Origin of the sequence: Antrihabitans cavernicola, from assembly GCF_008297975.1 — a bacterium.
Lineage (GTDB): Bacteria > Actinomycetota > Actinomycetes > Mycobacteriales > Mycobacteriaceae > Antrihabitans > Antrihabitans cavernicola.
This window is the reverse complement of the sequence record NZ_VLNY01000006.1, coordinates 56,322-171,664: the sequence shown is the minus strand read 5'-3', so window position 1 is coordinate 171,664 and position 115,343 is coordinate 56,322. Positions and strand designations below refer to the sequence as shown.

The 115,343-nt window shown below is 64.4% G+C and carries 94 protein-coding genes, 4 pseudogenes and 1 riboswitch (2 of these 99 cut by a window edge); of the genes and pseudogenes, 45 read left to right on the top strand and 53 right to left on the bottom strand.

The annotated features are described in order from the left end of the window. From groL to FOY51_RS14655, 4 genes are all read right to left on the bottom strand, one after another. Window positions 1-737, bottom strand: the beginning of a protein-coding gene (gene groL / locus FOY51_RS14670) for a chaperonin GroEL (protein WP_149430985.1). The gene continues 889 nt to the left of window position 1, outside the view; the window shows 737 of its 1,626 coding nt (coding positions 1-737); its start codon is at window positions 735-737; its stop codon lies off the left edge, out of view. Between the two features lie 258 nt (window positions 738-995). Then, window positions 996-1,898: a catalase family peroxidase gene (locus FOY51_RS14665; protein ID WP_149430984.1), complete on the bottom strand. Its 903-nt coding sequence runs from the start codon at window positions 1,896-1,898 to the stop codon at window positions 996-998. Beyond that, window positions 1,895-3,556: an FUSC family protein gene (locus FOY51_RS14660; RefSeq protein ID WP_235916344.1), complete on the bottom strand. Its 1,662-nt coding sequence runs from the start codon at window positions 3,554-3,556 to the stop codon at window positions 1,895-1,897. Before FOY51_RS14660 ends, FOY51_RS14665 begins: the two co-directional genes overlap by 4 nt. 6 nt (window positions 3,557-3,562) lie before the next feature. Then, entirely contained in the window at window positions 3,563-4,597 is a 1,035-nt protein-coding gene (locus FOY51_RS14655) for an alpha/beta hydrolase (RefSeq protein WP_149431147.1), read from the bottom strand. Window positions 4,598-4,680: 83 nt separating this feature from the next. Between FOY51_RS14655 and FOY51_RS14650 the strand changes: the two genes are divergently transcribed. Beyond that, window positions 4,681-5,523 carry an esterase/lipase family protein gene (locus tag FOY51_RS14650; RefSeq protein ID WP_235916341.1) on the top strand — a complete coding sequence of 281 codons (843 nt, stop codon included), beginning with the start codon at window positions 4,681-4,683 and terminating at the stop codon, window positions 5,521-5,523. On the opposite strand, the gene FOY51_RS14645 is transcribed toward FOY51_RS14650, so the two are convergent. After that, window positions 5,520-6,425 (bottom strand): glycosyltransferase, encoded by a 906-nt coding sequence (locus FOY51_RS14645; protein ID WP_187776327.1) that lies wholly within the window; start codon window positions 6,423-6,425, stop codon window positions 5,520-5,522. The two genes, FOY51_RS14650 and FOY51_RS14645, sit on opposite strands and share 4 nt — an antisense overlap. Before the next feature lie 144 nt (window positions 6,426-6,569). Here FOY51_RS14645 and FOY51_RS14640 point away from each other — a divergent pair, with 144 nt between their 5' ends. Then, a complete protein-coding gene (locus tag FOY51_RS14640; RefSeq protein ID WP_187776326.1) occupies window positions 6,570-7,529 on the top strand; it encodes a methyltransferase domain-containing protein in 960 nt (319 codons plus the stop codon). 18 nt (window positions 7,530-7,547) lie between these two features. Here FOY51_RS14640 and FOY51_RS14635 read toward each other — a convergent pair whose 3' ends face one another. The 8 genes from FOY51_RS14635 to FOY51_RS27220 form a co-directional block, all read right to left on the bottom strand. After that, a complete protein-coding gene (locus tag FOY51_RS14635; protein WP_235916339.1) occupies window positions 7,548-8,483 on the bottom strand; it encodes a glycosyltransferase family 2 protein in 936 nt (311 codons plus the stop codon). Continuing rightward, window positions 8,480-26,983: a non-ribosomal peptide synthase/polyketide synthase gene (locus FOY51_RS14630; RefSeq protein ID WP_235916337.1), complete on the bottom strand. Its 18,504-nt coding sequence runs from the start codon at window positions 26,981-26,983 to the stop codon at window positions 8,480-8,482. Before FOY51_RS14630 ends, FOY51_RS14635 begins: the two co-directional genes overlap by 4 nt. Before the next feature lie 196 nt (window positions 26,984-27,179). Beyond that, complete coding sequence (locus tag FOY51_RS14625) at window positions 27,180-28,061, bottom strand: DMT family transporter (RefSeq protein ID WP_187776324.1); 882 nt, start codon at window positions 28,059-28,061, stop codon at window positions 27,180-27,182. A gap of 157 nt (window positions 28,062-28,218) precedes the next feature. Further along, window positions 28,219-31,413, bottom strand: coding sequence for an arabinosyltransferase domain-containing protein (locus FOY51_RS14620; RefSeq protein WP_149431144.1), 3,195 nt, complete (start codon window positions 31,411-31,413; stop codon window positions 28,219-28,221). A gap of 162 nt (window positions 31,414-31,575) precedes the next feature. Further along, window positions 31,576-31,926 (bottom strand): UBP-type zinc finger domain-containing protein, encoded by a 351-nt coding sequence (locus tag FOY51_RS14615; RefSeq protein ID WP_149430979.1) that lies wholly within the window; start codon window positions 31,924-31,926, stop codon window positions 31,576-31,578. Next, entirely contained in the window at window positions 31,901-33,364 is a 1,464-nt protein-coding gene (locus FOY51_RS14610) for an ATP-binding protein (protein ID WP_149430978.1), read from the bottom strand. Before FOY51_RS14610 ends, FOY51_RS14615 begins: the two co-directional genes overlap by 26 nt. A gap of 10 nt (window positions 33,365-33,374) precedes the next feature. Next, window positions 33,375-35,069, bottom strand: a complete 1,695-nt coding sequence (locus FOY51_RS14605; RefSeq protein WP_149430977.1) for an NAD(P)/FAD-dependent oxidoreductase — start codon at window positions 35,067-35,069, stop codon at window positions 33,375-33,377. A gap of 37 nt (window positions 35,070-35,106) precedes the next feature. Further along, window positions 35,107-35,265 (bottom strand): hypothetical protein, encoded by a 159-nt coding sequence (locus FOY51_RS27220; protein WP_187776345.1) that lies wholly within the window; start codon window positions 35,263-35,265, stop codon window positions 35,107-35,109. Between the two features lie 377 nt (window positions 35,266-35,642). On the opposite strand from FOY51_RS27220, the gene FOY51_RS14600 reads away from it, so the two are divergent. Beyond that, window positions 35,643-36,098 carry an SRPBCC family protein gene (locus tag FOY51_RS14600; RefSeq protein ID WP_149430976.1) on the top strand — a complete coding sequence of 152 codons (456 nt, stop codon included), beginning with the start codon at window positions 35,643-35,645 and terminating at the stop codon, window positions 36,096-36,098. Here FOY51_RS14600 and nicT read toward each other — a convergent pair whose 3' ends face one another. Continuing rightward, the gene (gene nicT / locus FOY51_RS14595) at window positions 36,099-37,154 is read right to left on the bottom strand and encodes a Nickel transporter NicT (protein WP_214633107.1); all 1,056 of its coding nucleotides are present in this window, start codon (window positions 37,152-37,154) and stop codon (window positions 36,099-36,101) included. Window positions 37,155-37,332: 178 nt separating this feature from the next. Here nicT and FOY51_RS14590 point away from each other — a divergent pair, with 178 nt between their 5' ends. The 14 genes from FOY51_RS14590 to FOY51_RS14530 all read left to right on the top strand — a co-directional run bounded on the left by FOY51_RS14590 (window position 37,333) and on the right by FOY51_RS14530 (window position 48,526). Beyond that, on the top strand, window positions 37,333-37,662 hold the full coding sequence (locus tag FOY51_RS14590; RefSeq protein ID WP_149430975.1) for a hydrogenase maturation nickel metallochaperone HypA/HybF: 330 nt from the start codon (window positions 37,333-37,335) through the stop codon (window positions 37,660-37,662). A 2-nt stretch (window positions 37,663-37,664) separates the two neighbouring features. Beyond that, entirely contained in the window at window positions 37,665-38,426 is a 762-nt protein-coding gene (gene hypB / locus FOY51_RS14585) for a hydrogenase nickel incorporation protein HypB (RefSeq protein WP_149430974.1), read from the top strand. Between the two features lie 127 nt (window positions 38,427-38,553). Further along, on the top strand, window positions 38,554-39,609 hold the full coding sequence (locus tag FOY51_RS14580) for an NADH-quinone oxidoreductase subunit B family protein (protein ID WP_149430973.1): 1,056 nt from the start codon (window positions 38,554-38,556) through the stop codon (window positions 39,607-39,609). Between the two features lie 49 nt (window positions 39,610-39,658). After that, entirely contained in the window at window positions 39,659-41,452 is a 1,794-nt protein-coding gene (locus tag FOY51_RS14575; protein ID WP_149430972.1) for a nickel-dependent hydrogenase large subunit, read from the top strand. A 3-nt stretch (window positions 41,453-41,455) separates the two neighbouring features. After that, window positions 41,456-42,379, top strand: a complete 924-nt coding sequence (locus FOY51_RS14570; RefSeq protein WP_149430971.1) for a NifU-related iron-sulfur-binding protein — start codon at window positions 41,456-41,458, stop codon at window positions 42,377-42,379. Beyond that, window positions 42,376-43,011, top strand: a complete 636-nt coding sequence (locus tag FOY51_RS14565) for a DUF5947 family protein (RefSeq protein ID WP_149430970.1) — start codon at window positions 42,376-42,378, stop codon at window positions 43,009-43,011. The genes FOY51_RS14570 and FOY51_RS14565 overlap by 4 nt, the downstream gene beginning before the upstream one ends. Then, window positions 43,008-43,655 carry a DUF6084 family protein gene (locus FOY51_RS14560; protein ID WP_149430969.1) on the top strand — a complete coding sequence of 216 codons (648 nt, stop codon included), beginning with the start codon at window positions 43,008-43,010 and terminating at the stop codon, window positions 43,653-43,655. Before FOY51_RS14565 ends, FOY51_RS14560 begins: the two co-directional genes overlap by 4 nt. Beyond that, window positions 43,652-44,980: a hypothetical protein gene (locus FOY51_RS14555; protein ID WP_149430968.1), complete on the top strand. Its 1,329-nt coding sequence runs from the start codon at window positions 43,652-43,654 to the stop codon at window positions 44,978-44,980. The genes FOY51_RS14560 and FOY51_RS14555 overlap by 4 nt, the downstream gene beginning before the upstream one ends. Continuing rightward, window positions 44,977-45,096: a DUF6893 family small protein gene (locus FOY51_RS28135; RefSeq protein ID WP_371830449.1), complete on the top strand. Its 120-nt coding sequence runs from the start codon at window positions 44,977-44,979 to the stop codon at window positions 45,094-45,096. Before FOY51_RS14555 ends, FOY51_RS28135 begins: the two co-directional genes overlap by 4 nt. A gap of 8 nt (window positions 45,097-45,104) precedes the next feature. Beyond that, window positions 45,105-45,590: a hydrogenase maturation protease gene (locus FOY51_RS14550; RefSeq protein WP_149430967.1), complete on the top strand. Its 486-nt coding sequence runs from the start codon at window positions 45,105-45,107 to the stop codon at window positions 45,588-45,590. A gap of 3 nt (window positions 45,591-45,593) precedes the next feature. Continuing rightward, window positions 45,594-45,839: a HypC/HybG/HupF family hydrogenase formation chaperone gene (locus FOY51_RS14545; protein WP_149430966.1), complete on the top strand. Its 246-nt coding sequence runs from the start codon at window positions 45,594-45,596 to the stop codon at window positions 45,837-45,839. A 20-nt stretch (window positions 45,840-45,859) separates the two neighbouring features. Next, on the top strand, window positions 45,860-47,005 hold the full coding sequence (locus FOY51_RS14540) for an NAD-dependent epimerase/dehydratase family protein (RefSeq protein ID WP_149430965.1): 1,146 nt from the start codon (window positions 45,860-45,862) through the stop codon (window positions 47,003-47,005). After that, window positions 47,005-47,715: a CPBP family glutamic-type intramembrane protease gene (locus FOY51_RS14535; RefSeq protein ID WP_149430964.1), complete on the top strand. Its 711-nt coding sequence runs from the start codon at window positions 47,005-47,007 to the stop codon at window positions 47,713-47,715. Before FOY51_RS14540 ends, FOY51_RS14535 begins: the two co-directional genes overlap by 1 nt. Before the next feature lie 13 nt (window positions 47,716-47,728). Further along, on the top strand, window positions 47,729-48,526 hold the full coding sequence (locus tag FOY51_RS14530) for a pentapeptide repeat-containing protein (RefSeq protein ID WP_149430963.1): 798 nt from the start codon (window positions 47,729-47,731) through the stop codon (window positions 48,524-48,526). Here the strand turns inward: FOY51_RS14530 and FOY51_RS14525 are convergent. From FOY51_RS14525 to hypF, 7 genes are read right to left on the bottom strand one after another with little or no spacing between them, the layout of a single operon-like run. Next, complete coding sequence (locus FOY51_RS14525) at window positions 48,507-49,256, bottom strand: DUF6390 family protein (protein WP_149430962.1); 750 nt, start codon at window positions 49,254-49,256, stop codon at window positions 48,507-48,509. The genes FOY51_RS14530 and FOY51_RS14525 overlap by 20 nt on opposite strands. After that, window positions 49,237-50,400 carry a hydrogenase formation protein HypD gene (gene hypD, locus FOY51_RS14520; protein ID WP_149430961.1) on the bottom strand — a complete coding sequence of 388 codons (1,164 nt, stop codon included), beginning with the start codon at window positions 50,398-50,400 and terminating at the stop codon, window positions 49,237-49,239. Before hypD ends, FOY51_RS14525 begins: the two co-directional genes overlap by 20 nt. 10 nt (window positions 50,401-50,410) lie before the next feature. Beyond that, entirely contained in the window at window positions 50,411-50,683 is a 273-nt protein-coding gene (locus FOY51_RS14515; RefSeq protein WP_149430960.1) for a HypC/HybG/HupF family hydrogenase formation chaperone, read from the bottom strand. A gap of 27 nt (window positions 50,684-50,710) precedes the next feature. After that, the gene (hypE, locus tag FOY51_RS14510) at window positions 50,711-51,796 is read right to left on the bottom strand and encodes a hydrogenase expression/formation protein HypE (RefSeq protein ID WP_149430959.1); all 1,086 of its coding nucleotides are present in this window, start codon (window positions 51,794-51,796) and stop codon (window positions 50,711-50,713) included. Continuing rightward, window positions 51,793-52,473 (bottom strand): D-sedoheptulose-7-phosphate isomerase, encoded by a 681-nt coding sequence (locus FOY51_RS14505; protein WP_149430958.1) that lies wholly within the window; start codon window positions 52,471-52,473, stop codon window positions 51,793-51,795. Before FOY51_RS14505 ends, hypE begins: the two co-directional genes overlap by 4 nt. Beyond that, complete coding sequence (locus tag FOY51_RS14500; protein WP_149430957.1) at window positions 52,473-53,237, bottom strand: phosphoheptose isomerase family protein; 765 nt, start codon at window positions 53,235-53,237, stop codon at window positions 52,473-52,475. The genes FOY51_RS14505 and FOY51_RS14500 overlap by 1 nt, the downstream gene beginning before the upstream one ends. Next, window positions 53,234-55,597 (bottom strand): carbamoyltransferase HypF, encoded by a 2,364-nt coding sequence (gene hypF / locus FOY51_RS14495; protein ID WP_149430956.1) that lies wholly within the window; start codon window positions 55,595-55,597, stop codon window positions 53,234-53,236. The genes FOY51_RS14500 and hypF overlap by 4 nt, the downstream gene beginning before the upstream one ends. Window positions 55,598-55,736: 139 nt before the next feature. On the opposite strand from hypF, the pseudogene FOY51_RS14490 reads away from it, so the two are divergent. Together FOY51_RS14490 and FOY51_RS14485 are read left to right on the top strand one after the other, a co-directional pair. After that, window positions 55,737-56,464, top strand: a pseudogene (locus FOY51_RS14490) (ABC transporter ATP-binding protein). Further along, window positions 56,461-58,962: an ABC transporter permease gene (locus FOY51_RS14485; RefSeq protein ID WP_149430955.1), complete on the top strand. Its 2,502-nt coding sequence runs from the start codon at window positions 56,461-56,463 to the stop codon at window positions 58,960-58,962. Before FOY51_RS14490 ends, FOY51_RS14485 begins: the two are co-directional and overlap by 4 nt. Window position 58,963: 1 nt before the next feature. Here the strand turns inward: FOY51_RS14485 and FOY51_RS14480 are convergent, their stop codons facing one another. Together FOY51_RS14480 and FOY51_RS14475 are read right to left on the bottom strand one after the other, a co-directional pair. Next, the gene (locus FOY51_RS14480; protein ID WP_149430954.1) at window positions 58,964-60,688 is read right to left on the bottom strand and encodes a thiamine pyrophosphate-dependent enzyme; all 1,725 of its coding nucleotides are present in this window, start codon (window positions 60,686-60,688) and stop codon (window positions 58,964-58,966) included. 22 nt (window positions 60,689-60,710) lie between these two features. Beyond that, the gene (locus FOY51_RS14475) at window positions 60,711-62,303 is read right to left on the bottom strand and encodes an FMN-binding glutamate synthase family protein (RefSeq protein ID WP_149430953.1); all 1,593 of its coding nucleotides are present in this window, start codon (window positions 62,301-62,303) and stop codon (window positions 60,711-60,713) included. Window positions 62,304-62,442: 139 nt separating this feature from the next. Here FOY51_RS14475 and FOY51_RS14470 point away from each other — a divergent pair, with 139 nt between their 5' ends. Next, window positions 62,443-63,963 carry an HNH endonuclease signature motif containing protein gene (locus FOY51_RS14470; protein ID WP_187776323.1) on the top strand — a complete coding sequence of 507 codons (1,521 nt, stop codon included), beginning with the start codon at window positions 62,443-62,445 and terminating at the stop codon, window positions 63,961-63,963. On the opposite strand, the gene FOY51_RS14465 is transcribed toward FOY51_RS14470, so the two are convergent. Further along, on the bottom strand, window positions 63,964-64,323 hold the full coding sequence (locus tag FOY51_RS14465; RefSeq protein ID WP_149430951.1) for an Rv2640c family ArsR-like transcriptional regulator: 360 nt from the start codon (window positions 64,321-64,323) through the stop codon (window positions 63,964-63,966). It lies immediately after the preceding gene. A 97-nt stretch (window positions 64,324-64,420) separates the two neighbouring features. Between FOY51_RS14465 and FOY51_RS14460 the strand changes: the two genes are divergently transcribed. Continuing rightward, window positions 64,421-64,807 (top strand): ArsI/CadI family heavy metal resistance metalloenzyme, encoded by a 387-nt coding sequence (locus FOY51_RS14460; protein ID WP_149430950.1) that lies wholly within the window; start codon window positions 64,421-64,423, stop codon window positions 64,805-64,807. Then, window positions 64,798-66,321: an ACR3 family arsenite efflux transporter gene (gene arsB / locus FOY51_RS14455; RefSeq protein WP_187776341.1), complete on the top strand. Its 1,524-nt coding sequence runs from the start codon at window positions 64,798-64,800 to the stop codon at window positions 66,319-66,321. Before FOY51_RS14460 ends, arsB begins: the two co-directional genes overlap by 10 nt. Here arsB and FOY51_RS14450 read toward each other — a convergent pair. From FOY51_RS14450 to FOY51_RS14430, 5 genes are all read right to left on the bottom strand, one after another. Further along, window positions 66,224-67,297, bottom strand: a complete 1,074-nt coding sequence (locus FOY51_RS14450; protein WP_149430949.1) for a sulfate/molybdate ABC transporter ATP-binding protein — start codon at window positions 67,295-67,297, stop codon at window positions 66,224-66,226. The two genes, arsB and FOY51_RS14450, sit on opposite strands and share 98 nt — an antisense overlap. A gap of 13 nt (window positions 67,298-67,310) precedes the next feature. Further along, window positions 67,311-68,117, bottom strand: a complete 807-nt coding sequence (locus FOY51_RS14445) for an ABC transporter permease (RefSeq protein ID WP_149431141.1) — start codon at window positions 68,115-68,117, stop codon at window positions 67,311-67,313. Further along, complete coding sequence (modA, locus tag FOY51_RS14440; protein WP_149430948.1) at window positions 68,117-68,920, bottom strand: molybdate ABC transporter substrate-binding protein; 804 nt, start codon at window positions 68,918-68,920, stop codon at window positions 68,117-68,119. Before modA ends, FOY51_RS14445 begins: the two co-directional genes overlap by 1 nt. Beyond that, window positions 68,917-69,324: a TOBE domain-containing protein gene (locus FOY51_RS14435; RefSeq protein ID WP_149430947.1), complete on the bottom strand. Its 408-nt coding sequence runs from the start codon at window positions 69,322-69,324 to the stop codon at window positions 68,917-68,919. The genes modA and FOY51_RS14435 overlap by 4 nt, the downstream gene beginning before the upstream one ends. Before the next feature lie 75 nt (window positions 69,325-69,399). Next, window positions 69,400-69,588: a DUF417 family protein gene (locus FOY51_RS14430; protein ID WP_187776322.1), complete on the bottom strand. Its 189-nt coding sequence runs from the start codon at window positions 69,586-69,588 to the stop codon at window positions 69,400-69,402. Window positions 69,589-69,826: 238 nt separating this feature from the next. On the opposite strand from FOY51_RS14430, the pseudogene FOY51_RS14425 reads away from it, so the two are divergent. Both FOY51_RS14425 and FOY51_RS14420 read left to right on the top strand, forming a co-directional pair. Beyond that, window positions 69,827-70,423 (top strand): annotated as a pseudogene (locus tag FOY51_RS14425) (cysteine hydrolase family protein); the annotation flags it as partial. Window positions 70,424-70,453: 30 nt separating this feature from the next. Then, complete coding sequence (locus FOY51_RS14420) at window positions 70,454-70,801, top strand: gamma-glutamylcyclotransferase family protein (RefSeq protein WP_149431140.1); 348 nt, start codon at window positions 70,454-70,456, stop codon at window positions 70,799-70,801. Here FOY51_RS14420 and FOY51_RS14415 read toward each other — a convergent pair. After that, window positions 70,780-74,850 carry a bifunctional nitrate reductase/sulfite reductase flavoprotein subunit alpha gene (locus FOY51_RS14415; protein ID WP_149430945.1) on the bottom strand — a complete coding sequence of 1,357 codons (4,071 nt, stop codon included), beginning with the start codon at window positions 74,848-74,850 and terminating at the stop codon, window positions 70,780-70,782. The two genes, FOY51_RS14420 and FOY51_RS14415, sit on opposite strands and share 22 nt — an antisense overlap. A 208-nt stretch (window positions 74,851-75,058) precedes the next feature. On the opposite strand from FOY51_RS14415, the gene FOY51_RS14410 reads away from it, so the two are divergent. Together FOY51_RS14410 and FOY51_RS14405 are read left to right on the top strand one after the other, a co-directional pair. Further along, window positions 75,059-76,189 carry a PQQ-dependent sugar dehydrogenase gene (locus FOY51_RS14410; protein ID WP_149430944.1) on the top strand — a complete coding sequence of 377 codons (1,131 nt, stop codon included), beginning with the start codon at window positions 75,059-75,061 and terminating at the stop codon, window positions 76,187-76,189. Window positions 76,190-76,298: 109 nt separating this feature from the next. Beyond that, a complete protein-coding gene (locus tag FOY51_RS14405) occupies window positions 76,299-76,958 on the top strand; it encodes a TetR family transcriptional regulator (protein ID WP_187776321.1) in 660 nt (219 codons plus the stop codon). Here FOY51_RS14405 and FOY51_RS14400 read toward each other — a convergent pair. Then, on the bottom strand, window positions 76,955-77,986 hold the full coding sequence (locus FOY51_RS14400; RefSeq protein ID WP_149430942.1) for a beta-ketoacyl-ACP synthase III: 1,032 nt from the start codon (window positions 77,984-77,986) through the stop codon (window positions 76,955-76,957). The genes FOY51_RS14405 and FOY51_RS14400 overlap by 4 nt on opposite strands. Window positions 77,987-78,266: 280 nt before the next feature. On the opposite strand from FOY51_RS14400, the gene FOY51_RS14395 reads away from it, so the two are divergent. The 4 genes from FOY51_RS14395 (at window position 78,267) to FOY51_RS14380 (ending at window position 82,460) form a co-directional block, all read left to right on the top strand. Then, window positions 78,267-78,539, top strand: coding sequence for a GlsB/YeaQ/YmgE family stress response membrane protein (locus FOY51_RS14395; RefSeq protein WP_149430941.1), 273 nt, complete (start codon window positions 78,267-78,269; stop codon window positions 78,537-78,539). A 113-nt stretch (window positions 78,540-78,652) separates the two neighbouring features. Further along, window positions 78,653-79,366: a phosphatidylserine decarboxylase gene (locus FOY51_RS14390; protein ID WP_149430940.1), complete on the top strand. Its 714-nt coding sequence runs from the start codon at window positions 78,653-78,655 to the stop codon at window positions 79,364-79,366. Next, entirely contained in the window at window positions 79,363-80,244 is an 882-nt protein-coding gene (locus FOY51_RS14385; RefSeq protein WP_235916335.1) for a CDP-alcohol phosphatidyltransferase family protein, read from the top strand. Before FOY51_RS14390 ends, FOY51_RS14385 begins: the two co-directional genes overlap by 4 nt. A 26-nt stretch (window positions 80,245-80,270) precedes the next feature. After that, window positions 80,271-82,460 (top strand): AAA family ATPase, encoded by a 2,190-nt coding sequence (locus FOY51_RS14380; RefSeq protein WP_149430939.1) that lies wholly within the window; start codon window positions 80,271-80,273, stop codon window positions 82,458-82,460. A gap of 89 nt (window positions 82,461-82,549) precedes the next feature. On the opposite strand, the gene FOY51_RS14375 is transcribed toward FOY51_RS14380, so the two are convergent. Both FOY51_RS14375 and FOY51_RS14370 read right to left on the bottom strand, forming a co-directional pair. Continuing rightward, entirely contained in the window at window positions 82,550-83,302 is a 753-nt protein-coding gene (locus tag FOY51_RS14375) for an isocitrate lyase/PEP mutase family protein (protein ID WP_149430938.1), read from the bottom strand. Window positions 83,303-83,332: 30 nt separating this feature from the next. Further along, entirely contained in the window at window positions 83,333-84,025 is a 693-nt protein-coding gene (locus FOY51_RS14370; protein WP_149430937.1) for a serine hydrolase, read from the bottom strand. A gap of 135 nt (window positions 84,026-84,160) precedes the next feature. On the opposite strand from FOY51_RS14370, the gene FOY51_RS14365 reads away from it, so the two are divergent. The 5 genes from FOY51_RS14365 to FOY51_RS14345 all read left to right on the top strand — a co-directional run bounded on the left by FOY51_RS14365 (window position 84,161) and on the right by FOY51_RS14345 (window position 89,846). After that, the gene (locus tag FOY51_RS14365; RefSeq protein WP_149430936.1) at window positions 84,161-85,525 is read left to right on the top strand and encodes a hypothetical protein; all 1,365 of its coding nucleotides are present in this window, start codon (window positions 84,161-84,163) and stop codon (window positions 85,523-85,525) included. Continuing rightward, window positions 85,522-86,799 (top strand): hypothetical protein, encoded by a 1,278-nt coding sequence (locus tag FOY51_RS14360; RefSeq protein ID WP_149430935.1) that lies wholly within the window; start codon window positions 85,522-85,524, stop codon window positions 86,797-86,799. Before FOY51_RS14365 ends, FOY51_RS14360 begins: the two co-directional genes overlap by 4 nt. Before the next feature lie 10 nt (window positions 86,800-86,809). Beyond that, window positions 86,810-87,301, top strand: coding sequence for a DUF427 domain-containing protein (locus FOY51_RS14355; RefSeq protein ID WP_149430934.1), 492 nt, complete (start codon window positions 86,810-86,812; stop codon window positions 87,299-87,301). A gap of 161 nt (window positions 87,302-87,462) precedes the next feature. Next, window positions 87,463-88,287, top strand: coding sequence for a polysaccharide deacetylase family protein (locus FOY51_RS14350; protein WP_187776320.1), 825 nt, complete (start codon window positions 87,463-87,465; stop codon window positions 88,285-88,287). 176 nt (window positions 88,288-88,463) lie between these two features. Next, on the top strand, window positions 88,464-89,846 hold the full coding sequence (locus FOY51_RS14345) for a hypothetical protein (RefSeq protein ID WP_149430933.1): 1,383 nt from the start codon (window positions 88,464-88,466) through the stop codon (window positions 89,844-89,846). Here the strand turns inward: FOY51_RS14345 and FOY51_RS14340 are convergent. The 7 genes and pseudogenes from FOY51_RS14340 to FOY51_RS27595 all read right to left on the bottom strand — a co-directional run bounded on the left by FOY51_RS14340 (window position 89,821) and on the right by FOY51_RS27595 (window position 94,795). Beyond that, on the bottom strand, window positions 89,821-90,876 hold the full coding sequence (locus FOY51_RS14340) for a YeiH family protein (RefSeq protein WP_149430932.1): 1,056 nt from the start codon (window positions 90,874-90,876) through the stop codon (window positions 89,821-89,823). The genes FOY51_RS14345 and FOY51_RS14340 overlap by 26 nt on opposite strands. Window positions 90,877-91,033: 157 nt before the next feature. Then, window positions 91,034-91,936, bottom strand: a complete 903-nt coding sequence (locus tag FOY51_RS14335; protein WP_149430931.1) for a LysR family transcriptional regulator — start codon at window positions 91,934-91,936, stop codon at window positions 91,034-91,036. Further along, window positions 91,933-92,382 (bottom strand): hypothetical protein, encoded by a 450-nt coding sequence (locus FOY51_RS14330; RefSeq protein ID WP_353961372.1) that lies wholly within the window; start codon window positions 92,380-92,382, stop codon window positions 91,933-91,935. The genes FOY51_RS14335 and FOY51_RS14330 overlap by 4 nt, the downstream gene beginning before the upstream one ends. After that, window positions 92,327-93,430, bottom strand: coding sequence for a hypothetical protein (locus FOY51_RS27975; protein WP_353961371.1), 1,104 nt, complete (start codon window positions 93,428-93,430; stop codon window positions 92,327-92,329). Before FOY51_RS27975 ends, FOY51_RS14330 begins: the two co-directional genes overlap by 56 nt. A 45-nt stretch (window positions 93,431-93,475) precedes the next feature. Next, on the bottom strand, window positions 93,476-94,162 hold the full coding sequence (locus FOY51_RS27800; RefSeq protein ID WP_253072996.1) for an HNH endonuclease signature motif containing protein: 687 nt from the start codon (window positions 94,160-94,162) through the stop codon (window positions 93,476-93,478). Window positions 94,163-94,202: 40 nt separating this feature from the next. Beyond that, window positions 94,203-94,598 (bottom strand): annotated as a pseudogene (locus FOY51_RS27795) (hypothetical protein); the annotation flags it as partial. Continuing rightward, window positions 94,577-94,795, bottom strand: a complete 219-nt coding sequence (locus tag FOY51_RS27595; protein ID WP_235916334.1) for a hypothetical protein — start codon at window positions 94,793-94,795, stop codon at window positions 94,577-94,579. The pseudogene FOY51_RS27795 and the gene FOY51_RS27595, both read right to left, overlap by 22 nt. A 134-nt stretch (window positions 94,796-94,929) precedes the next feature. Next, a riboswitch (M-box (ykoK) riboswitch) is annotated at window positions 94,930-95,101 on the top strand. Between the two features lie 154 nt (window positions 95,102-95,255). Here FOY51_RS27595 and FOY51_RS14320 point away from each other — a divergent pair. Both FOY51_RS14320 and FOY51_RS14315 read left to right on the top strand, forming a co-directional pair. Then, a complete protein-coding gene (locus tag FOY51_RS14320) occupies window positions 95,256-96,995 on the top strand; it encodes an ABC transporter permease (RefSeq protein WP_149430929.1) in 1,740 nt (579 codons plus the stop codon). Between the two features lie 24 nt (window positions 96,996-97,019). After that, the gene (locus FOY51_RS14315) at window positions 97,020-98,273 is read left to right on the top strand and encodes an ABC transporter ATP-binding protein (protein ID WP_149430928.1); all 1,254 of its coding nucleotides are present in this window, start codon (window positions 97,020-97,022) and stop codon (window positions 98,271-98,273) included. An 18-nt stretch (window positions 98,274-98,291) separates the two neighbouring features. On the opposite strand, the gene FOY51_RS14310 is transcribed toward FOY51_RS14315, so the two are convergent. The 3 genes from FOY51_RS14310 to FOY51_RS14300 are packed head-to-tail and all read right to left on the bottom strand — an operon-like array spanning window position 98,292 to window position 99,601. Beyond that, the gene (locus FOY51_RS14310) at window positions 98,292-98,711 is read right to left on the bottom strand and encodes a VOC family protein (RefSeq protein WP_149430927.1); all 420 of its coding nucleotides are present in this window, start codon (window positions 98,709-98,711) and stop codon (window positions 98,292-98,294) included. 10 nt (window positions 98,712-98,721) lie between these two features. Continuing rightward, complete coding sequence (locus tag FOY51_RS14305; protein WP_149430926.1) at window positions 98,722-99,171, bottom strand: helix-turn-helix transcriptional regulator; 450 nt, start codon at window positions 99,169-99,171, stop codon at window positions 98,722-98,724. Window positions 99,172-99,190: 19 nt separating this feature from the next. Further along, the gene (locus FOY51_RS14300) at window positions 99,191-99,601 is read right to left on the bottom strand and encodes an NUDIX hydrolase (RefSeq protein WP_149430925.1); all 411 of its coding nucleotides are present in this window, start codon (window positions 99,599-99,601) and stop codon (window positions 99,191-99,193) included. 112 nt (window positions 99,602-99,713) lie between these two features. Between FOY51_RS14300 and FOY51_RS14295 the strand changes: the two genes are divergently transcribed. Genes FOY51_RS14295 through mnhG form a run of 6 tightly spaced genes read left to right on the top strand, consistent with a single transcriptional unit; the run spans window position 99,714 to window position 105,810 of the window. After that, window positions 99,714-102,548, top strand: a complete 2,835-nt coding sequence (locus FOY51_RS14295) for a Na+/H+ antiporter subunit A (protein ID WP_149430924.1) — start codon at window positions 99,714-99,716, stop codon at window positions 102,546-102,548. Then, complete coding sequence (locus FOY51_RS14290) at window positions 102,545-103,108, top strand: Na(+)/H(+) antiporter subunit C (protein ID WP_149430923.1); 564 nt, start codon at window positions 102,545-102,547, stop codon at window positions 103,106-103,108. Before FOY51_RS14295 ends, FOY51_RS14290 begins: the two co-directional genes overlap by 4 nt. Continuing rightward, window positions 103,105-104,706 carry a Na+/H+ antiporter subunit D gene (locus tag FOY51_RS14285; RefSeq protein WP_149430922.1) on the top strand — a complete coding sequence of 534 codons (1,602 nt, stop codon included), beginning with the start codon at window positions 103,105-103,107 and terminating at the stop codon, window positions 104,704-104,706. Before FOY51_RS14290 ends, FOY51_RS14285 begins: the two co-directional genes overlap by 4 nt. Further along, entirely contained in the window at window positions 104,703-105,227 is a 525-nt protein-coding gene (locus FOY51_RS14280) for a Na+/H+ antiporter subunit E (protein ID WP_149430921.1), read from the top strand. Before FOY51_RS14285 ends, FOY51_RS14280 begins: the two co-directional genes overlap by 4 nt. After that, window positions 105,224-105,484 carry a monovalent cation/H+ antiporter complex subunit F gene (locus tag FOY51_RS14275; RefSeq protein ID WP_149430920.1) on the top strand — a complete coding sequence of 87 codons (261 nt, stop codon included), beginning with the start codon at window positions 105,224-105,226 and terminating at the stop codon, window positions 105,482-105,484. The genes FOY51_RS14280 and FOY51_RS14275 overlap by 4 nt, the downstream gene beginning before the upstream one ends. Then, window positions 105,481-105,810 (top strand): monovalent cation/H(+) antiporter subunit G, encoded by a 330-nt coding sequence (mnhG, locus tag FOY51_RS14270; RefSeq protein ID WP_149430919.1) that lies wholly within the window; start codon window positions 105,481-105,483, stop codon window positions 105,808-105,810. Before FOY51_RS14275 ends, mnhG begins: the two co-directional genes overlap by 4 nt. Here the strand turns inward: mnhG and FOY51_RS14265 are convergent. The 8 genes from FOY51_RS14265 to FOY51_RS14230 form a co-directional block, all read right to left on the bottom strand. Then, window positions 105,788-107,179 (bottom strand): MFS transporter, encoded by a 1,392-nt coding sequence (locus tag FOY51_RS14265; RefSeq protein WP_149430918.1) that lies wholly within the window; start codon window positions 107,177-107,179, stop codon window positions 105,788-105,790. The two genes, mnhG and FOY51_RS14265, sit on opposite strands and share 23 nt — an antisense overlap. After that, window positions 107,176-107,748: a TetR/AcrR family transcriptional regulator gene (locus FOY51_RS14260; protein WP_235916331.1), complete on the bottom strand. Its 573-nt coding sequence runs from the start codon at window positions 107,746-107,748 to the stop codon at window positions 107,176-107,178. Before FOY51_RS14260 ends, FOY51_RS14265 begins: the two co-directional genes overlap by 4 nt. A gap of 23 nt (window positions 107,749-107,771) precedes the next feature. After that, window positions 107,772-108,512: a hypothetical protein gene (locus FOY51_RS14255; RefSeq protein ID WP_214633105.1), complete on the bottom strand. Its 741-nt coding sequence runs from the start codon at window positions 108,510-108,512 to the stop codon at window positions 107,772-107,774. 6 nt (window positions 108,513-108,518) lie between these two features. Continuing rightward, window positions 108,519-108,884 (bottom strand): DsrE family protein, encoded by a 366-nt coding sequence (locus tag FOY51_RS14250; RefSeq protein WP_149430917.1) that lies wholly within the window; start codon window positions 108,882-108,884, stop codon window positions 108,519-108,521. Between the two features lie 75 nt (window positions 108,885-108,959). Next, a complete protein-coding gene (locus FOY51_RS14245; protein ID WP_214633104.1) occupies window positions 108,960-110,531 on the bottom strand; it encodes an HD domain-containing phosphohydrolase in 1,572 nt (523 codons plus the stop codon). After that, the gene (gene sigJ / locus FOY51_RS14240; protein ID WP_149430916.1) at window positions 110,528-111,439 is read right to left on the bottom strand and encodes an RNA polymerase sigma factor SigJ; all 912 of its coding nucleotides are present in this window, start codon (window positions 111,437-111,439) and stop codon (window positions 110,528-110,530) included. Before sigJ ends, FOY51_RS14245 begins: the two co-directional genes overlap by 4 nt. A gap of 50 nt (window positions 111,440-111,489) precedes the next feature. Continuing rightward, complete coding sequence (locus FOY51_RS14235; protein WP_149430915.1) at window positions 111,490-111,873, bottom strand: hypothetical protein; 384 nt, start codon at window positions 111,871-111,873, stop codon at window positions 111,490-111,492. Window positions 111,874-111,899: 26 nt separating this feature from the next. Continuing rightward, window positions 111,900-113,138 (bottom strand): NAD(P)/FAD-dependent oxidoreductase, encoded by a 1,239-nt coding sequence (locus tag FOY51_RS14230; RefSeq protein WP_149430914.1) that lies wholly within the window; start codon window positions 113,136-113,138, stop codon window positions 111,900-111,902. Window positions 113,139-113,254: 116 nt separating this feature from the next. On the opposite strand from FOY51_RS14230, the gene FOY51_RS14225 reads away from it, so the two are divergent. Then, complete coding sequence (locus FOY51_RS14225; RefSeq protein ID WP_149430913.1) at window positions 113,255-114,133, top strand: alpha/beta fold hydrolase; 879 nt, start codon at window positions 113,255-113,257, stop codon at window positions 114,131-114,133. On the opposite strand, the gene FOY51_RS14220 is transcribed toward FOY51_RS14225, so the two are convergent. Both FOY51_RS14220 and FOY51_RS14215 read right to left on the bottom strand, forming a co-directional pair. Continuing rightward, the gene (locus FOY51_RS14220; RefSeq protein WP_235916329.1) at window positions 114,027-114,509 is read right to left on the bottom strand and encodes a DUF6069 family protein; all 483 of its coding nucleotides are present in this window, start codon (window positions 114,507-114,509) and stop codon (window positions 114,027-114,029) included. The genes FOY51_RS14225 and FOY51_RS14220 overlap by 107 nt on opposite strands. A gap of 57 nt (window positions 114,510-114,566) precedes the next feature. Then, window positions 114,567-115,163, bottom strand: a complete 597-nt coding sequence (locus FOY51_RS14215; RefSeq protein WP_371830448.1) for a TetR/AcrR family transcriptional regulator — start codon at window positions 115,161-115,163, stop codon at window positions 114,567-114,569. Window positions 115,164-115,255: 92 nt separating this feature from the next. Here FOY51_RS14215 and FOY51_RS27590 point away from each other — a divergent pair. Continuing rightward, a pseudogene (locus FOY51_RS27590) lies at window positions 115,256-115,343 on the top strand (MFS transporter); its annotated part runs 1,073 nt beyond the window's last position; the annotation flags it as partial.

The following is a 115,343-nucleotide window of genomic DNA, read 5'->3' as shown; positions in this document are numbered from 1 at the left end:
GCCAGCGGCTTGCCGGACTGGATGACCTTCTCCAGCAGCGGCAGCAGGTCCTTGACGGTGGAGATCTTCGAGCTGACCAGGAGGACGTACGCGTCCTCGAGGACCGCTTCCTGACGCTCGGCGTCGGTCGCGAAGTAGCCCGAGATGTAGCCCTTGTCGAAGCGCATGCCCTCGGTGAGCTCGAGCTGCAGGCCGAAGGTGTTGGACTCCTCGACCGTGATGACGCCTTCCTTGCCGACCTTGTCCATAGCCTCGGCGATGAGCTCGCCGATGGACGGGTCGCCTGCCGAGATACCGGCGGTAGCAGCGATCTGCTCCTTGGTCTCGACCTCGACGGCGTCGGAGAGCAGGCGAGCGGTGACAGCCTCGACAGCCTTCTCGATGCCGCGCTTCAGGCCGAGCGGGTTCGCGCCGGCTGCGACGTTGCGCAGGCCTTCGCGGACCAGTGCCTGAGCAAGCACGGTTGCGGTGGTGGTTCCGTCGCCGGCGACGTCATCCGTCTTCTTGGCAACTTCCTTGACCAGCTCTGCGCCGATCTTCTCGTACGGGTCGTCCAGCTCGATCTCCTTGGCGATGGAAACACCATCGTTGGTGATCGTGGGGGCGCCCCACTTCTTCTCCAGCACGACGTTGCGACCCTTGGGGCCCAACGTCACCTTGACGGCGTCGGCGAGGGCGTTCAGGCCCCGCTCGAGGCCGCGACGGGCCTCTTCGTCGAACGCGATGATCTTGGCCATTGCGAGGTGATCCTCCAGTATTTGGAAGTGACACACAGGCCGACCGCTTGTCGGGTCGACCTCATCAGCAAGGGACGACCGCTTGTCGGGTCGACCTTTGGAACTACTGGCCAGGCTCGGTGCCCGCGACGGACGACCAGGGGTGTCGATGGACCTGGTCTCACCGTCCCAACCTGGCACTCACCTACGGAGAGTGCCAACAGCCTTTTTAGCACTCGGGTGTGTCGAGTGCAAGATTTCACCGACGGGCGTAACGGCTCATTTCGACCGATAGTTCGCCGACGCCGAGTACGCGCGGGCGCGGTAGGCGAGGACCTGATCGTCGGAGAGCTCGATTCCGTCCGTCATCCGGGTCGGATCCATCACCACGATCGACCCGTCGACCTCGGGATCGGGCACGGCTGCCGTGAGCTCCAGCGTGCCGACGACGACCCGTCGACGATCGGCAGGCCACTGCAACGCCGGGTCGTCGGTGCGGTCGTCGGGATTCGCGACGGTGACCTCGAGATCGAACTTCACCGGCCCCTTCGCCACCCGCACAGCGATCTCCGTCTGCAGAAAGTCGGGACCGCCGGACTTAGCGGTCGACAGACCGATCCGCTTGTCGCCCGCCTGCGGCAGCCACGTCCAACGCACGTTGCTGACGTGTCCGGCAGCGTCGAGCCAACGAAAAGCGTGTACCCCGAAGTACTTGGCGTTGGCATACGACGGGATCGGGCGCAGGGCAGCCGCATTCCCGGGGACAGTGAGCGCGGCGTTCGGATGACGCGCGAAGAAGGCAGCCATCTTCACCGGAGCAGTCCGACCGGTGTTCGCCTTGATGAAGTCGAGAAAGTCGTCGGAGGTGGGCGTGAAGAACTTCGGCACGCTCTGCGCGACCATGTCCGTCTTCGAACCGTCGGGGAGGGTGAAGGAAACGGCGAGACCGCGCACGTCCGGCGCGAAATCGGGTTGCGTCGGGTCACCCGCTCCGTTGGACACCCGCGCGAGAACCGGCGTCGACTCGCCCTGCAGATGCGCTGCCCGACTCAGCTCGGCGCCCGCAGGCGTCGCAGTAAAGGTGCCGGTGAGCCAGCTGCCCTTGGCGTGCAATGCGCGACGGTGCGGGTGGGCGCCGAATCTGGCGTGCATGATGTCAAGGGCTTCGTCGGGCTCGATCATCGTCGAAGCGTATTCCGTTCCTCGCGTGCCCGCCGGAAATCCTCGGACCAGCTGTTCGGATCGGCCAACGTTCCGTCGGGCGCGGACCAACAGGCGCCGAGCAGGTCGTAGCCGAGTTGACCGACCGCGGCATGGGCGGACCAATTGCGTTCGGTCCACGAGCGCTCGTTGTAGGCGGAGTCGACACCGCTTCGTGCGCATCCGGTGAGTTCGAATTGCAGGTCGCGGCGCAGACGCAGCGCGGCGAGAGTGTCCGTGCGTTCCCGGCGCACCAGCTCGATCAAGCCTTGCCCCGCGTCGAGCGTGCGGGCCGCGGTCCATCCGAAGGTCCGGCGGTGCGCGTGCGGAACAACGAGCCACAACGCAGCGACGCCGACGGCAACTCCCACCGTCGTCTCGATCAGTCGATCGCGCATCACGGTTGCGATATCGATATTCGGATTCGATCCACCACCGATCAGCAACGCCACCGGCGTGATGAATACGACGGCAATTCCATAGTTGCGGGCGATGAACAATTCGATCAGAAATTGCAAGGCCATCAACACCAGAATCAACCAGACTCCGGTGAGCGAAAGCTGGAAAAGCACGCCGAAAAACACCAGGCCCACGGCGGTGCCGACAAATCTGTGCAGACCGCGCACGCTCCCCCGAATTCGATCCGGACCCTGGTGCAGCACCAGGACCGCAGCGATGATCGCCCAATCCGGCCGAGGGAGGCCGAATGCAATGCTCACCCCGCCGCTGACCAGGCTGGCGACGGCGACTCGCATCGCGGTTGTCGCGGCTTGCGACTGGAAGGACAACGAGCGATGGAGGCGGTACGCGAGCGACGGCCGTGCCAACGGGATCTGCGGCCGAGGTTGCGGAGCCTGTCGATCGTTCGCGGTGTCCGGGTCGGCGACGGCGATACCGACAAAGCGCATGTGCGCGTCCAGCAGCGTCTGCGGCAACGCGGAGTTGGGGGTTCGTTCGGGTAAACCCGCGTCGTAGACGGCTGTCCACGCCGCGTGGACGGCAGCGCCTGCGTCATGTCGAGCGTTGCCCGCGGGCGCACCGCTCTCACGCTGTTGCAGGTACGCGGCGACGGACCGTTGCGCGGCTGCGACGGCCATGCGTTCCGGCTTGCGTCGATCCACCACGACGCCTGCCATCGACACCACTACGGCGCTGGCAACCCCGATCGCGGTGCAGCTCAGAATCACCGCAGGCGACAGCCCACCCTTGGCCATCAGCACCGCGACGGCGCACACGAGCACGAAGAAGAACGATCCCGGCGGGCCGAGCCTCGCGGCGGCAACCACGTAGGCCCCGATCATTGCGACGACCGCCAGCACCAGCACCTCGACGACCTGCGATCCGCCTGCCTTGCCGACCACAGTCCCCACCGCTGCCGCGCCGAACAGCGCGGCGCCTGCGATGCACACCGTCGACCAGCGTGTCCGATACGGACGACCCTCGCCGTAGATCACCGCGAACGCGCCGAGCGTCACGACGAGAGCCTGCTGGTTGTGGCCGATCGTGACCGCGATCAGCGCTGGAATCCCGAATGCGAATGCCGAACGCAGCCCGGCACTCCACCGGCGTCCGACGGGCGGAAGCCCGACGAACATCGACCGCCCGCGCTGGACGACGGGGAGTTCGGGGTCGGGCGTCACCGTGGGTCAGGCGCCGATCGCAGCGGCAGCCATGGGCCAGAAGTTGCTCAGGTCGTCCTGCCAGTAGCCCCAGCTGTGCGTGCCGGGATGAAAATTGACGGTGGCCGGAATCTGCAATTGCGCCAGCCGGTCCGCCATCTGGTGGGCGCAGACTCCGGTCGCGGCTTCGAGCGTTCCGCCTTTGAGCACCGTTGTTGCCAACGCTGCGGGATCGGAGTTGATCCACGGCGAGTTCAACGTGTCGTGTTTGCCCGGCAACCCGGTGCCGTTGGACAGGTAGAGCTGGGTACCGCGCAGCTTCTCGGCATTGCGGTACGGATCGTTGGCAATCCAGGTGGGGTCGGTCGGAAGTCCCCACATGTTGATCGGATTGCCGTAGAAGTCTGCGACGGTGGTCGCGACGTAGGCGGCACCGAGCGGGTCGCTGGTCATCGCGCAGCCGCTGAACGCGCCGACTGCCTTGTAGAGACCGGGGGCGGCGATAGCCAGGTTGAGTGCCGAGGTTCCCGACATCGACATTCCGGCAAGGGCATTCACGCCGGTGGCACCGAGCGACGAGTTCAGCACCGGCGGCAGCTCACGGGTCAGAAAGGTGGACCATTTGTTGCGACCGAGAGTCGGATCGTCGTTCTTCCAATCCGAGTAGTAACTGGACGCGCCGCCCCACGGAATCACTACGTTGACGTTCTTGTCGGCGAAGTACTGGACAACGTCGGTGTTGTTCGCCCAGCCGTATATGTCGGACGCGCCCTCGACGCCGCTGAGCAGATAGAGCGTCGGGCGCGGCACACTGGTGTCGGCGGGACGCAGCACGTCGAGGGTGATGTCTTTGTCCATCGCGGCGGAGTGGACGACGACGGTCATCCGCTGGGCGGCTGTCTTCTTTGCGCTGACGAGATGCGATCCGGCCGACTGTGCAGGCGCCGGATCGGCGGTGGCTACCGCGGGGACCGAAACCAACGAGATTGCCGATGCGGCGATCACCCCGACCAGCATCGCTCGGGCTCGAGCAGAACCGGCGAACGGGCTCGCACGCAACATGAACTCCCTAATCGAGTGTTCGGTCATCAGCCATTCCCTACCGTGCGCGGAGTCTAGGGCATGCGCTTCATAGGATGACCAGCATGGCGACTGGAAGCGGGTCCGATGCCGGTGCGCTGCCGGTGCCGTATGCCGTTCCGAATCTGCTGGCGTTGGAGCGTGCCGATCGACACGGCTCGCCGCCCGGCGCAAACGACTGGACGCGCAGGCCGAGCGCCGACCACCCGAATCCCGTTGTGTTGGTGCACAGCACGAGCGGAAACAAGCAGGGCAATTGGCAGACCCTCGCACCGCTGCTGTCCAACGAGGGCTATACAGTGTTCGCCTTGACCTACGGCGCAGTCCCGCACACACCATGGCCGATCGACGCGATCGGTGGCATCACCTCGATGAAACGCAGCGCCCGGCAGTTGGCGGCGTTCGTCGATCGGGTGCTCGACGCCACCGGAGCGGACAAGGTCGACATAGTCGGCCATTCCCAAGGCGCCTTGATGCCGAACTACTACGTCAAATTTCTCGGCGGGGCAGCCAAGGTGGACAAATACGTCTCCCTCGCTCCGCTGTGGGGCGGAACGGATCTGTTCGTCACCATCGATCTCCCCCGTTGGCTGAAGGGCCGCCGAACATCGGTCGTCGCGCGCAGGGTGTTGTACGGAATCAGCAAGGCGTGCCAGGAGATGCGGCCCGATTCGGCCTTCCTTCGCGAACTGGCGCGCGATGGGATCTACTCGGATGCGTTGACGTACACCAACATCGTGACGACACTCGACCAGGTTGTGGTGCCGTACACGAGTGGTTGCGTCGAAGGCCCGAATGCGACGACTATCGTCGTTCAGGACGAGCATCCGGAATCCAACGTGAATCACCTTGGCTTGATGGCAGATCCGATCGTTGCTCGATATGTCGTCGATGCGCTCGCGACCTAGCGTGAAATCTTTCGTGCACGTGCGTCGACCTGCGCCGGAATTCGCCCGTACTCTTTTCGCGCCGCGCCGTAGAACCCGCGCAACACCAGGAACAGACGCAGGGTCGAATCCGGTGGCAGCACAATCTCGTTGAACAGTGTGACGAAAAGTTCGTAGCTGCTGCTCTTCAACCACGTCGGATGTCTCCGGCCGTATCGCGCGTACACATATGCCCGATTGCGGGCGATGTAATACAACCGGAACGGCGCGTGCTCGCGGAGCGTGTAGGCCTTACGAGTCAGCGAGAGAATCCGTGGTGCCCGTCTTTCGACCTCGTCGCCGAGTTCATGAATCGTCTTCGTGCCAGGAGCTACCAACGTTTCGACGCCTCGCTCGCGAGCCCGCAGATAGTACTCCGTGTCGACACAGTCGATGAACAGTTGCTCGTCCAGCAGGCCGACGATTTCGTAGGCCCTCGCCGTGACTACGAGACCCGACTGCAAGGGTTCCCGTGACAATCGCAAACCGTTACGCTCGCCCAAATCTTGCGGACGATATCCACTGATCTCCTCGGTCGCAAGCAGCACCGGGCCCCCCGTGCTGACGTGCTTCAACGTTTCGACGACGCAATCGACATAGCCATCGCACAGGACCGTGTCCTGGTCGAGAGTGATCACGAAATCGGCGCCGTCGGCAAAAGACCGCTCGATCCCCCGGTTCAGCGCAAATCCGATTCCGGAATTCTGTTCAAGTTCGATCAGCTCGATCCCGAGCGCTCGGATCTGCGCGTACAACGCTGACATGTCTTTCGGCGATCCGTCGTCGACGACAATGGCTCGAAGGCCCTGCTCGAGCACCCGACGGCAGTTTTCCAGCAGATCGTCGGATGGGTTGTAACACGCAAACACGGCTGTGCCCGACAATTTCGCACCCCCAAAGAAATCGCACCGGCAGCACCGCTGACGACCGGTGCTCGAAAGGCTGTGGCCGCACCACCGTATCTCGAGACCGGGTTACCATCGGCTCGTCGGCAAATCAGCTACGAGCCAACGGGGAGGCATCGAATCGTGGATCGCATCGGCCAGCTACTGAAGTTCATCGACAAATCGAAAGTCGGCATCGAGGTAGCGCCGTATCACAGTCCCATCGTGTCTCGCAGTGACGGTTTCCAGAGCATTTCCCTCGACATCTTCGACGCCGACGAGTTGCGCCGCCGGGCCGAAGCGGACCCAGAGGTTCCGGACGCGAACGTGAAGCGGATCGAAGAAGTCGACCTCCAGGGGTCGGCAGGAGATATCGCCGACCTGGTGTCGGCCAAGTTCGGCGACAAACGATTCGACTACATTCTCTCGTCGCACAATTTCGAGCATCTCCCCGATCCGATTCGATTTCTTCAAGGTTGCCAACAGGTCCTTGCCGACGGCGGTGTTCTCTCCCTTGCGGTTCCGGACCGACGATTCTGCTTCGACTTCTATCGCCCGGTCACCGAGCTGTCCGAATGGCTCGACGCATTTCACGAAAAGCGGCAGCGCCCGACGCCTGGCCAGGTATTCAGGGGCACAGCCCTACGGTCGAACCTGAATGGCGGAGGCGCTTGGGGTGCTTTGCTCACGCCGGTGCCGACCCCGGACGAGAACATCGAGGACGCCTACGCGAAATGGCAGTCGATGCAAGGTGGTACGGACGTGGAGTACACAGACGCGCACTGCTCGGCGTTCACTCCTGCCAGCCTCGAACTGATGCTCGCCGACCTTCGCTTCCTCGGACTGATACGGCTGGAGACAATCGAGATCAGCCAGCCGAACGTCTTCGAGTTCTACGTCCATCTGCGAAACGTCGACGCCGCGCCGTCGTCGACCGACACCACGAGCTTCTACCGCAACCGCGCGGAGATCATGCAGCGAGCCGCTGCAGAGGTCGGTAACCGATCGCCGATCGCGTGGTTGATCCATACTGCCGGAACCCAAGTCGTCTCGACCGGCTCCCGATTGATAACCGCGGGCTCGCGAATGATCTCCGGAAAGTAGCCGACCTGCATATGGCGCTCAAAAATACACGTGACGGTACTTCCAACTGCCCTTGATTCGCCCCCTCACAGCTCCGGCAACCCACATCCACTGGCCCCGACGCGCACTCGACCAGTTCCACGGCAGCAGCGGCAGCCGGAACAGCAACCACCCGCCGTAGCCGAAGAGGATGAGGGGATTGCTGCCGCGCGCGCCTTGCTCGGCGTACTGCTTCGACAGGCGAGCTTCGGCGACGTTGTAGCTGCTCGCCTGATCGAACATCTCGCGCATGGTCGTTCGGTATCGGTACGCGACCAACGCTTTCGGGTTGTAACCGAGAGAATGACCATGTAGCTGTGCGCGCCAACAGATATCGACGTCGCTCCCCGCCGTGGGATACGTGTCGTCCCAGCCGCCGATCTCGTCGAACGTGCGCTTCCAGATTCCCATGTTCGCGCCGAATGTGATGGGCAGAAAGTGGGCGAGGACGGGCAGCTTCTCCGGCGGCGGCAGCGGTCGCCATTGCGCGACCGCGGGTTCGTTGAGTGTGTCTCGCTCCAATGGACCGCCGACCATCGCATGACTCGCTGCGGTATCGGCCATCGCGCTGAGCCAGCCCGGATGCACGGCATCGTCTTGATCGCAGTACGCGATGAAATCCTGTGTGGCAGCCCGTGAGCCGACATTGCGAGCGTGCGCAGTTCCACCCACATCCGACGAGTCGACCACTCGCATATTCAATTTCTCGCGCAACGGATGGGTGTCGATGTGCGCCAGCAGTTCTGGGCTTCCCAAGTTGTCGCTGACGATCACCTCGAAGAGACCGTCGAATTCCTGAGCTGCAAGAGCGGCAAGTTGGGTGTCGATCTCGGGCAAGGCCTCGTATGCCGCGATCACCACCGAGATACCCTTTGGCCGACCGAAGTCCTCGATTACGGCCGCGTCGGTGGTAGGCGAGTCTCTACGCAATCTCACACGTCACCGACGACTTCCGCGAGGACATCGAGGTAGCCCTGCACAATTCGTTCCCCCATCTCGGCATCGAACAGGTCGGTGGAGTACAACAGGCCACCGGTGATCCCCGCCGGTGCGCCGTCGTCATAGCTGTCGTTCAGGCTGAATTCGATGTCGTGCTTGGCGATCTCGACCTCGAACGGATGGCTGCTCACGCGAAGCTCGCCCAACTCGACATCGATCGCTTCCACGGCAGGCTGCAGAATGAACTGCACCTGGAAAAGCCGTTCCGTCGTTCCGCGCGCCTTCTGCAGGCGGGTGTTCGAGACGTCGGGATTTGCGAAGGCTCCCAACGCAGCTCGTCGCACCTTGGCCACGAGTGCTCCGAACGGCTCGCCTGCGGTCACCTGCACCCGCATCAGGACGTCATCGGAGAAATTGCCCACCACCTCCTGCACGCCAGGATCGTCACGACCACCGATCGAGGTGGCGACGGTGACGTCCAGGCTGCTCGCGAGCCGACTCACGTGTAGCACCAGAGCGGCCTGCAACACCATGAACAGACTTGCTCTGCTCTCGCGGGCAATCCGCACAAGGGCGGCGTGGGTCGATGCATCGATCGTCACGGACGCGGTGGCACCGCGTGATGTACGGGCCGCGGGGGCACTGCCGAAGTCGAGGCGTTCGGCGCGGCCGTCGAGTGCATCGCGCCAGTACTGCAGCTCGCGGTGCCCCACGCTGTTCAGGTCCTCGAAGTCGCCGAGAACGTCGTGCTTCCACAACGTGTAGTCGCGATACTGCAGCGGTAGCGGATCCCATTGCGGTGCAACACCTGCGGCACGCGCCCCGTAGGCCAGCATGACATCGCGCGACAGCGGACCCATGCTGAATCCGTCGGCAGAAATGTGGTGCACCACGATTGCCAGCACCTGGTCGTCGACATCCAATTCGAACAGTCTTATCCGCAAGGGCAATTCGCGCGAAACATCGTAGTCCGCCCACAGGTAGTCGCGCAGGCGGCCGTCCAGTTCGGACTCCGCGACTCGGACCCGATCGACCTGCGGAATCGCCTCCGCTGCTTCGGCTATGTCCTGCACCGGACCGGCGGCACTGTCCGGATAGCGCGTCCGCAAGGCTTCGTGCCGCTCCACCACATCGGCAGCGGCAGCTTGCAGCACCGTCAGGTCGAGTGCTCCGCGAATCCGCAGGGCGAACGGGATGTTCCAATCACCATTTGGCTGCAATTGGTTGGCATGCCAGATCCGCTCCTGCGCCGGTGCAAGCGGAATCACGGCCGGTCGTTCCCTGGCACGCAGGCGTGGCAACTCGGGACCGCGACGATCGATCCGTGCCGCAATCCCTGCGACAGTGGGTGATTCGAAGAATTCACGGACGCCCACCCCAGAGTCGAATGCCTCGTTGATGCGTGCGGTCACCCATGTCACGAGCAGGGAGTTGCCACCGAGATCGAAGAAGTCGTCGTCAGCGCCGATACTCGTGCGATCGAGCGCACTCGCGAAGACGTCGGCGACGATGTGCTCGGTGGGTGTCGACGGTGCCCGGAAGCCGCTGCTACTCGCGTACTCGGGCGCCGGAAGCGCTTTCTTGTCGAGCTTCCCGTTGATAGTGACGGGTAGCCGATCCAGAACGACCAACGCCGACGGGGTCATGTAGCTGGGAACGCGATCGGCGACGCCCTGCCGCACGGAATCGACATCGAGGCAAACCTTCTCTGCCGCAACCACATAGCCGACCAGGTTGTCGGCACCGCCCGGGCCCTGCCGGACGATCACCGCTGCCTGCGCGACGCTGGGATCCGCCTGCAATGCGGCTTCGACCTCGCCGAGCTCGATGCGGAACCCCCGTACCTTCACCTGAGAATCACTGCGCCCCACGTAGTCGAGCACGATGCGTCCGGTGGCATCCGGCCGCCATCGCACCACATCGCCACTTCGGTACAACCGGGAACCGCTGCCGCCGAATGGATTTGCCACAAACCGCTCTGCCGTGCGATCGGGCTGCCGTACGTAACCGCGCGCCAACTGGGCGCCCGCGATGTACAACTCACCCGCAACACCGACCGGCACCGGATGAAGTCTGCTGTCCAGTACGTAGACCTGGGTGTTCCATTCCGGTGCCCCGATCGGAACGGTCGGGCCGTCGTCCAGCGTCGCGCGGTAGTGCGTGACGCTCACCGCGGCCTCGGTCGGGCCGTACAGGTTGTCGACCGTGGCGGAACTGAAATCCGCTACCAGACGCGCTGTTTCGACGCCGAGGGCCTCACCGATGCAGATCACCTGCCGCAGCGAATCGATCTTGTCCGGAGCTGCCGCCGCATGGAACGCGGTCAGCATCGACGGCACGAAGTGCGCAACGGTGACGCCGCTCGCACGCATCGACTCGGCGAGGTAAACCTGATCCTGTTCGCCGCCCGGCTTCGCGACGATCAATCGCGCACCGGCAGTCAGGGCCCACCAGAATTCCCATACCGACAGATCGAACGTGGCGGCCGTCTTCAGGAGCAGCGCATCGGAACCGTCGAGGCCGTATTCGGCTTGCTTCCAACGTAGTTGGTTCACAATCGCGCCGTGTGGCACCGCGACGCCCTTCGGCTGCCCGGTAGAACCCGAGGTGAAGATGACGTAGGCCGTATTGCTCGCGCGCACCTGCCCGATCCGGTCCGCTGCGGCGATCGGATGCGAGCTTCGATGTGCCAGATCGATCGTGTCGACGAGCACTTCGTCGACGAGCAGTTCGTCGAGACCGTTGCCGGCCACCCGATGACGGGAGGTCGCCAGCACCAGCGCGGGCGCTGCTGCGTCGAGCACGTGTCTATTGCGCTCGGCCGGGTGCGTCGGATCCAGCGGGACGTACGCGCCGCCCGCATGAGCAACGGCATACATGGCGACTATGAGATCGAGAGACCTCGGCATCGTGAGGGCAACACGCGACTCCGGGCCTATCCCCCGCGCGATCAGCTCGCGGGCAAGGCGATTCACGCGGACACCGAAATCGGCGTATGTCACTTCGCTGCCGTCGAGCACCACAGCGATCGCATCCGGTGTTGCAGCGCACTGACGGGTGAACAGATCCGCCAGCGTGTCGGTCGGATCGATCGGGTGCGCGGTGTCGTTCCACGTTGCCAGCTGTCTGTGACGTTGTACCTCGTCGAGGATGGCGATATCACCGACGACCACTGCCGGGTCGGCAATCACGGCTCGGACTATCCGCTCGAACCTGGCAGCGAACTGCGCGGCCGTATTTCGATCGAACAGATCGGCGGCGTAGGTGAACGAGCCCGCGATCTCGGCGGGGTTGCCGTTGTCGTCGTGTCGATCGACCAGCGTCAGATGCAGATCGAACTTCGCAGGCTCGAATCCCGCGTCCAGGACGTCGACCTCGACGCCGGGAAGTCGAAAGGTACTGCGCTCCAGATTGTGAAAGGACAGCGCAGCCTGGAACAACGGGTGCCGGGCCGCCGATCGGGTCGGATTGAGCACCTCCACCAACCGCTCGAACGGCACGTCGGCATGACCGAACGCGGCGAGGTCGTTGGCACGCGCCTGCTCGAGCAATGCGGTGAACGGGGCGTCGGCCGGAACCTGTGTTCGCAACACCAAGGTGTTGACGAACATGCCGACCAGATCGTCCAGCGCCTGTTCACCACGTCCGGAAATCGGTGTCCCGATCGCGATGTCGGATTGGTTCCCGAGCCTGCTCAGCAGTACAGCGAAAGCCGCATGCATCACCATGAACAGCGTCGAGTTGCGCTGGTGCGCAAACTGAATCAACGCTCGGTGAATGCGTCCGTCGAGCGTGAAGGCGTACGTTTCACCGCGGAAGGATTGTTCGGGCGGGCGGGGGCGATCGGTGGGCAGCTCGAGCTGCTCAGGTAGATCGCGCAAGAACTCGCGCCAGTACGAGAGCTGGCGACCGGCCAACGTGGTCGGATCGTCCTCGGCACCGAGTACGGCGCGTTGCCACAGGGCGTAATCGGCGTACTGCACGTCGAGCGGTGCCCACGACGGCTCCCCACCATGGGAGTACGCCGTGTACGCGATCATCACGTCACGTGCCAACGGCCCCATCGAGAAGCCGTCCGCCGCAACGTGATGAACCACGAAGACCAGAACGTGCTCGGCAGGGCCGGCACGGAAAAGGCGGACCCGAACCGGCACCTCGACCGCCACGTCGAAGCCCGCCGACGCCACTTCGACAACTCGCGACACCACATCATCGGCACTGACAGCGATCGGATCGAGATCCGGAATCGCCTGCGCGGCGGGCACAATCACCTGCCACGGGCCGGAGTCGGAGTCCGGGTACACGGTGCGCAGCGACTCGTGTCGCTCGATCACCGCTGCCAGTGCCAGCCGCAGCGATGCGGTGTCCAGGTCGCCCGACAGCGTCAGCGCGAGCGGAACGTTGTTCACACCTGATGCGGTGTCGAACCTGTTGAGAAACCACATCCGTTGTTGCGCAAACGAAAGCGGTATGCGATCCGGCCGTGGCATGCGTTCGAGCCGCACCTTGCTCGCGTCCGACGAGGCTGACTCGGCATGCACTGCCAACTGCGCGACGGTCGGATGCTCGAACACCGTGCGGATTGCGATAGAGGTGCCCAACGCCGCGTTCACTCGCGCGACCAATCGTGTTGCGAGAAGGGAGTTGCCGCCGAGTTCGAAGAAGCTGTCGTCGACCGACACCCGCTCGACGCCGAGAAGTTCGGCGTACACGTCGGCAACTGTCTCCTCGACCGGATTCTCGGGCCCGCGGAACTCGCGTTCCGTCACGAATTCCGGAACCGGTAACGCCCGTCGATCGAGCTTGCCCGCTGCACTGATCGGCAGCGCGTCCAGCACCATCACAGCGGACGGGACCATGTATCGCGGCAGAGCAGAACTCGCGCGCTCACGAACGGCCGACGAATCGAGGGTCACGCCAGGATCCGCGACGACGTAGGCGACCAGGTTGTCGCCGGTGTGCGGGTCGGAATGCATCGCCGCCACCGCTTGGGCAACACCGTCGTGGCGGGCGAGGACCATCTCGACTTCCCCCAATTCCACACGCAGACCACGCAATTGGACCTGCGAGTCGATCCGACCGATGAAGTCGAGATCGCCGGCCGTACTGCGGCGTACCAGGTCACCCGTCCGATACATGCGAACCGACGCTCCGCCGTACGGGTTCGCGACGAAGCGCTCGGCCGTCAGCCCCCGACGATCGTGATAACCCCGCGCCAACCCGGGGCCACTCAGATACAGCTCGCCGGCGACCCCGGCCGGAACGGGATGCAGACGAGCGTCGAGCACCAACGCCTGCACCCCGGCAACTGGTCTACCGATGGTGATCGCCTCCCGTCCGTCGAGCGGCGCCGTGATGGTGACGACGATGGTGGTTTCGGTGGGCCCGTAGCTGTTGAAGAACCTGCGGCCGGGCATGAACCGCTGCACCAGATCCGGTGAGCACACGTCGCCGCCGACCACGATGGTGCGAAGCTCGCTCGCGCCTGCGACATCGATCGTTCCGAGTGCTGCCGGTGCGGTGATGATGTGCGATACCCGTTCGGCGTCGATCAACTCGGCGAGTTCCGTCCCGCCGACGATCGAGGGTGGCGCGATCACCAGCGTTGCGCCGGCACTGAATCCGGCCAGTATCTCGAAGATCGATGCGTCGAAACTGGACGACGAGAATCGCAACATGCGCGACTCGGCGGTCAGCTCGAGATCGGTTCGGACATCGGCGCAGAACGTCGACAGCGCGGCGTGCGTGACGACCACACCCTTCGGTGTTCCTGTGGTTCCGGAGGTGTAGATCATGTAGGCCGCCGACGCATGCGAGATCGCGCCGACCAGCGGCTCCTCCGATTCCGCGATACTCACGTCCTCGGCCACGTCTCCCACGACGACCCACTCGACATCGTCTGGCAGTCGATCGACCGTGTCGGCAGCCGTCAGCCCGAGCACCGCGCCGGAGTCGGCGAGCATGTGGGCTATGCGTTCGTTCGGATGCGCTGGGTCGATCGGCACGAACGCGGCGCCGGTCTTCGCAATCGCCCAGACCGCGATGACAGACGCGATCGAGCGCGGGAAGGCCACCGCAACATAGGTTTCCGGTCGAGCACCGCGCGCCGTCAAACTGTGCGCCAGCCGGGTGGACGCAGCATCGAGTCGTCCGTAATCGACGTCGATGCCCTCGCAGGTCAACGCGATGCGACGGGGATTCAGTGCCGCCGCGTCGGTCAGGATCTCGCGCAAGAGGCGTGGCCGCGGTGCGTCGTCGCGCCCGGCGAGCGACGTCGCCCGTTCGGTGGGCGACAGGATGTCGATGTCGCCGACGACGCCGCTCGGATCGGCGGTCACGCTCGTCAGCAATCTGACGAATCGCTGCGCGATCAGATCGACGGTCGGCGAGTCGAACAGGTCGCTCGCGTACGTCACCGACGCCGACATGCCGTCGCTGCCGGTCTCCCGGAACGTGAATTCCAGATCGAACTTCGCGACATCGATACCGGGGTCAACCGGCTGGACCTCGAGACCGGGAAGTTCGAGCGTGCCCATTCCAGGTTCCTGCAGCGACAGCGCCACCTGGAACAGCGGCGAATGCGCCTGCGAGCGAACGGGATCGACAACTTCGACGACTCGCTCGAATGGCACATCGGCGTGCTCGTATGCGGCGAGGTCGGTGCGTCGGGCCCGCGCAACTACGTCGATGAACGACAGGCCCGGCTCGACATCGACCCTCAGGACCAAGGTATTCACGAACATCCCGACAAGATCGTCGAGTGCCCGCTCGGCCCGACCGGCGATCGGCGAACCGACCGCGATGTCCGCACTCCCGCTCAGCCGCGACAACAACACCGACAGTGCCGCATGCAGGACCATGAACATCGACGCGCCGCATTCCCGCGCGAGCGTGGTCAGCCTGTCGGTCAGCTCCGCTCCGATGACGAAATCCGTTCGGCCACCACGCATCGACGCGACGGCGGGACGTGGCCGCACCGTTGGCAATTCGAGCACGGCCGGCATAGCCGCCAGCTGTTCCCGCCAGTAGTTCAGCTGCCGCGAGCCGAGCGCAAGCACGTCGGACTCGTCACCGAGCAGTCGGTGCTGCCACAGCGCGAAGTCGGCATACTGAACCGGCAGCGGCGCCCAGGGCGGCGGCTCGCCCGTGGCGCGTGCCGTGTACGCCAGCAGAATGTCGCGCGCGAGCGGCATCGTCGACACCCCGTCGGCGCTGATGTGGTGTACCACCAGTGCCAGCACGTGCCGGTGTGGGTCGACTCGAAACAATTTGCCCTGCAAGGGAACAGCTGCGCCGACATCGAATCCCACGGCGAGCGCCGCAACCAGTTCGGCGCCCAGAATCTCGTCGGTGACAGCGACAGGAGTGAGGTCGAGCGCAACGTCGTCGACGGACAGAACCTCTTGATACGGACCGACAGCCGAATCCGGGTATCGCGTTCGCAGCGACTCGTGCCGGTCGAGGACATCCCGCACGGCTGCGCGCAACGCAGCGACGTCGAGCGACCCGACAAGTTGGACCGCCAACGGGATGTTGTAGGCGGGCGACGCGGTATCGAACTGGTTGAGGAACCACATCCGTTGTTGCGCAAGGGAGAGTGGAATTCTCGTCGGACGCGAGCCGGCGACCAGATCGGGCCGCACGACGTCGCGTTGCGCACTGTCGATTCGACTTGCCAGTGCCGCGACAGTCGGCGCATCGAAGAGTTCCCGGACCGCGAGACCGATCCCCCACATCTCGTTGATCCGCGAGATCACGCTGGTACCGGTGAGCGAATTGCCACCGAGGTCGAAGAAGTTGTCGTCGGCGCCGACTCGACCTGCGGCAAGAACGTCCGCAAACACGCTCGCAAGGTCCGCTTGTGTGCCTTCGCTGGGAGCGACGTAGCGGCGCACGGTGAACACCGGTGCGGGAAGGGCTTTCGTGTCGACCTTGCCGGACGTGGTTCGCGGCACGGTGTCGACAGCGGTGATCGCCGACGGCACCATGTACTCGGGCAACAGACCGCGAGCGTGTTCGGTGAGCCCGATCGGATCGGCCGCGTGCCCATTCCTCGCCACCACATAGGACACCACGGCGGTGCCGCCGGACTCGCGCGCGTGGCCGACGGAGACAGCGGTGTGCACACTTGCATGCGCTGCGAGGACCGCATCGATCTCACCGAGTTCTATTCGATGACCACGAACCTTCACCTGGAAGTCCGTGCGGCCCAGATACTCCAACTGCCCCTCGCTGGTCCATCGAACGAGGTCACCCGTCCGGTAGAGGCGCGAGCCCGCGAGACCGAAGGGATTGGCAACGAACCGATCGGCGGTCAGCCCGGCGCGCCGGTGATAGCCCCGCGCCAGGCCGATTCCGCCCAGGTACAGTTCGCCGGCCACACCCGTCGGCACCGGACGTAGCCGAGCATCGAGCACCACGACATCGGTGCCGACAATCGGGCCGCCGATCGAGATCGCCCTACCGGGTTGTAGTGGGCCGCAATGCGTTGCCATGACCGTGGATTCCGTCGGCCCGTACGCGTTGAACATTCGACGCCCCGGTGCCCAGCGCTGGACCAGCGCGGGATCGCAGGCATCGCCACCGACCACCACCACCTCTAGTCGATCGAGTCCGACCGGATCGACGGTCCCCAATGCGGCTGGAGTGACGAAGGCATGGGTCACCGCGTTCGACCGGAGTATGTGCGCCAGGTCCGCACCACCGAAGACGTCCGTCGGGACCACGACCATCGCGGCGCCCGCATCGACGGCCATGAACAAGTCGAGTATCGATGCATCGAAGCTGGGCGAGGTGAAGTGCAACGTACGCGAACTCGCCTGTACGCCATAGTGCTTGCGCTGTTCGGCCGCGAAGGATGCCAGGCCTGCGTGCGACACCACGACGCCCTTCGGTACTCCGGTGGACCCGGAGGTGTAGATCATGTAAGCGGGATGATCTACGCGGATGGGCGTAGCGCGGTCGGCATCAGTGATGGGATCCGACGGCTGATCGTGCGCCTCGTCGGCGTCGATCATCAGCCAGTGCACCGTGCCCGACAGATCGGCGCGGTGGGCCGCGATGGCAAGACCTACCGCCGCGCCGCAGTCGTCGATCATGCGCGCTACCCGGTCTGCAGGATAGGTCGGATCGACCGGCACGAACGCGGCACCGGACTTCGCCACCGCCCAGATGGCCAACACGGACTCGGGCGAGCGTGGGACCGCCACCGCGACAAAGTGTTCCGGACCTACCCCGTATGTGATCAACAGCCGAGCGAGCTGGTTCGACCGCGTGTCCAGTTCCCCGTAGGTCATGGTGGCCGTCGGGTGGATCAAGGCAATGGCGTCGGGATTGCGAACCGCTCCGGCCAAAAGATCGGCCAAGGTCCGAGCACCGACTGCGGGAGCACCCTTGGCAGGCACGAGGGCGTACTTCTCGGCGGCCGAGAGGAGGTCGATCGCCCCGACCGGGCGGCCCGGTTCGGCCGTCGCGGTTTCGAGGATCGTGGCGAAGCGGTGAGCGAACGCCTCGATCGTCGCCGCGTCGAACAGATCTCGCGCGTAGGTGAACGATGCGGTTGCGCCACAGCGACTTCCCGCCGAATCGTATCGCTCACGCACCGTCAGCTGTAGATCGAATTTGGCGGTGCCGAAATCGATGGGTTCCGATTCGATGCGCAATCCGGGCAACCGCACCGTGTGGTCGCGTTCGTCCTCGACCGCAAGCACGACTTGGAAGAGGGGGTGATGAGCAGTCGATCGAACCGGATCGATCAACTCGACGAGGCGCTCGAATGGGATGTCCGCGTTACCGTACGCGGCAAGATCGTCCGCACGCACCCGCTCGAGCAGTGCGCCGAACGACTGCTCGGTATCGACCGCAGTGCGCAGCACCAGGGTGTTGACGAACATTCCCACGACGTCGTCGAGTTCGCGCTCGCCACGACCTGCGATCGGAGCACCGATCGCGATGTCGGTGGTCCCGCTCATTCGCGCCAGGAGCACCGCCAGCGCCGCGTGCAGGACCATGAACCGGGTTGCGTTGGCCGATCGAGCGAGCTCGTCCACCGCTGCATAGGTTTTCGCGTCGATCTCGTGATCGACGCCGGCACCGCGGTACGACGGCACCGCGGGGCGGCGTCGGTCCGCGGGCAACGACAGTACCTCAGGAAGACCTGCCAGACGCGATGTCCAGTACTCGATCTGCCTGCCTGCCAGAGAATCGTGGTCGGCCTCCGATCCGAGCAGCGCGTGCTTCCACACCGCATAGTCGGCGTACTGGACCGGCAGCGGCGCCCACGACGGCGTTCGATCCTTGCTGCGTGCCGAATAGGCGTCGACCAGGTCGCGCGCCAGCACCTGAATCGACCAGCCGTCGATGCTGATGTGGTGTACCACCAACACGAGCACGTGCTCATCACCAGCCGAACGCAGCACTGTCAGATCGACCGGGATCTCGTATCTCACGTCGAAACCTGTTGCGGCGATTCGCTGAACACGATCCGGCAGTGGATCGGAGTCGGCGCAATCGATCACGTCGTCGAACGCCAGCTCGTCCAGAGCGTCTACGGTCGAGACGATCTGCTGCGTCGGACCGCTCGGCGAGTCCGGGTAGAGCGTGCGCAGAGACTCGTGCCGATCGATGATGTCCGCGAAGGCTTCCCGCAAGGCCGCGACATCCAACTCGCCGGTCAATCGCAGCGCCGCGGCCACGTTGTACGCACCCGAAGCCGGATCGAACCGGTTCAGGAACCACATGCGGCGCTGCGCTGGGGACAGCGGAATCGTGTCCGGACGGTTTCCCGCTACCAACGCCGGTCGGTGCATCCGCCCGCTGAGCACGCCGTCGACAACCCGCGCGAGGGCACCGATGGTGGGCGCCTCGAACACCTCCCGCACGCTCAGCTGGATGCCGAACTCGGCGTTGACTCTGGCCAACAATCGAGTTGCAATCAGCGAGTTGCCGCCGAGATCGAAGAAGCTGTCCCGGGTGCCGACGTCGACGGTCTTCTCGACCTCGAGCACCTGCGCGAATATCTCGGCGAGCGTCAGTTCGGTCGGACTCGCCGCCGCAACGTACTCGGCGGAGCTCGAAAAGGCTGTCGACGGAAGGGCCTTGCGATCGAGCTTCCCACTTGCGTTGAGCGGCATGCGCTCCAGCGCGACGACCAGCGCGGGCACCATGAATTTCGGCAAGCCGACCGCTGCCGCGTCGAGCACATCCTTTTCGTCGAGGTCCGCGCCGTCCGCAGCGACCACGAACGCCGCAAGGTAATCGCCTGCCGGCCCGTCGTTTCGAACGACCGCCACCGCCTGCGACACCTTGTCATCGCGCAGTAGTGCGGCTTCCACCTCACCGAGTTCGATGCGCTGTCCACGCAGCTTCACCTGGAAGTCGTTACGCCCCAGGTACTCCAACTCGCCGCTCGGCGTCCAGCGGACCAGATCGCCGGTGCGGAACAGCCGCGCACCTGCTGCTCCGATCGGATCGGCGACGAAACGCCCTGCCGTCAGATCCGGCCGTTCGATGTAGCCGCGAGCAAGCTGCACGCCACCGAGGTACAGCTCCCCGACCACTCCGACAGGCACCGGTTGCAGTCGAGCATCGAGGACCAGGGTTCGCGTGTTCCAGGTCGGCGCACCGATCGGCACCAGGCTCTCGCCCGGTCGGACCTCGTGATGGGTGACGTCGACGGCCGCTTCGGTCGGTCCGTAGAGATTGTGCAGCGGCACGTCCAGGGCCGCGTGCACTGCGGCAGCCGTGCTCGCGGTCAATGCTTCACCGCTGGTGAACATTCGGCGCAGCGGCGTGCGCCGCGCGGAGTCGAGTCCCGGTAGGAACACATCCAGCATCGACGGTACGAAATGAATTGTCGTCACGCCGTAGTCGCGAACGATGTCTTCCAGATAGTCGCGATCACGATGACCGTCAGGCTCCGCAAGCACCACCCGAGCACCGGCCTGCAACGGCCAGAACAGTTCCCACACGGAGACGTCGAAGGTGGTGGGCGTCTTCTGCAAGACGACGTCGTCCGTACCGAGCGGGAAGCGATGCTGCATCCACAGCAGGCGATTCACGATGGCATCGTGTGTTATCGCAACGCCTTTGGGCCTGCCCGTGGAACCGGAGGTGAAGATCACGTACGCCGTGTTGCCGACGCGCAAGGGAGACAACCGCTCGGAATCGACGATCTTGCCCGCGTCGTAACCGGCCGGATCGATGCGGTCCATGGCTGCGCTCGTCAGGACGAGGACGGGGGCGGCAGTCGCAACGATATGGTCGGTGCGCTCGTCGGGCTGATCGGGATCGATGGGGACGTAGGCGCCTCCCGCCTTCCCCACCGCGTAGATCGCCACCAGCAGCTGCAGCGACCGCGGTAGCGCGATTCCGACCGACGACTCCGGGCCCACACCGGCCTCGATCAGATAGCGCGCCAATCCATTCGATCGTGCGTCGAGTTCGGCGTAGGTGAGGGCCGTCGTCCCGAACACCACCGCAGTGGCGTCGGGCGTCCGCGCCACCTGCGCTTCGAAGAGATCGACAAGAGTGGTTGCGGGCACGGGGTGCGCGGTGTCGTTCCAGTCGGTCAGCACCGAACTGCGCTCGGCCGGATCGAGCACATCGAGCGTGCCGACCGCAGCATCCGGAGTCGTTGCGATGGTGCGCAGCACGCGCAGCAGCCGCCCTGCGAGAACCTCCGCGTCGGTGTCGTCGAAGAGGTCGGTGCGGTATCGGAGAACGATTCGCAAGTCGGGATCCAGCATCGAGACAACGGTGATCGGGTAATGGGTTGCGTCCCTGCCACTTACGGAGCGCACTCGCATCCCGGCGAAGTCCGTGTCCTCGTCGAACCCCGCCCGATCCACCGGGTACGACTCGAAGACGGCCAAGGTGTCGAACAGCGCGCCGACCTGCGCTCGCGCCTGAATATCGCCGAGCGGCGACTGATGATGGTCGAGGAGGTCAGCCTGCTCGGTCTGCAACCGCGTCAGCAGGTCGCCGAAGGTCTCGTCCGGATCGACCCGCACGCGAACCGGCACAGTGTTGATGAACAGGCCGACCACGTTCTCGACGCCGGACAGCTGCGGCGGGCGACCGGAGACGGTGGCTCCGAATACGACGTCGCCGCGAGAGAGCAACCGCGACAACAGCAGTCCCCAACTCGCCTGCACCACGGTGTTCATCGTGATGCCGAACGCACTGCAGACCGCCGTCAAGCCTGCCAGCAGCTGCGGCTCCAGGTCCACGGCCTGTTCGGCTGGAATCTCGAGTGGCGCATCGACATCCGCGCCCGGCGCCAGCAGTGTCGGTTCGGTGACGCCCGCCAACGCCGCCGCCCATACTCGTCGCGACTCGTCCGAGTCGAGGCTCGCGCGCCATTCCAGATAGTCCCGATACGGCCGAACTTCCGGCAACGACCCGAGCGCAGCTCCTGCCGCGTACCGAATCAGCAACTCGCGCAGCAGCAGTGGGTTGGACCACCCATCGAGGACAATGTGATGATTCGTTATCGCGAGTACCCAGCGATCAGCGGTGAGCCGAATCGCGAGCAGGCGCAACAGCGGCGGTGCTGCGAGATCGAACGGAGCGACCCTCGCGTCGTCGAGGACTCGCTGGAGTTCGCCATCGCGATCGTCGTCGTCGCAATGCGTCAGATCGATGTCACTGAAAGGCAATTCGACGGAATCGAGCACAACCTGCGCAGGATTGCCGGCGTCGTCGTAGACGAATGCGGTGCGGAGGTTGGGATGGCGCGTCAGCAGTCCCGCGCCCGCGGCTCGCAGGCGAGCCGAGTCGACGGTCCCCGTGACATTCAGGATCAGCTGACCGGCATAGACGTCGAGCGAGCCGGCCGCGAGCGTCGCGTGGAAGAGCAGCCCTTCCTGCATCGGTGCCAAGGACCACACATCGGATATCGACGGGAATCGTCGATGCCAGCGGTCGATCTCGGGTTGCGTCACCGAGACCAGCGGAAGATCCGATGGTGTCAATCCGCCCGCATCGGGCGTATTCGCATGCTGGGCAAGACCTTCGAGGGCCGCACGCCACAGGTCGGCCAGCTCACCGACCTCGGGCGCACTCAGCACGCCGGTGGGGAATCCGAACGACGCAGTCAGGTATTCGCCTCGGTCACCGGGCACGACGACGGCGTTGATGTCTACCGCGCTGCCCACCACCATGTTCGGACCGCTGTACGCATTCAAGTCCGGCGCGGACGGATCGGGCAGGAATCCCGCGGCGCGTACCGCATCCGACACGGTGCCTGCGCTCAATCGACCCAGGTAGTTGAAACAGATCTGCGGCGCGCCCCGCTTCGCCAGTTTCGGACCAGCAACGTCGTCCAGGTAGCGCAGAACTCCGTATCCGATTCCGCGTGACGGCAGTGCGAGCAGCTGCTCCTTGACGGCTTTGACGACCGGACCAGTCGCCGGTCCACCCCTGATCGCGTCGCCCAGATCGGTGTGGGCGGGGATATCGAGTCGGACCGGGAACGCGCTGGTGAACCAGCCGATCGTGCGCGAAAGATCAGCGCCCGCAACCGCATCGTCCTCGCGCCCGTGCCCCTCCAGCGTCAAGAGCACAGACGTCTCGGTCATACCGCGCAGGTGGCGCCACTGGGCGACGGCGATCGCAAGAGCCGACAGCAACCCGTCGTTGACTCCGCATCCGAAGGCCGTGGGCAGCGTCGTGAGCAGGTCGGCGGTTACCGCGGAGGTCAGCTCCACGTGCACCCGATCGACGGTCGAACCGATGTCCACGGCGGGGTCGAGGGGTCGCGATCCGAGCAACGGGTCCGGCACGTCGAGGATCTCGGCCCACCGCGGTAGTTCGTCCGCATACCGACCGGCGCGTGCGGATTCGAGTAGGCCGTGCGCCCACCGGCGCATCGACGTTGCGACAGCGGGCAATTCGATTGCCGAACCCGCCGCCGACTGCGCATAGGCAGCCGCGAGGTCGGGGAGCAGTACCCGCCAGGACACCCCGTCGATCGCAAGGTGATGAACGACGATCAGCAGGCGGCTCGACGTCGGCGACGTCAGCAACACCGCTTGCAGCAGCTCGCCCTCGGCGGGATCCAATCGTCTTGCCGCGGCGGCGCATTCGTCGATCAGCTCACCATTGCCATCGTCGGCGGGAAGTTCTCGACGCACTACGACCGGGGCAACTGTTCCCACCACACGGGTTTCGAGGCTCCACCGCCCGTCCGGGCCAAGGAAGAAGCGTGCCCGCAGAGCGTCGTGACGATCCATGACCGCTCCGAGCACTGCCGCCAAGCGATCGTCGGTCACGTCGTCGGGCAGTTCCAGCAGAGCGGCCTGATAGAACGCCGCGAAGTCGCCGCGGTCTGCCATGGCATGCATGATCGGTGTCAGCGGAATGTCGCCGACCCCGCCGCCTGCCAACTCGGCAAGGACGGCATCGGGAGCATCGGTGATCGGTATCGCGATCTTCGCGATCTCGGCAACGGTCTTGCGTTCGAACACTTCCCGAGCGGTGAACGTAAGCCCCTGCGACCGTGCTCCGGTCACGATTTGCATCGCGATGATGCTGTCGACGCCGATCGCGAACACCGAATCGTCGATGCTCACGCGTTCGATACCGAGGGCCGCAGCGACGACACCGGCGATAACCCGCTCGGCGTCCGTCGTCGGCGGCCGGTAATGCTCTGCGCGAGAGGCGAATACCGGCGCGGGAAGCGCGCGACGATCGAGCTTGCCTGCTGCGGTCAGCGGAATCCGGTCGAGCACGATCACCGCAGCCGGAATCATGTGCGCAGGCAGGGTTTCGGCGGCACGCTCGATCACCCGGGTTGGATCGGTATCGGCGGCCGCTACCGACTTGACGTAGGACACGAGAGCCGAATTGCCCGCATCCGTGCGGTACACGATGGTGACGGCGAAATCGATGCCGTCCTGACGAAGCAGCGCATCGTCGATCTCGCCCAGTTCGATACGGAATCCGCGGAGTTTGACCTGATGATCGGATCGGCCGATGAACTCGAGTTGACCGTTCGTCGTCCACCGCACCTCGTCACCTGTGCGATACATCCGAGATCCGTCGGCGCCGAACGGATTTGCCACGAATCGGTCGGCTGTGAGAGCGGAGCGGCGATGGTAGCCGCGCGCGAGTGCAGGTCCCGCGATGTAGAGCTCGGCGATCACACCGGCAGGCACCGGGCGCAACTTGCGATCGAGGACCAGCGCCGCGACACCCTGCAGCGGCGCTCCGATGGTGATCGCCGAACCTGCGGTCAGGGGATCGCCCGCCGTGACCACGATCGTCGTTTCGGTCGGACCGTAGCTGTTGGTGAAACGGCATGCGTCGCCGAAACGTGCGACGAGGTCTGGGGTGCAGACATCGCCGCCGACCAGCACCGCTTCCAGATCGTCGAGGCCGCGCGGATCGACAGTGTTGAGCACGGTCGGCGCGGAGACGATGTGAGTGACCCGTTGGTCGCGCAACAGGTCGACCAGTTCGGTGCCGCCCAAGACATTCGGGGGCGCAACGACCATCGTCGCTCCAGCGCTGAACGCCTGTATCTGCTCGAAGAGCGACGCATCGAAGCTCGACGACGAAAAGCGCAGCACGCGGGACTCACTGCTCACCCTCAGTTCGTCACGCGCCCCCGCGGCGAAGTTTGCCAGTGCGGCGTGGGTGACGACCGCGCCCTTGGGAACACCGGTGGAACCGGAGGTATAGATCATGTACGCCGGATGATCGACACGTAGTGCGGCGGTGCGGTCGTCGTCGGAAACTCCCGCGGCCGAACGTATCCCAACGCGATGCCGAACCGCCGGATCGTCGAGCACCACCCATTCGATTGCGGTCGGCAGGTCGGCGACATGCTCGCCGGTGGTGAGACCGAGCAGAACGTTCGAGTCGTCGACCATCCGCGCAACACGGGCCGCAGGCAGCTGCGGATCGATCGGAACGAACCCCGCACCGGTCTTCGCGACAGCCCACAGAGCGACGATCGCATCCAGCGATCGTGTGAACGCCAGACCGACGAACGTCTCGGGTCCGGCACCCGCATCGACCAACAGCCGCGCAAGGCGGTTGGCGGTGGCGTCGAGTTCGCGGTAAGTCAGCTCAGCACCCGATGCGACGGCAGCGACGCCGTCGGGGTTGATCGACACACCCGCCGCGAGCAGATCCGGCAGCAACTGCGGGGGCATCGCCCGAGGTCCGCGACACGGAACCAACGCGGCATATTCGTCGGCGCGCAGAACGTCGATCTCGGTGACAGCGCTATCGGATCGTGATTGGGCGAAAGTCGTGAAGAACTCCAGAAATCGTGAGTGATGCGCCCGAATATCGGCCTCGGAGTACAGATTCGGATTTGCCTCGAAATCGATATGCGCGCGAGTGCCCGCAACGCTCGGATAGATGTTTATCGAAAGATCCTCGACCGGGCCCGTGGTCAATACGTGCAAACGCCCGATCATGTCGCCGAAACGAATCTCGCTGTGAAACATCATGATGTTGATCGCCGGACCGAAGAAGCCGCGCCGACCCTCGCTGCCGCCGCCGTCTCGCCGGATGTCTTCGTGCCGATAGCGCTGGTGCCGCAGAGCGCCCGTCAGTTCCAACTCGGCTCTGTCGATGAGGTCGCCTGTGGAGACGCCCGCCTCGACACCCAGCCGGATCGGGACGACGTTCGACACCATGCCACCCGAACGGCGAAGTTTTGCAGTGGCGCGTGCTGACACGGGGAGGCTCAGCACCACGTCGTCCTCGCCCGTGAGCCGCGAGAGGTAGGCGGCGACGGCGGCAACCGCGACGGGCGCTATCGACGCCACATCGCGCCGCCTCATCACCGCGTCGAGGGCGGATTCCGTTGCGGGAGAGAGCGGCTCACTCACGACGATCGGCAGCGTGCCGACGTCGGCGGTTCGACCGGCGAGACTGATCGGATACGGCAGGTTTTCGGTGCGTTTCGCCCAGTGCGCGGCGTCTTTGCCGAATCGTTTGGACTCGCGGTAGCGGGTCTCCTCAGCGCTGATCTCGGGCAACGGCACCGCACGGACGTCGTCGATCGGCCGACCTTCGACCACGGCGGAGTAGCGCTCCGCAATACGATTCACAAAATTCATCGCGCCGAACCCATCGAGCGCGATGTGGTGAATTCGGGCATACCAGTAGTAGCTGTCGTCGGCGATCCGCAACGTCACCGACTCGATCAGACGATCGGACAGCACGTCCATCGGCGCGCTGTACTCGGCGCGCATCCAGGCTTGTGCTGCTGCCGCCGGATCGTCGTCGTCGCGGAAATCCAGGTGCGTCATCTGATCGCGAAGCGAGTGATCGATCTGCTGGAACGGTTGATCGTCCACTTCGACGATGCGCAGCATTCCGGTGCCGATTTCGCGTGCCGCTTCGGCAGCCGCCGAATTCAGCACCTCGATATCGAGATCGCCGTCGATGTGGACATATTGCGCTATGACAATCGGCACGGCGCCGAGTAAATGCTGCGCAAACCAGATTCCACGCTGAGCTGAAGAAAGCGGGAACAATTCGGAGGCAGTGTTGACACGATCGGGGATTGTGCAATCGGCGACGCCCTCCGAGGAAGGTCGTTGCGACGCCAATGTAAATCCCCCAAAATTCCCTCGACGAAAGAAGCCTACGCAATGTTAGTTGGCGGCCGAAATCCTTTGGAGGCGGCTCCCAATCAGTTATTTTCGCACTCTAAATTTGCCTACTACGCGTTCAACGAACACGGTCCAACCCGACGTCTGTTTCCGATTCGCCGGTGCTTTGCGCCAACGCGACTGCCGCGGCGACCATTGCGATGAGTGCGCCGACCAAAAGCATCGCGAGGTCCTTGTCGGTGTGCAGATATTCCCCGAGAACCAGGAATCCCAATGCGGTTGCAACCACCGGCTCCGCCACCGTGGTCGCAGGAAGGGACGCCTGCAATGCACCCGCCTGGTACGCGTTCTGCTGCAACAGCGTCGCCGCCAGCCCCACCACGATCAGGGCATAGGTCTCCATCGAGGTCAGCAGCGGCACCATCCCGTCGCCGCCATGGGCAACCACACCTTTGGTCAGCACAGCGGCAACGCCGAACAGCGCGCCGGCCGCGACGCCGAGCAGCAGCGCTCGGCGCGCACCCGGCCAGGCCTTCGCTCCGATCAGGCACAGCGCAACCAACGGCAGTCCGATGCCCGTGATGATCGCCCAGTGCCGAGCTTCGGCGTGCGGATGGCCGGGCCGGGGATCGCCCACCACCACCAAGATCGCAACCGCAGACGTCAGGACGATCGCCCATACCCACTCGCTCGCACGGATGGTTCGACCGGAGAACTTCGCGCCGAGTGGCAGCGCGAACAGCAACGAGAGCACGAGCAGCGGCTGGACCAGCAGCAGCGATCCCTTACCGAGCGCCTTCGCCTGGAACACATATCCGCCGATACCGACGAGTGTTCCGGCCCACCACACCGGTCGACGGATCAGTACCCCGATGACGCCGAATCGGCCCATCTCGTCATCGGGAACGATCGCCGCGACTCGCTGGCGCAGTACCGCGCCGAGTGCGATGCACAGCGCAGCAGCCAGCGCCGATGCGATGGCAATCCAGTTCGACGGCACTAGGGAAGGCTAACGCCCCGTGCGTGAAATTCAGTGCCTCAACACCCAACTTCGCGCACGGCTCGACCGAACCGAACCGACCACGCCGACCCTTCTCGCTCCTCTGCTCGCGTTTGCGTTGTGATCGCCGTCCACATCGTAAGTTGTTTGTTCGTCTTCAGTACTTCGTGTTGATTCTGCCGGGGGTCCACCATCCGGACCGCTCGATATCAGTTGTTGTCGTCTTTGCTGGCTTCGCGGTCGTATCGAGCGGCGAGTATTGCTCGATCTCGCCCCAATCCTTGCCCCAGTCGTAGTTGAGATACGACGGGATCGTGCGTGCGGCGAGCAGTAGGTCGGTCCATCCAAGTGGGCCGCCGCCGTCGTGGCCTTGCCACAGGTTGGTAGTGATCGCGCCAGTGCGGTCGGGAAGGATCCGATAGGCAGGGGGTTGCGCGATGCCCACTGTGTTCGGTGTCAACCGCTGGCACGGAAAGTTCAGTCCCACTTCCCAGTCAAGCAGTGTGGGGGTCTGCGAGCCGACGACATCGTTCAGCGTCTGGGTCTGCGGGACCCGTGGTGGTGTGAATGCGAGCCACTGATCCGGTGCGATGTCGGTGTCCTTTGCGACGATTCTTACTGTGTCTGCGTTTCGCGGGAGTTGGTCGAGCGGGACTCTCAAGTTTCGCCACGACGGGGCAGGCCCGATATCGATCGGTGTCACACGGCCGAGCGGCGTCACGGCGCTGGTGGAATCGGTTGCACCGTATTCCAGCTGGAGGTCTTGACCGTAGGTGACTACGCCGTCGGCGTTGACGGACCTGATGCGCCCGGCCGCGGCGATGGAAACGATGTCACCGCGTGAGCCTGCCGCATCTGGGGCGGGGAGGCGGTACCAGCCGGTCGTGAGCGACGCGGGCGCTTGGTCGCCGGGGCTGTAGGTACCGAGGACTGGCGTTGTTGCCGGGTTCAACCCGAACGGTAAGGCGACGGTACTACCGTTGATGCCCGGACTTCCTGCGCCACCACCGGTTCCGGCCGAGCTTTGCGATGTGTCCTTGTTGCCAGAATCGGTAGAGACCGAATTGGCTGTACCGGTGGTGGATGCGGTCTCGTCCGATGTCAGATCGGCCGCAACACCATTGGGTGTGAAGCCGGTCGACCCGGTACCGGTGAGAGCGGTGGCCTGATCTCCGGTGAGTGGCTTCAGCACCGAGGCGTTGGGATCGGTTTCGATGAGAACGTCATCGGCAAGACCGCAGCCATGCCCGAACGTCTCGGTGATATTCGACTTCGCGATCGAGTACGACGGATTCTGCGACACAGCGGCTTTCGTCATTGATAGCACTTCGATCAGGACGATTCCGCCAGCGATTACCGCGAGTAAGGGAACCTTTCCGAGCCTCCCCGGTGTGCTCGGACGGCTCGGATCCGTCGGTCGTATGTGGAACCAAGCTGCGGTAGCCAACGCCAGAACGGTCAAACCCAACGCAAAGGTAGAGACGCCCTTACCCGCGATCACGGGCGCTTTGTCCCACCACGGAACACCCCACGCGGACACATACCAGTACCCATTGGGCCCGACGAAGCACATGGCGAGGAGGAAGAACAGAGCGGCTGCGAACAGTGCGCGGTTGCGCGCGAGCGACATGATGCGAGGCCCGACTGCGACCGCGGTGAGGACGGCAACCGATCCGGCGAGGCCTGCGAAGATTCCGAAGTGGTGCGTCCACTTCGTTGGTGTAAACATCATCAAAACGAATGCGCTGAGCGTGATTCCAATGATTCGGCGCGACGGGCCGACGGCGATGCCGGGGATCCGGCCACCGCGCCGCAGCATCGTTACTACACAGACGATGAGACCGAGGAACAGGGTGAACATGCCGAATCGTCGGGTCAGCGAACCGTCGATCGTCGGCTGGAGCAGGTATTGATAGCGGAGGTATTCGAGGAACCACGGCTCGCCCGGTTTGATCTGTGCGTGTACGTGCGTCATCTCGAGGACCGTTGCCAAAGTTTGATCGGCGAAGACCAGCGTCAGGATCACGAGGCCAGCGGCGAGCATCGGTAGCAGCAGCGCCAGATACCCGGTCGTGCGTGCGCGGCGTCTGAGGATCTGCGCCAGCGGACGAGCGCCAGCAATGAGTGCGGCGAAACACACCAAACCGGATGGTCCGAGCGTCATCGTCAATGCGCCTATAACGAGGGCGACCGCGGCGGGGAGCAGCCGCCTCGTTGCAATAGCTCGTTCGACGGAGCACCAGGTGAGCAGAACCCCCGTAGCTTCGAGTGGTTCTGGTCGCAGGCCGTTGTTGTAAGTCAGCCAGAACGCCAGGAATACCAACGCGCCGGTCCAGACCGCGACGCGATTCTTGCGCACGGCTGCACCGAATCGTGGGATCACCTCACGGCTGATCACCCACCACACCAGCACGCCTGCCAGCAACGCTGGGAGCCTCATCCAGGCGCTGTCGGTCGACACCTTCGCCAACCAGGCCAGCACGTCGTAATACGGTGTGCCGAAGGGTGATTCGGGCACGCCGAACCATCGGTAGTAGTTGGACATGAAGCCGGAATCGATGGAACCGCGCGCCATGCCGAGTTGGTAGCCATCGTCGGAGGTGTTGGCACCGATGAAATGCCACACCACTAGCGTGCCGAGCACAACGGCGTCCACGGGCCGCAGTCGCCACCAGTGTCGCGGGAAGAATCGTCGGGATCGGCGACCATCGCCGGCGTCGAGACGGTGTAACGCGATCAGCGACAACAGGGTCGCCAGCGCGCAGACAATGCTGATCGTCAGCTTCAAACTCGTCGGCGACGACGAGAAGCGCGAGTCGACGGTGACATCGACGTGCAGGCCGTCCAGAGCTGACCCGGGCACTGCAGTGAAGATCCCGACCACCTGCGGGCGCACATCACCCTCGAACACACTCGGTGGGAAATTCTGAGCGGAGGTGAGTGTCGACTTTGTCCGGATCAGATCAGAGTCGATGCTCAACGCGCACGACTGACCACGCACAGCCGACAACGGGGAAGACCACAGCACAATATTGCGTGACACCACGTCGACGCGGCCTTGCGCACCCGGGATGACCTTCACGACCATCCCGTAGTGCTCCATCTCGGGTGACTGACGCGGGATCGTGGAAAACACCACTCCGCCGGAATCGGCCAACCGATCGAAGGACGCACACGGAATGTTCGCAGTCATATGCTGCGGCGCGTACGTGACCAGCGGCGACACCACCGACGACATATCGCTTCCCTGCGGCCAAGACACACTTGACTGCTGCTGAGTCACCGGCAGGAAGGGCAACGCTAACGCAGCCAACACCGCGACCAGGGCGCTGGCGATGGCCCACCCTCGCATTCGTGCGTGCGTGCGTCGTTCCAGTCTTTCGTCTGGTGCCCCCGATTTACCCGACCGCTGCACCACCCCATTGCTTACAGTCACGAACAGCCACGGTAATCGATAACCGACCGATTGGAACTGTGTCGGCATCTGCCGTCCTTCAACTCCGATGAGTCGAGGTCAGTGGATGTGCGAACGCCAATCCTGCGGCACGCGGTCGGCAGGTCCCGGCGCCGATTGCTCGATCGGATGATGTTGCGGCGGTGCGAGCTCCGGACCGTCGTACATCTCTTGCGTTTCGAAACTGTAGAACCACGACTCGCCCGGCTCGAAGCTCCGAATCAGCGGATGCCCCGTTGCGGCCGCATGCGCACTGGCATGCTGGGCGGGCGAGGAGTCGCAGCAGCCGATGTGACCGCACTGCGCACAGCGTCGTAGATGGACCCACCAGCCGTCGACCTCACCGCATTCGACGCAACCGACGCCGCTCGGCGCGACGTTGGGATCAATTCCCGTCGGGTTCGCCACCATCGTCTCCTTCGTCAGGCTGGGTCAACGGTATCCGCACGATGAACCTGGTGTTGCCGGGTTCGGATTCCACTCTGATGTCGCCGCGATGCTTGTTCGCGACGATCCGGAAGGAGATGTCCAGGCCGAGCCCGGTCCCCTCGCCGACCGGCTTGGTCGTGAAGAACGGTTCGAAGATGCGATTCTTGATCTCGTCCGGCACACCGGTTCCGGTATCGCCGATCTCGACTGCGAGACAATCATTTTCCCGATACGTGCGCACGCTCAATGTGCCGCCGTTCGGCATCGCACCCACCGCGTTGTCGATCAGGTTGGTCCACACCTGGTTCAGCTCCGCGGCGAAGCACGGGAGCTCCGGCAGGGTGCGGTCGTAGTCCTTCACCACCTTGATCGCGTCGCCGATCTTGCGACCGAGCATGACCAGCGTGCTGTCGAGCAATTCGTGGACGTCGACCACCTGGAACGGCGCGCGATCCATCTGCGAATACTGTTTGGCGGCACCGACCAGCGAGGTGATCCGATTGGTGGAATCAGCGATCTCGTTCATTAGCAGCTCGGACTCGACCGTGTAGTTCAACCAGCGGATCGCCCCCTCGAACACCTGGGTCGAGCTGTCCTGCAAGGTTCCCTCGATCCGCTCCAGCCAATCGATGTCCATGCCGGCTTGCACGAAGGTGGGCGCAATCTCCCAGGCGCCCGCGATGTTTCGCTCCTCGAGCCACTCACCCATCGCATCTTCGCGATCCGATTCCTCCATCGGCGTCAACGTCGGAGCCTTCGCCACCTGCGCGGCGGCCTCCTCCTGGATCCGCACCAGCGACTCCAAGGCCGCGGCGTCGAACTTGCCCTGCGAGATCATGGCCAGCTTGTGCCGCATGCCCGCGACGCGCTCCCGCAACGACGACGTCGCCCGAACCGCCGCTGCGGCAGGATTGTTCAACTCGTGGGTCAGACCGGCGGTCAGTGACCCCAGCGCCAGCAGTCGCTCGCGCTGATCGATCGCCTGGCGGGACTTTCTATTGCCGAAGAACACACCTTCGAGCAGGTGTACTGCCATCGGGAACCACTCTTTGATCATCTCGGCGAACGTCGCGCCGTCGAGCACGTAGAACCGCGACGGCTTGATCACGTACATCGATCCGCCGTACTTCTGCTCCACCTTGTCGCCGAGGTAGGCACCCCACGCGCCCGCATACGCACCCTTGTGCGTGGTGCGGGCGGTCTCCACCTCGTCGCCGCCGGAGAGTTTCGTCAGTGCTATCTCGCCGTCGATCAGCACGTAGAAGCACTCGGCCGGGTCACCCTCGCTGTGCACCTTGCCGGGCTCGAGCACCTCGATGTGCCCTTCCCTGCACAACCGTTCCAACTGCTCGTCGTTCAACTTCTCGAACAGGAACAACGTCCGCAGTTCTTCCGGGTCACACACCAACGCAGAGCTCATCATTGTTCCTTCATGGTTTTGCCAAGTACCGATGCACCAACATCACTGCCATCGCACCCTCGCCCACCGCCGACGCCACCCGTTTGGGCGACTCGGATCGCACGTCTCCTGCCACGAACACTCCCGGCACGCTGGTCTCCAAGTGATGCGGAGCGCGATCGAGAACCCATCCGGCAGGTCGTACGCCGTCGGGCATCAAGTCCGGACCCGCGAGCACGAACCCACGCTCGTCACGTGCAACAACGCCGTCGAGCCAATCGGTACCCGGCGCAGCACCGATGAACAGAAACAGCCACTGTGCGGCAACATCCTCGGAGGTGTCGGTCGCATTGTTGCGCAGGGTGATGGTCTCGAGGTGGTCGTCGCCGCTTGCGCCGGTCACCTCGGTGCAGGGGCGGATCGAGATGTTGTCGATCTGCTCGATCTGCTGAATGAGGTAGTGCGACATCGACTGCTCCAACGACGGCGCCCGCACCACGATCGTCACGGATTTCGCCGTTCGGGACAGGTAGACGGCGGCTTGGCCTGCCGAGTTGGCTCCGCCGACGATGAAGATGTCCTCGTTCATGCACCTCGGCGCCTCGGTCATCGCCGAGCCGTAGTAGACGCCACGACCGGTGAAGTCGTCGATCCCCGGCGCCGGATGGCGCCGATACATCACGCCCGTCGCGACGATCACCGTGTGCGCGTCCAACGTGGCACCGTCCGAGAACCGGACCGTCCGCGCCGAACCGTTCGCTTCGAGGCCGACGGCGTCACGGGTGGTGATCACCTCGGCCCCGAACTTCGCCGCCTGCCGACGTGCACGATCCGCCAGCTGCGCACCGGACACTCCGTCGGGAAAGCCGAGGTAGTTCTCGATCCGTGAGCTCTGGCCTGCTTGGCCGCCGGTCGCGGTCCGCTCGACCAGCACCGTGCGCAGCCCTTCGGACGCACCGTAGACCGCCGCGCCCAAGCCCGCGGGCCCACCGCCGATCACGATCAGGTCGTAGAAATCCTGAGCGGGCGTCGTGGTGAGACCGACGTGATCGGCGAGTTCGGCGTCGGTCGGCTCGATCAGCGCCTTGCCCGCGGAGGTGATGACGACCGGCAGCCGCGCAGCGTCGACACAGGCCGCCTCGAGCAGCCGCAGCCCCTCCGGCTCGTCCGACATGTACCACCGGTAGGGCAGCTGATTACGGGCAAGAAACTCCCTGACCTGTGATGATCGCGCCGACCAGCGATGCCCGACGATCTTGGTCTCGGTGACCGGCTTGTGATCCGCGGTGATCCAGGCTTCCAGCAGTGCATCTATCACCGGGTACAGCTTCTCTTCCGGTGGATCCCACGGCTTGAGTAGATAGTGGTCGAGATCGACGACATTGATCGCGTCGATAGCGGCGTTGGTATCGGCGTAGGCGGTCAGCAGCACCCGCTTCGCGAAGGGGTGCAGATCCATCGCCTGCTCGAGGAATTCGATGCCGTCCATGCCGGGCATCCGGTAGTCGGCGAGCAGCACGGCGACGGGTTGGCCGCGGAGCTTCATTTCGCGCAATGCATCGAGGGCATCTTGGCCCGATTGTGCGCGCAAGATTCGGTAGTTCTCGCCGTAGCGGCGACGCAGGTCGCGTACGACCGCGCGGGAAACACCCGGGTCGTCGTCGACGCTGACGATTGCAGGTTTGTGGGATGCGGGCGATTCTCGTTGCGTGGGTGGTGCCGTCACTCTTCGAGTATGCCGCTACCCCGATAGACCTGCGGGGTCAGATTCGATGTTGCAGAATCTGGTCGATCTCCATCGGGGTGAGCAAGCGTTCCAGCTTCTCGCTCGGCCACGATTTCGGGCTGCCGTGCATACGCGCGGAGTCCAGTAGTGGAAGGGATGCGCCGGCATCGCGGCGCAATATCGAATGCAATTTCACGACCGATCAACTCCGTGACTGGCTGAGACGGTTTCAGGGATTGTCGTTGTGTTCGAGACTGACACCGTGTTCATCGGTGATTCTCCCCCTTGCATTACCTGTTACGTGTGAGGCACGCGGGACGAATGTGAATTCCAAACGTCGACGCATGTACGTAGCCGACACCGACTGAACCGGAGTCACCCACCCGAGGGAAACCCATCCGAACTGCGAATCCCGTCGTGATCGAAAGGTTAGCTCATAAGTAGCTCAGGCGTGAACTGTACGAGGTCGAGTCGGACAACCGACCAATTGCGATCAACTCGTGACTTAACACACATCAAACGAGCCGTGTAGGTTACGGCGCGTAACAGCATGAGCATCGGCAGGAGATTTCAGTGAGCGCACCACTCGAAGCCAGCATCGACATCGCCGCAACCCCGGACAAGGTGTGGGCCGTTGTGTCGGATCTGAGTCGGATGCCCGAATGGAGTCCGCAGTGCCGCCGCATGCAGCTGCTCGGCCAGTTGCGCGAAGGCGCGCTGACGATCAACCTCAACAAGGACGGCTGGAAGGTCTGGCCGACCACCTCCACCGTGGTGCGGGTGGAGCAGGACAAGGCGATCGCGTTTCGTATGAACGAGAACCGCACCACCTGGTCGTACGAGTTGACCCCGTCCGCGATCGGAACCACGGTGACGGAACGGCGCGTCGAATCGGCCGGCGGCATCCCGAAGCCCATCACCTTTGCGATCGACAAGCTGCTCGGCGGTACGCCCAACTTCGAGCACAACTTGGTGGCAGGCATGCACCAGGGACTGAAGAAGATCAAGGGCGCCGTCGAGCAGGGCTGATCAGCCGCTGAGGCGCTCCTGCCAGCGCTCTTCGACGCGTCCGAGCTTCCATACTGCGACGGCAATCGCCCACGTGACGACGAACAGTCCGACGATGATGAACCCGACGGCCGCAAGATCGAGACCACCGATCACGCCGAGCAGTCCGGTCGTGATGTCGAGTTTGTCGGTCACGATCGAGATGATCTCCTGCGCACCGATCAACAACGCGACGGCGACCGACAATCCGGTGACCACCAGGTTGTAGTAGATCTTGCGGATCGGCTGCGCGAAGGCCCAGCCGTAGGCGAAGTTCATGAACGACCCGTCGAGCGAGTCGAACAGCGACATGCCCGCACAGAACAGCACGGGCAGAACGAGAATCGAGTACCAAGGCAGCCCGGTGGCCGCCGCACCACCGGCTATCACCAGCAGACCCACCTCGGTCACGGTGTCGAAGCCCAATCCGAACAGCAACCCCACCGGGTACATGTGCCACGACTTGCGGACCGTCTTCATCACCGGCGCAAGCACTTTGTTCAGCACACCCCGGTTCGCCAGCTCCGCTTCGAGCCGCTCCTCGTCGTAGTGCCCCTGCTTCATCTCCCCGAAAACGCGATAGATGCCGACGAGTGAGATCAGGTTGAGCAAGCCGATCAGTAGCAGGAACGTGCCGGACACCGTTGTGCCGAAGAGCCCCGTCCACTTCTGCAGATCGGACTGATCGTCCTGGAGGTCGGACGCAAGCCGTCGGACGCCCATTGCGAGCAGTGCGACAAGGACGAACACGATGCTGGAATGCCCGAGTGAGAACCAAAACCCCACGGACATAGGCTTTTTGCCGTCGGCGACAAGTTTGCGGGTGGTGTTGTCGATTGCGGCGATGTGATCGGCGTCGAATGCGTGCCTCATGCCGAGCGTGTAGGCGGTGACGCCAAGTCCGACACCGAACACGCTGCCCTGCACCGCGTAATGGCCCGGTACGACGAACAGCAGCAGTACGCCCCACCCGATGACGTTGAGCGCAACGACGGTCAGCGCCATTCCGACGAGGCTTCGGCGCTGCGCCGCGTCCAGGCCACGCCACATGTCAGCTGGACTACTACGCATCGAGCGGACATCGTTCGTCACGCCGTCGAGCGTATACCTGTTCATCTGTGCAGATGAAGTGCACAGATGAACTTTCGTTGTGCCCGCCGATGCTGCGTCTTACCGAGAAAAGTTCTACTGTGACAACAGCGGGAACCGAGGCGCCGTGCACGAAATGTCGATAACCCAGAGCGTGGTCGAGGCCGCTTGCGAACATGCCGCAGGCCGCCGGGTGCACAGCGTCCGGGTGAAGGTGGGCGCACTGTGCGCCGTGGTCCCGGACTCCATGCAGTTCTGCTTCGAGCTGATCACCGAAGGCACCGCCCTCGACGGTGCGGAGTTGATCATCGAGCAGCCGCCGGGTCGAGCGCATTGCCGGGATTGCGAAGACGATTTCGTTCTGCAGGATCTCATCCTCCTATGTCCTTGCGGCAGTGCGGATGTGGAGATAGTCGCCGGCAGAGAGTTGCAGATAATGTCGATGGAAGTGAGCTGACTATGTGCGCAACATGTGGTTGTGGCGGCGACGACGGCGGAGCAGTCATCACCATCCCGCACGAACATCCACATACGCATCCGCACGAGCATGACCACACCCACCCGCACGAGCATCCACACACCGAGACGGTCACGCTCGAGCAGAAGGTGCTCGCGAAGAACGATCTGCTCGCCGAACGCAACCGCGGTTGGCTCGAGGGCCGCGGGATTGTGGCCGTGAACATGATGAGTTCGCCCGGCGCCGGAAAGACCACGCTGCTGGAGCGGACGATCAGGGAGATCGGCGGATCGCGGGCGGTGTCGGTGATCGAGGGCGATCAGGAAACCACGTTGGACGCCGAACGCATCAAGGCAACCGGCTGCGGCGTGGTGCAGGTCAACACCGGAACCGGTTGCCATCTCGATGCGCAGATGGTGCGCGGCGCCCTGGACGCACTAGACCCGGCAACGGGGTCGCTACTGTTCGTCGAGAATGTCGGGAATCTTGTCTGCCCAGCACTTTTCGATCTGGGCGAGCGCGCGCGAGTGGTGGTCATCTCGGTCACCGAAGGCACCGACAAGCCGCTGAAGTATCCGCACATGTTCGCGGCCGCCGACCTGGTGATCGTGAACAAATCCGATCTGCTCCCCTACGTCGACTTCGACGTCGCGCTGTGCGAGAAGTACGCGCGATCGGTGAATCCGGGCCTGAAAATGCTCACCATGTCCGCGACGAATGGAGAAGGAATTTCGAGCTGGTACGAGTGGCTTTCGGCGAGTTGATTTACGCCATACAGCGTTGACATCTGAGCCTTACCGGAGCTAAATAGTGATCAGCGCCACACAAGCAAGCCGGCGGTCGACTCCAGTGACGCCAGGGGCCCATGCCCACGCCCCGGATTGAAGCGCGATGCTCACTGCAGAAGCAAAAGCCGCTGAAGACACCCTGATTCACGTGCTGTGGATCAATGCCGGCCTGAGTTGCGACGGCGACTCGGTGGCTCTGACTGCTGCCACGCAGCCGAGCATCGAGGAGATCGCCCTCGGCGCGCTCCCCGGCCTCCCGAAGATCGCGGTGCATTGGCCGTTGATCGACTTCGAGTGCGGCCCGGAGGGCGGTGCCGACGACTTCCTCGAATGGTTCTGGAAGGCCGACCGCGGCGAACTGGAACCGTTCGTGCTGGTCGTCGAGGGATCGATTCCCAACGAGGCGCTGCACGACGACGGCTACTGGTGCGGGTTCGGCAACAACCGGGATACCGGGCAACCGATCACCACCAGCGAGTGGTTGGACAAATTGGCGCCGAAGGCGACGGCGATAGTCGCTGTCGGAACATGCGCAACCTACGGCGGAATTCACGCCATGGCGGGCAACCCGACGGGTGCGATGGGTGTTCCCGACTACTTGGGCTGGGACTGGAAGTCCAAGGCGGGCATACCGATCGTGTGCGTTCCCGGTTGCCCGATCCAGCCGGACAATCTGTCGGAGACCCTCACCTACCTGCTGTACATGGCGACGGGTCAGGCCCCGATGATTCCGCTCGACGAGGCGTTGCGCCCACAATGGCTGTTCGGTAGCACTGTCCACGAGGGGTGCGACCGAGCAGGGTACTACGAGCAGGGCGACTTCGCGACCGAGTACGGCTCGCCGAAATGCATTGTGAAACTGGGGTGTTGGGGCCCGGTGGTCAAGTGCAACGTGCCGAAGCGAGGTTGGCTCAACGGCGTGGGCGGCTGCCCGAACGTCGGTGGCATCTGCATCGGCTGCACTATGCCCGGCTTCCCGGACAAGTTCATGCCGTTCATGGACGAACCCCCCGGCGGCAAGCTGACCACCACGGCGTCCGGCGTGTACGGCTCTGCCGTCCGCAGGCTGCGCAACATCACCAAGAAGACCTTGGACAAAGAGCCGCACTGGCGTTCGCGCGGCGAAAAGCTGACGACAGGTGCCACCCGCACCTGGTAGCTCCGCGCGAGTACGCCCGCGCACCATGGCAGTTTCGAGAGGCACGTCGATGACCACGATCACTCCCAAACATTCCAGCAAGACAGAGGCCGACGGCCTGGTGGAGATGGCGTGGGATCCAATCACGCGCATCGTCGGCAGCCTGGGTATCTACACCAAGATCGACTTCAAACAGAGGGAGGTCGCCGAGTGCCACAGCACCTCGTCGATCTTCCGCGGCTACTCGATCTTCATGAAGGGCAAGGACCCTCGCGACGCGCATTTCATCACCAGTCGCATCTGTGGAATTTGCGGTGACAACCACGCCACGTGTTCCTGCTATGCCCAAAACATGGCGTACGGCGTAAAGCCGCCCGCGTTGGGCGAGTGGATCGTGAACCTCGGCGAGGCCGCGGAATACATGTTCGACCACAACATCTTTCAAGAGAATCTGGTCGGCGTCGACTACTGCGAGAAGATGGTTTCGGAGACCAATCCCGGCGTACTCCAGCAGGCGGAGAAAACTCGCGCACCGCACGAAAATGAGCACGGGTACAAGACCATCGCCGACATCATGCGTTCGCTCAATCCGTTCACGGGTGAGTTCTACCGCGAGGCGCTGCAGGTCAGTCGCTCCACCCGAGAGATGTTCTGCCTCATGGAAGGTCGCCATGTGCACCCGTCCACCCTGTACCCGGGTGGCGTCGGCACGGTGGCGACCATCCAGCTGATGACCGACTACATCACTCGCCTCATGCGCTATGTGGAGTTCATGAAGAAGGTCGTGCCCATGCACGACGACCTCTTCGACTTCTTCTACGAGGCACTGCCCGGCTACGAGAAGGTGGGTTTGCGCCGAACTCTGCTCGGCTGTTGGGGATCCTTCCAGGATCCAGACGTCTGCAACTTCGCCTACAAGGACATGGAGAAATGGGGCCGGGCGATGTTCGTCACGCCGGGCGTGGTCGTGGACGGGAAGTTGGTGACCACGTCGTTGGTCGACATCAATCTGGGTATTCGAATCCTTTTGGGCAGTTCGTATTACGATGACTGGACCGATCAGGAGATGTTCGTCCGCAACGATCCACTCGGCAACCCGGTCGACCGCAGGCACCCGTGGAACCAGCACACCAATCCGCGTCCGCAGAAGCGGGACATGGAGGACAAGTACAGCTGGGTGATGTCGCCGCGCTGGTTCGACGGCACGGATCACTTGGCTCTCGACACCGGCGGCGGTTCACTGGCCCGGCTGTGGTCGACCGCGTTGGCAGGCTTGGTCGACATCGGATACGTCCAGGCGACCGGCCACAGCGTGAAGATCAATCTGCCGAAGACCGTGTTGAAAGGGCCGGTGGAGTTCGAATGGAAGGTGCCCGAACATGGGTCCAACACCATCGAACGCAACAGGGCGAGAACGTATTTTCAGGCCTACGCCGCCGCGTGCGCTTTGCATTTCGCCGAGAAGGCGCTCGTCGAGATCCGTGCGGGTCGCACCAAGACCTGGGAGAAGTTCGAGGTGCCGGACGAGGGCATCGGTTGCGGCTTTACCGAAGCGGTCCGCGGCGTGCTGTCGCATCACATGGTGATCAGAGACGGCAAGATCGCGAATTACCATCCCTATCCACCGACACCGTGGAATGCCAACCCGCGCGACAGCTATGGGACGCCGGGACCGTACGAAGACGCGGTACAGGGTTGTCCGATCTTCGAGGAGAACGACAGGGATCACTTCAAGGGCATCGACATCATGCGCACCGTCCGCAGCTTCGACCCGTGCCTGCCGTGCGGTGTCCACATGTACCTCGGCGAAGGCAAGACACTGGAAAAACTGCACTCACCAACGCAATCCGTGACAGGCGAGTGACGGATGGCTCCCGACGACGTGCGAGTGGATCCGGACTGGCGCGTGGCGGGAGAGCGCATCGAAACCCTGCTCGACGCCAGTTCGGCGGGCGGTACCGTCGCGCGTGAGCGCGCCGAGGCGTTGGTCCGGGAAGTGGTGGATCTCTACGGTGCCGGGCTGGAACGGATAGTGGCACTTGTCGATCCGCGCACGCTCGACGCCTTGGCGAGCGATGAGCTGGTCGCGAGCCTGCTGTTGGTCAACGGCCTGCATCCGCACGACGTGTCGACGCGGGTCCGCACCGCATTGGACAGCGTGCGGCCGTACCTCGGATCGCACGGTGGCGACGTGGATCTGCTCGACATCTCGCCGGACGGCGTCGTCCACCTCCGGTTGACCGGCAGCTGCAAGACCTGCCCGTCGTCGTCGGTGACGCTGGAACTTGCCGTCAAGGATGCGGTGCTCGCCGCCGCACCCGAAACCACCGAAATCGTGGTGGTTGCCGACGAACCGGCATCGTCGCCGAACCTGATCTCCGCGGATTCACTACTCTCGCGGGTGCATTCGGCTCCACTGCCTGCGGCGGCGCCGATGCATGGCACCTGGATCGGGGTTCCGGAGTTGGCGGATCTGATGCCCGGCGAGGTCGGTGGGTTTGCCGTCGGCGCGCTGCCCATGCTGGTGTGCCGTATCGACGACGAGCTGTTCGCCTACCGCGACCGTTGCCCGTCGTGCACGGAGTCGCTCGCCGGTGCCGTCCTGGCTCGACGAGCAGGCGGTGCCGTCGGTGACGCGGTATTGCGTTGCCCCATCTGTGGTGCGCACTACGACATTCGTGGGGCAGGTCGCAGCCTCGACGACCCCACCGAACATCTCGATCCGCTTCCTGTTTTGATCCGGGACGGAGTGCTGTCCGTGGCGGTTCCTGTCACCGAGGTGGCCGGGTGACACAGCAGACCGGCTCACCGCTGGAGGTGTTGCGGCGGCTGACAGCGAATCGCCCACCACCTGTCGTCGGCGAGCGCTGCGAGATGTGTGCCGAACCGATCGGTGACGAACACGCCCATGTCGTGGGTCTGCAAGCGCGCCAACTGATGTGCGTGTGCCGGGGTTGCTATCTACTGTTCACCGATCAAGGCGCACAGTTGCGGTACCGGTCGGTGCCGGAACGCTATCTGGCGTTCCCCGACTTCGAGCTGGCCCCGGGGCAGTGGGACGCGCTGGAGATACCGGTGGGCCTTGCGTTCTTCTTCGAGAACTCGACGATCGGCAAGACGGTCGCGTTCTATCCCGGCCCCGCCGGGGCGACCGAGTCGGAACTTCCGTTGTCCGCGTGGAACTCCGTGACAGCGGCCAACCCCCTGATCGCCCAGGCGGTAGCCGACGTCGAGGCTCTGCTCGTTCGGGTCCCCGAGCGTGACGGCGATCCGGAGTGCTACCTGGTACCGATCGATGCGTGTTATCGACTGGTCGGACAGCTGCGCTCGGTGTGGCGTGGATTCGACGGCGGCTCGGACGCGCAGCGTGAGATCGACGGATTCTTCGACACCGTTCGATCTCGGAGCCGAGTTGCGACATGACCGAGTTGACCTTCACGGTGACCGGCGTGACGCCGGAACCCTTTGCCGCGGCACCGAATCTCTCTGCGCGCCTGCGGATCGACGAGAACAGCGGCGAGACGGTGCATGCGATCGCTTTGCGGTGCCAGGTGAAGATAGAACCGCAGAAACGGCGCTACACCGACGCCGAGGCGGCGGGACTGCTCGATCTGTTCGGACCCCGCGACCGGTGGAAATCGACGTTGCGCAGCGTCCTCTGGATGCACGCGGGCACGATGGTGCAAGGCTTCTCCGGGTCTCGTGAGGTGGATCTGCCGTTGCCGTGCACCTACGACTTCGAGGTTTCGGCCTGCAAATATTTGCATGCACTCGCGGAGACCGGCGCGCCGATCCCGCTGGAGTTCCTGTTCAGCGGAACCGTCTTCACCAAGGGCGAGAACGGATTCAGCGTCGCGCAAGTGCCGTGGGATCGGCAAGCTTCCTACGACATGCCCGTCGCGGCGTGGCAGGAACTGATCCAGACGCACTTCCCGAACAGCGGCTGGCTGCGGCTCGGTCACGACACCATTGCGGCTCTGGCTCAGTACAAGTCGACCCGCGGCCTGCTGAGCATGGAAGATGCGGTCGACACCCTGCTGGCCGGCGCACGAGAGGTGTCGACATGAGCGCACCCACCGGTCGCGACAACGTTCGCGCCGTCGCCGATGCCATTCTCTACGAGGGCTACCTGCTCTATCCGTACCGTTCGACGTCGAGCAAGAATCGATCACGTTGGCAATTCGGCGTTTTGGGTCCGCCCGGCGCTATGGAGACGGGCGTCGGCGAGGAGGCCGCCATGACGAGCCAACTCGTGCTACGTCCAGGCGCACAGGCAACGGTAACCGTCACATTGCGATTTCTGCAGTTGCAGCATCGCTGCGTCGAACGTGCCGATGCAAACGGATTCGTCGCGACCGACGATCTCGAGATGGACGGCATTCACCACGTCAGCTGGGACGAAGCCGTCGAGCGCGAGATTCTCAGCGGTCCGTTCTCGCTGGCGGAATTGACTGCCGGACAACGTATTCCTATCGCAGTCGAGCCCGGGCGAGATGTCGACCCGCTGGGCGTTGCCGGGCGCGTGATCCGAACCCGCTGGCCGTTGCACGGCCTCGTCGAGCTGGCCGCCGAACAGATCGATGATTACGTGCGCCTGTCCCTGCAGGTCCACAACACCGGCATGTCGGGCGAGACGCCGACCAAGGAGTCGGCCGTCCGGTTTTCGATGATCGGCGCGCATCAGATCGTCACCGTCGAAGACGCACAGATCATTTCGTTGTTGGAGCCACCCGACGACGCGGTCGACGTAGTGGCAGGCTGTGCACACCATCGATGTTTCCCGGTCCTGGCCGGTCTACCCGGCGATACCGACGTCGCGTTGGTGTCACCGATCATTCTCTACGACTACCCGGAGATCGCCGAGCAGAGCGGCGGCGCATTGTTCGATTCGACGGAGATCGACGAGATCCTCAGCCTCCGCGTCATGACGCTGACCGAGGAAGAGAAGGCCCAAGCTCGGGCAACAGATCCGTTGGCAGCGCAGATCATCGACCGATGCGATGCGATGTCGCCGGAATCCATGGAACAACTGCACGGCCTCGGCCGGATCGTCCCGCAACTCGACGACGAGATCCCCTGGTGGACAGAGGAAGCCGATGGCAGCGTGCAACCCGATGTCGACGGTGTCGTAGTCGACGGTGTTCTTGTCGCCAAGGGCACCATGGTGCGCCTGCGGCCGTCCCGTCGAGCCGACGCGCAGGACCTGTTCTACGCCGGTCAGATCGCCAAGGTCGCGACGGTGCATGCCGATGTCGACGGAGACACGCACGTCGGCGTAGTTCTCGTCGACGACCCGGCAGGCGAACTGCACGAGTGGTACGGCCGCTACCTCTACTTCGCTCCCGACGAGGTCCAGCCGCTAGCGACAACGGAAAAGGAAGGTTCATCATGAGAATCATCGGAGAGGTCGCCACCTTCGCGGCGGTGATCGCGCTGGTCGCCGGCCTCGCGGTCGGTGTCAGCTCGATCCCCGATATCAAGAGATACCTGCGCATGCGGCAGATGTAGTCCGGCGGATGTCGGATCTACGGGTTCTGGTTGCGGGTATCGGAAACATCTTCCTCAGCGACGACGGGTTCGGACCGGAAGTGCTGCGGCGGATGGCGATTACACCTGTGCCGGAACGAGTTCGAATAGCAGACTTCGGGATTCGCGGCCTGCACCTCGCCTACGAGCTGCTCGACGGCTGCGAGACGCTGATCCTGATCGATGCAATACCCAACCGAGGAAACCCCGGCACCGTGCACGTATTCGAGGCCGATACCGGCGCGTCGAAAAGCGGCCAATTCGATGCGCACAGCATGGATCCCGGTGCCGTGCTCGCGAGCGTGCGCACGCTGGGCGGGACGATGCCGCGCACGATCGTGGTCGGCTGCGAGGTCGAGACCGTGGACGACGGCATCGGGCTGAGTACCGCGGTGACCGCAGCCGTTCCGGCAGCCGTCGACGCAGTCACCCGCACACTGCACGCGCTGCTGGAACCAGTGAGAACGGAGAGTTGACCCATGTGTCTCGGAATACCCGGTCAGGTGGTGCGGATGTTGGAGGGCTACGGCGATCAACTCGCGTTGGTGGACGTGGTCGGCGAAAATCGCCGCGTCAACATCGGGATGCTGCCCGAGGGGGTCACCGTAGCCGCAGGAGACTGGGTCGTCATCCATATGGGCTTCGCCGTCGAAAAGGTCGATGCTGCGGGAGCCGAGCGCGCTATGGCCGGTCTCGAGATGATGGGTAGGCCTCGCGAGAGCTGAAAGATACGTAGCCTCGAGGAATGGACGTACTGGTAACAGGAGCCACCGGGTACGTCGGATCTCGATTGGTGGCGGCACTGCTTGACGCGGACGGCGAAGCGCCCCGCGTCGTCACCGCGTCGCGCAACATCGACAACCTGCGACGATTCGACTGGTTCGACGACGTCGATGCCGTGCGCCTCGACACGACCGACAGCGCGTCATGCGTTGCGGCCTTTGCCGAGATCGGGCCCATCGATGTCGCGTACTACCTGGTCCACGCGATCGGCGAAGCGAACTATCGCGAGCGAGATCAGCGTTCGGCAGCCGCGTTCGCCGAAGCGGCCGCAGCGGCGGGCGTCGGGCGCGTCGTCTATCTCGGGGGTTTCGTGCCGGACGACGACGACCTGTCGCCACACCTCGCGAGTCGAGCCGAAGTGGGTGAGGCCCTCACCTGCGACGGCCTCGACACGGTGTGGCTACGATCCGCGATCGTCCTCGGCGCGGGTTCCACGTCGTTCGAGCTGGTCCGCTATGTCGCCGATCGCCTCCCCGCACTGCCGTTGCCGTCGTGGATGAACAAGCCGGTGCAACCGATCGCCGTCGACGATCTGCTGTACTACCTGCTCGCCGCCCAGCACGTTGCGCCCGGTCGGTACGACGTCGGCGGCGACGAGGCGGTTGCCTATCGCGACGTGCTGTTCAGCTACATACACGCCGCAGGGATGCGCAGGCTGGGCGTTCCGGCGCCCACCGTGCCGACCGCGCTCGCCGGGTTCATCATCGGCAGCCTGATGCCCGCATCGGTCGGCCTCACGTCGAGCCTGATCACGTCCCTGAACAACACCATGACCATGGGGGACAAGCCGATCCGAGATGTGATCCCCGACCCGCCGGGCGGATTCACCACCATCGACGACGCGATGGCGCGCTGCCTGCGCGGCATCGGCGAACGACCGGTCGGCGTACGAGCACTCGAGGATCCGTTGCAACTCGCCGACACCGATGCCCCCTGGACGGGCGGGGACGTATTGAGTATCCGACGACGTGTCGAAGCACTACTGTCCGAAGAAGTGTGGGGCGCGATGGAAAGCCTCGGCGCCCGTCGCATACTCGGTTCCTGGCCGATCTCCGGCGGGCTTCGGACGGGACTCGATCTTGCATTTCGGCTGAGAGGAACGCCCTGATGGCTGCGTGGACAACCGAGATCACCGCTGCGCTGCGTGCGGCATTGGTCGACAAGGTGGAGCGCGATCACCAAGAGTCCGATCGCGCGTTTCTGCGGCGTCGGATCGTCGTCGGCATCACCCTGGTGATCGGTGCTGTGTTGCTCGGCATCTCCCTGTCCGTCGAACCCGGCGAGGCCAAGTTCTACCCGTTGACCATCGGTGTCGCGGCGGTGTGGATCATCGGCGGCTTTCTGTCCGGCCCCCTGCATCTCGGCCGCATCAACTTCGCAGGCGCACTGCGCCGACCAGTCATCACACCCATCGCAATCGGCCTTGCGGCGGGCGCCGTGTTCGTCCTCGGCGGACTCATGGTCCGCGAGATCCCACCCCTTCGCGATTTCACGGCAAGCGTCCTCGACCACGCGAAATTCGGGTCGCTGCCGCTGATCGTATTCATCACGCTGCTCAATGGTGTTGCCGAAGAGATCTTCTTCCGTGGCGCGTTCTTCGCCGCAGCCGGACGCAAGCGCCCTGTGCTGATCACGACCATCGTCTACACGATCGCGACACTCGCCACCGGCAACCCGATGCTCGGCTTCGCAGCGATCCTGCTGGGCTTTGTTCTGGGTCTGCAGCGACGCGCATCCGGCGGCATCATGGCACCCGTGATCACGCATGTCACGTGGTCGACGGTGATGGTGCTCGCCCTACCGCCCCTGTTTGCATGAAGCTGACAGCAGCATGAATCTCAAGGCAGACTGCGCCAACTGCTTTGCATTGTGCTGTGTCGCTCCGGCTTTCTCGCGGTCCGTGGACTTCGCCATCGACAAGCCTGCCGGTACACCATGCCCCAACCTTGCGTCAGATTTCCGCTGCAGGACTCATACGACGCTGCGAGAAAAGGGCTTTCGTGGCTGCACCGTATACGACTGCTTCGGTGCCGGTCAGAAGGTCTCGCAGGAGACCTTCGGGGGTCGCGATTGGCGGCAGGGGCACGACACCGCACGCGAGATGTTCGCAACGCTGACCGTGATGCGACACCTGCACGAGTTGCTCTACTACCTGACCGAGGCGTTGTCGTTGCAGCAGGCCTGCTCGATCCACGACGAGATACGACAGGTAGTGGACAAGCTGGACACCCTGGCCGACCTGCCCGCTCCTCAACTACTCGAACTGGACGCCGCCGCGCTCCGTGGTGAAGCCAACGACCTGTTGCGGCAGGCGAGCGAGCTCACCCGTGCCACCGTCGTCGGCAAGAAGAAGAACCGCGCAGGCGCAGACCTGATCGGTAAAGCATTGCAGGGTGCGAACTTCCGCGGCGCCAACCTGCGAGGCGCCTATCTGATCGGCACCGATCTACGGCGTGCCGATCTGAGCTTTGCCGACATCACCGGCGCAGACACCCGCGACGCGGATCTCCGTGGCGCCGACCTGTCGCAGACGCTGTTTCTGATCCAGTCGCAGCTCGATGCCGCGCGCGGTGATGCTACGACGAGGTTGGGTTCGGCACACGTACGGCCTAGCCACTGGCCTTCGTGAGTCGACGGTTGGTCCGCTCCAGCTGCCACTGCGTCCAGTAGTCCAACCGATCAGCCTGCTCGCTGGTGAGCCGATCGCACACGAAGGCCCAGTGCACAGCGACCCGATCGGCTACCTGCAGATCCGGTACGAAAGTGCCTGCGTCGACGCGATGTTGCACTGGGTGATCCTGCTCGCGGCCCAAGCGCAGCGTTCCGTCGTATTCCAGTTGCCGCATGCGGACGACGATGTTGTCGTCGCGAACGTCGACGACGGTGCCGACGTTGATGCGGCAGGAGTCCAGTACCTGGAGCGGTTGCGGGGCACCGCTCGACAGGAGTCGCGACCATGGATAGACGCCGAACACATGGAAGGCGTGGGTGGGCGCAACCTCGTCGATGAGGTCCGGCGTCAGGTGCCGCCAATACGCGCCGGCCTGTTCGGCGAACGTCTCGAGCAGCGTGGTGCCGAACGCATGTCGGTCGATGGCGTCCGTAATGCTGTTGCCGGTCCAGTAGGCGCGGACTATCTCCGAATCCAGGGGATCGACCACGTCTGCGAAGTTCGCCAGCAGCCGCTGATACGGCCAGGCACCGCTGAACCGCTTCGCGATTGCCGTCAGGTCGGCATCCACCTGCCCGCCACACGCGGCGGTGACGAGCGCATGTGCATCGTCAGGTCCGCAGTAGCCCAAAGCATTCGGCGCGTACACGTACTGAGCGAACAGCCGCTCACCGGGCGAGAGGGACACTGTTCCCTCGGGGCGCTCCGCCCCCCTGCCCCACCAGCATGGCCGTCTCGCGGTGCAGGCGCCCGAAGTTGTAATACGCCGCGCACGCACCTTCCGGTGACACCATGCAGGTGCCGATCGGTGTTTCCGGCGTACATGCAGTCCCGAACACCTTGCACTCCCATGGTTTGATGACGCCCTTGAGCACCTCGCCGCACTGGCAGGCCTTCGGATCGGCGACGCGCACGCCAGGCATCGAAAATCGTTCCTCGGCATCGAATTCCGAATAGTTTCGATGCACCTTCAACGCACTCTGCGAGATGAAGCCGAGCCCACGCCATTCGAAATGTGGTCGCAATTCGAAGGTTTCGGCCATCAGCTTCAGCGCCTGCGGATTGCCTTCCGTCTTGACAACCCGGGTGTACTGGTTCTCCACCTCGCACCGACCGTCTCGGTGTTGCTGCAGCAGCATGTGCACCGACGCGAGGATGTCGAGCGGCTCGAATCCCGCAACCACCATCGGCTTGCCGTACACCTCGGGCACGAAACGATAGGGCCGGGTTCCGACGACAGTCGACACATGCCCGGGCCCGAGGAACCCGGTCAGTCGCAGATCGGGCGACTCCAGGATCGCCTTGATCGGCGGCACGATGGTGACGTGGTTGCAGAACACCGTGAAGTTCTTGACGTCCAATTGCTTTGCGCGCACGAGTGTCACAGCCGTCGAGGGCGCGGTGGTCTCGAAGCCGACGGCGAAGAACACCACCTCCTTGCTCGGATTGTCGACGGCAATCTTCAGCGCATCCAACGGCGAGTACACGAATCGCACGTCGGCGCCTCGAGCCTTTGCCTCGATCAGGTTTCCGTGCGACCCGGGAACGCGCATCATGTCGCCGAACGTCGTGAAGATGACGGCCGGATGTTCTGCCAACGACATTGCATCGTCCACCCGGCCCATCGGAATCACGCAGACGGGACAGCCTGGGCCGTGGACCAATTCGACGTTGCTCGGCAGCAGGTGCTCGATACCGTGGCGGTAGATGGTGTGCGTATGACCGCCACACACCTCCATGTATTTGAACTCGTCGTCGCCCGCTAGGTCGGTGATGGACTTGACCAGCGCCCGTGCCGCGGCCGGATCTCGATATTCGTCGACGAACCTCATCTGGTCACCCTCATGCAATCTGTGATGAATTGAAGGCGTCGATCTCGTTCACGTAATCGGCACCCATCTTCTGAACCTGGTCGAGCGTCAGCTGCGCTTCGCGTTCGTCGATCTTCGACATCGCGAATCCGACGTGCACCAGCACCCAATCGCCGACGACCAGCCCTTCCTCCGCGAGTAGACGCACACTGATGATCCGCCGGATCCCGTTGACGTCCACCTTCGCGAGATGTTCTTGCTCATCGACCATTTCGGTGACCTGGCCCGGAATTCCCAAGCACATCGCGGTCTCCCTTCCTTGGAACTTTGCTCAGCAGATTCGAGGTAGCGGGTCGCCGACCAGCATGTCGACGATGCGGCTGCCGCCGAACGACGTTCGAAGCGCGACGATCCCCTGCGGATCCGCCATCACCTCGCCGATCAGTTCCGCGGCGGTGCCCTGCGGGTGCGCGCGCAATGCGGCGAGCGCCGCATCCGCCTCGTCCGGTGCGACGACGGCGATGAACTTGCCCTCGTTCGCCACATAGATCGGATCGATGCCCAACATGTCGCACGCACCGAGCACCTGCGGCAGGATCGGCAACCGGTTCTCGTCGAGAATCACTGCGACGTCTGCGTTCTGGGCCAACTCGTTGCAGACGGTTCCGATGCCGCCGCGAGTCGCGTCGCGCATCCACCGGGTGGAAGGCGCGGCCGCCAGCAGTGCTTCGACCATTCCGTTGACCGGGGCGGTGTCGGAGTCGATGTCGGCTTCGATGGCCAACTCGCCGCGCGCGAGCATCACGGCCATACCGTGCTCGCCGATGGTCCCGGACACCAGAATGCGATCGCCCGGGCGCACTTTCGTCGCCGACAGGGCCCTGCCCTCCGGAATCACACCGACGCCTGCGGTGGAGATGTACATCCCGTCGGCCGCGCCCTTGCCGACCACTTTCGTATCGCCGGTGACGATCTGGACGCCTGCGTTGAGCGCGGACTCACGCATGTCGGCGACGATCTGCTGCAGGAGACCGATCTCCAAACCTTCCTCGATGACGAACGCCGCGGAAAGCCATTGCGGCCGCGCACCGGATACCGCGAGGTCGTTAACGGTTCCGTGCACGGCGAGGTTGCCGATCGAGCCGCCTGGAAACCGCATCGGCGCAACGACATACGAGTCTGTGGAGAACGCCAGCCGCTCCCCCGACGGCAGCGGCAACACGGCGGCGTCACCCAACTGCTCCAACTCGGGATTGCGAAACGCCTCCAAGAAGACGCCGTCCACCAGCGCGGCAGAGGATTTGCCCCCCGCCCCGTGCGCCAAGGTCACCACGGTGTCGAGCAACCGTGGGCGTCGTTTGCGGAATTCGCCGATGCGATCCAGCACCCGATCTTCGCGCTCCGCAGCGGTACTCATACGTGCCGTCCTGTCCTTGCCGATGTTGCGCGTTCCATGTGGCCTTGTACGACGGACCACAGGCGGTACCCGACCAGCGCGTGACTTTCCTGGATCCGATGGATGCTCTGCGACCGAATGGTGAAGCAGTAGTCCAGATCTGCACTCGTCGACATGCGACCACCGTCATGGCCCGCTAACCCGATGGTCAGCAATCCACGCTTCTTCGCTTCGGCGAACGCGGTCATCAGATCGTCCGAATTGCCCGACGTCGACAACGCGATCGCGATGTCCACCGGCTTCGAGTGAGCGATGATCTGTCGGGAGAAGATCAGGTCGAAGCCGACGTCGTTGCCCAGTGCTGTGACCACCGAGGTGTCGGCGGCCAACGACCACGCCGCGAGGGGCCGACCGATCGGCGGCCTGCTGAACAGCGACGCCAACGTTGCTGCGTCCGTGGAACTGCCGCCGTTGCCGAACGTGTACAGGCGACCACCGCGGGCGAACCGTTGCGCCATCTCGGCACCGGCCGCCGCGACCTTGTCACCCCATTCGTCCATCGAAGCTCGCTGCAGGCGTGCGCTTTCCGATGCTTTACCGCGCGCTGATTCGGACAGATCGAGCAACAGAGCGCCGGCGTCGGTCTCCTCGGCGTCGATGAACGGGTACAGGAAATTGGTGTCCTCGTGATCTGCCATCAGGCCCCCGCTGTGTTGTGGGAGGGATCGTCGTCGTGGGACGGATCGTCCAGCAGAGCGATGGCCGCGCCGCCGTGAATCAGCACCAGATCGTCGACCTGTACCGGGCCGATAGCCGTGACGTCGATGTACTCTTCGCCCGCATCGGTGCGCACCAACGCCTCGTCGAGTTCGGTTGCAGGCGGCACGATCACCTCGGCGAGGCGACCCTCGTCGCTGCAGGTGACGCACACTTCGTCGGTGCACTCACTCGCTGGCATCGTCAGCAAGCCCGGATGCTCGAAACAGACATGCGTCAGTTCCCATAGCAGGTGATACATCAGCACGAAGCGTCCGGTGGCGGGAACCATGGGATCGTCGGACGGGACCCACAGTGTGTGGTTGACGCTGCCCGGCTCCGGTCGTGGTCCGGACCCTATCCAGATGGTGTCGGCACCCCACGCAGGCGCACGCCGCATGGCGTCGTTGACCTGCGGTTGATCCGCCGACGCCACGGCGATGATCACATCGCCCGGCCGGGTCGAAACTCGGCACTGCGCAACGGGATCGGGCTCCACCAGCGCGACCGACGGCAACGCCCGCTTCCCCATGATCACCGGATGGACGAATTCGACGGCGACGTGATGCGCGTGCGGTTCCCATTGCGGCGAGATCACCCAAAGCGTTGCGCCCGCGTGAAATCGTCGAGCCAACGCGAGTGCGGCAGCCGCGAGGTCGTCGGCGAGGTCACGATCGATCAGCGGCGCTTCGGATGTCACGGTCACGAGGTCGCTCCTATCCCATCCCGCCGCGCGATCGCACGACCGAGCACCGCTTGCCCCAAGGACAGTCCGCCGTCGTTGGCGGGCACCAGGCGGTGGGTGAGGACGTCGAATCCTTTGGCCTGCAGTTCGGCTCGCAGCAGTCGCACCAGCAGCCGGTTCTGGAACACCCCGCCGGTGAGTCCAATGGTGTCGGTTCCGGTCACGACCCGGCTGGCCAGTTCTGCAGTCGCGTTGGCAAGGGCTAGGTGGAATCCGAGAGCAAGCGCGGCGCGCGATTCGCCGCTGCGCACACCGTCGACCAGCCCCCGCAACAATGGCGCGAAATCGAGACCGTCGCCGAAGGCGAGCTCGGTCGCTGAACTTGCCGAAGCGGCCAGTGTTTCCAGTTCTATCGCGGCTTGCGCTTCGTATGTCACCCGATGCCGAACGCCCAGCAACGACGCGACGCCGTCGAACAATCGGCCCATGCTGGTGGTGCGAACGCAACCCACCCCGGTGCTCGACTGCGACGCCAGCAGCACGCGTTCGTCGTCGCTCAGTGCATCCGTGCAGGGCAAGCCGTCGATATCCGCGACGCCGGCCTCGTGCAGCAACGCCATCGCGACGCGAGCCGGATTGCGCACAGCGGCATCGCCGCCGGGCAGCCAGAAGGATCGCAGGTGCGCTGCTCGTTCCACCTGCAGAATGTCCGGACCCACCGTGAGCAGTTCACCACCCCAGATGCTCGAGTCACAGCCGTAACCTGTTCCGTCGAAGGCGATTCCAAGCACCCTCGTGTCCAGCCGATCGTGTTCCGCGAGCAGCGATGCCACGTGCGCGTGGTGGTGTTGGGCGGTACGCAACGGCACGTCGTTGACATCGCAATAGCGCTGCGCCCACTGCCGGGTCGAGTAACCGGGATGATCGTCGGCCACCACCAGCTCGGGTAGCACCCGGTGCAGGGTGGTGAGCTGCTCCACCGACCGCTCGAATGCTCGCTGACTCTCCAGGGTTCCCATGTCGCCGAGGTGCGACGAGCAGAACGCGAAGTCCTCCCGAACGAGACAGAAGGTGTTCTTCACCTCCGCGCCGACGGCAAGAACCACCGGGCCGCGCCGGTGCAGCGCCACCGGGAGCGGCGCGAACCCGCGGGAACGCCGGATCGGCATGTCGGTGCCCGCCTCCACCGCCAGCACCGAATCCTCGCAGGGGACTGCGATGGTCCGATCGTGCATCAGGAATGCGTCCGCGATCGACGCAAGGCGGACGCGAGCGTCGTCGTTGTCGAAACACAGCGGCTCGCCGCTGAGGTTGCCGGATGTCATGACGAGCAACCGAGGCGTATCGCCGCGGAACAACAGCTGGTGCAGCGGCGTGTACGGCAGCAGCACACCCAGTTCACCGATCCCGGGCGCGATCCCGATGGCAAGGTCGCACCGTTGCTTCTTTGTCAGCAGAACGATCGGCCGGGCCGGATGCCGAAGCAATTCGGCCTCGCGGTCGCTGATGGTCGCGATCGTCCGCGCCGCGGCCACATCGACCGCCATCACCGCCAGCGGCTTGTCCGGTCGGTGCTTACGTTCCCGCAGGCGATCGACGGCGTCTGGATTGGTGGCATCACAGACCAGATGGAAACCGCCGATGCCCTTGACCGCCAGAATCAGACCCTCGCGCAGCACGCGTTGGGCATGCCGAACCACATCGGCATCGATGCGGATTCCGTCTTGCTCCAGGAAGATTCGCGGTCCGCAGTCGTGGCAGGAGATGGGCTGGGCATGAAAGCGACGATCGGCGGGGTCGCGGTACTCGGCTCTACACTGCGCGCACATCGGGAAGTCGGCCATCGTGGTGAAAGGACGGTCGTACGGCAGTTCGGTGATCACGGTGAATCGCGGGCCGCAGTTGGTGCAGTTGACGAATGGATGCAGATAGCGGCGATCGCTCGGATCGCCGAACTCGCGCAAACAATCGGCGCATGTCGCCACATCAGGCGAGATCAAGGTCCGGGCACCGTCGACGTGGACGCTCTCGACGATGCGAAAGTCGTTGGTGCCCTGGGCAGGCATTGGTTCGGCGGTGAGGTCGACGATCACCGACATGGAAGGCGCGTCGGATCGGACGCGTTGGGCGAACAGGTCGAGGTCCGCCTGCCGACCCTCGACTTCGATGAAGACGCTGGAGTCGTCGTTACCGCAGAATCCGCTGAGGTCGAGCTCGGACGCGAGGCGAGCGACGAAGGGCCGGAATCCGACGCCCTGAACGATCCCGCGAACGATGATTCGGTCGCGCCGCGTGCTGTCGATCGATGTCACAACGGTGTCCGACGGCTGGTGAATTCGTGCTGCATCAGTCGTGAGAGCGGGGCCACCGTCAGCGCCCATCGGGCAACTCGCACCTCCTTTGGGACTACAGGTGCGTCCTATCCGACGCTACGCGCCGGGCAACTGATTAGCGATGGTTTGGACCGGGCTTCGCACGAGCCGCAGGTTAACCTCGTACAAAGCGTGTGGAGGGGGCCAGATGACACAGCAAGCTCGACCTCGGTTACGGATCGCCCTGACCGAGGTCGTTCGGATGTATCAGGTCGGCGGGCAGGCGGTGCGAGCACTCGACGGCGTCGATCTGTTCCTCGACTGCGGCCAGTTCGTGTCCATCGTCGGCCCCTCCGGCGCAGGTAAGAGCACGTTGTTGCATCTACTCGGGGCACTCGACTCGCCTGATTCCGGCTCCATCACGTTCGACGGCCAAGAGATCGCACGCCTCGGCGACGATCAGCAGTCGGAGTTTCGCAGGCATCGCGTCGGCTTCATCTTCCAGTTCTTCAATCTGTTGCCGACCATGTCGGCGTGGGAGAACGTGGCCGTCCCCAAGCTGCTCGACGGCGTCAAACTGAGCAGGCGAAGCCCGACGCGCTGCGATTGCTCGACATGGTCGGCCTCGCCGACCGCGCCGAGCATCCGCCGTCCGAGTTGTCGGGTGGTCAGATGCAACGGGTGGCGATAGCCCGCGCACTTGTCATGAACCCGCCTCTCATCCTCGCCGACGAGCCGACCGGCAACCTCGACTCCGCCTCCGGTGCCACAATTCTCGATCTGCTGGGCAGCATCGCCCACGAGGACGATGCGGATCGGCTGGTCGTGATGGTGACGCACAACGAGGATGCCGCGCGCAACACCGACCGCGTGGTCACGCTGCGCGACGGCCGGGTCACCGCCGACGAAGCAACGCAGGCAGGCAGCAGGCCATGAGTTCGGCCACTCTCGGCCGGCTACGACTCTTCACCCTGCGCGAATTCCTCAGCCACTGGCGACGATCGGTGGCATCCGTCGCCGTCGTGACGGTCTCGGCGGCGCTGCTGGTCGCCGTGATCGGCCTCTATGGTTCGCTGACAGGTTCGGTCGATCAGCTGGCGACCGGCATCGCGGGCAACGCCGATCTCGAGGTCGCAGGAATCACCGACAGCGGATTCGATCAGTCATTGCAGGGCGAGGTCGCGGGTGTGCCCGGGGTGCAGGCCGCCGTTCCGATGCTGCGGACGACGCTGGTAGCGGGTGCTACGCGGACGATGCTGATCGGCGTCGACGCAAGTATCGCCAAGTTGGACAGCGATCTGCAGAAGACCGTGGAGTCGTCGCTCGCATCGGGTTCGGCATTGCTGAGCGTCCCCAACGGTGTTGCCGTCGGCCCTGGCATGGGAACACCGACAGGCGCGTCGGTCACCGTGGGATCCGGGACCGCGACCGTCGCCGCAGTGCTGTCGAGTGCCGATGCCCGACGAATCAACGACGGGCAGTTCGTGATTGCGCCACTCCCCCTTGCGCAGAAACTGGCGTCCCGCTTGCATCGGATCGATTCCGTATTGATCGTCACGGCACCGGGCGCCGACGTCGGGCAGGTTCGCGCAGCGGTCGCCGACGTCGTTGCAGGCCGCGCGATCGTCGCGAAGCCCGACTTCCGAACGGCGCAGGCGGGCAATTCCGTTGCCTTGATCAAATATTCGGTCTTGATGGGCTCGGCTGTCGCGCTGGTGGTATCCGCGTTTCTGGTCTTCAATGCGATGAACATGGCCGTCACCCAGCGCCGTCCGACCATCTCGATGTTGCGCGCACTCGGCGCCAGACGATCCGTGATCGCACGCGACCTGGTGTTGGAGGCCGCCGCGCTCGGTCTGGTAGGTGCCGCCATCGGTGCGCCCCTGGGAATCCTGATGGGCCGCTGGTCAATCGGCAGGCTCCCACCGTTTCTGGTGCAATCGGTGGATGCACGCATTCACTACGTGCTGCCGTCGTACGCGATTCCGTTGGCGATCGTCGCATGCGTCGCGGCCAGCATCGGAGCATCGACATTGGCTGCGCGACAGGTGTATCGGGTAGCGCCGATCGAAGCATTGGCACCGGTCGGCGCGTCGTCGACCGATACGGTCGGCGGGCCGCTCTATGTCTTCATCGGAGTGGTGTCGGCAGCGGTATTGGCGGCGGCCATCGTGATGGCGTACGTGGTGCAGGGGCGGATTGCGCTCGTCGCCGTGGCGATCCTGTTCATCGGGATGATCGGGCTCTGCGTCGCGGGCACGACCGTCATCGTTCGCGCGACCGCAGTCGTCGCACGGTTGCTGGGCGCAGCTGGGCGGATCGGCTCGGCGACCGTCGAACGCGCGCCGCGACGGGTGTGGGCAACGGTGGTGACCGTGGCAGTCGCAGTGGCACTGTCGACTTCGGTGATCGGATCGAATGCCAACATGATCGCGTCGGCGTCGGCCAGCTTCGCCGACGTGGGAACACCAGACCTCTATGTCTGCACCACGGCGGTCGACGCCATTCCCACCGGACCGTTGCTGGCGCCGAACATCGCACCCGACATCGCGGCATTGCCGGGCGTCGCCAGCGTCGTTCCAGGCCAAACCACCTACGCAACCGTCGGCGACACTCGGTTCCTGATGCAGGGCATGAGCCGGGATTCCAACGCAGGGATATCGACGAACGTGCGGGGTGAACTTCGAAAGAGCCTACTTGCGGGCGACGGCATCGTGCTGTCGCGAGACGTGGCTCGTGCGCTGAACCTGCGAGCCGACGACACAATGAATCTTCCGACACCGCAGGGGATTCAGCACGTGAAGGTGCTCGCTACCGTCGACTACTTCTCGGCGTTGACCGGAGCTGCCGCACTTCCGTTGAGCTCGGTACAGAAGTGGTACGGGCGTCCCGGCGCCAACTACGTGGAGCTGCATTACACGGCGGGTTCCGATCACGCCGCCACCACCACAGCGGTGCAGAAGATCGCTACGCCTGCCAACTTCACCTACAGCGGGGCGGCTGCCAAGGCAGGCCTGAACCAAAGCCTCGTGCAGGGCAGCGCACTGCTCAGCTCACTGCAGTGGGTTGTCGCGTTGGTTGCTGCGATCGCCTTGCTGAACACCCTGATGCTGTCCGTGCTGGAGCGACGTCGCGAGATCGGGGTGCTGCGAGCGATGGGATCCAGCGGCAAGTTCGCGCTGCAGATGGTCCTTGCCGAGGCGGCTGCGATCGGCATTGTCGGTGGCCTGCTCGGCCTCGTGATGGGCGCCTTCGGACACTGGCTCGACACCGTCGTCACCAGCTCCGTCGCAACCATACACGTCGAATATCACCTGGTGCCTTCGATGTTCGTCTACGCGGGCGCGGCTCTGTTGCTCAGCCTGCTCGGCTCGATTCCACCTGCGCTGCGTGCCGCACGCCTGAACATCATCGATGCGGTTGCGGCGGAATGACTCACTCCCGACTTGCCAAACTTTCCTTGACCTTCGCGATCGCGAATCCCCAGGCCTGATCTACCGTCGGCTTCGGCGGTACCGAAATCTCCTCCGGATTGGTCAGCACATCGAGGAGCACCGGTTTGCGTGACGCAAGCGCCTGTTGCACAGCGGCCTCCAGGTCTTCCGGCTTGGTCACCCGGTGCGCCTCCAGACCGATCGCTTGCGCGACTGCCGCGATGTCCGGATTGTCCAGCACCGTACCGAATTCCGGGAGCCCGCCCTGCTCCTGTTCCAGTTTGACCATGCCGAGCCTGCCGTTGTCGAACACCACGAGGGTGACCGGCAGGTCGTAGGTGACGGCAGTTCGCAGATCACCCAGCAACATCATCAGGCCGCCGTCACCGCAGAAGGCGACAACCTGTCGATCCCGGTCGAGCATCTGCGCGCCCAGCGCCTGCGGCATCGCGTTCGCCATCGAGCCCAGGTTGAACGACCCGATGAGCCTGCGGGTTCCGCGCATACCGACGAAGCGCGAGAGCCACACCGTCGACATCCCGGTGTCGGAGGTGAAGATCGCGTCGTCGTCCGCATGCCGATCTATCGCTGCCGCAACCACTTCCGGCCGAATCAACTCGTCCGGGTTGTCCAGATGCTTACGTACGCGGCCCAGGAACTTCCGGTCGTGGGCGGGGTCCGCAAGCCGCAGCTGCAGGTCCTTCCAGACTTGGTACTCCTTCTGCGCATGGCTGAGATGGCCGTCAGACGACTGCTTGTCGAGCAGCGGCCGCAATTCCCGCAGTGCCGCAGCGCTGTCCCCGACAAGCGCGATGTCGACATCGGTGCGTCGACCGATATGTTCGCCGTGCGCGTCCAGTTGGATCACGGTCTTACCGGTCGGATAGAAGTCGCTGTAGGGAAAGTCGGTTCCGACCATGAACAGCACGTCGCAGGTCTGCAGCGCGAGTGCGGCTGCCGGGTTGCCGATGAGCCCGGTCTGACCGATCTGATACGGATTGTCGTGCTCCAGCCCTTCTTTTGCCTTCAGCGTCAACAACATCGGCGCGGACAGCTGCTCAGCCAGTTGCAAGATCTCGTCGCGCGCGTTGCGTGCGCCGATCCCCACCAGCAGAGTGACCGCCTTGGCTCCGTTCAGCGCGTCGGCGGTGGTGCGGAGTTCGACGCGACCGGGAATCGATGTCGGCGCAACGGGGAGAAACCGCGGAGCAGCGCTACCGTGCGGAAGCTTCGATCCACCGATGTCGCCGGGAATCGTCAGCACCGCAACGCCGGGACGTGCGATCGCGGCGTTCACCGTGCGCTCCAAGGCCCTCGGCATCTGGCCGACGCTGGTGATCGTCGTCGCCACTTCGGCGACGTCACGAAAAAGGGCGTCGTTGTCGACTTCCTGGAAGTAGTCGCTGCCCAACTCGGCGGTGGGCACCTGGCCACAGATCGCCAGCACGGGGGCGTGCGATTTCTTGGCGTCGTACAGCCCGTTCAGGAGATGAATCGATCCCGGTCCCACCGTTCCGGCGCAGACACCGAGATTGCCCGTCAGCTGCGCTTGGGCACCAGCAGCGAAGGCCGCGGTCTCCTCGTGACGCACACCGACCCATTCGATACGCCCGTCTCGACGAATCGCGTCGGTCAGCGGATTCAAGGCATCGCCCACCACACCGAAGATGTGCGTGACACCCTGCTGCGCAAGGGCATCGACAATGGACTCGGCGACCGTGCTCATGGTGTCTCCCTCGGGTCGGTGGTCAAGCGCGGACTGCTCGGAAGGTATCCGGATTCGCGGATTTCCAATCGTCGAGCCAGGATTGCGGCGGCTCGGCCAGCAATTCGCCGGGGCTCAACCATTCGTAGAGCTCCGCGTACGACGCGGACAACGTGGGTGACACCCGCTTGCGCAGCATGTGCGTCGACAGTTCCTGCGGCGTAGCGGCACCCATCGACGCCATCATCTCGATTGCCTGCGCCACCGTAGCCTCGTGGTACTGCTTCACCCGCATGCTCTTGTCCGCAATATCCAGCGCCCGAGCACGTTTGGGGTCTTGCGTCGCCACCCCGACGGGGCATTGATTGGTGTGGCATTTCTGCGCCTGGATGCACCCGATCGCCATCATCATCGCGCGCGCCGCATTGGTGTAATCCGCGCCTTGGATCAGCCGTTTGACGATGTCGTTGCCTGCCGCGACCTTTCCACTGGCACCGATCTTGATCCTGTCGCGCAGCCCGGTGCCGACCAGGGCGTTGTGGACCGTCATCAGTCCGTCCGTCAGCGGTAGGCCGACGTGATCCTCGTATTCCAGTGGCGCTGCGGCAGTTCCACCTTCCGCACCGTCGACGATGATGAAGTCTGGGGTCGTCCCGACCTCCACCATCGCCTTGCAGATGGCCAGCACGTCCACACGGGACCCGACGCACAGCTTGAATCCGGTGGGCTTACCACCTGCCAGTTCACGCATCCGAGCGATGAAGTCGATCAGTTCGCGCGGGGTGGTGAAGGCGGTGTGCGCGGCTGGGCTCACGCATTTCTCGTTGGGCGGCACACCTCTGAACTCGGCGATCTCGGCACTCACCTTCGCAGCAGGGAGGACGCCGCCGATACCCGGCTTTGCGCCCTGACTTAGCTTGAGCGACAAGCACTTCACCTGATCGTGAGCGGCTTTGTCGGCGAACTGATCCGGATCGAATTTCCCTTCGCGCGTTCGTGTTCCGAAGTAGCCCGAGCCGATTTCCCAGATCACGTCGCCGCCGCCGTCGAGGTGATACGGCGTGAGGCCGCCTTCGCCGGTGTCGTGGGCGAAACCACCCATCGCCGCGCCCTTGTTGAGCGCACGAATCGCGTTGGCGGAGAGTGCACCGAAGCTCATCGACGACACGTTCAGCAGAGACATCGCGTACGGCTTGGTGCAATCCGGCCCGCCGATCAGCACCCGCGGAATCGGATCCTGTTGCGGCACAGGGGCGGTGGAGTGAGTCAGAAACTCGTAGCCGACGGCCTCGAGGTCGCGTTCGGTGCCGAAGGACTGCTCGCCGTGGATGCCTTTGGCGCGCTCGTAGATGACCGTTCGCACATCGCGGTCGTACGGCCGTCCGTCGAAGTTGCGCTCGACGAAGTACTGCTGAATTTCCGGACGCAGGCTCTCCAGGAAATACCGCATGTGCCCGAGAACGGGATAGTTGCGCAGAATCGAGTGCTTGCGCTGGGTGAGGTCGAAGATCGCGGTTGCCAGGAGTACGGCCAGAATCAGGAACAGCACCCACCACGCCCACGATCCGATCGTGGCCACCACACCCACCGCGACAACCAGCACAGCCACGAACGCGACCACGAAGAACCTCAGCACGACTACCCCTTTATCGACGATGGCCTCTTCCCAGTACTACACCGCATCCACAGGCCGGGCTGAAGCGCCGCGCAGACGATCGTCGCCGATGCCCGTTCTGACAGCATCACTGTCGGACCCTTTTTGTACACTAGAACACATGAGCGAATCGGCGGTGTTGGAAGCAGAGCGGTCGATGCTCACTGGCATCGTCGATGTGTCACGGGCCGGCAATGCGGCCGACGCCCGCAAGCTGGCGATGGTGAAAGAGTTCTTCGAATCGCGCACCACCTATCGTGCTGCTTCGCTCGATGCCCGCTTCGACACCGACATGGCAGGGCGGTCCGCGATCGCCGAGATCGCACTGACTCTCGCGACGACCTATCACGTGGTCGCGGAATGGCTGCGAATCAGCTTCACGCTGCATCGTTTCCCGTATGTCACCGACGCCTTCGACGACGGTGTGATTCCACTGAGCAAGATTCGCACCATCTTGACCCACACGGCGGGTGCGCCACCGGACGTGCTGCGCTTGATCGAACCGGCCATAGTCACCGCAGCGCAGCGGTTGGCGACCCGGCCGTTGGGTGACGAGATCGACAGGCTGTTGCTCGAGACCGACCCGGATGCAACCGAGCGCTCAAACGAGCGCGGACGCAAAGCGCGTGCCGTGTCGACCCGACGGCGCGCGCATGGCATGGCCGACGTGAATGCGACCGTCACCGCCGCCGAAGCTGCAGAGGTCAACGACCTGATCAACCACATGGTGCGCACGGTATGCCCTCGGGACCCGCGCGATTTGCGGCAACTCCGCGTCGACGCGTACCTGGCGATCCTGCGCGGTCGCACTACGTTGCGCTGTGAATGCGGATGCGAAAAGACCGCAACCACCGAGGCCGATGCGCGTCCTGATGTGCGACTGAACGTGATGTGCAGCCTCGACACTCTCCTCGGCCTCGGAAAGAACCCCGGCTATTTGGCCGGATACGGCGCCATCGACCCCGCCACCCTGCGTGACCTTGCCGAAGACGCAACCTGGCAAGCGTTGATCCACGCCGCCGAAGCATTCGACGACGACGAATCCAACGACGACGAGTTCGAACGCTTGCTTGCCGAGGACCCCGAAGAACTTGTCCGATGCCGCGATCTGTGGGCACCACCATCACCGAACGCGGGTTTGGACAACTCGGCGGCCACAATAGTGACGAGGAGCCCGAAACTGAACGCCGGCACCGTGTTTCCACCGAGCACGAGTCACCTTTCCAGCACTCGCAGCAAGGAACTCAACGCAATTCTCGACCGCTACCGCGGCAACCCCGACCTCGCGCAACCTGACTTCCCTGACGGACATGGTGGCTTCACGAAACCGCCGCCCGGCGCACTGACCTACCGTCCGAGTGAACTACTCGCCGCCGTCGTCCGACTACGCGACGGCACCTGCCGGCACCCCGGCTGCACCGTGCCCGCCGAAGACTGCCAGATCGATCACCTCGTCGCGTACCTGCATGCCCACCCAGAGTCGGGCGGCTGGACCATCCTCGCGAACCTGCAATGCCTGTGCCTCAATCACCACCAACTCAAGACAGCAAAGTTCTGGTTCTACGAGATGCTGCGCGACAACATCATCCACGCAATCAGTAAACTCGGGCAGCACGGATTCACCCTGCCTGCGCACAGGTGACTATGTGCAGCAGTTCGGATCCAGCACCGCGACCAGCGCCGACAGCGACTCGCGGAGGGGACGATGGAAGACGTTCATCCCACGCCGATTCGATTCCACCAGACCGGCTTTGCGCAGTTGGCCGAGGTGATGGCTGATCGTCGATTCCGACAATTCGAGCGCTTCGGCAAGCACGCACGTGCATTCTTCATCTGCCGTGCTGGCCTGCAGTAGTGAAAGTAGTTGCACCCGAACAGGATCGGCAAGTGCTTTGAGTCGCAGTGCAACCTCGATCGCTACGTCGTCGCTCACTGGGCCTGCAGCCACGGGCGCGCAGCAGATCGGCGAGCTGATATCGACTACCGGCAGCGTCTTGGGCACACATCAATCGTCCGCACCTTCTTGACATATGTCAAATAGGTGGAGTACTCCTAATGAAGTCAGGTATTCGACATATGTCTCACAGGTGGTGGTTGCCATGTCACGCATTCAGCTCGCGCTCAACGTCGATGATCTCGACAAGGCCGTCGAGTTCTACTCGACGCTCTTCGACATGAAGCCCAGCAAAACCAAGCCGGGTTACGCCAACTTCGCCGTCGCCGATCCGCCGCTCAAGCTCGTGCTGTTCGAGAACGCCGGACGCGGCGGCACCATCAACCACCTGGGCGTCGAGGTCGAGTCGAGTGCTGCAGTGGCCAGCGAGACCAAGCGCCTACGCGCCGTCGATCTCGCCGACTCGGAAGAGATCAGCACCACCTGCTGCTATGCCAAGCAGGACAAAGTCTGGGCGACAGGGCCTGCCGGTGAGCGGTGGGAGATCTACACGGTGCTCGCGGACGCCGAGACCCCCGGCGCCTGCGCGTGAGCGCACCGTCCGTCGTCCGCGGACTGTCGACCCTCGACCGCCTGCTGCCCATCTGGATCGGCGCAACGATGGTGGTCGGGCTGCTTCTCGGCCGACTGGTGCCGGGCCTCGACGTCGCAATCGACAAGATCCAGATCGATGGGATCTCCCTGCCGATCGCACTCGGCCTGCTGATCATGATGTACCCGGTGCTGGCGAAGGTGCGCTACGACCGCCTCGAGTCCGTCACCGGCGACCGTAGACTCCTCGTCAGCTCGCTGATTCTCAATTGGGTGCTCGGGCCTGCCTTGATGTTCGCCTTGGCCTGGCTGCTGCTCCCCGATCTGCCGGAATACCGCACCGGGCTGATCATCGTCGGCCTTGCGCGCTGCATCGCCATGGTGATCATCTGGAACGACCTGGCCTGCGGTGATCGCGAAGCCGCTGCCGTGCTGGTTGCGCTGAACTCGATATTCCAGGTCGTCATGTTCGCCGTACTCGGCTGGTTCTACCTGTCATTGCTTCCCGGCTGGCTCGGGCTGGCACAGACGACGATTCAGACCTCGCCGTGGCAGATCGCAAAGTCGGTGCTGATCTTCCTCGGCATCCCGCTGGTCGCGGGTTTTCTGTCTCGCCGAGTCGGCGAGAGGGCCAAGGGCAGGCACTGGTACGAGTCGGCGTTCCTGCCGCGAATCGGCCCGTGGTCGCTGTACGGATTGCTCTTCACAATCGTGATTCTCTTTGCGCTGCAGGGCGATCGGATCACCTCGCAGCCGCTCGACGTGATACGCATTGCGCTGCCGCTGCTCGCCTACTTCGCGATCATGTGGGGTGGCGGTTACGCACTCGGTACCGCGCTCGGTCTCGGATACCGGCGCACCACCACACTCGCATTCACCGCCGCGGGCAACAACTTCGAGCTCGCCATTGCCGTCGCGATCGCTACCTACGGCGCGACGTCGGGTCAGGCGCTCGCGGGTGTGGTCGGTCCGCTGATCGAGGTCCCCGTGCTGGTCGCGCTCGTCTACGTCTCGCTGTCCCTGCGGAAGCGCCGAAAGCCCTCGGTGTTGTTCGTCTGCGTCAAGAACGCAGGCAAGTCGCAGCTGGCCGCTGCTCTCATGCGACAACGAGCCGGTGACAAGGTCGACGTTTATTCGGCAGGAACGCATCCGGGCACTGCGACCAACGCGCAGTCAGCGGAATCGCTCAGCGAGCTGGGCATCGACATCAGCAACGAGTGGCCGAAACCCATTGATCCACGACTGCTTCGCGGTGTCGACCTAGTTGTCACGCTTGGCCGAGAAGCACGGGTCGACGGCGTCGAGGCGGTCAATTGGAACACCGACGAGCCATCCGAACGCGGGATCGAAGGTATCGAACGAATGCGATTGGTACGCGACGACATCGGCCGCCGCGTCGACGAGCTCTGTGCACAACTCACTCTGCCGGGTACAACGCCGTTTCTCTCGCCTTCACAACGAAGAACACCCGACTCCCGGGAACCAGGTCCAGATCAGCCGCAGCGGCGGGCGTGACGTCGGCCATCAATCCCGGATCGCCTGCCTCGTCTTCGCCACGCAACCGAACCAGGTCACCACGGTTCTCGATCTCGGCGATGGTCACGCGAAAGTGGTTGCGCGGACTACCATGTGGCAGCTCGGCGTACACCGAGACGGCGCCGGGGCCGAAAATCGCGACAGCACGGGAGCCCGCCGTGAGCGCCTCGGAAACGGTACCTGCGACGGCTACGCCCCCACCGGTCAGCACGCCACCGTCGACAACGGTGCCGCTGAGCAAATTGATCCCAGCAATGCGCGCCGCGAACGCGCTCCGGGGCCGCGCCAACAGCTGGCGGACCTCGCCCTGCTCCACGACTCGACCGCCGTCGAGGACGACAGCCCGATCGGCGAGCGCCAACGCATCCAGCGCGTCGTGCGTCACGAGAACCGCTGTGCGGCTTTCGGTTCGCAATACCCGTCGCAGCAAGGTTCGCAGTGCAGGTGCTGCCGATACGTCGAGAGCGGCCATCGGTTCGTCGAGAAGTAACAGCGCAGGTTCCGCTGCCAACGCCCGGGCAACCGCAACTCGCTGCGCCTGACCGCCCGACAGCTGCGCCGGCTTGCGATTCGCCAATGCGGACGCATCGACAGCCGCCAGCCATCGATCGGCAGCCGCCGATGCGACCCGACGGCTGGCACCCGAACTGCGTGGAGCGAACGCAACGTTGGCTGCGGCCGTCATGTGTGGAAACAACAATGCCTGCTGGGCAAGTAACGCAACACCGCGTTTGTGTGGGGCCACCGCAACGCCGGACTCGACGTCTGTCAGCACCCGCCCGTTCAACTCCACCCGACCGGCATCGGGACGATGCAGTCCGGCAATCACCGAAAGAATCGTCGACTTTCCCGCGCCATTGGGACCGAGTATCGCGGTGACGGTGCCCTCGTCGACTGAGAACTCCACGTCGACGTCGCGATCGCGCACGACCGCACCGACGCGCAGCCCGGTCACAGCGCTTGCCTCATCACAGCGTGCTCACCGAACCACGACCGCGCACGGCGACGATGATCACCACCGCCACCACGACCAGCACCAACGACAATGCCACCGCCGCATCGGCATCCGTCTCACGCTGCAGGTAGATCTCCAGCGGCAGGGTTCGCGTGACTCCTTGCAGGCTGCCCGCGAACGTCAGCGTCGCGCCGAATTCGCCCAAGGCCCGCGCAAAAGCGAGCACCGCACCGGACAACAGTCCAGGCAGGACGAGTGGCAGTGTCACCCGACGAAGCACAGTCGTCGGTCGGGCACCGAGCGTGGCGGCGACCGACTCGTATCTGCGGCCCGCGGTGCGCATCGCGCCTTCGAGGCTGACCACGAGAAAGGGCAGCGCCACAAAGGTTTGCGCGAGAACGACTGCTGTGGTGGAGAAGGCGATATGAATTCCCCACATTTCCAGTCGTTCGCCGAGCAAACCTTTACGCCCGAAGGTGTAGAGCAGTGCAATGCCACCGACAACGGGTGGTAGTACGAGTGGCAGCAGGATCAACGAACGCAACACTCTCAGTCCGCGAAAGTTGCTACGCGCCAACACGGCTGCCATGGGGACGCCGAACACCACGCACAACAGCGTGCTCGCTGCCGCGGTTCGCAAGCTCAATTTCAATGCGGCGATGGATGACTCGGATGTCACCAGTCCGAAAAAGTCGGTCCAGTCGACTTTCGCCAACATGGCGACAAGCGGAAGAACGACGAAAGCGATGCCGATGACGGCGGGCAGATAGATCCACGTCGGCAGTCCGACCGGCGCTCTACCTGCCCGACGCCTGAGCATCACGGTGCGGCAAATCCCGCCTTCGCGAGAATCGCCTTGCCCTTCTCGCCGGTGACGAGATCGACGAACTTCTTCGCGACCTCGCCATGTGCCGAATCCTTCAAGGTGGCAATGGGATACGTGTTGACGGCTCCCGACGATTCGGGGAACGGAACCGACGTCACCTTGTCCCCCGCACCGGCCGCGTCGGTGACGTACACCAAGCCCGCGTCGGCCTGACCCGTCGTCACCTTGTTCAGCACATCGGTGACCGACGACTCCTCACTGACCGGCTTCAGCTGGGTACCGGTGGCGTCCTCGACCTTCTTGGTTGCCGATCCGCAGGGCACCTGTGGGGCGCACACGACGACCTGCTCATCGGGGCGTGCCAAATCGGCGAACGTCTTGATGCCCTTCGGATTTCCGGGCGGCACCACGATCGTCAACGTGTTGGTGGCGAAGTCGATCGGCGATCCGACTACCAGACTGGCGTCGGTCGCCTTTTTCATGTTGGCGGTGTCCGCGGAGGCGAAGACATCTGCCGGTGCGCCCTGGGTCAGCTGGGCCACCAGATCCGACGATCCCGCGAAGCTGAATGCAACAGTGCTGCCAGGGTTCTCGGCCTCGAACTCTTTGCCGATATCGGTGAATGTCGCCTTCAGCGATGCCGCCGCGAACACCGTGATGTTGCCTGACGCCGCGGCCGCACTCGACGGCGCCACCGCAGACGACGTTGCGGCAGCGGAGTCGTCGGACGAGCTGCACCCGGAGGCCAGTAAGAGCGACGCGACGCCGACAAAGGCGGCAACGATGGAGAGTTTCACGAAGTACCTCCAGGTGTTTCCACGATCACGGTCGTGGCCTTGACGACGGCAACGGCAATGCTGCCGGGCTCGAGCTTCAACTCTTGGACAGCTTCGGTACTCATCAGCGATACGACGGTGAAGGGACCGCACTGCAGTTCGACCTGTGACATCACCTTGTCGCTGATCACCTTGGTGACCAGACCGACGAAGCGGTTGCGCGCCGAGCTGCCGACGCCGAGCGGATCGGCTGGCACCGGCTCGGCATTGTTCCGAGCGAACTCGGCGAGCAACTTGCCGTCGATCACCTTGCGCCCGGCGTCGTCCTTGTCTGCGGCCAATGTTCCGTTGTCGATCCACCGGCGCACGGTGTCGTCGCTGACGCCAAGCAGTTCTGCTGCATCGCGGATCCGAATCATCGGCACGCAGGCAATCTTATGTTCCCGAATACGGACACGACAAGCCGAACTGCCCGCATGTGCGGACCGTCCGACCAATGGTCAGCTCGCGACACCGAGGAGCACCACGTCCTTGATGATGAATGTTCCGACCGGGGACAGAAATGGGACCGTATGCGCGTAGTCGGTCGAGGTGAAGAGAAACGAGATCGTCACGACGAACGTTCCGATGGCGAGCACCCCGCCCGCAAGTCCAGCGACGGCGTTGAACAATCCCGCGAGAATCAGCACAGCCAGAGGATCGTGATGAACAGTCCGACCCGGGCGATCACGAACCCTGAGTTGGATACGAGATGTGAGGTGCGCATGGTGATACCTATCCGCTGGAAGTGGTCACAAAATGAGGTCCCCGGGGTCGAAATCCACTGTAGGTCCGCAGTTTCCGCACCGACAGGTTCCGCGGCCGCACGTCATCGCTCCGTCACAATTCGATGGCAGCCATCGCATCGGCGCGCAATAATTCACAGCCATGGCAGCCGACCCGTATATCGCTCCCAACTACACGACCTCCGCACTCGTGGTGATAGACGTCCAGAACGACTTTCTGGACGCTGGATCGGCCGCCATCGCCGGTACGACGGCGGTTCTCGACACCCTGGTTCAACTCGTGTCGGCTTACCGGCGCGCAGGCCGTCCGATCGTGCATGCCATTCGCATCTACGACGGCGCCGATGTCGACCTGGTGCGTCGTAAGGCGATCAGCGACGACGGCGCTCCCGTCGTCCGTCGCGACAGTGCGGGCGCGGAACTTCCATCGTCACTGCTGCCCGACGGCGCAGCGGCGCTCGCCACCGACGACCTCCTGTCCGGTCACATGCAGCAGGTCGGGCCCCACGAATTCATCATGTGGAAGCCTCGCTGGAGCGCATTCCACCGGACACCGCTCGACCAGTTTCTCACAGACAACGGGGTCGACACCGTGGTGTTCGCCGGCTGCAACTTCCCGAACTGCCCGCGCGCCAGCATGTTCGATGCCAGCGAACGCGACTACCGTGTTGTCGCCGTCACGGACGCGACGTCTCAGGTGACGCCGGACCGCCTGGCCGACGCACGCTCGATCGGCGTTGTCGATATGGCTACCGACACGGTGATATCGATGCTCCCGCAACACTTGTTCTCCTACGGCACACTGCAGGATCCTGCCGTGCAACTGGGCACGTTCGGCCGATATCTCGGCGGCCGAGCTGACGAGCTGGCAGGACATCGGATCGACATGCTGACCATCACCGACCCGCATGTGCTGGCTCTCAGTGGAATCGCACAGCATCCGATCGTCGTCCCGAGCGACGATCCCGACGACGCAGTGAGCGGCACCGTATTCCAGATCAGCGCCGCCGAGCTCCGTGCCGCCGACGAATACGAGGTAGACGACTACGAGCGAATCGAGGTGACACTCGCGTCGGGAACCACAGCGTGGGTGTATCAGTACACATCCCGCACATAGCGCTTGTCGGCCACCAACCGCTTCTTGAAGGCCAGCGCCTCGTCCTCCGACAGGTGGCCGTGGATCTGCGCGATCCGCAGCAACGTGTCGTCCACGTCTTTCGCCATCCGCGCGGCATCGCCGCAGACGTAGATGTGCGCACCGTTGCCGATCCACCGCCACATCTCGGCACCGTGCTCGATCATCCTGTCCTGCACATAGATCCGCTCACGCTGATCGCGCGAGAAGGCCAGATCCAGCCGGTTCAGGAACCCGTCACGGAACATGTCCTCCAGTTCGCTCCGGTAGTAGAAGTTGGTGGCCGCCTTCTGCTCACCGAAGAACAGCCAGTTTCTGCCGGTGCTGCCCAACGCGCGCCGCTCCTGCAGGAAGCCGCGAAACGGTGCGATGCCGGTGCCGGGCCCGATCATGATCATCGGCGCGGTCGAGTCGGCCGGCGGGTGAAAGTGTTGTGAGCGTTGCAGATACACCGGAACGGTTCCTGCCTCAGCACGGTCGGCAAGGAACGTCGAACATGCACCGCCGCGTCGGGATCCGCCCTCCCCGTCGTAGCGGACCACCGAGACGGTCAGCTGCACCTCGTCCGGGCTCACCAACGGACTCGACGAGATCGAATACAGCCGTGGCTGCAGCGGTTTCAGCACGGTCTGCCATTCGACGAGGTCGGCGGCGACAGGGAAAGCGCGCAACACGTCGATTGCCTGGCGACCCCATAGGAAACTCGCCAGCTCGTTCTTGTTGTCCCGGCGAAGCAGCTTGGCCAGCAATGGATCCGCATTGCGATCGGCAACGAAGCGCAGTAGGTCGGGCGAGATGCGGGTGATGTCGAACTCGCTGCGCAGACCGTCGGCGAGCCTGCGGTCTACCCCTGCCACCGTGATCGTACGATCGGCCTTCAGACCCGTTGCGGCCAGCCAGCTCTCGACCGTAGCGTCGTCGTTGACAGGGAAGACGCCGAGTGCGTCGCCCGCGTCGTAACTGACACCGAGGCCGGTGAGATCGAACCCGAACTGCCGCACCTCCTTCAACGACGCGGCCGCTGTCAGAACGGAGTTGCGGACCAACGTCGCCTGCGCAGGATCGGCGCGAGTGAACGCACACTCGGTCGGTGCCGACGCTGCCACCTCGACGACGCTGGACCGTACGACTTCGCTTTCGGCGGAGAGGAAGTCGAGCACCCGGTCGATCCAGTCGCGAACCGGCTCGTCGTAGTCGGGTTCGCAGTCGACCCGCGGCAGCATCGGCGTCGCACCCAATGCGGTCAACCGGGTATCGACGGCACGACCGTGGCCGCAGAAATCGTCGTACGACGAATCGCCCATGGCCAGCACAGTGAATCGAACGTTCGCCATGGACGGCGCGCTGTCCGCGCTGAGCCTGCTCCAGAAGTCGGCACCGTTGTCCGGTGGACCACCGTCGCCGAACGTGCTGGTGATGATCAGAACATCACGGGCAGCAGCCAATTCGGCGAGATCACACGAGTCCATGTCGACCGTGCGCGGCGTGAGGCCGCGTTTGCCCAGCTCGTCGGCGCACAGCTTCGCGCACTCTTCGGCATTGCCCGTCTGCGACGCCCACATCACCAGGACCGACCGCTCCACTGCGTCAGGTGCTTCCGCGACGGCGATGGCACCGGTACCGCGGGAGTATGTCCCTGCCAGCAGTCCATCGATCCACATACGCGCCGACCCGGAGAGCGGCGCCGATCCCGGCAGCACCGGAACACCCTCCACCGGCGCAGCATTGAGTGCCGTGAAAAACCCTGCCAGATAAAGGCGTTCGCTGCCCGACATGTCGGGTGGGCCGATCGGACCGATCCCCGCTGCAACCGCAAGCCCCGGTTCTGCACCAGATGGCACCGGCGCAGGTGTGGCTATGGGCCGCAGCGTCACAGCGCACGCCTTGAATTCGGGCTGCAGCGAATCGGCGTCGACGGCGTCGTTGGTGACAGCGTTGATGGTCAGGTACTCCCCGTGCTCGTCGTTCCAATGGAAGGGTGCAAAGCAATTCCCTGGCCTAACCCGATCGGAGATCACCGCGGGCAGAACGGCGCGGCCTCGACGAGACGAGATCTCCACCTGCTGATCGACGGCGATTCCCAACGCCTCGGCGTCGTCTGGATGAACTTCGACGAACGGCCCGTTGTCCAACTTGTTCAACTTGGCAACCTTGCCCGTCTTGGTCATCGTGTGCCACTGATGCTGCAGGCGACCGGTATTGAGGACGAACGGATAGTCGTCGTCGGGCATCTCCTTCGCCGCCATGTGCGGGCGTTGGTGAAAGATCGCACGCCGACTGGGCGTCGGAAACGCCAGCCGAGGTTGCCTGCCGGACTCGTCGACAAACAGGTTCTGGCTGACGCCGTCGTTGAGGTAGCGAATGGGATGCCGGTCGCGATCGTCGTCGGGCGGCGAGGGCCACTGCACCGGCGTGGTGCGGAGCCGGTCGTAGGTGACGCCCCGCAGGTCGTAGCCGGTCTTCGGGTTGGCGAAGCGGCGAATTTCCTCGAACACCTCTTCGCTACTGCTGTAGCGGAAGTGGTCTCCGAAACCCATCGCCGATGCCACCTGGGCGATCAACTGCCAGTCGGGACGGGCGTCGCCCGCAGGTTCGATCGACTGCTGCAGCAGGGTGATATTGCGCTCCGAATTCACCATCACCGCATCGGATTCCGCCCAGAGCGTCGCGGGCAGCATGATGTCCGAATACGCATTGGTGGCCGTCTCGGCGTACGCGTCTTGCGTGATCACCAGCTCGGCCGATTCCAGCCCGTCGATCACGGTCTTCCGATTGGCCACCGTGGCAACCGGATTGGTGCAGATGATCCAGCAGGCCTTGATCTTGTCCGCCGCAAGCTGACCGAACATCTCGATGGTCCCCGGCCCGACGTCGGTTCTGATCGAGTTCGGTTCCAGGCCCCAGATCTCCTCGGTGAACGCGCGATCGTCCGGTGCAAGCACGGATCGCTGGCCGGGAAGACCCGGTCCCATGTACCCCATTTCCCGCCCGCCCATGGCATTCGGCTGACCGGTCAACGAGAGCGGGCCGCTACCCGGCTTGCAGATTGCGCCCGTTGCGAGATGCAGGTTGCAGATCGCGTTGGTGTTCCAGGTGCCGTGGGTGCTCTGATTCAGTCCCATCGTCCAGAGCGACAGCCAGTTCTCGGCAGTGCCGATCCACTCTGCAGCGGTTCGGATGTCGGCCTCCGGTAATCCGGTGATCTCCGAAACCCGTTGCGGTGGATAGTCGGTCAGGAATTCGACCATTCCTTCCCAACCCTCGGTGTGCTCAGCGATGAACGCCTCGTCGATGCAGCCGGTGTCGACGAGCAGGTGCAGCAGCCCGTTGAGCAACGCCAAGTCGGTGCCGGGCTTGATCTGCAGGTACAGGTCGGCCTTGTCCGCCGTCGCGGTGCGACGCGGATCCACCACGATCAGCTTGGCACCCGCCTTCAGCCGATCGGCCATGCGCAGGAACAGAATTGGGTGGCAGTCGGCCATGTTGGCGCCGGTGACGAAGAACAGATCGGCTCGGTCGATGTCGGTGTAGGACCCCGGTGGCCCGTCGGCGCCGAGGGATTGTTTGTAGCCGGTGCCCGCACTGGCCATGCACAGCCGCGAGTTCGATTCGATGTGCACGGTGCGCAGAAAGCCTTTGGCGAGCTTGTTCGACAGATATTGCGCCTCGATCGACATCTGACCGGACACGTAGAGCGCTATCGAATCGGGGCCGTGTTCGTCGAGGATGCGCCGCAACCGTGCGGCGGCGTCGGCAACGGCGTCGTCGACGGCCACCGGAGTCGGGGTTCCGCCTCGTTCGGAGCGAACCAACGCGGTGCCCATGCGCCCGTCCGCCCGCATCATCTCGGCGTGGGTCGAACCCTTGGTGCACAGTCGGCCGAAGTTGGTGGGGTGCAGCTTGTCGCCCGATACCTTGGCGATCACCTGCTTGCCCGTCTCGGCGTCCTTGTCGGTCTCCACCGTGATACCGCAACCGACACCGCAGTACGAGCATGCGGTCCTCGTCGTCGTTCGCGTACCGGCGGTCATGCCAACGAATACTGGCGGGCCTCGCGTCGTGCGCGGTTTCCCCGACGTTATCGGTAGGTGAATCCTGCCTCACGGCACACCGCGATCAGATGAGAGGAGTGTTTACGCAGGTCAGGACGGCTCAGACGGACTATTCGGACAGTCGCCACGTACGCTGAATCAGGTGCGCTCCTCCCGAATTGTGGCCTCCGTCTCACTCCTTGTCGCCATGTCCGTACTACTCGGCGCGTGTTCCGACCAGAGCGGCGAATCGGCTCCACCACCGGCGGGCACCCCGGCGCCCAGCCTTCCTGCGGTCGACGTGACGACCGTGCTCGACGGCCTCGACCATCCCTGGGACGTGATCACCGCTCCGGACGGGACGATCATCACCGGCGAGCGTTCCGGACGGGTTGTCGCCCGACACCCGGACGGCCGCGTCGCGGAAGTGAGCGCCGACCGATCGGATCTGTTCGTCGGCAGCGAGACCGGACTCATGGGGATGGCGCTCGCGACCGACTTCGCCGCATCCCGAAAGGTGTTCACCTGCCAAGGGTTTCGCGACGCCAGTACCACGGACATCCGCGTGCAGAGCTGGACCGCCGACGCCGACTGGACCTCACTCACTCGAACGGGCACTGTGATCAGCGGTTTTCCGGTGACGTCGGGTAGGCACGGCGGGTGCCGCATCCTGCCGCAGCCGGACGGCACCTTGTTCATCGGCACCGGGGATTCGGCGCAGCCGAGCGTGCCGCAGAATCGTAATTCGCTCGGCGGCAAGGTACTTCACGTCGACGCCGCCACCGGACGACCCGCGGCCGGCAATCCCGACCCGACCAGTCCCATCTACACCCTTGGCCACCGCAACGTCCAGGGGCTGGCCGCTCGCCCGAACACGTCACAGATCTTCTCGATCGAGCAGGGCAGCTCTCGCGACGACGAAGTGAACCTGTTGCGAGCCGGTGCCAACTACGGGTGGAAACCGGACCGCAACCCGAATAAATACGACGAGTCTGTGCCCATGACGGATCCCGACCGGGTGCCGGGCGCGGTGGGGGCCGTATGGAGCTCCGGCCCGTCGACCATCGCCACCGGCGGCGGCACGTTCGTGACAGGCAAGGCCTGGGGCGCGTGGGACGGCAGCTTGGCCGTCGGCGCACTGAAAGGCCAGCGTGTGGTCTTGCTCCGGCTTTCGGAGGACGGAACGACAGTCGTGGAGCAGAGCACTCTCCCGGAGCTGTCCGGCACCGAGGGCCGAATCCGGACACTCGCGACACAGGCCGACGGATCACTGCTGGTGACAACCGACAACGGCTCGTCGGACAAGGTCCTTCGTGTGCGCCCGCAACCGAATAAGTAGCACGATCAGCTAATTTGCAGTAAACTTGGACGCGTGACCATCTGATGGTCAGGGGTGATTCCGGGGTGGACGGCACCGCACATCGAAGCGACCGTAAGGATTGTCGAAGTTGTCATCAGTCGAGAAGAAGTCGCGCGCTGACACGACGCGCGAACGGGTGGTCGCCGCTGCGGCTTTGGAGTTTGCAACCAAAGGCTTTCATCGCACCAACCTCAGCGACATCGCGGACCGCTGCGACATCACCAAAGCCTCGCTGTACCACTACTTTCCGTCGAAGCACGACCTCGCTATCGTTCTGATCACCTTGCAGCGAGCCGACGCCAAGACGGCGGTCGATTCTGTAGTGACACATGGGATACCGGCTCTGGAGTCTGCGGTCGACATCTCTTTCGTCATCGCACGCGAACTGACCGACAGCCCACTGGGCCGCGCGGGTTTGCGTCTCACCGAGGAGATCGGTCGCGACGCCGGCATCTACCACGAAGTGCGGATGGAATGGGAGTCGTCCTTCACCCCACTGCTGGCGAAAGCCGCCGCCGAAGGCGACGTCACCTCCGACTACCCGGCAAGTTTCCTCGCCCGAGTGGTGTCGTCGCTATTCGTCGGCTTGCTGAACTCGGCCCCGGGATGCGACGCAGACGAGCTGATCCGCGATCTGCAGCGCGCCTGGCTGATCATCCTCCCGGGAATCGTGCCGCCCGACAAGATCGCGTATTTCACGCAATTCGTCGGCCGGCGTGCCGAAGTTCGCGCACCGACAGCCCTCTAGACCGGGACGCCGGGCAGGATCACGACCTGTGAGGCGTAGGACAGACCGGCACCGAACGCGATGAGCAATGCGGTGTCGCCCGGCTTCGCTTGACCCTTGCGCAGCATCGCCTCCATCGCGAGCGGAACAGAAGCGGCGGACGTGTTGCCCATTTCCTCGATGTCGTTGGCGACCGTGCACGTGTCCGGCAATTTGAGCACCCGTGCCATCACCTCGGTGATGCGACCGTTGGCCTGGTGCGGAATGAGGACGTCCAGATCGTCAGTGGCCACGCCTGCCCTGTCGAGGGCCTCGCGACACACCTTCTCCAGCGAGTGCGCAGCCCAGCGGAAGACCATCGTTCCTTCCATCCGAAGCCACGGCCGCACCACGTCGGGACCCTGCTCCTTCAACTCCAGGAAATAGTCGGCGAACGATTTGGTCTGGCGGATGGCCTCCCACTGTTCGCCGTCCGAACCCCATGCCGTCGGACCGATTCCGTTGACCTCCGACGGGCCGACCACAACCGCGCCCGCGCCGTCGCCGAACAGGAAGGCGGTGGTCCGATCCTCCGGATTCACAGCGTCGGTCAGCTTCTCGACACCGATCACCAACACGTGGCTTGCAGTGCCTGCTCGCACCATGTCCGACCCGACGCTCAGTCCGTGGCAAAAGCCTGCGCAGCCTGCGGAGAGATCGAAGCCGGGCGTCTCCTTCATGCCAAGACCGGTCGCCACCTGAGGCGCACAAGCAGGTGTGAGCATGGTGTATGTCGAGGTTGCGACGATGACGCAGCCGATCTGATCGGGAGCGATTCCGCTCGACTCGAGCGCTTGCCTGCCTGCGGCGATACTCATCTCGATGACGGATTCGCCCTCGCCCGCGAAGCGCCGCGTATCGATGCCGGAGCGCGTCTTGATCCATTCGTCACTCGAATCGATGGGCCCAGCGACCTCGTCGTTGGTGACCACTCGCGCGGGCCGGAAGGCACCGAGACCGAGGATCGCCGTGTGATCGGCGCCCCGCTGGTCGGCAATCGAAGCAGGCATGTCGGACTCCTAAACACGTACAGAAATATGAGGGTCCCTCAGATTTTACGCCATATGAGTGCCGACAGGCAGCTAACCTTCGGTTCCGTAGGTTCACAAAGACAGACCCAAGTGTTCCCCTCCGGGGACACAACCGTGATCTTGAAATACATCCGTTCGGGACACCCGTCCAATACCGTGGTGTGAGGCACGCCACTCCGGGGTACCCGCGTGGTGATCCAACGCCTATTGCGTTCGACACACAGGCACTCGAGGTACGGGTGCCGGAAGGAGTTCTCCGATGATCGGAACCTTGATATCGGCCATCATCGCCGGAGCAATTATCGGCGCATTGGCTCGGTTGGTACTACCCGGCAAGCAGAACATCTCGATCCCGATCACCATCGGGCTCGGCATCCTCGGATCCCTGATCGGGTCCTTCATTTTCCATCAGTTCAGCAACCAGGACAACACGAAGGGAGTCGACTGGATCGCGCTGATCCTCGGCGTCATCGTCGCAGCGGTTCTGATCGTCGGCTACGAACGCTTCATCAGTGGCAGAACACGAGTCTAGAAACACAGACACAACCGTCGAGCGGGGTCCTCACGTTAAGGTGTGAGCGGCCCCGTTCGACGTTTCACAGCAGTTTCGCTGGGGTGCATCCGATTCGACAGTTAGAGGAGCCCGTGGCACGCCGACCGACCCCGCCAGGAACCCCGACGACATCTGGGGTGGGGCATGTCGTCGACCTTGTTCGCGCCGCTGTACCCCCGTTGCATTCCGCAGGCCTGCCGTTCGTCGGTGGACCGCTCGCCGTCGCCGCACTGGGCCGCAGGCACAAGTGGATCCGTCGTAGCGGAATCGCAACAGCCGCAGCATGTGCCGCCTTCTTCCGGCACCCGCATCGCGTACCGCCGACCCGCCCCGGCCTTGTGGTCTCCCCCGCCGACGGCGAGATCGCACTGGTCGACACCGCCGCTCCCCCTGCCGAACTGAATCTGGGCTCCGAGCCGCGTCCCCGCGTCAGTATCTTCCTGTCGGTGCTGGACGTTCACGTGCAGCGCAGTCCGGTCGGCGGCACCGTCAAGTCGGTGACGCATCAACGCGGCCAATTCCTTTCGGCCGACCTGGCGGAGGCCAGCGAGGTCAACGAGCGCAACTCCATGCTGCTCGAGACCGTCAGCGGCCAGCAGGTCGCGGTCGTTCAGATCGCCGGGCTGATCGCGCGCCGCATCGTCTGCAACGCCAAGGTCGGCGACACCCTGCCGATCGGCGAAACATACGGACTCATCCGCTTCGGATCTCGCGTCGACACCTACTTTCCCGTCGGCACCACGCTGCTGGTCGAGCCAGGTCAGCGTGCGGTGGGCGCCGAAACGGTGCTGGCCGAACTCCCGTGAGCGAGAAAACCGGCGTTCGCGGCAAGGCGAAAGCCCAGTTGATCCGCCCAGTTCGCTTGTTGCCGAGCGTGATCACCATCCTTGCGTTGTGCAGCGGCTTGTCGGCGGTCAAATTCGCGCTCGACGGACAACTGGGACTCGCCCTCGCAATGGTGGGTGCGGCAGCCATCCTCGACGCTCTCGACGGCCGCGTCGCCCGACTGTTGGACGCCACGTCCAAGATCGGTGCCGAACTGGACTCGTTGTCCGACGCCATCTCGTTCGGTGTTGCTCCCGCCCTCGTGCTGTACACCACGCTGCTGCACGGCGGCAGCTTCGGATGGATCATCACGCTGATCTATGCCGTGAGCATCGTGCTGCGCCTCGCCCGCTTCAACACACTGCTCGACGACGACAATCGCCCCAGTTTCGAACGCGAATTCTTTGTCGGTGTGCCCGCTCCCGCAGGCGCTTTGGTGGCTCTGCTGCCGGTCGCCATGTACGAGCAGTGGGGCGACGGCTGGTGGGACTCGACCGCCTTGGTTTCGGCGTGGATGGTGTTCTCTGCCTTGCTGATCGTCAGCACCGTCCCCACGCTGGCGTTGAAGTCCGTTTCGGTCCCGCCGCAGGCCGCCGCCGGCTTGCTGGTGCTGGTTGCGCTTGCCGCAGCGGCCCTCGTCACGTTCCCGTTGCTCCTGCTGATGGTGCTGGTCTGCCTGTACCTGGTGCACATCCCGTTCGCCATCCGGTCGCAGCGGTGGGTGGCGGCCCGACCGGAAACCTGGGACCGCAAGCCTGCGGAGCGACGTGCGCAGCGACGCGCCATTCGACGCTCGCCCAACGGCCGTCGGCGCTCGTCCGCACGGTTGGGACTGCGCAGGCCAAGCGCACGCCCCTGAGCGATGTGGTGTGACAGGGTTGTGTTGTGACCACACCCGATCTCGCGCTCACAGCCAGGTTGAACACATCCGCCGCCGATACTCGGCGCGGCGTCGTTCGATTGCATCCGGAAGCACTTGCGGCACTGGGGCTGCGTGAGTGGGACGGCGTGTCCTTGGTCGGCGCGCGGCGGACGGCCGCCGTCGTCGGCATCGCTCCTGCCGGAACTCCCACCGGGACAGTGTTGCTCGACGATGTGACGCTCTCGAACGCCGGGATCAAAGAGAACGCGACGGTGGTCCTGGCACCGGTCACCGTGTATGGGGCAAAACAGATTTCGGTAACCGGATCCGCGTTGGCGACACAATCGATTTCGACGGCAACGCTGCGCCAAGCGCTGCTGGGCAAAGTGGTGAACGTCGGCGATGCCGTCTCGCTGCTGCCGCGAGATCTGGGACCTGGCACCAGCACGGCCGCAGCGACTCAGGCACTGACCCGAACCTTCGCTGTCGCTTGGACATCCGAGCTGCTCACCGTAACCGCGGTCGATCCCGCACCAGGCCCGGTGAGCGTGCAGCCCAACACGGCGGTGCAGTGGGCGTCGACGACGAGGGGAACCGCGGTGACTTCGACCAGCGCAACCGCCGCTCCCGCGATCCCAGCCATTCCGGAGACGCCCGTTGTTCCGATCGAAGATCTGGTCGGGGCACAACCGCAAGCGGCCAAGCTCGCGGAATGGCTGGGGCTCGCGCTCGACGAGCCCGAACTGCTCAAGACGCTCGGGGCGTCACCCCACCTGGGTGTGCTGATCACCGGGCCTGCCGGTGTGGGTAAGGCGACGCTGGCGCGTGCCGTGCTCGCCAAACGACGAGTGGTCGAGTTGGACGGCCCGACGGTCGGTGCCGCCGAAATCGGCTCGCGCCTACAGGAAGTCAGCGATGCGGTCACCTCGGTCGCGTCGGGTGGTGTGCTGCTGATCACCGATATCGATGCACTGCTGCCGTCCGAGGCGGAACCGGTCGCAACGCTGATCCTCGATCAGTTGCGTGCCGCTGTGACGATTCCCGGCGTCGCATTCGTCGCCACCACAGCGCATCCGGGATCCGTCGACGACCGCCTCCGTGGCCAGGACCTGTGCGATCGCGAACTGTCCCTGGGTCTTCCGGACGGCGCAACCCGCAAGGCGATTCTCGATCTGCTGCTGCGCAAGGTGCCGACGGGCGAGCTGAAGCTCGACGACATCGCCGCCCGCGCACCAGGCTTCGTCGTCGCCGATCTTGCTGCGCTGTGCCGTGAGGCGGCGCTGCGAGCGGCATCGCGGTCCAGTAAGTCCGGCGAGAAGCCGGTGCTGACCCAGGACGATATACTCGGCGCACTCGAGGTGATCCGGCCGCTGTCACGTTCCGGTACAGAGGAATTGGCGATCGGTAGCCTCACCCTCGACGACGTCGGTGACATGGTCGAGACCAAGCAGGCACTCACCGAAGCGGTGCTGTGGCCGCTGCGGCACCCCGACTCGTTCGCACGCCTCGGCGTCGACCCGCCACACGGTGTGCTGCTCTACGGCCCGCCCGGTTGCGGTAAGACGTTCCTGGTCCGTGCGCTCGCCAGCAGTGGGCAGCTGAGTGTGCACTCGGTGAAGGGTGCCGAGCTGATGGACAAATGGGTAGGCGCATCGGAAAAGGCTGTGCGCGAGCTGTTTCAGCGTGCGCGTGATTCGGCGCCGTCGCTGGTGTTCCTCGACGAGGTGGATGCGTTGGCGCCACCGCGAGGGCAGAGCTCGGATTCCGGAGTCGGCGATCGAGTGGTCGCCGCGCTGCTCACCGAACTCGACGGCGTCGAACCACTCCGTGACGTCGTCGTGGTTGCCGCGACCAACCGGCCCGATCTGATCGATCCCGCGCTGCTGCGGCCCGGGCGTATCGAGCGGCTGGTCTTCGTTCCGCCGCCGGACGCCGCTGCGCGACGTGACATTCTGCGTACCGCAGGCAAGAACGTTCCACTGGCAGACGACGTCGAATTAGACTCGCTGGCAGACGATCTGGAGGGTTACTCCGCCGCAGACTGCGCAGCGCTGCTCCGGGAAGCTGCGCTGGCAGCCATGCGACGCAGCGTCGATGCCGCAGACGTCACGGCCGCCGACATCGCCGCAGCGCGCAAGACGGTGCGACCATCTCTCGATCCCGCACAGGTTGCCGCGCTGAAGGCGTATGCCGACAACAGAAGCGGCGGCTGACGCAGGCCCACGTTCCCCGCCTTGTCGACCCGAGTCGGGGGACCCCTCACCACGTCTAATGGAGGAAAGGGTCCCCTGATTCACGTCGTTTACTTCCAGCGGGCCAGGAGTTCGGTGGCGTGGCCTGCAAGAACCTTCTGGAAGAACGGGCCGAAGCTGACTCGGCCGACACCTAGCGCGGCGAGCGCGGCTTTGTCGTCTTGGTCGGGCAGGCCGATTGCGTTGATCGGCAATGGAAGTTCACTGGTGAGGCGACGTTGCGTCTCGTCGTCGTGCCGACCGACGGGGTAGAGAACGTCGGCACCGGCGTCGGCGGCCAACTTCAGTCGGGCGATGGCGCGATCGACGCGGTCGGCCTCGTCACCGTTCTGCTTGATAAACAGGTCGGTGCGCGCGTTGACCACTACGTGCACGCCCGCGGCATCGGCCGCCTTGCGAAGTTCGCCAACCAAGTCGGCGTGCTCTTGGGCGTCGCGGAGTCGGCCACCCTCGCTGTGCACCGTGTCCTCGATGTTGAGGCCGACACCGCCCGCATCGAGCAGTCCCTCGATCAACTGCGCCGCCGACAGGCCGTAGCCGGATTCGATGTCGACCGAAATGGGTAGGTCCACCGCACTGGTGATCTGCTTGACCCTGGTCAGTAGATCCTGGTAATCCATGCCCTCGTTGTCGGCCTTGCCGACAGAGTCCGCGACCGGGTGGCTGCCGATGGTCAGGGCCGAAAACCCCGCCTCCGCTGCGAGATTGCCGGACCAGGCATCCCAAACGGTCGGCAGGATCACCGGATCGCCGGGCTTGTGGAGCTCGAGAAGTGTGGTTGCTTTGGCGCTGAGTGCAGTCATGCAGTCCAGCGTACGTCGGCCTCCGCTACCTCACTTGATGGAAAAGGCTGCCAGGTCGGCATTTTCGTCATCCGGATCGCCGTTGGTGAATGCGGCGGTGGCAAAACCCGGTCCGAAGGACGCCGACGCGACGAGCGATGTGCGGTCGTCCGACCAGCCCCATTTGGTGCCGAGCATGGCAGGAATGTGGACGGTGCCCCAGTTCTGCGCGGTCCCGTCTGCCGCGATGGGGCTCGCGGTGGCCATCCAGCCGAGGATCGGCGAGGCCGGATCGGTGCGTTCCTTGTCGACGAGGAACGTCGCTGTGTCCTGGGCGCTCGTGTACGAGGTCCCCCAGAACGATCCGCGCCAGGTGTTGGCCAGTTGGTCTTCGGCCGCTACCGCGTCGATAGCGTTGGGGTACTTGGTGTCCAACGCACTGGCGGCGTCGTTGTCCGAGAATTGAATTGCGCGTTGGGCCAATTGCCGGTCCTGCGCCGATCCGTCACCATGGCGCAGCACGTAGTCGACTATGTAGAGCTTGATGATCGACAGAGCCGGACGAGGCTCCGACGAGTTGGGTGTACCGGTGCTGACACCCGGAATCAAGGAAACGACGGCGAATGTGGTCCGCGGATTCAGCGGGATGACGTCCAACGGTCCGGCAGGCGCCGCAGCTGCGACGCCGCTCGCGCCGAGGGCGGTCAATGCGGTCACCAAGGGAATCAAGAACTTCATTCGCATGGGCGCCAACTCTGCACATCCAAGGTCCGACGGCCATGGCAGCGAGCTGGGAGTTTGCTGTAAAAAGCACCGCACGGTCGAGGGAACTACGCCCGACTGACGCAAACCGCCCGAAATGCGCGGTAGGTTCAGCACGTGCCACCGACACTGCGTGAGCTGATTGCCGTTGTGGCTGCCCTTTTCGCAGGTGGCGCGGCTGTATTCGTATTGTCCGACGATCTGACGGCGAATTGGGTTCTGTATGCAACCGGCGGCGACAATCGATGGTGGCTGTCTGATTCGCCGACCGGCATCGCGCTCGGCGCCATCGTCGCGGTCGGAGTGTGCGTCGTCGTCGGTGTACGCGGTTCACGGCGCGGTGGCTGGGGAGCTGTTGCGGCACTAGGGGCACTGATCGTCGCGGCAACGCTCGCACCGCGCGCCGCGAGCGGCGTCGACCTTCTCGAGACCGCGCAGATCGTCAGATGCATTGCGGCAGGCGGAATGCTCGGTGCGGCCGCGGCCGCGTGCCACGGGCGGATTGCCTGGCAGTCAGCCCTCGCCGCTGGCGCAGTTGCCGCTGCGGCGAGCGCGGCCGTGCGTTCGAGCGGGGGCATCTTTCTCATATCGGGTTCCGACGAAATCGACTCATCGATCCTCCGGCACAGCGATCCGAATTGGTGGCTCCTCGCGGGAGCTGTCGTGTTGGCTGCGACCGCGGCGGCAACAACGCCATCCGGATATCAGCTGCCGCAACCGAATAGGCGATCGATCGGAAATGCGCTCGGTGGTGTAGTGGTATTCGCTATCGGCAGCCGTCTGTTTACTGAGTGGATCTCGCGTGACGCAATCAACCATCGCTCGCGCATTTGGCTCGCCGTGTTTGTTTCAGTCGGGGCACTTCTGGCGATTTCATTCACTGTGGCAAGGTTGGCTCGGCCCGGTCTCGGACGTTTCATCCTCGTCGCACTCGGTGTGGCCGCCAACTTCGCGGTACTAACTCGCGACATGCGAGCTGTGCCGCAATCGGCGCCGACACCGTGGTTCGTGTTCGTTGTCGCGCTGGCAACCATTGCCGGCCTGAGGATTTCCAGTATTCGCCCCAATGCGGTCCTGGGACTGGCAATCGTGGCGATTGTCCCCCTCTCGAGCGCACTCTCTCCAGAGTTCGGCAACAACGGAATCGGCATGGTGCTGCGCTTTGCTGTCGCCGCGTTGGGCGCTGGGTATGCCCTCGGGTCCAGCTATCCGAGCGAATCACCGTTTACGGCATTCGGCGTCGCGATACTGTCCACATCGGCATTGCAGACTGCCGCCGCGGTCCCTGAGATCAGACGAATCAACTTTTCGTCCGTTGGGGATTCACCTGCCAGTGGATTCCACTCCTTCGGTGACGCGAACGAGTACCGCCTTGCCGGGCTGGCGATGCTGATCGTGATCGTCGCCTGTGCCGCTGGCGTTTTCGGGCTGCGCGGCAAGTCCGGAACAGCGAAACCGATCGGGTTCGGGCCGGCGCGATGACAGCAGTCGTACGCTCCGCTGTCGCGCTGTTTGCCACTCTGGTGACGGGCGTGCTCGCGGGATTCACCCTGTCGGACAGCCAGATCTACACCGGCTACGAGAAGCACGGCGTCGCCGACCACAACACGGGTGTTGCGCTGGGAGCCGTAGCGGCCGTCGTCGCATGTGTGGTGCTGAGCCGATTCGTGGACCGCCGTGTCGCGTGGGTGGTCGCAGCCCTTGCCGTAGGCAGCGTCTGGGCGATCACCGCGGGCTGGCCCGAGAACGGCGGCCTCGACTACGAAGGCTCGCCCTATCTTTTTCGAATTGCTTGCGGCGGTGTACTTCTCGGTGCCGCTGCAACAGCGGTGTGGGGTCGACCACAGGGGCAGGTTGCGCTGGCTCTGGGTATCGTGTCGACATACTTGGTGGTTGCGGTGTCGGACGGATCCGGGTCCGATGTACGGCTTTTCGCAAACGCTCCGCTATGGATGTTACTTGCAGCTCTACTCGGTGCGGCGGCGGCCGCGGTGACGACGCCCGGCCACTACCTGCCCCAGCGACCGTCGAGCACGATTGCGATCACCACGATCGTCGGCGTAGCCAGCCTCGTTCTGGTCAACCGCTTCGGAGCAGGGTGGCTCACCGCGTCGGACGTCGCCTCGTCGTTTCGGTGGTGGAAGCACGTGTGGGTGGTGATCACCGCGGTCGTCGTGGCCACCGTTCTGCTGTCTCGCTGGCTACCGGCGATCGAGGGTCGATTCCTGCTCACGGTCACCGGCATCGCCGCCGCGGCAGCGCCAGTGCTTGCCGATCTGCGAATGCCGGTTCGCGGTGGGACGGCGATCTGGGTAGTGCTGATCGGAATCGTGGCCATCGGTGTGGGTCTGCGTGTGTCCGTGGTGCGGAAGCATCCGTACGCGGGACTCCTTGCGGCGGCGCTGATTCCGATCATCGATGCGGTGTCGCCGAGTTTCGGTCACCACGGTGCCTTCTTGGCCTTGCGTGTCGGCGTCATCGGCGTGGCCGCCGGCTATGCGATCGGCTCGACATTCCCTGCGGAGGCCGTTGTCGCCGCGCTCGGTTTCGGCGTGCTGTTCGCATCGACGGTATTCGGCGCCGCTACCCGGAGCACCCTGGGAAAAGACTTCGGCTGGACCCCCTACTCGGGATTGCGGCGACTGAGCGACGCACATCCCGCCTTCGACGCCCGAATGGCCGCCGCCGGCCTCGCAGCGGCAGCCTTGCTGTGCGCTGTTTTCGCGGGTCGGACACGCCACGACGCCCAGGCGTAACGTGACTCTGATGCGCGCCCGAATCGAGCCCGGCCCCGGTCAGGAGTCTGTCTGGGACTACCCACGACCGCCGCGCGTGGAGCCGACATCCGAGCGCATCGTGGTCCACCTCGGCGGAGCGGTGATAGCCGACACGACGTCGGCGGTCCGCGTGCTCGAGACCAGCCACCCGCCCGCGTACTACATTCCGCGTACCGCGTTCGTCGCGGGTGCGCTGACGCCCGCGGACGGTGCGAGCTGGTGCGAGTTCAAAGGCCATGCGTCGTATCTCGACGTCCACGGTGGCGCGGACACCGTGTCCAGCGCAGCCTGGTTCTATCCGAACCCGTCAACCGGCTTCGAGGCGCTGGCGGGACTCGTTTCCCTCTATCCCGGGCGAATGGAAACGTGCGAGGTCGACGGAGAGACCGTGGTCGCGCAGGACGGCGGGTTCTACGGCGGCTGGATCACCTCGCGAGTCGTCGGTCCCTTCAAAGGAGCGGCAGGCACCCGCGGCTGGTGAATGATGCGGCAGATCCGACTCCATCGTCGCGTGACTCCATCGTCGCGCAAGGGCGGACCGCTTACGGCAACTGACGAACCGCTGAACGAAGTCGTTACACCATCTCGACGTTTGCTTTGCCGTCACCCGCTAGATGTCGAGGACACTTACAGTTCGCGCCCGTGGATCGACGACAGATGCTCACCGTGCTGGCCGCCGCCGTCGTTGCGGGGTGTGGTCGAGTATCGGCGGCTACCGGCACGGGTGCTGAGTCGACCGACACCACAGCGTTGCCGAGCAGCCCTCGCAGTCAGGCTGCCGCGCCGTCGGCAGGCTTGTTGCCGCCGCCGCCGGCGAGCCGCCGGATCACGCTGCCCGGTGGCGGCGCGTTGACGTCGATTCCGGGCGACGGCGACCTGCTCGCGTTGACTGTCGACGACGGCGTCGACAGCGATGTCGTGCGTCTCTACACACAGTTCGCACGAGACAGCGGTGTGCGGCTGACGTATTTCGTCAACGGTATCTACGACTCCTGGACCGACAACGCGGCCCTGTTGCGCCCACTCGTCGACGCCGGCCGGATTCAGCTGGGAAACCACACCTGGTCGCACCCGGACCTCACGACGATCTCGTCGAAGGAGATCGCCGCCCAGTTGACCAGGAACGACACCTTTCTTCGGAAGAAATACGGTGTCGACGCAACACCGTATTTTCGCCCGCCCTACGGCAACCACAGTGCGACCGTCGACTCGGTTGCGGCCGAACTCGGATACACGACGCCGACGCTGTGGTTCGGATCGTTGTCGGACTCGACCCTGATAACCGAGGACTACCTGGTTCGCATGGCGCAGCAGTACTTCAGGCCACAAGCGATCGTGATCGGGCACCTCAATCATGCGCCCGTCACGCACGTCTACCCGCAACTGATCGAGATCATCCGCTCCCGGAATCTTCGGACCGTCACCCTCGACGACGTCTTCATCGCACCACCGCGCACACCGGCGTAGGCCGCGCAATCCTGTGACCCGCAACGAGTCGCCCTAGGAGGGGCCGCTATGCCATTCGTAGAGCGAGGACGCCGTCATTCTTCCGAAGTTGTTTCGGCGGCTGAGTGACTACCTCCGGCTGACACGACGACCGCTCAGCCGCCGGCAGTTTCCGGACTTCGCGGTAGTTTCACCCCGTGCCTCCGATACTTCGTGAACTGATCACGCTCGTCGCTGGGTTGTTCGGGGCCGGGCTTGCGGGCTTTGTGTTGGCCGACGCTCGCAGCGGCAATTGGGCATTCATCGCCGATCCAGCTCAGCTCGAACGATGGCACAGCAGCGCGCCGTCCGGTGTCGCGATAGGCGTGGTGGTGGCCGTCCTGGTGTGCATCTTGATCGGTCAGCAAGGCTCGAGCAGAGGTGCTTGGGTCGCCGTAGCCGTGTTCAGCCTGATCGTCGGCATCATCACCGCCATCCAACAGCAGTTCACGAGCCTCGACGTCGTGACCGCATTGCACTATGTCCGCGCCGTCGCCGCTGGCGGAATTCTCGGGGCGGTGATCGCCGCGCTGTGGGCACGCGCGCCGGGGCGACTAGCGGTATCCGTCGGAGCGGTATCGGCATTCCTGCTGGCCAAGGCATGGAACTCGGCAGGCGCAATCGGCGGAACCCGAATCGGCACGGCAGCATCTCAGCTCGGCGATCCGCCATCCTGGCTTTCCATCGCGGCGATCCTGCTCGCAGTTGCGGCTGCATGGACAGCCCAGACGGGGTTTCGACTACAACGGCCAGATCCGCGGTCGCTCCGCGTCGTCATCGTCGGAGCGATCGTTCTCGCTCTGGCGCACCGTTTGCTCGGTCAATGGATCGGCAACCAGGAGTACGGATCCCGAATTCGTATCTGGGTGGTGATCGCGATTTCATTGGTGATCGTGCTGGCGTCGGTCGAGCTGATTGCACGCTTCGCTCCGGCACCGGACGGGCGATTCCTGCTCGCCGCGACAGGGTGCGCGGCAGCCGCCATGCCGGTGCTCGGCGACTTCGCCAGTGCAACGATCTCAGGCCAGTGGATCATTCTGGTCGGTGTCCTGGCAGTGGTTGTGGGACTACGGCTTTCGGTCGACAGGCCGCATCCTGTTGCGGGATTGGCTGTCGCTGCGTTGATTCCGCTCGTAACGGCCGCGTGGCCGACTTTCGGCAACGACGGCGTATTGCTGTTGGTCCGGGTCGCAGTGCTGGGATTCGGGATTGCCCACGCGGTCGGCTCGACGTTTCCGACCGAACCTGCCATTGCTGCATTGGGTTTGGGGATTCCGTTCAGCGCCTTCGTGCTGACCGAGGCCGCGTCCGTGCCGTTACGCTTCAACTTCTACGGGGGTTCGTACGAGCCGCTGTCCGACACCTATTACAGTCCGCTTCCGGGCGTGACATCGTCCGACGCATTTTCGACGAGCCTGTCGATCGAGTTCACCGAGGTCAGCAATGACCTTCGGTTTGTCGGTATCGCCCTTCTGCTCACCGTAGTCTTCTGCGCCGCAGCCATTCTCGTGCCGACTATCCCGCGAGCGTCACGCCGATGAGCGCGATGGTTGCGACCCATGCCGTCGAGATCGTGGCGAGCACGAAGGGACGCGGTCCGACCTTCTTGATGGTGGCAACGTGAACCCCGGCGCCGAGGGCGAACATCGCCGCGGTCAGTAGGGCCGTCTGCACGAACTTCGCATCCGCGAGAACAGCGGAAGGCATTGCGCCGGTTGAGCGGAGCACAACACAGGCGATGAATCCGATGACGAACAACGGGACCAGCGGCGGGCGCTTGATGTTCGCATCGTCCCCGATGAGACGGCGCTGACGAACACTGAGCACGGTCATGACGGGAGCCAGCATCAGCACTCGTGCGAGCTTCACAACCACAGCAACAGCCAATGCAGATCCACCGATTGCACCACCCGCGGCGACCACCTGAGCGACCTCGTGGATGGCACCGCCGGCCCACATTCCCGAATCGTTGTCGGACATGCCGAGCAGGCGGGCTAGCAGCGGGATCACCGGGATCATCAGGGTTCCGAAGATGACGACAAGCGCGACCGCCGTGAGCAGTTCCTCTTCATCGGCATCCACGACTCCGTCGACGGCAGCAACTGCTGCCGCACCACAGATCGAGAATCCGCATGCGATCAGCAGACGCTGTGTCCAGGTCAAGCCGAGAAGCTTTCCGGCGAACATCGTGCCGGTGATACCGAGGCAGACGATGGCCACCACGACGACGATCACACCCCAGCCGAGCGCGAGGATGTCGCTGAGCATCAGCTGAAATCCCAGCAGGGCAACCCCGACGCGGAGCAACTTCTTTGCCGAGAACTGCAGGCCCGGCTTCACGGTCTGGGGCAGCGAAACCACGTTCGCCAGGATCGCGCCGAGCACAATCGCAATCAGCAGGGGGCTCGCCGTCGAATACACCGAGTTCACGGCCATCGCGACGGCGGTGGCGATGGCGCACAATGCCAAGCCCGGCGTCAGCGATGCTGTGAGAGTCGCGAGGCGGGATCCCCGCGCTTTGTCCTGTCGATCTTGGTTGATCGTATGTCTTGTGCTCAGTTGGCTACTCATGTATCCACAGTCCGTGAAACGGAGCCGATGCGGTAGAGAGCAATTCGGCACAACGGTAGATCAATTTGATATGGATCAGCGCACAGTTATGCGCATTCCGCATGACCAGGAAGGGTCCGCGACCCCCTCGTCGAGGCGACAGAGTGCACCTGCCGAGCTAGCCGGTACCGTCCCTGCGGGCCAACCGAACCAACTCACCTGCAGGGCCGATCAGCTGGCGAGGCGGTCGCCACACCGCACGCAACGATCGGTGGAGGTCGAGACCGTCCACCTCGACGACCCGGAAGTCGCCGGATTGCACCTGGTCGGCAACGGCGAGAGTGCTGAGCACGGCCGGACCGACCCCGCCGAGCACGCTGGTCCGAATGGCTGCGGCACTGGCGAGTTCGATCAAAGGAGCGGAGCGCTCGTAGTCCTGCAGAGCGAGATCCAGGGTGGTGCGGGTACCCGATCCCGGTTCTCGAACGATCAGCGGAGCCGCCGCGAGTTCGGCGGCCGTCAGCGGCTTTCGGCGACGAGCCCAGGGGTGGTCGGCGGGAACGACCAGGACGAGGCGGTCCCTACCGACCACGACGCTGTGCAGATTTCGCGGCACCGTCGGCGACTCCACGAACCCCACGTCGCAAGATCCGTCGGCGATCCGATCGAAGACCTGAGACGAATTGGTCACCTGCAGGTGAATGCGCACCTCCGGATGTAGGCCACGAAACGTGCCCAGCCACCGCGGAACGAGGTGCTCGGCGACGGTCATGCTCGCAACTACCGTCAGCTCCACGGAGCGGTCGGCTCGCAATCCGTCGACGATATCGAGCAATTTGTCCGTGTCCGCGAGAACTTTTCGGGCCCAATGTGCAATGACGGTGCCCTGCGGTGTCAACGTCGACCCGGTTGGGCTGCGCTGCAGCAGCGGCATTCCGAAATGCTGCTCCAGCTGTTTGATCGCCCTGCTCGCATTGGGTTGCGCCATACCGGTTTTGCGGCTCGCGGCACTGAGACCGCCGTGATCGTCGACCCCGACCAGCAGTTCGAGAGCGCCCAAGTCGGGCCATCGCCTGGTCACTCTGCGTCGGCGTCCAGAAATGCTCGGCCCCGCGGGCTCAAGCGATAGCCCACCTCCAAGCTTTCGGTGAGGCCGAGCTCCTTCAATCGACGTACTCGGAGCTTGAAATCGGGACGTTCCATGCCGACTTCGGCGGCCAGTTCGGTCGACACCACTTCGGGCCGTTCACCGATCAGTCGCAGCACGGCCCGGGTCCAGGTGATCTTGGCGTCCATCCGGTCGAGGCGTTTGCGGATCTGCTGAAAGTCGTCGTCGGAGAGATCCGCACTCGCCCGCAAGGTTTTTCGCGGATCCTCGCCACCGAACCGAACGCCGACCTTGTACAGATCACCGCCGCGGGACTTCTTGTCCACCAGGGCAAGGAGTTTCGGGGCGGTGTCGAAGCCTGCCTTACGCGCGTCGGCCTCGGAGATCTTCTTCACCTTGGCGATGGAGACGATCTCCACCACTCCACGTGAGCTTCGGATACGTGAGCCCGGTTTGACCCGAACCTGTTCCCAGCGTCGAAACGCCAGCGTGATCGTTCCTGCTTCGATTCCTTCGATCGCTGCGGGTGTGAAGAGCATGACCAATCGTAGGCATACTCTCCCTGCGCAGGGTGACGACCAGCAAGACCAGGTAGGCCGCGATGATCACGCCCTGCTCGATCATCGCCGGCGCACCGTGGTCGGCGGCGTTGGCGAAGCCGACCCAGCAATACGTGAGGATCGCGCCGGCCGCGAGCGAGACCGGCCGGAACTTGCCCGCTAGCATCCCGCCGATCACCAGTACCGCAACCAACGCGAGGGTGCCGAGCCAGGGCGAGATTTGATCGTCGAGTTTCGATGCGAGTTGGAATGCCGATGTGACAGCGAGTCCGACGAACAGTCCACCGGAACGATGCGCTGCGGGCAGACGACGCGGGAGACGGACGGCGATCACGGCTGTGACGAGTGCGATCGCCGCGGCCGAGGCGAGCTGCAGGGGCGACGCCATGAAGTGCTCGTCGCTCATGCCGAGGCTGACGGCGAAGATGCCGATCGAGCCCAACGCGAAGATCATCGAGCACACCGAAAGTCCCACTCGACGCAACCGGGGTGCCTCACCGAAGTTGGCCTCGAACAACGCAATCGGCGAGCCCATGCTCCAGATTACGTGCAGCGGAATGACGAATACCGTCCACTCGGCGCCGATGCCGAGCGCCGGAATGTATGCCGGTGCGAGGAGGTGTTGGCCGACGTAGTCGGGGTTGAACAGCGATTGCGTCAGCAGCCCCTCTTCGAAGACGCCGAATGCGAACGCCAGCAACATGATTCCTGGCCAACCGAGCTGCAACCGGCGGGCCGTCTCGCGGATCAGGATTGCGCCGCTTCCGTAGAACACCACGAAGAAGAGCAGCATCCCCACTTGTGCGCCCGCGCCCGCAGAACTCAGGTATTGGTCGCCGAGGAGAAATTCGGCCGTCAGTGCCGACAGGAACGCCAATGCGACCAGCGGCAGGGTTCGTTTCTTCATGGATCAATCGTGGGCTCGGCGGTCCTTGCCCGCCCATGACCATTGTCATGCAATCGAGCGTGAATTTCCGTGCACTGGCACCCGCCTTCGCGCGTGACGGCTCCGCATCGGCGAGCCGCGGTTGTTGGCGGGTAAGGGTTCTCGGAATCGGTCGCGTTGTACGGGTGGGATGAACCACGGGTGGCGGTCGTCGCCGATGACAACTTGCCAGCCGCTGTGATGAATCATCCGGTGATGAAACCGGCAGAGCAGCACCAAATTATCCAAATCCGTCGGTCCGCCCTCTGCCCAATGCTTGACATGATGCCCGTCGCACCACGACGGGGGTCGTCCGCAGCCAGGGAACGCGCACCCGTGATCCCGAGCGACCAACGCCCGCCGCAGTTTCCGCGAAACCACCTTCGTGGTGCGACCCAAATCGATCGGGGTGCCGTTCTCGTCCAACAAAATCGGGGACAGGGTGCAGTCGCAGGCCAACCGACGCACCGTATCGACCGACAAGGGTCCCACCCAGGGCATCCAACCCACATCCGTTTGGGCGAACATCTCGTCGTAGGCACCCCGATCCGCAGCAGGCCTTTCGACGAGATCGTTGGCGTTGATGTGGACGTGCAGGTGTGGGCGTTCGTTGCCTTCGTCGGGTCCGCACGCGGCATCGTGGTAGCGGCGCAGCACCTCGGTCAACGCATCCGCACGGCGTTGCGCTGGGGGTGCGTCGGTCGGGTTCGGCATCGGAGTCGAGCCGTGGTTTCGACAACGGGGACAACGCGGAGAGCAGCATCTCCCCGGTCTCGGCATCGACATCACCCTTGAGCACCACCCGCCCGTTGCTGGTGGGAGAGGCGAAGAACTCGTTGCGATCGACATCCTCGGCGGGTGGCGGATCATCGGTCTCGAAGACCTGCTTCAACTTTACGACCGCACCCCGCAACACCCGAGTATCCCGATCCGTCGCAGCATCCAACAGAAACTTCAGGGCAGCGGGTGCCGCCTCCTCTGGCATCGCCGCCGGGGGTCGTTCCATAAACGAAATGATCATCGCGGCGTGATCGGCACAGATGTCGTCGGCTTCGAACGCTGCCCGCACCTCCGGACTACTCCGCAACGCATCCGCGCGCCGTTCGATCCGAACCGCCTCGCGGGTATTCAGCGAGGTGCTGCACGCCAACCAGGCGGCGACACTGGTGTACCCGGACGGGAGGCACCCCGCTCGTTCATGTCGCTGATCAACCGGTACCGCAACGCTTCGAGACCATGAATGGCGGAGCAGACATCGAGAAGAGATGACGCCAACGCGTCGTCGGTCAGCTGCCACGACACGCGGCCCACCGACCTGATCTCTGCGAGAATCTCCCCTAACCCCATGCCCGAATTGTATCGGCGCCCACCGACAAGAAACTCCTGAAACTGTTGGGGCCCTTGAGGTTAACCCGCCAGGGTGCTCCGCCACTCTCCCGCGGTTGCCGAATTCGAGATTTCGAGGTTTACTTATCCCCGCAAGGTGCCATCGTTCGCTGAGGCTCCTTCGCGGATACAGGCCAGCGACCCCGAACGTCGAGAGACGCCCCGGGTCAGGACAGGCTTCCCCGGCTTAAGGGGTAGTCCCGATTGGCTCCCGATAACTCGGGTTGACGCCGCGAAGTGCCAAAGGTCTTACGAGGAGAGGCGCCACCGGCAATCTGGCCGGTCCTCTCTTGCGCTGTTTGCAGAGCATCAGGAGGTGGGCCATGAGCGACGGCAGTCATAGACCGAAACGCAACTCGTCCTCCGAGCGCGCCCCGATCATGTTGGGCCCGTTCAGCTTCCACTGATCTGGAGCTTTGTCATGCCCTTTACTCGCGCCCTTCCGGGTGCGGGCGTTTTGCGACGCCCGCACTTGCGTTCCATCGACGTTCTGGTCGCGGCAGCGGTCGCCGTTTTTCTCTACGGTCTGATCCGACTGGCACCCGGCCTCGATCGGCCATTCGACGTCGGGTCTGCGCCGTCGACGGTCTCCACCGACCCCTCGAACATCCCCTACTACGCGGCGCGATCACTGCTCAGGATGTTCATCGCGCTCGCATTCAGCGTGGTGTTCACCTTCGTCTACGCGACGGCTGCGGCACGGTTGCGTCGTGCCGAAAAAGTGCTGCTACCAGTGCTCGACATCCTGCAATCGGTACCGATTCTCGGCTTTCTCTCCGTGACTGTGACGCTGTTCATAGCGATGTTTCACGGTTCCACGCTGGGGCTGGAAGCTGCCTCGATCTTCGCGATCTTCACATCGCAGGCATGGAACATGACCTTCGCGTTCTACTACGCGTTGGTCAGCCAACCCACGGAACTCGACGAGGCCGCCCGATTGATGCGACTCACCAAATGGGAACGGTTCTGGAAGCTCGACGTCCCGACCGGAATGATTCCGCTGGTCTGGAACGGCATGATGAGCTTTGGCGGCGGCTGGTTCTTTCTCGCTGCGTCGGAAGCGATTTCGGTGAACAACAAGACGTACGCATTGCCCGGTATCGGCGCATATGTCGCGACAGCCGTCGAAGACGGCGAACTGGGCAACGTCGGTTGGGCGATCCTCGCGATGGCGTTCATGGTGATCGGCGTCAACTTCCTGTTCTGGCGACCACTGGTCGCGTGGGCGGAGAAGTTTCGCCTCGGTGACACCGCCGCAGCGGAGACCCCGCGCAGCGTCACCCTGAACGTGCTGCGCCGCTCCACGATTCCCGCAACCATCGCACCGCCGTTTCGGCTGCTCGGCAGGGGTCTCGATCGGCTGACCCGACCGTTCGGGCTTGCCGAACATCCACTGCACCGTCCCGAACTGCGGCGCAGGGCGGGCGACGTCGCGTTCACTGCCGCGGTTGTCGCCGTCGTCGCATTCGGTGCCTACCGCGCCGCGCACTACATTGCGGACAACACGGGTTTCGGCGCATTCCCCGACGCGTTCTGGCTGGGTGCGGTGACGTTCGCGCGCGTGATCGTGATTCTTGTTGTGGGAACTGTGATCTGGGTGCCCATTGGTGTCTGGATCGGCATGAATCCGAGAGTGAGTCGGCTCGCCCAACCAGTGGTGCAGTTGCTGGCGAGTTTCCCGGCGAACTTCCTGTTCCCCTTCGCCATTGCGTTCTTCGTCGCAACCCACATCAGTCTGAATTTCGGTGGCATCCTGCTGATGTCGCTCGGAGCACAGTGGTACATCCTGTTCAACGTCATCGCCGGGGCAAGCGCCATTCCCAACGATCTACGCGACTCGATGACGATCATGGGAGTGTCGCGCCGACAACGTTGGCAACGACTGATCCTGCCCGCGGTGTTTCCCTCGTTCGTCACCGGCGGCATCACCGCCGCAGGTGGCGCGTGGAATGCCTCGATCGTGTCGGAAGTTGTGAGCTACAACCACAACACGCTGGAGGCCACCGGACTCGGCGCATACATCGCCGATGCCACCACCACCGGAAATTTCGCAGGCGTGCTGGTCGGCGTCATCGTGATGTCCACCTACGTTGTCGGCCTCAACCGACTCTTCTGGCGCCGCCTCTACCGCATCGCCGAGACCCGCTACTCGCTGACCTGAACCTGAAATCCGAAGGGTAAGAACATGACAACAGCAACATCGACCGCCGTGATCTCGGTCGAGAACGTATACAAGACATTTGGCGACCTGACCGTGCTCGACGGTGTCAGCCTGACCCTGCACGACGGCGAGATCGTCGCCCTGCTCGGCAGAAGCGGTTCCGGAAAGTCGACGCTGCTGCGCTGCCTCGCAGGACTGACAGCGGCGACCAGCGGCACCGTGTCCTACCGCGGCGACGCCCTCAACGGTGCCAACCCCGGGGTCTCGATGGTGTTCCAATCCTTCGCGTTACTGCCATGGCTGACCGTGCAGGAGAACGTGGAACTCGGGCTGCAAGCGTTGTCGGTCCCGGCCGCGCAGCGTCGGGAGCGGGCACTCGCCGCGCTCGACATGATCGGCCTCGACGGCTTCGAATCCGCCTATCCCCGAGAGCTTTCCGGCGGAATGCGGCAACGCGTCGGGTTCGCCCGCGCACTTGTCGTCGAGCCGGACGCACTGCTGATGGACGAGCCGTTCTCGGCGCTCGATGTACTGACGAGCGAGAACCTGCGCGCCGAACTGCTGCGGTTGTGGCAGGACCCGGAATTCCCCACGCGCACAGGGCTGATCGTCACGCACAACATCGAGGAGGCCATCCAGCTGGCGGATCGGGTACTGATTCTCGACTCGAACCCCGGCCGGATCAAGGGTGAGCTGACGATCGATCTCGCCCATCCACGCGATCGCCGCAGCCCGGAGTTCGAGAGCTACGTCGACACCGTCTACGAAATCCTGACCGGACACGCGCGGGACGGCTCACGCCAGACCATCGACGCGCTGCCCGCCGCGAACACCGGCGAGATCGCCGGACTCATCGAGTTGCTGCATCACCGCGGCGGATCGGTGGGCCTCGCCGAAATCGCCGACGAACTGCGCTACGAGCTCGACGACCTGCTTCCGGTGGTCGATGCGGTGGTGATGCTGAAGTTGGCGCTGCCGCGCGGGAGCGGACTGCAGCTGAGCGAACAAGGCCGACGATTCGCCAGTGCCGACATTCTGCGCGCGAAGGAGCAGTTCGCGACGCTTGTGGTGGAGCATGCGCCACTGGTTCGCGGGATCGTCAAGCAGTTGCGGCGCAGCGACAACGGTGCCGTACGTGCCGACACGATTCTCGACGACCTCCGCGACACCTTCGGCGATGCCAGTGCGCGCAGCCAGTTCGATACGGCGGTCGATTGGGGCCGCTACAGCGAGCTGCTCGAATACGACGTCGGGACCAACCGCATCGAACTGGCGTAACGGAATTCGCGGAGGCGGTTACGCCTGCTCGATGCGAACCATGTTGCCCGCGGGGTCGCGCACTGCGGCGTCACGGGTACCCCACGGCTGGCTGACGGGCTCCTGCAACACTTCCGCACCCGGCGCACCGGCGACCTTCTCGAACGTCGCGTCGAGGTCATCGGTGCGGAAGTGCAGGGTCCGCAGCTCACCCTTCGCAAGGAGCGCGGCGATGGCGTCGCCGTCTTCCTGCGACCGGCCTGCGTGCGGTTGCGACAACACGATCTGAATCTCGGGCTGACTTTCGGTGGACAGCGTGATCCAACGGAAGTCGCCTTGCGCGACTTCGTTGCGGACGGTGAGTCCGAGGGTGTCGCGGTAGAAGACGACGGCGGCGTCGGGATCGTCGACGATGACATGGACGGTGCTGAGGGAAACGGAACTCGAGGGCGTGGTCATGAGGTCGACGCTAGTCGGGCGCGGATACCGCCGCTTCTCCGAAACTGATCGGTCGTCGGGCGGGTTTGCGGGGCCTCGTGACCACCATCATCTGGCAGCCGGCGACCACCTCGAACTCGCTGTGGTCGCGGGCGCGATAGGCGCTGGGACTCTCACCGACGATCTGGGTGAACCGTGCCGAGAACGAGCCGAGACTGGTACAGCCGACGGCGAAGCAGACGTCGGTCACGCTCATGTCGCCGCGGCGCAGCAGCGCTGTCGCCCGCTCGATGCGGCGGGTCATCAGATACGAATACGGCGTCTCGCCATACGCATCGCGGAAGCGACGACTGAAATGTCCCGCCGACATCAGTGCGGTGCGGGCAAGAACCTCGACGTCGAGCGGCTCGGCGTATTCGCGATCCATGCGGTTCCGAGCGCGCCGCAGCCGCCGCAACTCGTCGAGATCCTGCTCACGCATGGCCCTATTGTGCCGGTTTTCAGTCCACCAGGCCCAATTCCTGCAGGTGTCGGAACACCAGCATCGAGCCCGGCGCCACGTCCGGCATCGCCGCGTATTCGTCGACTGTGAAGTACCGCAACTCCGCGATCTCACTGGTGGGCTGCGGATCGGCGGTGAGCTCGGCGAGGTAGCAGGTCATGTGCAGGTGCGTGCCCGGCGGATGACCGAACGCTTCGGCCTCGAACACGCCCAGCTCTTCGACGCTTTCGGCGACGATGCCCGCACCCAGTTCCTCGCGGATCTCCCGGTGCAGCGCCTCGACCGCACTTTCTCCCGCATCGATCTTTCCGCCCGCCATGTAGAACGCCGACTTGTCGGCCGAGCGTGCCTGCAGCAGACGGCGATCCCGAACGTAGGCAAGGGCAGCGGTCCGAATCTCGGATGGCATGCCGACACGCTACGACAGCGTCGGGCAACCCGGACAGTAGACTGGGAAACAACCCCACGACCCCGGCTCTTGCCGTCTACACCCCGCCGCCCACACAACGACGGAGTGAAATTTGCTCGCGATCTTGCTCGCTCACGCGCTTGCCGCACTTGCGGCACCGCTGTGCGTACGGTCGCTCGGACGCAACGGTTTCCTCCCACTTGCCCTGGTGCCGTTGGCATCGCTGGGCTGGGTCGTCGCCAACTGGGGCACCGAACAACGGACCCACATCGCGTGGGCGCCGGGGCTGTCGATGAACATCGACATGCGGTTCGACTCGCTCACCGCCATCATGTCCGTGCTGGTCCTCGGCGTCGGCACGTTGGTGCTGGTCTACTGTTCGCGCTACTTCGAGGACGACGAACCGAAGCTCGGCGTGTTCGCCGCGCAGATGGTCGCCTTCGCCGGCGTGATGTTCGGTCTGGTCACCGCCGACAACATGCTGGTGCTCTACACCTACTGGGAACTGACGACGGTGCTGTCGTTCCTGCTCGTCGGCCACTATGCCGAACGCGCGTCGAGCAGACGAGCCGCGACTCAAGCGCTGTTGGTGACCACCGCGGGCGGCCTCGCGATGCTGGTCGGCATCATCGTCCTCGGCCAGGTCAGCGGCAGCTATCTGCTGTCGGACGTCATCGCGAACCCGACGACGGGTTGGCTCACCGACGTCGCGATCGTGTTGATTCTGATCGGTGCGCTCAGCAAGTCGGCGATCGTGCCACTGCACTTCTGGCTGCCGGGCGCAATGGCCGCACCGACACCGGTCAGCGCCTACCTGCACGCCGCCGCCATGGTGAAGGCAGGCATCTACCTGGTTGCCCGCTTCGCGCCGGGCTACGCGAATTCCCCGCCGTGGCACATCACGGTGATCGGACTCGGGCTGGCGTCGATGCTGATCGCGGGTTGGCGGTCGTTGCAGGTCTACGACCTCAAACTGGTGCTTGCCTTCGGTACCGTCAGCCAACTCGGCTTTCTCATCGTGCTGGTCGGCATCGGCAGCAAAGACGCCGCGCTGGCGGGTATGACGATGATCGTCGCGCACGGGTTGTTCAAAGCCGCACTGTTCATGGTGGTCGGCATCATCGAACACGCCACCGGCACCCGCGACATCCGCAAGCTGGCGCACCTCGGCAAGCGCGCACCCGTTCTCGCAGGCATTGCCGCCCTGGCAGCGCTGAGCATGGCCGGGATTCCGCCGCTGGTCGGGTTCGTCGGCAAAGAAGGTGCGCTGGAATCGATCGCACATACGACGACGCTCCCCGACTGGGCGAAGACCGTGGTGCTGGTGCTGGTGGTGCTCGGTTCCATCCTCACCGTCGCCTACAGCGTGCGCTTCGTCTGGGACGCCTTCGGCAGCAAGCAGCGCCCCAACCCCAGCGCCGCCGTCCAACGCATGCACGCACCCGGCCCGCTGTTGCTCGCCTCCCCGGCACTGCTGGCGGTCGGCGGCCTGGCAGGCGGTCTCGCCGCGGGCCCGCTCGACCGGATGCTGAGCGGATATTCGAAGACCCTCCCCGGCGACGGGACATATCACCTGGCTCTGTGGCACGGCTTCGGGATGGCGCTGGGATTGACGGCGATCGTGATCGTCGGCGGCGTCGCTCTCTACACCGGTTACGGCCTGCTGGAGCGTGTCCGGCCAAGCCGTCCGCTGCTGGGCAACGCGGACCGGGGCTACGACGCGGCGCTGCGCTTCATGGATCGCGTGTCGATTCGGCTCACCGGTTCGACGCAGCGCGGTTCGCTGCCCGTCACCCAGGCCACCATCCTTGCCACGTTCGTGCTGTTGCCGACGATCCTGCTGATCGTCGGCACCAAGACGGGAGTGCGCCTGCGCCTGTGGGATTCGCCGATCCAGGTGTTCATCGGCGCCATCATGATCGCTGCCGCCATCGGTGCGACGGTGATGCGCAACAGGTTGGCGAGCGTGCTGCTGGTCGGAGTCACCGGCTACGGCTGCGGCGTGATCTTCGCCATCCACGGAGCGCCCGATCTTGCATTGACGCAGTTCCTGGTCGAGACGCTGACCCTGGTGATCTTCGTGCTGGTGCTGCGCAAGCTGCCCGCCGAAGTCGACGATCGTGGTGCCGCCGCGTTCAAGGTGCCGCGCGCCATCCTGTCGGTCGCGGTGGGCGCCACCATCTCCGCCATCGCCGCGTATGCGATGAACGCGCGCAGTACCGCACCGATTTCGCTGAAATTGCCCGACGCGGCGTACCACCTGGGCAACGGCAAGAACGTGGTGAACGTGCTGCTGGTCGACATCCGCGCGTGGGACACGCTCGGCGAGATCTCGGTGTTGCTGGTCGCCGCGACCGGTGTCGCGTCGTTGGTGTTCCGGTCGCGTCGCTTCGGTAGCGCACCGCGGGTCTCCGACGCACCGTCGGACGTGTTCGAAGCACCCGCTGATCAAGTCACCTGGTTGCGCGGAGGCGACCTGATTCATCCTCGACACCGGTCACTGATCCTGGAAATCACTACGCGCCTTGTGTTTCCGACCATCATGGTGCTTTCGGTGTATTTCTTCTTCTCCGGCCACAACGCGCCGGGCGGCGGCTTCGCGGGCGGTCTCACCGCGGGCCTCGCGCTGGTGCTGCGCTACCTGGCGGGTGGGCGATACGAGCTGGGCGAGGCACTGCCAGTCGACGCGGGCCAGATTCTGGGACTCGGCCTGATCCTCTCGGCAGGCACCGCTGCGATCTCGTTGCTGCTCGGCGCGCCCGTCCTGTCGTCCGCGGTGTTCGAGGTGACCTTGCCGTTGCTCGGCCACATCAAATTGGTGACCGCGCTGTTCTTCGATCTGGGTGTGTATCTGATCGTGGTCGGGCTGGTGCTCGACGTCCTGCGCAGCCTCGGCGCCCGACTGGACTCGGCAGCCGAAGCACGCGAGCAGGGGGTGCGCTCGTGAGCGTGAACCTGGGCTTCCTGATCATCATCGGCGTGCTGATCTCGGGCGGTGTCTACCTGATGCTCGAGCGCAGCATCACCAAGATGCTGCTGGGCATGGTGCTCTTCGGCAATGCCGTGAACCTGCTGATCCTCACCGTCGGCGGGCCTGCAGGCAATCCGCCGATCGTCGGGATGTCGACCGCGATTCACGACACCATGGCCGACCCCCTCGCCCAGGCGATGGTCCTGACGGCGATCGTCATCACCATGGGAGTCTCCGCGTTCGTCCTCGCCCTCGGCTACCGCTCCTACACGCTCACCACCAAGGACCAGGTGGAGAACGACCCCGAGGACATCAAGATCAAGGAACGCCGCTCCCGCGCCGATGCACCCGACCAGGACCGATCCGACGACCCCGTCACCGGCGAGCCGAGCATCGGCGGCGACGCGTTCGACGCCAAGGGCAACCCGATCCCCCTCGAGGAACTCACCAACCTCGAGGACATCGAGTGCTACGAGGACCTCCATACCGGCATCTTCGACGACATTCCAGGCGACGTTCCGGGTGACGGCCGATGACCCTCTCCCCCGATCTGATCGACACCCTTGCTCCGCTGCCCGTCCTGATTCCGCTGCTGGCGGCGGCGACCACCCTTGTCCTCGGCCGCAGGCCGCGGGCACAGCGCTACATCACCATCGGTGCGTTGATCGCCGTCGTTGCCGTGTCGAGCATGTTGCTCTTCCTCGCCGATCGCGACGGCACCGCTGCCGTGCAGGTCGGCGGCTGGGACTCGCCGATCGGCATCACACTGGTGGTGGACCGACTGTCGGCGATCATGCTGGTGGTCAGCTCGACGGTGCTGCTGGCGGTCGTCGTCTACGCCGTCGGCCAGGGTGTGCGGGACGGCACCGAACATCAGCCGACGTCGATCTTCCTGCCCACGTATCTGGCTCTGACAGCGGGCATTTCGAACGCGTTCGTCGCGGGTGACCTGTTCAACCTCTACGTCGGATTCGAGGTGTTGCTCGCCGCGTCGTTCGTGTTGCTGACGCTGGGCGCCAGCGCCGATCGGGTGCGCGCGGGCGTGTCGTACGTGATGGTGTCGATGGTGTCGTCGCTGATCTTCTTGTGCGGCATCGCTTTCGCCTACGCCGCGACCGGCACCTTGAATCTCGCCCACATGGCCACCCGGATGGACAGCGTTCCCGCCGGCACCAGAACCGCGATCTTCGGCGTCCTGCTCGTCGCGTTCGGCATCAAGGCAGCAGTGTTCCCACTGTCGAACTGGCTGCCCGACTCGTACCCGACCGCACCCGCACCCGTCACCGCTGTGTTCGCGGGCTTGCTCACCAAAGTCGGTGTGTACGCGATCATTCGCATCCACACGCTGTTGTTCCCCGGCGGCGAACTGGACAACGTGCTTATGGTCTGCGGATTGCTCACGATGGTGGTCGGCATCCTCGGTGCGATCGCGCAGAGCGACATCAAACGACTGCTCTCGTTCACCCTCGTCAGCCATATCGGATACATGGTGTTCGGTGTCGCGTTGTCGACCGAGGCCGGATTGTCCGGCGCTATCTACTACGTCGCGCACCACATCATCGTGCAGACGACGCTGTTCCTGGTCGTAGGCCTGATCGAACGACAAGCCGGGTCGTCGTCGTTGCGCAGGCTCGGTGGGCTCGCCGCCGCGAGCCCGGTACTTGCCATCCTGTTCCTGATTCCGGCGCTCAATCTCGGTGGTATTCCGCCGTTCTCGGGCTTCATCGGCAAGATCGCGCTGCTACAGGCCGGTGCCGCGCAGGGCAGTGTTCTCGCCTGGCTGCTGGTCGCGGGCGGCACCGTCACCAGCCTGCTGACCCTCTACGTGGTTGCCCGCGTGTGGACCAAGGCCTTCTGGCGCTCACGTGCGGACGCGCCGGAGGGTGTGCTCGCCGATCGCGCACCGTCGGCGCTGATCGACGAGTCCTTCGACATCGATTTCGAAGAGCGTGCCGACGTAGGTCGGATGCCTGCCTTCATGTTGGTGCCGACGGTCGGGCTGGTGCTGGTCGGGCTTGCACTGAGCGTGTTCGCCGGACCGATCATCGACATCACCGATCGGGCCGCCGCCGACCTGCGGGATCGGTCCAACTACATCGACGCCGTACTCGGGCCGCAGGACGGTGAGCGATGAGCAGAACCGCGACCGTTCGACTGTTCGTACTCGCGTGGCTCGCCGCCGTGTGGGTGTTGTTGTGGGGCGACATCAGCATTGCCAACGTGCTCGCCGGGCTGGCCGTCGGGCTGCTGATCATGACGCTGCTGCCGCTGCCCCGCGTTCCCGTCGACGGCAGGGCGCATCTGTGGTCGATAATCCAATTGATTTGGCTGACTGCGTATTACGCACTCGAATCCAGCGCACAGGTCGCGTGGCTCGCCGTGCGACCAGGCCCGCCACCGGTCACCGGTGTGCTGCGGGTGCGGCTGTCGATCGAGTCGGACCTGGTGATGGTGCTGTGCTGCGACGTGCTCAACCTGATTCCCGGCACCATGGTGATCGAGCTGGACAAGGAGCGGCGCCTCGCCTACGTTCATGTGCTCGACGTCGGCAGCGAACGCTCCGTCGAACGCTTCTATTCGACGACGCGACGGTTGGAGCAATTGTTCATCGATTCCTTCGAACGCGAACAGCACGTCGGGGAGGAGTCCGCATGACAACAGTGGCGCTCATTGCCGGAACCATGCTGCTGCTCGCGGCGGGGCTCACCGCGTACCGCATTCTCGACGGGCATGGAACACTCGACCGGCTGGTTGCGATCGACACGTTGATCGCCGTCGCCATGGCCGGTCTCGCGGTGTGGGCCGCGTACAGCCGCGACACCGCGATCGTGCCTGCGATCGTGGCGCTGTCGCTGGTCGGGTTCCTCGGTTCGGCGAGTGTCGCTCGATTCCGGGTGGGTGACGACGAATGAACACCGTGCTGGATGTCGTTGCCGCCGTACTGATCCTGCTGGGTTCGCTGCTCGCGCTGACCGCCGCGATCGGCATCGTCCGCTTCGCCGACACCCTGTCCCGCATGCATGCGGCGACAAAGCCGCAGGTGGTCGGGTTGGTGCTGGTGCTGATCGGCGCGGTGATCCGACTGCGCGGCAGCGTCGACATCTGGATGCTGATCCTGGTCGGACTGTTCACACTCTTGACTGCCCCGGTTATTGCGCACATGGTGGGACGGGTGGCCTACCGCGAGCAACGCGGTCAAGACGGGCTGCTGATGATCAACGAGTTGGACGAGGACTAGAGCGGTTCGTCGCGATGATCAGCGCACTGGCCGCAAGCGCAGGTAGTGCCCACAGCGCGGCGGTGACATAGCCGTGCTGGGTGGGGAGCACGCTCCCGCTCGGTGTCGTCGAGGCGAGAAGGAACCCGGCGAGTGCGCTACCGACGCTGAAACCGATGCTGCGGATGATCTGGTTGATCGAGAGCACGCTGGCCGTCTCCGCCTGCGGAACGCCGACGAGAACCAGCTTGGGCATCACCGCCGACACACCGCCGACCGCGAACCCGAGCAGCGCGATCGCGACGAGCACCGCGACCAGCGACCGGTAGGCGGTGGCGAACAGCAGGGCGCTGCCGATGGCGATCACGACGGACAGTGCGTAGGTCCAGCGCTCGGTGATGCGCGCGACCAGGTGCGGCAACGCTTTTCCGGCAACGAAACCGAGCAGCGAGAACGGGATCAGCGCCGCGCCGGCAGCGACACCGGGGAGCGCGAAACCGTAGTGCGCGTCGGCCGGGGTCTGCACATAACGCGTGATCAGGCTGAACAGCAGATACAGGCCCATGCCTGCCACCAGCATCGCCACGTTCGCGCGCAAGATCAGTCCTTGGCTGAGCAGTCGCAGGTTCACCAGTGGTGTCGCAGTTCGTAATTCGACGATCGCCCACACGGCAAGGATGCCGATCGAACCGGCGAGGACGCCGAAGGCCAGCCACGGCGTCGCCCAGATCGTGGGTTCGGCGATGAGCATCAGGATCCCGAGTGTTCCGAGAGCGAGCAGCAGCGCGCCGACCACGTCGATCCTCGGCCGCTCCCCCGGCGCCTCGGCGGGCAAGGTCCGCCACGCAACGATCAGCGCGGCAGCGGAGAGCACGAGTCCGCAACCGTAGGCGGCGCGCAGTCCTGCAACTTGATCGAGCAGGCTGATCACGGGATAGCCGACTCCGATGCCCACGGTCGTCGCGACGGACAACGCGGCGATCGTCGACGTCGAGCGCTCCGGCGGCAGGTGCGTGCGGGCGACGCTCATCAGCAGCGCCGACACGGCCACCCCCAGCCCCTGCAACCCGCGTCCGATCAGCAACGCTCCGAACGGAAGTGGGAGCACCGTCAACAGGCTTCCGACCGTGACCAGCGCCAGGGTGGCGAGAATCGTGACCCTTCGGTACGGACCGCTGCCGAGCCTGCCCAGCACCGGGCCCGCGATCGCACCGGCGAACAACGTCAACGTCAGCGTCCACTGCGCGGCCGCCAGGGATACGTGCATCCCGGTGGCGACCGGCGTGATCAGGGGCGCTCCGACACTGCCGATCACCGCGCCCGCCAGCGCGGTGCACACCAGCGAAATGCTCAGTTTCCGGTCGGCGGGTGCCTCCGTGTCGGTACTCATCGGTTGGCATCCGTCGTGACGTGGGCGAACAATCCCGACTGGATACGGGTGCGGACACCGTCGGCCCATCCGGCGTCCACATGCTCGACGTCCATCGCGGCACCGGCGTTGAGCAGCATCCCGAACGCGAGGAACGTCTTCACGGTTACCGGTTCCAGTCCGGTGCCGTCCTGCGCTGTGTCCCACATCCGCGCGAAGCACGCCCGCACCGCATCGCGCACCTCGTCGTCACCGCACGCGGCGAAGCCCTGCAGTTGCAGCAGCAACCCGGTCCGATCGGCCAGTTGGTCGAAGTACTCGGCACCCATCAGCGAGAGCGCATCCAGGCCGGTCTTGCCGTTGCCCGCATCGCGCATACCGTCGCTGACGTGCTCGAACGCCGACTGCACCAGTTCTAGAAACAGCGCCTTCTTGGTTCCGAACATGCGGAAGATGTAGGCCTGCGTGATCCCGGCTTCCCGTGCGATCGCCTCTGTCGACGCGCCATGCAGGCCGTGCGCAGCGAACTCTTTCGCTGCGATCGCCAGTACCTGGGTACGCCGTGCGGTCCCGCTCATTCGTTCGGTCATGGCTCAAAGTTACCAGTCACTAACTAGTAACTTATTGCGGTCTCCGCTCGCGTCCGCTCGTACTCGGCACGATCGGCGATCTGCCACATTCCCTGGCCGACGACCATGACACCCCGGGCAGGCAGCGGCACGCCACCGAGTTCAGGATTGGTGGTGAGCCGAGTCGCACGGCCGAAATCGACACCGTCGAGCACCGCGTGAGATCTGTCGACGTAGAACATCCGTTCCGGCATCAGAATCCCGTGGTGCCCGCTCGGCATCTCGGTGGCCAGCCGCAATCGACCCATTCCCAGTCCGCGGGCCAGCGCCTCCCGGGCCGAGATCAGTAGACGGGGTCGCCAGGTCCACAGCGGCGCCGCGGCGCCGATCGCGTTGCACAGCCGCAACATCGCCGTCTGCGATGCGACGACCGTCCACTCCAGACCCGGCTCGTCCAGGGTGATCCGAAGGGTCCACGGCCCGATCCAGGTCAGTGTGATTCGAACGTGGGCGACGTGATCGAAGGTGTCGCCGTAGTAGCGCGGGCACGCGGTGTCCAGTCGGGGACCGTCGACGTACAACGACCACCGCCCGGTGGGGTCACGATGCCAGACCGTTGCGTAGGGCGCGAACGGATTCTGCGGAAACACCCGCAACGCAAGGAGGTGTCCGGTGTCGAACGGGAGGCCGAACACTCCCCAGCCGCGGACGTATTCGTAACCGGGCCAGGGGGCTTCGCTCCGATCGGGGGCAATCGACATGGTCCGTTGCGCGGGCGTCACCATGGCGGATCAGTAACTGAAGGTGGTCGCGGGCTCGTCGCCGATCCACTTCCACATCGGTATGGTGCCCTGGATCTCGGCGCTGCCGATCAGGGCCTGCGCATCGAGTTGCTTGGAGTTGAAGCAGATCGGGCAGACGTAGTAGTGCCCACCTGCCGCCTCGTAGCGCGCCACCAAGTCCGGCAGAGACGGACAGCCGTCGCACGCGACACCGACCGCGGTTCCCTGCACAGCAAGGCGCACAGCCTCTTTCGTGAGAAACATCAGCGTCTCGTGTCCGGTCTCCGCGGCGCCGACGGCAACGAGAAATGCGACCGTGACCTTCTCCGGGTCTTCGAGTCCTGTGGTCAGGCTGATCACTGCTTTGGTGGCCATTGTTGCGTCCTCTCATCGGGGGTGATGCCAGAGAACGGTACGAGGAACGAGAGCCCGAGTCGTCGGGTGAATTCCCTACAAATCGAGGGGGTCGAGAAGACCGTTGCGAAGGGCGAAAAGCGTTGCGGTGGAACGCGACGATGCGCCGGTCTTGGTGTAGATGCGCTCGATATGGGTGCCGACGGTCTTCTTGGCGATGCCGAGCTTGCTCGCAACGTCGACTGCGGACGAACCGTGCGCGATCAGCTGGAGAACCTCGATTTCGCGCGGAGTGAGGCCGGCAGGTCCGGCGCGGCGCTTGCCGCCGCCACCGGCGGCCGACAGCACGGCATCGGCGGCGTCGGCATCGAGGCGACCTGCCCGAACCTCGGCCCGCACCAAGGCGATCGCGTCTTTGCTCGATCGGCCGCGACGATGCGCCCGCTCCTCGGTGGCGGCGCGAAAAACGCAGGCCGCAGCCAGGATTCGGCCCGCGATCGGTATCGCCGATCCACTGAGCCCACGGTGGTATCCGCTGCCGTCCATTCGCTCGTGCGCCAAGGCCGCAACCGCACCGATGCGCGCGAGCGCAGGCGGGCGGGCAAGCACGCGTTCGGTGCAGTAGGCGCTCAGCCGCACCCGTTCCCATTCGTTGGCTGTCAACCGCCCAGGTTTGTCGAGGACGGTGGCAGGCAGACCGTGCAGGCCGATGTCGTGAAGCATTCCGGCACGGCGTATTTCGCGAACACGATCGGTGGGAAGCCGCAGCGCGGTCGCCGCGGCCGCGGCAAGCTCCGCGACACCGCGCGAGTGTCCTGCTCGATACAGACTGCGCAGGTCAGTGAAGTCGGCAACCGATTCCAGTGCGCCGTCGAGTTCCGACTCCGTGAGCACTCGACGCAGGGCGGGGTCGTCCTTCACGAGCTCACTCAGCTCGATCGGAGTTTCGATGTCGGGCAACACATCCCGGGCGATCGCGCAGAACGCGTCGACGACGGCGGGATCGAACTGCTTTCCGCTCCTGCTGCCTGCTACCTCGACGGCCCCGTCGACGCCACCGAGACGGTGGTGGACCTCGACCACATCCGCGAGGTGAAACAGTCTGACGGGGAGAGCAATATCGTTGCCGCCCAGACCATGTGGAACACCGCGACCGTCCCAACGCGTGAAGAATTGCTGCAGCCCAGCCCCGACCGGCTCGGCGAGCTCGAGCTGCTGCGCCATCGTCGACACGGTCATGCAATGCGACTGCATCCCGCGCACCACATTACGACCGCCTGTCGCGATCATCGATGCGGTCGCGACGATACGGCGCGACGGCGGCGCCCCGGATCCGGCGTGGCCTGCGAAGAACCGAACGGCCGAACGGCCTGCCAGATCCACCGAGTAGCCGTCGGCGCGAAACGCGACGTCGTCACCGAAGAGTGCGGCGACCTCGGGGGCATCCGCGACGCAGCCGACCCACGACAACATCGCGATGTAGAACAACGATTCCTGCTGTTGCCGCGACAACCCGACGTGCTCACCCAAACGCGAGGCGATCAGCCATGACCGGAGCAGATGCTCCATCGGCTGCCCAAGGCCGAGATCGGTGGCCAGCGAGAAGGCCGCCAGCAGCTCCGGCAACGAGATGCCGGAGTCTGCGTCGACCGGACCCGCTGAACTCATGGTGACAAAGTAGTCGTCCACAGAGTCAACTTCTCGGGGTTCATGATGATCGCGATCTCCGCGATCAACCCCGCCACGACAGCGAAATCGACGACAGCGATCACCTGGTCGCCGATCGAGATGACCAGCCCCGTGTGATTGTTGATGGCCTCGAATCGGCTGATCATGTTCTCGCCGTGCGCTTCTCGTACGCCGATGATGCCCATGACGAACCGTGCGACCTCCTCGGCACCGACCACGGGGCGACGTGCGACGTTGACCCTGCCGCCACCGTCGGAGCGGACGACTACCTTCGGATCGAGAGCCGACATCAACGCGTCGAGGTTTCCCGTCACGCATGCCTGCGTGAAGGCGAGTACCGCCTGCTTCCGCTCGTCACCGTCGGATTGAAATCGAGGGCCCGAGCGGATGTTTCGCCGCGCGGTCGATGCGAGTTGTCGACACGCTTCCGGAGTCCTGCCGACGATCTCACCGATCTCCGCGAACGGAAGCGCGAACACGTCGTGCAGGATCAGCGCGACCCGCTCGCCCGGGGTCAACGATTCCATCGCCCGCAACAGCGCCATCGACACGGACTCGTCGAGGGTGATCGCGTCGGCAGGATCGAGCGACCGCCCGACCGACGAGTCCGGTCCGATCGACCCCGGCACGGGCTCGGGCAGCCAGATGCCGGCATAGGACTCGCGGCGGGCCCGCGTAGATCCGAGCTGGTCGAGACAGATCCGGCTGACGACGCGGGTCATCCACGCCAACGGTTCTCGGATCAGCTCTCGATCGGCCGGGCTCAGCGCCTGCCAACGCAGCGCACCCTCCTGAATGGCGTCCTCCGCATCGTGTGCCGAGCCGAGGATCCGGTACGCGACACCGAAGAGCCGCTTGTACTCGTGGGAATCCGTCGTGAGATTCATCCCGGCACCTTCTCCGTCTGCCGCGCGTGGACCCGCCCCGGCATCGATACTCATGCTATCGCCCGGACGAACCCGGTGTCGAGCTGAACTTCACTGTGCGCCTGAATCATTCGCTGCTCATGCACGTGAGCGTTGTGCAACTGCCGAGAGTTGCGGGCCACCGCGTCCAGCAGAGCACGGAGCGTCGGCAATTCCGCTGCCAGTTCGTCGCGGGCAACCTGGAAGGAGATGCCTTTCTCGATCGCGAGATCGAGCCGGGCGGCCAGTTGCGTCGACCACCGTTGCTCCAGCGAGAGCAGGACGTTGTCGGCGTTGCCGAACAGCCGCTCGACGTCCAGGCCGGTGAGGTCGGGCGCCGCGGTCGAATCCAGGCGGGCACGCTCCAGCACCGTGTCGAGAATTTCCCTGCGTGCGCGATAGTCGTTCCAGGACATGATTTTTCCTCCGATACTTGCGAATTTCAACGGGTGGTGGTTTCAGGGAGCGGAGCCCTGGTGGGACCCTTCGGAGACCGGTAGGCCCCAGGGCGGGTTTGTTCCTTGATCAGACTGCGGAGCGTCATCTTGCAGATCGACTCCTTGACCGACGCGCCGAGTCGACCGGACAACATCGCGGAGCGCGGTGAATCGTCGGCGTGGACGAATTGGATGACGCCTGCCTTACGGCCGAGGCTGATGCACTGTGCGACGAATCCGATCGACATCGGCGCGGGCTGCTCACCGCGCAGCCGCGCCAGCACTGTCTGCGCGGCTTGCGCGCCGAGCGGCAGCGCGGTTGCGCAGCCCATCCGCAGATGAGCTCCGACGTCGGGAGGGGTGACCACTGCGTCTCCCGCGCCGACGATGTCGGGATTGTCGATGCAGGTCAATGTCGCATCGACACGCAGCCTGCCGATCTCGTCGGTGGCGAGTCCACTCCGGTACGCGATGTCGGGCACTGCGAACGATGCCGTCCAGACGCACAGATCGAACTCGAGACGGTCGCCGTTGGCCGTGGAGATAGCTCGCTCGGAGACTTCTGTCACCGCCGTGTGCTCTCGGATGTACACACCGAGCGCCGTCAACTTCGCAACGATCTTTCGGCGAGCCTTGTTCGGCATGACTCCCAGCACCTCGCCGGAGCATGCGATCACCACGTCGAGTTCCGGGTATTGCCAGGCGATTTCGCTCGCCGTCTCCACGGCCGTCGCGCCACCGCCGACCACCTGTACTCGAGAGTGCGCCGGCAGCACCCCCAGCGCGGCCCGCAGGTCGTGTGCACTGTCGACGTCACCGACCCGATAGGCGTACCGATCAACGCCCGGAACGGAATTCGCGGTCGCGCTGCCTGCGGCGTAGATCAGCGTGTCGTACCAGATGGACTCGACGGTGCCGTCGACGACGACCTCGACCACGTGCTCGTCGGGATCGATCAACTTCGCCGAACCGACGATCAGCCGCGCTTCCGGATGCAGGACATCGGACAACGGCGTCGATGCGCTGTCCCGGGTGCCCGCCGCAACTTCGTGCAGGCGAATTCTTTCGACGAAATCGGGCCGAGGATTGACGACCGTGATCCTGCAGGACGGGCCGTCGCCGAAACTACGATCGCGATGCAGGGACGACAGAATGCGATTGGCCGCAAGGACTCCCGCGTATCCGGCGCCGAGCACGACGACCTTGTGTGCGCTGGCGTCGGTGTCGTTTGTCGAACTGGACATCGGCTCCTCCTTGTGTAGGTGGTTGTGACCTGTTGCCCTGAATGACGGAGCACGGATCGAAAACGTGAGAATCGGGAGCGCACTCACATTTCGAGCAGCTCTGTCGTCATTCGTGCATGACAAACACAAGCTCTGTGCCGCAGACGGCACTCTCATGGAACGAATCGGGGCAGGGCGAACCGGTGCTGCTGCTGCACGCACTGGGCCTGTCGCACGACACGTGGTCGCCGCTGGTGCCCGAGTTGCGCACGCGCTATCGAGTGTTTGCTCCGGATCTACCCGGACACGGTACGAGCGCGTCGGTGTCGGACGGGAGCGAACCGACGCCTGCGCGGTTGGCGCGGGTGATCGCCGATGCAATGACGGACCTCGGCATCGACAAGATGCACGTGGTGGGGAATTCGATCGGCGGCTGGGTCGCGCTGGAACTCGCCAAGCTCGACCGCGCGAAATCGCTGACGCTCATCGCGCCTGCGGGGCTCTGGACCGACAACACGCCGCTCGCCTCGGCCGTCGCGCTACTGGCGATGCGAACCCTGACCCGACGCGCTCCGCGGCTGGTGCAGGTGGCGGCGAGAAATGCCGTGCTCAGACGGCTGCTCTTCGCGGGCTCGGTCGGTAGGCCTGGGGCGCTACCTGCCGCCGCGGCGGCTCGGATGGCCGCCGACCTCGGGTCTGCACCGCAGTTTCCGGCGATATTTCGGGCAACGCTGCAGCGACACTTCGAGGGCGGCGGCGGCCTGGAGATTCCCGTGACAGTGCTGTTCGGCACCCGGGATCGGATCCTGGGTGCCGGTGCGCGCTCGCCGATCCACCTGCCGACGCATACACGCGCATATCTGCTGCCGGGCGCAGGCCACGTACCGATGTGGGATGCGCCCGCGCAGATCATCGCTCGGATCGACGCAACCGTGCGGCGAGCACCGGGATCACGATCGCGGCTGCGACAAGGTGCGTCAGCATCAGAGCGAGCTTGGTGTCGACGGCTGCGCTGACGATCACGTCGGGGATCAGCGACAACGCCGCAACGACGATCGCGGTACGCACGAACGCGACGCGCGGATTACGTGCCCAGCGACGCAGAACCGCGGCGAAGACGATGCCGACGGCGACGCACATCAGCGTCAGCTGCGCGAAGCCCGCCAGCGGGATCTGCTGGCCCTGGATTTCGAGGGAAACACCGGCAGCGTGAGCGACGGCGGCAACGGCCGTCGTCGCGGCGGCCGCAGCGATGGCCGCAACGGCTGCGGGACGCCAGAAGGCGGGCGCAGAAGCGGAAGTGCTGGAAACGGTCGACTGGGTGTAGGCGGTGGCGGTCATCTCGGACTCCTGATGTTGCGGCGGCCTGTTGCCGCCTCTCACCAGTTCCACGAACGGGCTCTACCCAATACGACAGGTCCCGAGAAAGTAATTCTGCGATTCGACGGGTCAGCGACGCGTCGCCGCGCCGGCCATGAACACGACATCGCGCGCGAGCCGCGCGGCGTACTCCCGGTCGGCTGCCAGGCCGAACACCACGTGGTGATAGAGCGGCGCGACGATGTGGTCGACGACCTGGTCCTCGGTGGGCGTCGGCTCGCCGCGATCGTCTGCCCGGCGGATCATGTCAGCGGCCTGGGTCCGACGTTGCTCCCAGCATGGACAGGTGTCGACACTGTCGCGGGCTGAGACCATGGCACGCAGGTAACGAGTCCGTCGCGGTCGACTGATGTCGTCGATGATGATCCCGGCCCACTCGCTCAGGTCTCCCTCGAAGGTGCCGGTGTCGGGCGGCAGGTCGCCCTCCCGGGTGAGGGCCGCGACGGCAACCTCCTCCAGTAGCGCGTCGATGTCCCCCCACCGGCGATAGATGCTGGTGGCGTTGACGCCGGCGCGCTGAGCCACGCTCGGGATGGTGATCTTGTCCGGTCGTCCCTCGCCCATGAGCTGGCCGACCGCCTCGTAGACCGCGGCGTGCACCCGCGCGCTACGACCGCCCGGCCTGCGGATCGGTGCGTCGTTCTCGAGATTTGTGGTGCTGGCCATGCTCTCCATTATTGCAGCGACAGTGGCTTTTGCCACCGAGCGGTGCTAGCGTACCGTTAAAGCAATTGTGACTGCGTTAGTAAAGGTGCCCTATGTACACGCTCCCCAGGCCGGTCGCGTTCGTCGTGACCGGAACCTCGACCGTTGCGATGCTGAGCGCGGCCGCCGCACCATCGCCGC

What these genes read in the sequence shown, in the direction of transcription:
- FOY51_RS14480 (WP_149430954.1), bottom strand. Translation starts at nt 60,688, where the DNA reads ATGAGCACGGTCGCCGAGTCCATTGTCGATGCCCTTGCGCAGCAGGGT.
- FOY51_RS14555 (WP_149430968.1), top strand. Translation starts at nt 43,652, where the DNA reads ATGAGCGCACCCACCGGTCGCGACAACGTTCGCGCCGTCGCCGATGCC.
- FOY51_RS14275 (WP_149430920.1), top strand. Translation starts at nt 105,224, where the DNA reads ATGACAACAGTGGCGCTCATTGCCGGAACCATGCTGCTGCTCGCGGCG.
- FOY51_RS27800 (WP_253072996.1), bottom strand. Translation starts at nt 94,162, where the DNA reads ATGCCGAACCCGACCGACGCACCCCCAGCGCAACGCCGTGCGGATGCG.
- FOY51_RS14315 (WP_149430928.1), top strand. Translation starts at nt 97,020, where the DNA reads ATGACAACAGCAACATCGACCGCCGTGATCTCGGTCGAGAACGTATAC.
- hypF (WP_149430956.1), bottom strand. Translation starts at nt 55,597, where the DNA reads ATGGGCGCTGACGGTGGCCCCGCTCTCACGACTGATGCAGCACGAATT.
- FOY51_RS14610 (WP_149430978.1), bottom strand. Translation starts at nt 33,364, where the DNA reads ATGAGCTCTGCGTTGGTGTGTGACCCGGAAGAACTGCGGACGTTGTTC.
- FOY51_RS27975 (WP_353961371.1), bottom strand. Translation starts at nt 93,430, where the DNA reads ATGAAGAAACGAACCCTGCCGCTGGTCGCATTGGCGTTCCTGTCGGCA.
- FOY51_RS14530 (WP_149430963.1), top strand. Translation starts at nt 47,729, where the DNA reads ATGAATCTCAAGGCAGACTGCGCCAACTGCTTTGCATTGTGCTGTGTC.
- hypB (WP_149430974.1), top strand. Translation starts at nt 37,665, where the DNA reads ATGTGCGCAACATGTGGTTGTGGCGGCGACGACGGCGGAGCAGTCATC.
- FOY51_RS14230 (WP_149430914.1), bottom strand. Translation starts at nt 113,138, where the DNA reads ATGTCCAGTTCGACAAACGACACCGACGCCAGCGCACACAAGGTCGTC.
- hypD (WP_149430961.1), bottom strand. Translation starts at nt 50,400, where the DNA reads ATGAGGTTCGTCGACGAATATCGAGATCCGGCCGCGGCACGGGCGCTG.
- FOY51_RS14420 (WP_149431140.1), top strand. Translation starts at nt 70,454, where the DNA reads ATGCTCCCGCAACACTTGTTCTCCTACGGCACACTGCAGGATCCTGCC.
- FOY51_RS14570 (WP_149430971.1), top strand. Translation starts at nt 41,456, where the DNA reads ATGGCTCCCGACGACGTGCGAGTGGATCCGGACTGGCGCGTGGCGGGA.
- FOY51_RS14580 (WP_149430973.1), top strand. Translation starts at nt 38,554, where the DNA reads ATGCTCACTGCAGAAGCAAAAGCCGCTGAAGACACCCTGATTCACGTG.
- FOY51_RS14235 (WP_149430915.1), bottom strand. Translation starts at nt 111,873, where the DNA reads ATGTCCTGGAACGACTATCGCGCACGCAGGGAAATTCTCGACACGGTG.
- FOY51_RS14620 (WP_149431144.1), bottom strand. Translation starts at nt 31,413, where the DNA reads ATGCGAGGGTGGGCCATCGCCAGCGCCCTGGTCGCGGTGTTGGCTGCG.
- FOY51_RS14535 (WP_149430964.1), top strand. Translation starts at nt 47,005, where the DNA reads ATGGCTGCGTGGACAACCGAGATCACCGCTGCGCTGCGTGCGGCATTG.
- FOY51_RS14395 (WP_149430941.1), top strand. Translation starts at nt 78,267, where the DNA reads ATGATCGGAACCTTGATATCGGCCATCATCGCCGGAGCAATTATCGGC.
- FOY51_RS14415 (WP_149430945.1), bottom strand. Translation starts at nt 74,850, where the DNA reads ATGACCGCCGGTACGCGAACGACGACGAGGACCGCATGCTCGTACTGC.
- FOY51_RS14470 (WP_187776323.1), top strand. Translation starts at nt 62,443, where the DNA reads ATGAGCGAATCGGCGGTGTTGGAAGCAGAGCGGTCGATGCTCACTGGC.
- FOY51_RS14410 (WP_149430944.1), top strand. Translation starts at nt 75,059, where the DNA reads ATGTCCGTACTACTCGGCGCGTGTTCCGACCAGAGCGGCGAATCGGCT.
- FOY51_RS14285 (WP_149430922.1), top strand. Translation starts at nt 103,105, where the DNA reads ATGACCCTCTCCCCCGATCTGATCGACACCCTTGCTCCGCTGCCCGTC.
- FOY51_RS14260 (WP_235916331.1), bottom strand. Translation starts at nt 107,748, where the DNA reads ATGACCGAACGAATGAGCGGGACCGCACGGCGTACCCAGGTACTGGCG.
- FOY51_RS14375 (WP_149430938.1), bottom strand. Translation starts at nt 83,302, where the DNA reads ATGACTGCACTCAGCGCCAAAGCAACCACACTTCTCGAGCTCCACAAG.
- FOY51_RS14650 (WP_235916341.1), top strand. Translation starts at nt 4,681, where the DNA reads ATGGCGACTGGAAGCGGGTCCGATGCCGGTGCGCTGCCGGTGCCGTAT.
- FOY51_RS14255 (WP_214633105.1), bottom strand. Translation starts at nt 108,512, where the DNA reads ATGGTGACGCCCGCGCAACGGACCATGTCGATTGCCCCCGATCGGAGC.
- FOY51_RS14340 (WP_149430932.1), bottom strand. Translation starts at nt 90,876, where the DNA reads ATGAGTAGCCAACTGAGCACAAGACATACGATCAACCAAGATCGACAG.
- FOY51_RS14360 (WP_149430935.1), top strand. Translation starts at nt 85,522, where the DNA reads ATGACAGCAGTCGTACGCTCCGCTGTCGCGCTGTTTGCCACTCTGGTG.
- mnhG (WP_149430919.1), top strand. Translation starts at nt 105,481, where the DNA reads ATGAACACCGTGCTGGATGTCGTTGCCGCCGTACTGATCCTGCTGGGT.
- hypE (WP_149430959.1), bottom strand. Translation starts at nt 51,796, where the DNA reads ATGAGTACCGCTGCGGAGCGCGAAGATCGGGTGCTGGATCGCATCGGC.
- FOY51_RS14215 (WP_371830448.1), bottom strand. Translation starts at nt 115,163, where the DNA reads ATGGCCAGCACCACAAATCTCGAGAACGACGCACCGATCCGCAGGCCG.
- FOY51_RS28135 (WP_371830449.1), top strand. Translation starts at nt 44,977, where the DNA reads ATGAGAATCATCGGAGAGGTCGCCACCTTCGCGGCGGTGATCGCGCTG.
- FOY51_RS14445 (WP_149431141.1), bottom strand. Translation starts at nt 68,117, where the DNA reads ATGCTCAGGCGTCGGGCAGGTAGAGCGCCGGTCGGACTGCCGACGTGG.
- FOY51_RS14245 (WP_214633104.1), bottom strand. Translation starts at nt 110,531, where the DNA reads ATGAGTTCAGCGGGTCCGGTCGACGCAGACTCCGGCATCTCGTTGCCG.
- FOY51_RS14460 (WP_149430950.1), top strand. Translation starts at nt 64,421, where the DNA reads ATGTCACGCATTCAGCTCGCGCTCAACGTCGATGATCTCGACAAGGCC.
- FOY51_RS14515 (WP_149430960.1), bottom strand. Translation starts at nt 50,683, where the DNA reads ATGTGCTTGGGAATTCCGGGCCAGGTCACCGAAATGGTCGATGAGCAA.
- FOY51_RS14665 (WP_149430984.1), bottom strand. Translation starts at nt 1,898, where the DNA reads ATGATCGAGCCCGACGAAGCCCTTGACATCATGCACGCCAGATTCGGC.
- sigJ (WP_149430916.1), bottom strand. Translation starts at nt 111,439, where the DNA reads ATGAATCTCACGACGGATTCCCACGAGTACAAGCGGCTCTTCGGTGTC.
- FOY51_RS14355 (WP_149430934.1), top strand. Translation starts at nt 86,810, where the DNA reads ATGCGCGCCCGAATCGAGCCCGGCCCCGGTCAGGAGTCTGTCTGGGAC.
- FOY51_RS14305 (WP_149430926.1), bottom strand. Translation starts at nt 99,171, where the DNA reads ATGCGTGAGCAGGATCTCGACGAGTTGCGGCGGCTGCGGCGCGCTCGG.
- FOY51_RS14320 (WP_149430929.1), top strand. Translation starts at nt 95,256, where the DNA reads ATGCCCTTTACTCGCGCCCTTCCGGGTGCGGGCGTTTTGCGACGCCCG.
- FOY51_RS14280 (WP_149430921.1), top strand. Translation starts at nt 104,703, where the DNA reads ATGAGCAGAACCGCGACCGTTCGACTGTTCGTACTCGCGTGGCTCGCC.
- FOY51_RS14265 (WP_149430918.1), bottom strand. Translation starts at nt 107,179, where the DNA reads ATGAGTACCGACACGGAGGCACCCGCCGACCGGAAACTGAGCATTTCG.
- FOY51_RS14310 (WP_149430927.1), bottom strand. Translation starts at nt 98,711, where the DNA reads ATGACCACGCCCTCGAGTTCCGTTTCCCTCAGCACCGTCCATGTCATC.
- FOY51_RS27595 (WP_235916334.1), bottom strand. Translation starts at nt 94,795, where the DNA reads ATGGGGTTAGGGGAGATTCTCGCAGAGATCAGGTCGGTGGGCCGCGTG.
- FOY51_RS14575 (WP_149430972.1), top strand. Translation starts at nt 39,659, where the DNA reads ATGACCACGATCACTCCCAAACATTCCAGCAAGACAGAGGCCGACGGC.
- FOY51_RS14560 (WP_149430969.1), top strand. Translation starts at nt 43,008, where the DNA reads ATGACCGAGTTGACCTTCACGGTGACCGGCGTGACGCCGGAACCCTTT.
- FOY51_RS14250 (WP_149430917.1), bottom strand. Translation starts at nt 108,884, where the DNA reads ATGGCCACCAAAGCAGTGATCAGCCTGACCACAGGACTCGAAGACCCG.
- FOY51_RS14615 (WP_149430979.1), bottom strand. Translation starts at nt 31,926, where the DNA reads ATGGTGGCGAACCCGACGGGAATTGATCCCAACGTCGCGCCGAGCGGC.
- FOY51_RS14300 (WP_149430925.1), bottom strand. Translation starts at nt 99,601, where the DNA reads ATGCCATCCGAGATTCGGACCGCTGCCCTTGCCTACGTTCGGGATCGC.
- FOY51_RS14485 (WP_149430955.1), top strand. Translation starts at nt 56,461, where the DNA reads ATGAGTTCGGCCACTCTCGGCCGGCTACGACTCTTCACCCTGCGCGAA.
- FOY51_RS14655 (WP_149431147.1), bottom strand. Translation starts at nt 4,597, where the DNA reads ATGTTGCGTGCGAGCCCGTTCGCCGGTTCTGCTCGAGCCCGAGCGATG.
- FOY51_RS14505 (WP_149430958.1), bottom strand. Translation starts at nt 52,473, where the DNA reads ATGGCAGATCACGAGGACACCAATTTCCTGTACCCGTTCATCGACGCC.
- FOY51_RS14545 (WP_149430966.1), top strand. Translation starts at nt 45,594, where the DNA reads ATGTGTCTCGGAATACCCGGTCAGGTGGTGCGGATGTTGGAGGGCTAC.
- FOY51_RS14550 (WP_149430967.1), top strand. Translation starts at nt 45,105, where the DNA reads ATGTCGGATCTACGGGTTCTGGTTGCGGGTATCGGAAACATCTTCCTC.
- FOY51_RS14400 (WP_149430942.1), bottom strand. Translation starts at nt 77,986, where the DNA reads ATGCCTGCTTCGATTGCCGACCAGCGGGGCGCCGATCACACGGCGATC.
- FOY51_RS14540 (WP_149430965.1), top strand. Translation starts at nt 45,860, where the DNA reads ATGGACGTACTGGTAACAGGAGCCACCGGGTACGTCGGATCTCGATTG.
- FOY51_RS14370 (WP_149430937.1), bottom strand. Translation starts at nt 84,025, where the DNA reads ATGCGAATGAAGTTCTTGATTCCCTTGGTGACCGCATTGACCGCCCTC.
- FOY51_RS14225 (WP_149430913.1), top strand. Translation starts at nt 113,255, where the DNA reads ATGACAAACACAAGCTCTGTGCCGCAGACGGCACTCTCATGGAACGAA.